Here is a 113,467-nt window from a genome sequence, read left to right on the forward strand (position 1 = left end):
GGATGACGTGCGGAAGCCGGGCGGCGGACCGCTTCAGGTAGGCCGTGCAGGCGACGGGGTCGCGCACCTGGACGGAGCTATCCCCGGAGATGAGGTCGAGGGCCTGCCGCATCCGCTCCGAGAGCTGGGCGAAATCCTCCGCGGCGCCGCGGACGGTGGCGAGCGCGTCGGCGCGCACCGCCGCATCGCGGCTCGCGCGCAGGGCGACCTCATTGTAGCCCTGGATCGCCAGCGCCGGGGTCAGCGCCAGCAGCACCAGCAGCAGGATGCGGGTGGTGAGCGACATCGGCGGTCAGTCGAGGCCCGCGATCATCGCGCGCACCCGGGCGGCCAGGGCCTCGACCGGGAACGGCTTGGTCATCATGCGCATGCCGGGCTCGAGATGGCCGTTGCCGAAGGTCGCGTTCTCGGCATAGCCGGTGATGAACAGCACCTTCAGGTCCGGCCGGTCCGGGCGGGCGGCATCGACCATCTGCCGGCCGTTGAGGCCGCCGGGCAAGCCGACATCGCTGATCAGCAGGTCGATCCGCCCCGGCGCGCGCAGCACGGCGAGGCCCGCCTCGGCATCCGCGGCCTGGAGCGCGGTGTATCCGAGGTCGCCCAGAACCTCGACGATCAGGTCGCGCACCACCGGATCGTCCTCCACCACGAGCACGGTCTCGCCACGCTCGGCCCGGTGCAGCTCGACGAGGCCGGATTCACCCGTCTCGGGCGGCGCGGCACCGTGGTAACGCGGCAGATAGAGCTTGACCGTCGTGCCGCAACCCGGCTCCGAGTAGATCCGGACATGCCCGTCGGATTGCTTGGCGAAGCCGTAGATCATCGACAGGCCGAGGCCGGTGCCCTGGCCGAGGGGCTTGGTGGTGAAGAACGGGTCGAAGGCCCTGGCGGCGATCTCGGGGCTCATGCCGGTCCCGGTATCGCTGACGCTGACGCAGACATAGGCGCCCTCGTTCACCCCCGCGTTCTGGCGCGTATAGGCCCGGTCGAGCTGCGCGTTGCCGGTCTCGATCACGAGGCGGCCGCCCTCGGGCATCGCGTCCCGGGCGTTGATGGCGAGGTTGAGCAGGGCGTTCTCGAGCTGGTGCGGGTCGCACAGGGTCAGCCACAGGCCGCCGGCCGTGACGATCTCGAGATGGATCCGCTCGCCCAGCGTGCGCCGCAGCAGGTCTTCCATGCCGGTGATCAGCGGGTTGGCGGCGGTCGGCTGCGGCTCCAGCGGCTGGCGCCGGGCGAAGGCGAGGAGGCGGTGGGTCAGCGCCGAGGCACGGTTGGCCGACGACAGGGCCGCCCGGGCGTAGCGCTCGATCGCGTCGGTGCGGCCCTGCTGGATGCGGGTCTGCATCAGGTCGAGGGAGCCGACGATGCCGGTCAGCAGGTTGTTGAAGTCGTGCGCGATACCGCCGGTGAGCTGGCCGATCGCCTCCATCTTCTGGGCCTGCAGCAATTGCTCCTCGACCCGGCGCTGCTCGGTGAGGTCCCGCCCGACGATGTAGAACAGCCCGGTGCCGGGATCGGGCACCGCCGTCCACATCACGACGCGGCGCTCGCCCGCCCGGGTCAGGACGCGGTCGACGAAGCCCATCACCGTCTCGCCGGCCGACAGGCGGCCCACCACCTCGGCCATCTCGACGTGGTCCGCCGGATCGACGATGTCCAGGAACGGCCGGCCGAGCAGCTCCGCCTCGCTCCAGCCGAGCATGTGCGTCCAGGCCGGATTGACGGTCTTGAGGAAGCCGTCGAGGCCCGCCGTCCCCATCAGGTCGTTGGTCGTCTCCCACAGCCGGTCGCGCTCGCGGGTCCGCTGGGTGACCTCGGAGAGGAGTGCGGCCTCGACCCGCTTGCGGTCGGTGATGTCCTGCACGAAGACGTGGAAGCCGTCGACCGCCCCGTCGGCCCCCCGCCGGGGCAGGTAGCGGATCTCGGCGTCGCGGTGGCGCCCATCCTGGTGAGGCCAGGGGATCTCGAACCGGACGGCCTCGCCGGCGCGGGCGCGCTCGACATAGGGGCGCCGCAGCTCGAAGGCGGCGGGCCCGAGCAGCTCGCGCACGTCCCGCCCCACGATCTCCGCGGCCGGACGGAAGAACCAGTCCTGATACGCCGCATTGGCGAAGCGGTAGATGTAGTCCCAGTCGATGAAGGCGATGAGCACCGGCAGCGCATCGGTGATGAGGCGCAGCTCGCGCTGGTTGGCCTCGGCCCGCTGCTCGGCGGATTTGTGGTCGGTGATGTCGCGCACCGCCCCGACGAAGCGGACCGGTTGCCCCCCGGCGTCGCGCTCGATCGCGCCGCGGCGGGCGATCCAGCGTTCCGCGCCGTCATCCGCCCGCCGGATCCGATAGGCGACGTCGGCATCGGTCAGGCCGGCGCCGCGGTCCGCCCACTGGGAGACGAAGCCGGCATCCTCCGGGATGACGAGGCGGGCGACCGCGTCGACCGGCAGCGTCTCCTGCTCGGCCAGCCCGTACAGGCGGAAGAAATGCGGCGTGGCGTGGATGATGTTCCGGTCCAGATCGATGGAGAACACGCCGACGCCGCCGGCCTCCTGCGCCCGGCGCAGGCGCATCTCGGAGGTGCGCAGCGCCGCCTCGGCCCGGACCTGGGCCCCGATCTCGGTGTTGACGCCGAACCAGCGCACCACCCGGCCGGAGGCGTCGCGCAGCGGCACGATCCGCGTCAGGAACGGCCGGAACACGCCGTCGGCCCCGCGCAGGGGGAAGACCATCTCGAACGGCTCGCCGGTGGCGATCGAGGCGGCCCAGACCGCCGTCACCCGCGGCAGCGCCTCCGGGTCGTGGACGCTCTGCCAGCCCCAGCCGGCCATGGCCGCCTGCGTGGTCCCGCAGTAATCGAGCCAGCGCCTGTTGTACCAGTAGAGATAGCCGTCGCTGCGGGCGAGCCAGCACAGGATCGGGAGGTGGTCGGCGAGCCGGCGGAACTCGGAATCGTCGATCCGCGCCGGATCGGGCTCGGGCAGGATCGCGTCGATCCGGGCGGGCGCTTGCCAGAACGCACGCGCGAAGGCGGTCTCGTCCCGCGGCGGCGCCTCGGTCGCGGCCTCCGCCCGGGCCGTCGCGAGCGCGGAGCGCAGGCGGGCGACTTCGTCCTCAAGGGCGCGGTTGCGGCGCCGGAGAGCCTCAGCCTCGTCCGCGCTCAGGGTGCCGCTCACGGCCTGCGAGCCGTGCGGAATCGCCCGGGCACGGCCCGCGACACCGTGAGAATGCAATCGAAGGCTGTACGCCGGCTCATCTCGGCCTTGTTGCAGAACCGGCCGACGCTCGCCAGCCCGAACGCGGGCTCGGACTCGCTTCGCGGGCGGCCTTAATGTTCGCGGCTGCGCGTGGCCCCGGCCACGGGGCGCAGATGCAGGAAGCTGCGCTCGCCGGTAGCGGCCTCGGCCACGTGCTGGATCGTGTCGAGCAACTCGGTGACGGCCTGGGGCGCGGCCGGGCGGAACTGCGCCTTCGGCTCGACCCAGCGCTTCTGCGTGCGCCTCGCGGCGATCTGCGCCTCGCTCAGCGCATCGAAATCCCGGCGTCGAGTCATGGCTCAGCCCTCCGCCCGGGACTGTGTCGGCCCATGGTTGACGAAAGGTTAACAGGGCCTCGCCGTCCGAGGGCGCAGGGGCGAGGGGAGGGCCGGGGCGCACGCGCCTTAGAGCGGGCCGGCCCGAGCCGCCAAGGTGCGCGCCAGCTTGAGCAGCACAGCACGGATATGCGCACGAAGCGGAGTGTCGTCGTCCATGCTTCGATCAACGGCGCAACCGCCGAAAACGTTTCACAATCATGCCGTTGGTGCGCGTCGCTGCGCCAAAGCTCGACCGTGAGGAGAGCCCGCACGGCCGCCGGCCGATCCGGCCGTGACGCCGCGATCAAAGAACCCGCCGCGGCAGGGCCGGGCGGGTCAAAGGTGATCTCGTCTCGGAGAAGGCCCGACGCTAGACGCCCCGCCCCGTGAGCGCATCCCCCATCCGAGGGACACAAGCCACACGATTTGGCGATCGGGATCCGCTGCGCGCGATCGCGCGCGCCGCGGCAGCCGGGAAGCCCGCCGCCCCTCAGCCCCCGAACGCCCGGGGCGGGAGGCCCGCCACGCCGACATCGAGTTCGAACAGGGCCCCCGCGGACGGCTCGTGCTCGGCACCCCGGGACGCCGACGTGACGAACAGCCGGTCGAGCCCGGGCCCCGCGAAGGCGCAGCTCGTGATGTTGGTGGCCGGCAACGAGATCGCCCGCACGAGACGCCCCTCCGGATCCACCCGGCTGATCCGGCCCGCCCCCCAATGGGCGATCCAGAGGCAGCCCTCGGCATCCGTGGTCATCCCGTCGGGCCAGCCCCAGGCCTCCGGAAAGCGCAGGAATTCGCGCTTGCCCGTCAGGGTGCCGTCGGCGGCGAGATCGAAGGCGAAGACGGTCCGGGCGGCGCTGTCGCTGTGATAGAGGATCCGGCCGTCGTGGCTGAAGGTCGGACCGTTGGCGACGCCGTAATCGCCGTCCATCCGCTGCCAGGTCAGGTCGGGATCGAGCCGGTGCAGGGCGCCCGAGATCGCGGTCTCGGCCTGGTGCATGCTCCCCGCCCAGATCCGGCCGGCATAGTCGACCTTGGCGTCGTTCAGGCGGTTGTCCGGATAGTCCGGCTCCGGATTTCCGATCGGCGTGACCTGGTCCGCCTCCAGATCGAACACCGCGAAGCCGCTCTTCAAGCCGATCACGAAGTCGCGCCGGCCGGCCCGGGGGATGATCCAGCCGATCGGCTCCGGGAACGGGCGCGTGCCGGTCTCGCCGCTCGCGAGGTCGAGCCAGCGCAGGGCGGGCGCCTCGATATCGACCCAGAACAGCCGCCCCCGTTCCGGCACCCAGACGGGTCCCTCGCCGAGCCGGTCGCGCTCGGCGCGGGCGACGACGCGAAACTGTGCCTCCATGGGATCGCCTTCTCTCGAGCGCCGGCCTCCGGAGCGGCTACCGGTCCGGCGAGCGCGTGACATCAACGACTTGAAGCGACTTCTTGGAGCGCCTTCCGATGGCGGCGCGATCGGGAGCCGCTCCGGCCCGCCGCCCCACGCCGCATCGCGGGTGGCGGCCGATCAGGCGCGGTCGGAGGCGCCCCGACCCGGCCGGCTGCCCCACAAAGCGAAGAACAGGACGTAGAGCTCGCAGGCGGCGGTGATCAGGAAGGAATGCTGCAGGCCGAACCGGTCGGCGGCCCAGCCCTGCACCACCACCAGGGAGCCCCCGGCGATCGCCATGATCAGCAAGCCCGCGCCTTCCTCGGTCAGCGGGCCGAGGCCGCGGATGCCCAGGGTGAAGATCGTCGGGAACATGACCGCGTGGAACAGCCCCACCGAGATCAGCGCCCACATCGCCAGCGGCCCCGTCGCGAAGGTCGCCACCAGCATCACCGTGAAGGCCGCGATGGCGGCGCCGGCCAGGACGGTCTCGGCGGACCGCCCCTGCATCAGGTAGCTGCCGACGAAGCGGCCGACCATCATCCCACCCCAGAGCAGGAACAGGTAGCGCGACGCCTCCGTATGCGTGAGGTTGCCGATCTCCGGCTGCGAGACGAAGTTGATGAACAGGTTCGACACGCCGATCTCGGCGATCAGATAGATGAAGATCGCCGGCACGCCGAAAACGAGGTTGCGGTGGCGCCAGAGCGACAGGCCCGCGCGCTCGGCCTTGGCGGCGCGCTTCGTGGCGCCTCCCGCACCGATGGCGGGCAGCGGGAAGCGGGCGATCACCACGGCGAGCACGACGAGAATCGCCGCCACGATCAGGTAGGGGAGCTGCACGGACTGCGCATCGGCGAGCCGCTCGGCCGGGCTGAGGGTGGCGCCGGCCGCGACGTTGCCCGAGGCGGAGCGGCCAAGGATCAGGTAGCCGCCGAACAAAGGCGCCAGGGTCGTGCCGAACGAGTTGAACGCCTGGACGAGGTTGAGGCGCGCCGGGGCGGTCTCCGGCGGCCCGACCACAGCCACGTAGGGGTTGGCGGCGACCTGAAGCAGGGTGATGCCGCTCGCGATCACGAACAGGGCGGTGAGCGTGATCGCGTACGAGACCTGATGGGAGGCCAGGACCATGCCGAGCGTGCCCAGCGCCATGATGCCAAGGCCCACCACCAGCGCGCGCTGGTAGCCGATGCGCTCGATCAGCTTCGCCGCAGGGATCGAGGCCACGAAATACGCGATGAACCACACCGACTCGATCAGCGTGGTCTGCGTATAATCGAGGTCGAACACGCTCCGGAGATGAGGGAGCAGCGTGTTGTTGATGACCGTGATAAAGCCCCACATGAAGAAGAGGCTTGCGAGCAGCGAGAGGGCGGGGCGGTAGCTGCCCTGATCGCGCGTCGCGGTCCCCGCCGCGGGCGCTCCCATGCTCGCGATCGGTCCTGCCATCAAACGTTTCCCCTCATCGAGGCCGCCTTGCCGGGCCCCTTGTTGTGGAATTCATTTGTATGAGTATATAGCGGAATTGCGGACGTCAACCGCGGCACCCGCGAGGGCCGGGGCACGGTCGGCCAGGCGGGAGCGAGCGTCTTGAGGGGGGAGCGGATGCGTGGAGTCGGAGCTGTCGCGCTGGGCGCCTGCGCGGCGATCCCTGCGGTCGCCCAGGCATCCGAGCCGGTCCGGACCGTGTTCGGCACCCTGCCGGACGGCCGCACGGTCGAAGAGGTGACGCTCACCAACGGCAAGGGCGTCACCGCCCGGGTGATCTCCTGGGGCGCCCTGCTGCGGACCCTCGAAGTCCCGGACCGCGCCGGAAAGCCCGCCGACATCGTCCTCGGCTACAAGGATCTCGCCAGCTACCTGGCCAAGCCCAACTATTTCGGGGCCAGCATCGGCCGGTACGCGAACCGGATCCGGGCCGGCCGCTTCACCCTCGACGGCCAGACCTACACGCTCGCGACCAATGACGGTCCGAACGCCCTGCACGGCGGCACCGCCGGCTTCGACAAGCGGCTCTGGACCATCACCGAGGTCAAGGGCGGCGCCACGCCGTCGGTCACCCTGCGTTACGTCAGCCCCGACGGCGAGGAGGGGTATCCCGGCACGCTCACGGTCACGGCGACCTACGCGCTGGACGCCGCCAACACGCTGACGGTCACCTATCAGGCGACCACCGACAAGCCGACCATCGTCAACCTGACCAATCACAGCTTCTTCAATCTCGCCGGCGAAGGCTCGGGGCGTTCGATCCTGGACAACATCCTGACCATCCCGGCCGAGCGCTACACCCCGGTCGACGCCACGCTGATCCCCACGGGCGAGCATGTCCCGGTGGCGGGCACGCCGTTCGACTTCCGCACACCGACGGTGATCGGCGCGCGCATCCGCGACGGGCGGGACATCCAGATCGTGCGCGGGCGCGGCTACGATCACAACTGGGTCGTGACCGATAAGCCCACCGCCGAGCCGCACCTCGTCGCCCGGGTCGAGGATCCCGCATCCGGCCGGGTCCTCGAGGTCGCCAGCAACCAGCCCGGCATCCAGTTCTACGCGGGCAACTTCCTCGACGCGACCGCGGTGGGCAAATCCGGCCTCGCTTACCGGCAATCGGATGCCCTGGCGCTCGAGCCGGAGCTGTTCCCCGACACGCCGAACCAGCCGGCCTTCGGCTCGGCCCGGCTCGACCCGGGCGCGACCTACCGGAACGTCATAACCTACCGCTTCTCCACCAGCTCCGCCCACCGGACCCACGAGAAATGACCGATCACCCGAAGACCCGGCCCCTGCGTTCGCGCGCCTGGTTCGACAACCCCGACAATATCGACATGACGGCGCTCTACCTGGAGCGCTACCTGAACTTCGGGCTGAGCCTGGAGGAGCTGCGTTCGGGCCGGCCGATCATCGGCATCGCCCAGACCGGGTCCGACCTGTCGCCGTGCAACCGGCACCACCTCGTCCTGGCGGAGCGCGTGCGCGAGGGCATCCGCGAGGCCGGCGGCATCGTGCTCGAATTCCCGGTCCATCCGATTCAGGAGACCGGCAAGCGGCCCACCGCCGGCCTCGACCGCAACCTCGCCTATCTCGGCCTGGTCGAGCTCCTGTACGGGTACCCCCTCGACGGCGTGGTCCTGACCACCGGTTGCGATAAGACCACCCCGGCCTGCCTGATGGGGGCCGCCACCGTGAACATCCCGGCCATCGCCCTGTCGGTCGGCCCGATGCTCAACGGCTGGTACAAGGGCCAGCGCACCGGTTCCGGGACCATCGTGTGGCGCGCGCGCCAGATGCTGGCTGCCGGGGAGATCGACCACGAGGGCTTCATCAAGCTGGTCACCTCGTCCGCCCCCTCCACCGGCTACTGCAACACGATGGGTACGGCGACGACCATGAACGCCCTCGCGGAGGCGCTCGGCATGATGCTGCCGGGCTCGGCGGCGATCCCGGCGCCCTACCGCGACCGGCAGGAAGTCGCCTACCGCACCGGCAAGCGCATCGTCGAGATGGTGGCGGAGGACCTCAAGCCGACCGACATCCTGACCCGCGAGGCGTTCCTCAACGCGATCGTGCTCAACTCGGCGATCGGCGGCTCCACCAACGCCCCGATCCACCTGGCCGCGCTCGCCCGCCACGCGGGGGTCGAGCTCGACATCGCCGACTGGCAGACCCACGGCCTCGACGTGCCGCTCCTGGTCAACCTGCAGCCGGCGGGCGAGTATCTCGGCGAGGATTATTACCGCGCGGGCGGCCTCCCGGCGGTGGCCGCGCAGCTGATGCGGCGCGGGCTGCTCCACGAGAACGCCCTGACGGTGAACGGCCGCAGCATCGGCGACAATTGCCGCGACGCGGTGATCGAGGACGAGGATGTGATCCGGCCGATCGACCGGCCGCTGAAGGAGGCCGCGGGCTTCCTGGTGCTGCGCGGCAACCTGTTCGACGCGGCGATCATGAAGACCAGCGTGATCGGCGAGAAGTTCCGCGAGCGCTACCTGTCGAATCCCGAGGATCCGGAGGCGTTCGAGGGCCGGGCCGTGGTGTTCGACGGTCCGGAGGATTACCACCACCGGATCGACGACCCGGCGCTGGCGGTCGACGAGAACAGCATCCTGATCATGCGCGGCGCCGGCCCGGTCGGCTATCCGGGTGCGGCGGAAGTGGTGAACATGCGCCCGCCCGCCTACCTGATCCGCTCCGGCGTGCACGCGCTGCCCTGCCTGGGCGACGGGCGGCAATCCGGCACCTCGGCCTCGCCCTCGATCCTCAACGCCTCGCCCGAGGCGGCGGTGGGCGGCGGCCTCGCGCTGCTGCGCACCGGCGACCGGGTGCGGATCGACCTGAAGCGCGGCACCGCCGACATGCTGCTCGACGCGGACGAGATCGAGCGCCGGCGCAAGGCCCTGGAGGAAGCCGGGGGATACGCCTATCCGGCGTCCCAGACCCCGTGGCAGGCGATCCAGCGCGCAACCGTCGGGCAGATGCACACCGGTGCGATCCTGGAGGGCGCCGAGCGCTTCCAGCGGATTGCTCAGACCAACGGCGTCCCGCGGGACAACCACTGACGGGAAGCCCCGCCGCCATCCCGGCGGCGGGGCTCACGCTTTCAGCGAGAGCTCGGTGTCGGCGAGTGCGAGGCGGACGAGTTCGGTCATCGCCGCCCGCGCCGCCGCGGGATCCCCGGCCACGATCGCCTCGTACAGGATCCGGTGATCCGGCATCGGGTCACGGGGCAGGGCGCTGCGACGCTGCTTGAAGATCGTCGTCCAAGTCACGGCAGCTGCGATGGAACTCGACAGGGCCATCAGCGGCCCGTTGCGGGCCGCTTCCAGGATCGTGTTGTGGAACGACTGGTCGGCGGCCCGCCCGATCTCGGTGGCGAGGCCGTAGCGGCCCATCTCCTCCAGGGCGTGACCCATCCGGGAGATGTCGAGCCCCGAGCGCCGCTCGGCCGCCAGGGCCGCCGCCGCCGGCTCGACGATCATCCGCAGCTCGAACAGGTCCCGGATGAACGTTTCGCTGGGCTCCGCCTCGAAGGCCCAGGCGAGGATGTCGGGATCGAGCAGGTTCCAGCGGCTGCGCTGGGTCACCCGAGTCCCGGTGCGGGGCCGGCTCTCGACCAGCCCCTTGGCGCTCAGGATGCGCACCGCCTCGCGATAGGCGGTGCGCGAGACCTTCAACTGCTCCGAGAATTCGATCTCGCCGGGCAGCACGTCTCCCGGCGCGTACCGGCCGGCCAGGATCGCGACGCCGAGATCGCGGGCGACCGAGCCGTGAATCCGGCGCGAGCCCGAGGCCAGCGGCAGCTTGATATCCTCGTACCCAGGATCCCCCCTCACCCGACACCTCCAGTCCGAGCCGCCAGGACGGGGCAGGATCGCCGCGATCGTACCTGGAAGTTGTAGGAGCGCAAGCGCCGACACCCGCAGGCATCATAGTGCCGCGACGCTTGCAGCCACTGCACAACTGCTCTAAGTTATTTGTATGAGTAAAGAGCTGAGTGCGAACGCGGAGATCCGCGGCACGATCCTGATCGGCGCCGAGGATGCGACCACGACCGATACGTTCCGGGCCGTCGATCCCGCAAGCGGGGCGGCGCTGGAGCCGGCCTTCTCGGCCGCCGGGCCGGCGCAGGTCGAGGCCGCCTGCGCGCTTGCGGATGCGGCGTTCCCGAGCTTCTCCGAATCGACGCCCGAGCTGCGCGCCGGCTTCCTGGAGACCGTCGCCCAGGCCGTGGGCGATCTCGGCGATTCGCTGATCGAGCGGGCCATGGCCGAGACCGGGCTGCCGCGAGCCCGGCTCGAGGGGGAGCGCGCCCGCACCATCGGCCAGCTGCGTCTGTTCGCGCATGTCGTCCGCGCGGGCGACTGGGTCCAGGCCACGATCGATCCGGCGCAGCCCAAGCGCACGCCTCTGCCGCGCCCCGATCTGCGCCGGCGCCACGTCGCCCTCGGCCCGGTTGCCGTGTTCGGCGCCAGCAACTTCCCGCTCGCCTTCTCGGTAGCCGGGGGTGACACCGCCTCGGCGCTGGCCGCCGGTTGCCCGGTCGTGGTCAAGGGCCACCCGGCCCATCCCGGAACCGGCGAGCTGGTAGCCCGGGCGATCCGGGCGGCCGTCGCGGCCAGCGACCTGCATCCGGGCGTGTTCTCCTATCTGCCGGGGCCGTCGAACGTCCTCGGGACGGCGCTTGTCGCCGATGCGCGGATCAAGGCGGTGGGCTTCACCGGCTCGCGCGGGGGCGGCCTCGCCCTGATGCGGGTGGCGGCGGGACGCCCCGAGCCGATCCCGGTCTATGCCGAGATGAGCGCGGTCAATCCCGTCCTGCTGCTGCCCGGCGCCTTGCGGGCGCGGAGCACCGCGCTGGCGACCGGCTTCGTCCAGTCCCTGACGATGGGGGCGGGGCAGTTCTGCACCAATCCGGGCCTGCTGATCGGTATCGCGGGTTCCGATCTCGACGCCTTCGCGGAGGCAGCCGCGGCGGCGATCCGCGAGAGCGCGCCGCACGCGATGCTGACCGCCGACATCCGCACTCGCTTCGAGCGCGGCGTCGCCGAGATGGCGGCCCGCCCGGGCGTGACCGTGGCGGCGCGCGGGGCGACGGCCGGCCCGGGCGGCGCGCCCGCGGCCCTGCTGCGCACCGACGGGGCGCGGTTCCTGGCGGATGCCGGCCTCACGGAGGAGATGTTCGGCCCCGCCGCGATCCTGGTGGCGGCCGCGGATCTCGACGAGGTCAAGCGCATCGTCGCGGCGCTCCCGGGCCAGCTCACCGCGACCCTGCATCTCGACCGCGCCGACGAGCACATCGCCGCCGGCCTGGTCCCGGCGCTCGCCCGCAAGGCCGGCCGGATCCTGGCCAATGGCTGGCCCACCGGCGTGGAGGTGGCGCCCGCGATGGTCCATGGCGGGCCGTTCCCGGCGACGTCCGACGGGCGCAGCACCTCGGTCGGCACCCTGGCGATCGAGCGGTTCCTGCGACCGGTCTGCTACCAGGACCTGCCCGACGCGCTGCTGCCGCAGCCCCTGCGCCCGGACAATCCCTGGCATCTCACCCGCAGGGTCGACGGCACCATCAGCCCGGCCTTCGACCGCTGACGCGCCGACGCGCGGCACACCTGATTTCGAGCCGGCCCGATGAAGGCCGGCCCTGGGAGAACCGAGATGGGGCAATCACTCCTACAATTCCGCGCCCCCGACGGGCGGCGGGGTGTCGCGATCCTGCTGGGGGGCGAGGCGCGGGTCGTGGTCGGCGCGGACAGCGTCCTCGACCTCGCCCGGCGAGCCCTGGCGGCGGGCGACAGCCTGGCCGAGACGGCAACCCGGCTCGGCCTCGGCGACACCGTGGATCTCGACGCCGTGCGGCTGCTGCCGCCGGTCGATCATCCGGATCCCGCGCATCTGCTGCTCAGCGGCACCGGCCTGACGCATCTCGGCTCCGCGGAGGGTCGCGACAAGATGCATCGCGCCGCGGCGGCGGACCCGGCCCCGACCGATTCCATGCGGATGTTCCAGATGGGCGTGGAGGGCGGCAAGCCCGCCCTTGGCGAGACCGGGGTCCAGCCCGAATGGTTCTACAAGGGCGACGGCGACGCGATCGTCGGCACCGGCGAGCCGCTCCTGTCGCCCGCCTTCGCCCTCGACGGCAGCGAGGAGCCGGAGATCGCCGGCCTCTACCTGATCGACGCGGACGGTACGCCGGTGCGCCTCGGCTTCGCCCTGGCGAACGAGTTCTCGGACCATGTGACCGAGCGCGGCAATTACCTGTGGCTCGCCCATTCGAAGCTCCGTCCGGCGGCGCTCGGCCCGGAACTGTGGCTGGGGGCTCTGCCCGCCGACGTGCGCGGCTCCAGCCGAATCCGGCGCGACGGCGCCGTGCTGTGGGAGAAGCCGTTCCTCTCGGGTGAGGCGAACATGTCCCACACGATCGAGAACCTCGAGCGGCACCACTTCAAATACCCCCAGTTCCGCCGCCCCGGCGACCTGCACGTCCACTTCTTCGGCACCGCGACCCTGTCGTTCAGCGACGGCGTCACGGCGCGGCCCGGGGACGTGTTCGAGATCGAGGCGGCCCCCTTCACCCTGCCGCTGCGCACCCCCCTGGCGGTGGCGCCCGCCCGCGACCTGTCCGTGAAGGTTCTCTGAGATGTCGGCTTCGAACGGGACGATCCGCATCGGTCTGGTCGGCGTCGGCAAGATCGCCCGCGACCAGCACCTGCCGGTCATCGGCGCTTCGCTGGACTACACCCTGACCGCCGTGGCGAGCCGCGAAGGCCGCTTCGAGGGCGTGCCGAACTACCACACGCTGACCGAGATGCTGGCGGGGCAGCCCGACCTGGACGCGGTCGCCCTGTGCCAGCCGCCCCAGGTGCGCTTCTCCGCCGCCCTCGAGGCGATCGAGGCCGGCCGGCACGTCTTCCTGGAGAAGCCCCCCGGGGCGACCCTGGCGGAGGTCGGAATCCTGGTCGAGGCCGCGCGGGCGCGGGGCGTCAGCCTGTTCGCCAGCTGGCACTCCCGCTACGCCCCCGGCGTCGAGCCGGCGCGCCAGTGGCTGTCGGGCCGCCGGATCCGGTCGGTGGCGATCGCCTGGATGGAGGATGTCCGGCACTGGCATCCGAACCAGGCCTGGATCTGGCAGGCCGGGGGCATGGGCGTGTTCGATCCGGGGATCAACGCCCTGTCGATCGCCACCCACATCCTGCCGCCCTTCTTCCTCACCGGCGCGACCCTCTCGGTCCCGGAGAACCGGCAGGCGCCGATCGCCGCCGACCTGAGCTTCGCCGACGCCGCCGGCACCTCGATCCAGGCGGTGTTCGACTGGCGCCAGACCGGCCCGCAGACCTGGGACATCCGCGTCGACACCGAGGACGGCCTGCTGGTGCTCTCGGAAGGCGGCGGCGTCCTCACCATCGACGGCAAGCCGCAGCCGCTGCCGCCGGAGGCCGAATATCGCGGCCTCTACGACCGTTTCGCCGCCCTCGTCCGATCCGGCACGAGCGACGTCGACCTGAACCCGCTGATCCACGTCGCCGACGCTTTCCTGCGCGGCGAGCGCCGCACCGTGGAGGCCTTCACGGACTGACCGGAGGGATCCCGGCGGAACACCAACGCGACAGAGCCAATCAGGGCCGCGCGTTACTAAGGGGGAGTCACTGTTATGGGAAAGTACACGCGATGGGCGGCGCTCGCATTGTGCGCCGCGACACTCTCGGGGGGCATCCGCTCGGCCGAGGCTCAGGATGCGGACGCGCCTGACGGCGGGCCGAGCTTGGTGAACCCGGGCCCGAAGGCGAGCCCGGCCGCGAAGGCCAAGTATCGGGCGAATCGCGCGCGGCGGCGGACCATCCGCGAGTCGCGGAGCGCGGCTGGCGCCAGCAGCGCGGCGGCCTCGATCGACGTGCAGGGCAGCAGCGCGACACCGCCCGGCCTGCCGCCGGGGACGTTCTATCTCGGCAACGGGATCAGCATGATCCTGAACTACACCGGCGAATTCGCCGCGAACCCGTCCGGCGGCATCCGGCAGGGATCGGCCTATGCCGGCCAGGTCGTGTTCGGTCTCGACGCCGACCTCGGCCGGCTCGCCGGGATCGACGGCGGCTCGTTCCACACCATCGTGACCCAGCGTCACGGTCGCAGCCTTGCGCAAGACCGCATCGGCTTCGACGGAAGCGTGCAGGAGATCTACGGCGGCGGCCAGACGGCACACCTCACCTCGGTCTCCTACGAGCAGAAGCTGTTCGACAACCGCCTCGACATCGAGGTCGGCCGCCTATTGGCCAATCCGAACTTCCTTGGCTCGCCGCTCTATTGCAATTTCCAGAACAACGCAACCTGCGGCGCACCGAAATCGATCTTCAAGCTGACAAACTTCACCTATTGGCCGATCTCAACCTGGGGCGCCCATGCCAAGGCCTGGCTCACCGACAAGGTGTTTGTCCATGCCGGCGTCTACGAGGTGAATCCCCGCGACCAGCAGGCCAACCAGAACGGCATCGACTGGTCGACCCGGGGCGCCACCGGCGTCCTGATCCCGGTGGAGGCGGGCTACTCGACCAATTTCGGCAACGACCCGCTCCCGCGCAACTACAGTGTCGGCGTGGTCTTCGATCAGTCCGATTATAAGGATCCGGTCTACGACGTGCGCGGCGGCCTGCGCGTGTTCAGCGATCTCGACCCGCTGACGCGGTTCGGTCGGTCGGCGGTCTATGCCCGGTTCGACCAGATGGTGTGGCGTCCGGATCCGACCAGCGCGCAAGGCCTGTCGGTGTTCGGCGTCGCGTTGGGCGGCACCGGTGGGCGGCAGATCCAGGATTACTTCCTGGAGGGCGGCGCCGTCCTGACCGGCACCTTCCCGGGCCGGCCCTACGACACCCTCGGGTTCGTGTTCGCCATGGAGAAGCTCTCGCCCCTCGGCTCGGCCGGGATCCGGGCGGCCCGGGCTTCCTACGGGCTGAGCAGCCGCAACGTCGACACGCTGCAGACCATCCTCGAGCTGAGCTACGGCATCCAGCTCACCCCGGCGGTGCGGCTGATGCCGAACCTGCAATACGTGATCGGCCCGGATCAGACCCGCTTCCCGCTCCGGCCGAAGCCGATCCCGGACGCCTTCGTCATCGGCGCGAAGCTCTCGGTCGACCTGTTCACGCTGGGCGGCCTGGCCAAGGGCCCGGGGAGCCTCTGACCCCAGGCGCATCACGACACCGCCCGCGACTCCGCCCTCGGCGGGTGCGCGGGCGGATGTGTCAGCCGATCGGCGCGCGCGGAAGCCTTCGTGCGCGCCGATCGCGTTTCAGCGGAGCGCGCTCTGCGCGGGCAAGGAGGGGAGGGCCGGAATATTCGACGCCCCGGTCCGCGCGTGGAACCACGCCCCCGGTCGCAGGTTGTCCTGCAGATTGTAGCTGTTCTAATTCGCAAGAGAGAACGGCACGCCGCCGAACCGACACGGAGCATCCGACATGGCCAGCGCGAACTGCGAGAGCTGCAAGTTCTTCGACGAGCACAAGGGCAACGGCGCGAGCGCCCAGGGCGATGCCGGCCTGTGCCGCTTCAACCCGCCGGTCAGCCAGCCGGCTCCGGAATCCAAGGGCCTGTGGCCGGTCGTCACGACCAACGATTGGTGCGGCCACTTCACGGCCGAGATGACCGCAGCCGAGTAAGCCCAGCGGCCCTCACCGTCGCGGCGCAGTGGCTGCGGCGATGGTGAGGCTGGAGGCGACCCTTTCGACGCCGTCGGACGATCAGGGCCAGCCGCCGAGGCTGGCCCTTTTTCGTGCGCCCGAGCGCGATCAGCGGAATCGGGCTCGGCAGCAGGGCCGGCCCGACAGAACGATCGATCTCCGAACAGACCCATCGGGGGCATACGGTTCTCTCTCGAAGCCGAGCGATGGAGCGAACCCGCGTCGAAAGCGGGCCGCGCGTCCTATCGGGCGGCCATTCGCCGGCGGAGCGCGCAAAACGCGAGATGAAATCACGCTTCCAATCGGCGTTTGCGAGGAGAACATTTTTCTATTCGCGCCGAATTCGAAAAGCGGTTTCATTGACGTTGTGCAGTGCAGCCAGCAATTCTAGCGGCCTATTCGGATAACCGGTCGCGTCACTGCCGCTCGTCATCGAGCAGGACGGCCCGGCATTGTCGCAAGGCTTCTGCAATGACACGACCGAGACTCGTCGGGCTGAGCGCGAATGTTCAGCGGCCGTCCAAGACCCGCACGCTGGTCGACGCGGTGCTGCACGAGGCCTGCGCCCAGGCGACGTTCGACGGGCGCATCTTCGACTTCGTCGATGCCGGCACTGGCCTCGGGGCCGCCTGGACCCGCGATCAGCTGCCGCTGCCGGCCCGCCGGGTGCTCGACGCGATCGAGGAGGCGGACGGGCTCGTGGTCGGCTCGCCGGTCTACAAGGGCGCCTATACCGGCCTGTTCAAGCACCTGTTCGATCTGGTCGATCCCAATGCGCTGGCCGGCAAGCCCGTGGCCATCGTGGCCACCGGCGGCGGCGCCCGCCATGCCCTGGTGGTCGAGCACGCCTTCCGTCCGCTCTTCGGCTTCTTCGGCGCGCTGCAGATCCCGACCGCGGTCTACGCGTCCGACGCGGATTTCAGCGACGGCGTGCTGGTCGAGGCCGGGGTGCGTGCCCGCGCCGCGGAGGCCGGCGCCCAGCTCGCCGCCCTGCTGCTGCACCGGGCGGCCGCCACGACCGGCCCGGCCGAACTCGCCGCCGCCGAGTGAGCCCGGCGATGCTCGACCGCCGCACCTTCCTGGCCGCGTCCCTTGCGGCCGTTCCGGCTCTCCGGGGCGCTCGCGCGGCCGAGCCCGGCCTGCTGCGCATCGGCTACCAGAAGAACGGCATCCTGGTGGTGGCCAAGCAGCAGGGGATCATCGAGCGGCGCCTGGACTCCCTGGGCCACCGGGTGCGCTGGGTCGAGTTCTCGTTCGGTCCGCCCCTGGCCGAGGCCCTGTCCGTCGATGGGCTGGACTTCGGCCTGCTCGGCGACGCGCCGCCGATCTTCGCCCAGGCCGGGCGCTCCAACCTCGTCTACGTGGCGGCCCAGGAAGGGGGCGGTTCCGGCGCCGGGATCCTCCTGCCCAAGGGCTCGACCCTGCGCAGCCTCGCCGACCTGAAGGGCAGGCGCGTCGCCTTCGCCAAGGCGACGAGCGCGCACAACCTCACGGTGGCGGCCCTGGAGAAGGCGGGGCTGAGCTACACCGATATCGAGCCGGTCCTGCTGGCGCCGGCCGATGCCGCGGCGGCCTTCGCCCGCGGCGGCATCGACGCCTGGACGACCTGGGACCCCTATCTCGCCATCGCCGAGGAGCAGGACGGCGTGCGCGTGCTGGCCCTGGCCAGCGAGATCACCCCGCAGAACAATTTCCTCGTCGCGAACCGGGCCTTCGCGGAGGCGCACGGCCCGGTGCTCACCGCGGCGATCGACGCGCTGGGCGAGGTGGCGGCTTGGTGCCGGCAGAACCGCGGCGACGTCGCCGCGATCCTGTCGCAGGGCACCGGCGTGCCGCTGCCGGCCACTCGGCGGGCGGTGGACCGCAACGATTTCGTGATCGGCCCGATGACCGCGCGCGTCACCGCCGAGCAGCAGGCCATCGCCGACCGGTTCTACGCCCTGAAGCTGATCCCGAAGCCGATCCACGTCGCCGAAGCGGTCTGGACGGCACCCGCCCGCAATGGCTGAGCGCATGCCCGATCGTCCGTCCTCCCCAAGCCCGTTCGGGCTCGCGCCGACCCGTCGCCGCCTCCTGTCCGCGGGGCTCGGCCTCGCGGCGGCCAGTACCCTGCGCCCGGCCCTGGCCGCGGGCGGCACCGTCCGGGTCGGCTACCAGAAATACGGCTCCCTCGTGCTGCTGAAGGGTCGCGGCACCCTCGAGACGGCGCTCCAGCCCCTCGGCTACACGGTGGCGTGGTCGGAATTCCCGTCCGGGCCGCCGCTGATGGAGGCCCTGAATGCTGGGGCGGTGGATTTCGGCTCGGCCGGCGAGGCGCCCCCGATCTTCGCGCAGGCCGCGAGCGCGGAGCTGCGCTACGTCGCCACCGAGCCGCCGGCTCCCCGGGGCGAGGCGATCCTGGTGCCCAAGGACAGCCCGGTCCGCAGCGTCGCCGACCTGCGCGGCCGGACGCTCGCCCTGAACAAGGGCTCGAACGTCCACTTCCTGGTGGTGCGGGCGCTGGAGCAGGCCGGCCTGCCCTACGACGCGGTGAAGTTCGCCTTCCTGGCCCCGGCCGACGCCAACGCCGCCTTCGTGCGCGGATCGGTCGACGCCTGGGCGATCTGGGATCCCTATCTCGCCGCCGCCGAGCGGGCCACCGGCGCCCGGGTGCTGGCGGATGCGCAGGGCCTCGCGCCCAACCGCCAATTCTACCTGTCCCGCCGCGGCTTCACAGATGCCAATTCGGAGATCGTCGCGATTGTCCTCAAGGCGATCGGGGAGGTCGATACCTGGGCGGCCGGCCATGCCGAGACCGTGGCGGCGGAACTTGCGCCCTCCGTGGGCATTCCAGCCCCCGTGCTCCGCGTCGCCCTCGACCGCTTGTCCTACGGGGTCACACCCCTGGATGCCGCGGCGGTGGCCGACCAGCAGCGGGTGGCCGACGCCTTCCATAGCCTCGGCCTGCTGCCGAAGCCGATCCGCGTGGCCGACGCGGTCTGGACACAGCCCGAGCGCCGGGCGGAGAACCGTTGATGCGACCGACTGCCCTCGACCGCCTGCGCGATACCGCCGTGCCCTGGCTCCTGCCGGTCGCGATCCTGCTGGGCTGGCAGGCCGCGGTCTCCGCCGGCCTCGTCTCCAACCGGTTCATGCCGGCGCCCCTGGACGTGGTCCGGGCGGGCTGGGAGGCCGGGCGCACCGGTGAGCTCTGGACCAACCTCTGGGTCAGCACCCTGCGGGCCCTGTCGGGCTTCGCGGTGGGCGGCGGCATCGGCTTCGCGCTGGGCCTCGCCAACGGTCTCTCCCGCCTGTCGGAACAGCTGACCGACACCTCGGTGCAGATGGTGCGCAACGTGCCCCATCTGTCGCTGATCCCGCTGGTGATCCTGTGGTTCGGGATCGGTGAGGAGGCCAAGCTGTTCCTGGTGGCGCTCGGCGTGTTCTTCCCGATCTACGCCAACACCCTGCACGGCATCCGCTCGGTGGACCCGGCGCTGGTGGAGATGGGCCGCGTCTACGGCATGTCGCGGACCGAGCTGTTCACCAAGGTGGTGCTGCCCGGCGCCCTGCCGTCGATCTTCGTCGGCCTGCGCTACGCGCTCGGCATCATGTGGCTGACGCTGATCGTCGCCGAGACGATCTCCGCCTCGTCGGGGCTCGGCTACATGGCCATGCAGGCCCGCGAGTTCATGCTGGTCGACGTCGTGGTGCTGGCGATCCTGATCTACGCCGCCCTGGGCAAGCTCGCGGACGCGCTGACGCGCCAGCTCGAGCGCGCCTGCCTCGCCTGGAACCCCGCCTACAGGAGCGCCTGATGCTGCTCGACGCCCTTCGCCGCGAGGCCCCGACCGATCTCGTCCCGGAGACCCGGGTCGCCGACGCGCCCCCTGCGCCGGCGCCTCGACCGACGGACGCTACCGGCCGCGGCATCGCCGTGACGGCCCGCGACCTGCGCAAGAGCTTCGACGGCCACGCCGTCATCGAGGGGCTCGACCTGTACCTGCCGGCCGGCGGCTTCACCGCCGTGGTCGGGCGCTCCGGCTGCGGCAAGAGCACCCTGCTGCGGCTGATCCTCGGGCTGGAGACGCCCACCGGCGGCCGGATCGTCCTGGAAGGGCCGCAGGCCGGCCCGCGCCGGAGCGAGCCGCCGAAGCGGATCATGTTCCAGGAGCCGCGCCTGCTGCCCTGGGCCCGGGTCGTCGACAACGTCGCGGTCGGCCTCTCCGGCCACGGCTCCCGGGCCGAGCGCCGGGAGCGGGCGCTGGCGGCCCTGGCCGAGGTCGGCCTGGCCGACAAGGCGGGACAATGGCCCGCGACCCTCTCGGGCGGCCAGCGTCAGCGCGTGGCACTCGCCCGGGCGCTGGTGAGCCGGCCAGGCCTGCTGGCGCTCGACGAGCCCCTCGGCGCCCTCGACGCGCTGACCCGCATCGGCATGCAGGACCTGATCGAGCGGATCTGGCTGTCGCAGGGCTTCACCGCGCTGCTCGTCACCCACGACGTCGCCGAGGCGGTGGCGCTCGCCGACCGCATCCTGGTGGTCGAGGCCGGCCGCATCGCCCTCGACCTGCGGGTCGACGTGCCGCGCCCGCGCCGGCGCGGCGATCCGGATCTGGCGCGCCTCGAAGGGCGTATCCTCGATCATCTGCTCGGCGCGCAGCCGACCCTCTGACCGCGGGCCGCCGTTTCCCGGAAGCGGCGGCCTGCCCTAGCTCTTGGTGATCGCCGGATGCGAGAAGTCGGATCCGGCTTTTCCGCATCCGGCTCACGGCCGCAATGGAGACCCCGATGACCGCGACGAATGACGGGCGCGCCGACGTCCTCTGGTTCCTGCCGACCCACGGCGATGGCCGCTATCTCGGCGCCCAGGAAGGGGCCCGCGAAGTCTCGATCGACTACCTCCGGCAGATCGCCCAGGGCGCCGACGAGCTCGGCTATTACGGCGTGCTGCTGCCGACCGGGCGCTCCTGTGAGGATTCCTGGATCGTCGCCTCGGCGCTGGCGCCGCTCACCAAGCGGCTGCGCTTCCTGGTGGCGGTGCGGCCCGGCCTGATGGAGCCGTCCGCGGCGGCCCGCATGACCGCGACGCTCGATCGGGTCTCGGACGGGCGCCTCCTGATCAACGTCGTCACCGGCGGCGATCCGGTGGAGCTGGCCGGCGACGGCGTGTTCCTGTCCCACGACGAGCGCTACGCCGTCACCGACGAGTTCCTGACGATCTGGCGCGGCCTGCTCTCGGGCGAGACCGTGACCTTCCAGGGCAAGCACCTGCGCACCGAGAACGGCCGGGTGATCTTCCCGCCGGTGCAGAAGCCCTATCCGCCGCTCTACTTCGGCGGCTCGTCGCCGGCCGGGATGGAGGTCGCGGCCGAGCATTGCGACGTCTACCTCACCTGGGGCGAGCCCCCGGCCCAGGTCGCGGAGAAGATCGCCGCCGCCCGTCAGGCCGCGGAGGCCAAGGGCAAGACCTTCTCGTACGGCATCCGCCTGCACGTGATCGCCCGGGAGACCGAGGCCGAGGCCTGGGACGCCGCAGAGAAGCTGATCTCGAAGCTCGACGACGCCACCATCGCCAAGGCTCAGGAGACCCTGAAGCGGCAGGATTCGGTCGGCCAGAGCCGCATGATGGCGCTGCACGGCGGCAACCGCGACAAGCTCGTGGTCTCCCCCAACCTCTGGGCCGGGGTCGGGCTGGTGCGCGGCGGCGCCGGCACGGCGCTCGTCGGCTCGGCCGATCAGGTCGCCGACCGGATGAAGGAATATATCGACCTCGGGATCGACCGGTTCATCCTCTCGGGCTACCCGCATCTGGAGGAGGCCTACCGCTTCGCCGAGCTGGTCTTCCCGAAGCTGCCTCTGCGCGCCACCACGGGCCGACCCACGGGCAACGCCCGCAACGACGGCCCGTTCGGCGAGATCATCGCCAACGATCTCGTACCCGCCCGTCGCGTCGGGGCGCACTGAGGCAGCGTCCCGACCTGCCGCGCCTGCGCGGGAATCGCCGCGTCACCGATCGGATGGCGGGCGGGAAACCGGGTTTCCGGAGGGCCGGACGCCCTTCGGCGGCGTTCGGGGCGTGCTACCCCGAACGCCGGGCGACGCCCTGACGCAGGGCTCCACCCAGCCATCGCAGGAGGGCCATGACCTTCTGAAACCAAGGCTTTCCCGGCCGAAGTCGCCCGTGGACAGCGGGAAGAGCGGGGATGGCGCAGGTTCGGCACATCCGCGCCAAAGTCACGCCATCCTTGGCGCCCAGGTGCCGCGCCTATCACCGCGCGGCCCGCTCGCGCGATCACCGGATAGCGACAAGGACATCCATGACCTCGACCAAGGCGGTCCTCCTGACCATCGGCCTGTGCCTCGGCCCGGTTGCCGCACACGCCGAGCAATCCCCGGCCCGCGAGGCGCTCAAGCAATACTGCACCGGCGACTACATGGATTATTGCAGCGCCTACGCGCCCGGCGGCCCCGAGGTCGAGGCCTGCTTCAAGGCGAACATGAAGAACCTGTCGCCCGGCTGCTCCGCGGCGATCACCGCCTACAAGCAGGAGAAGCGGGCGACCAAGCGCGTCAGCGAAGTGCGCTGAGGCCGCCGCTGCCGTACCTGTCGGGTCGGCATCCCGTTCTCGCGCGCATAGCGAAGCACCCCGGCGTGGCACAGCGCTCGGGCGTGTCGCGCTGCCCCGGGTCTCTGCGCTCCGCGCGTGATGACGGCGACCGTGAAATTCTTTGAGCCCGTCGCGATGGCCCCGTGAGCGGCGAAGAGTGAGATATTTTCCGCCGATCATGTGAATGCGATCGCAATAGTGCACGACATGCGTCGGTTATTAATTGAGTTCGACTTATGTCGAAGATATAGCTGTTCAACTTTACTTTGTAAGCACTGCAAAGAATTTCGAAACATCGGGACCGTGACATTCCTGCACTTTCCGAGATCGGGCGCGGCCTTAGCCTCCGCGGTGCCGAAAATCGGAGATTGCCTCGTATCCACTGCACGTTGTTTCGCGAAGAATCCTCTCACGCGCGCGCTCGTCCTGGCCGTTCTGGCGGCGAGCGTGGCCGCCTGCGCGACCACGCCGCCGGCTCAGCCGGTGCCGCTGATCAAGAAGGGCTGAGCACCGCGTCCCGACGGGCGCAGGTTTTCCCTCGGGACGACAACTACGCGCCGCCCCGGATCCGGGGCGGCGCCCTCGGCCGGCATCACCGCACGGCGATCCCCAGCGGGGCGCCGCGGCAATTGAGATGGGCCGGATTGGTGGAGACCACCCCGGCATTGCAGCCGCCCTGCAGGCCGACATAGAGCGGCGTCCCGCCCGCACCGGCGCTCGCCAGGTAGCCGATCGGCCGCGTGCCGGCGTCGAGATGGCGCGGGTTGTTGGTGACCAAGCCGGCATCGAGCCCGGCCGCGGTGCCGGCATAGACCGGCGTGTCGGCGGGCGAGGAGGGCTGCGCCAGGGTGGCGCCGATCGGGGCCGTGGCGCAGCCCTTGTAGCCTGGGTCGATCGTCACCTCGCCGGCATTGCAGCCCTGCTGCGTCCCGACATAGAGCGCCACGCCCGGAGCCCGCGCGGCCGGCGGGGCCGCCGCCTGAGGTGCCGGGGCGGGGTCGGCGGGGAGGGGAGGCGCCCGCCCGCCGGTGAGGGCCGCCTGTAGGGCGACGAGGCCAGCCCGGACATCCTGCAGGGTGCCGACCACCACGTAGCAGGTGTAGCTGTGCGCGCCTGCCGGGACGTTGTTCTCCCGGAAGACGCAGTTCCACTTCACGGTGGCGTTGCCCGGCCCCGGAAGGGTCGCGAAGTTGAACCGGCCGTACCCGGCATTCGGCACGGTCGCCTGGGGGAGGGCGGGGCTGTAGACACCCATCGCCCGGGAGCCGTCGGGGGTCGCCAGGATCACCGGCACGCCCTGCTCGCCCGGCCCGGCCGAGAGCGGCGCGGACTGGCCCGTCGCCGGGTCGAGGTTCCAGAACGCCGTGAAGTCCGGCGGCATGTAGGCGGTCGCCGCCTCGAAGGTCGCCGATTCGTGGGGTTGCGCCGTGATGTAGGTGGCGCGGTACGCGATGGCGTTGGCCACGCCCGCCGCGCCCAGGGTGACGGTCTTGGCCAGGACGTCGTCCGAACGAGGCCCGGCATGGGGCCCGGGGCCCTTCGGGCAGCTGCCGGTGACGCGGCCCGGCTCGATCCAGTAGGCCATCTGCGACCGCGTCTGGAGCGTGTCCGGACCCCGTTTCAGCTCCGTCAGCAGGGTCGTGCTGCGCGGGCCCGTGCCGTCGGAATCGCTGCCCGCCTCGGTCGGGTTCAGGCACTCGCCGTAGCCGTCGTAGGACGAGGCCGATTGCAGCTCGCGGCCGTGGTCGTGGGCGTTGATGAACTCGGTGCCGCCCCAGGTCAGGCTGTCGATCGCGCCGCCGGTCCGAGACGAGACGCCGACCGTGATCGGGGATCCGTTGAACACCCGGCTGATCGTCGCCCGGCCGCCGGGCTCGGGCCAGGCGATGGACGGCGCATCCTCGGCCTGCGCGGCCCCGGCGAGGCCGACGAGCAGGAGCGCGGCGCGCAGGGGACGGGGCAGGGGGGTCGAGGCGGACATCGGCGGCTCCTGTGAGGCGCCGGCTTAGAGCATGAGGCGGGGGAGGGGAATCCTACCTCATGATCGTGAGGCCCAGCAAAGAGATAGCCCAGTGGCCCGGCCAGGATCGCGTTCCCGCATGGTTCAGAGCGCACAAGACCTAATTGAAACCTGGGCAGTACCGCCTTATCCCCTGACCGTCAGCACGATAATTTAAGCTTCGGACTGCCATCAGATTAGAAGGCTGCGGGCAAGCCTGATTCCCGAAATTCCGCGACGCCTGTGCGTGCGACATCCGGGGATCTGCTGCACCGGCCTGGGATACATCTTCGGAATGCGGATGCCGTGCCGATGACAACCACCGATTTGGCTTCCGCCAGCGGCAGACGGACCGCCGAGGGGCGCGAGGCGCTGATGCGCACGGCGCGCACGATCGCGGCGGCGGCCGTCGCCGCCATGGTGCTGCTCCTCGATCTCATCAGCTTCTCGCAGCTGATCTTTTCCGGCCCGCTGGCGGAGAGCCGGGTCGCCGGGATGTCGGCGATGCTGGCGGCCTACGTGCTGGGCAGCCTCGTCTTCGTCGCGCTGCGGCGGACCGTGGTGGTGTCGCTGTCCTTCATCGGGGCGGCCGCGATCGTGCAGGCGGCCATCGCCGCCGCGGTGGCCGGCGCGCTGCGGGATTCGGGCATCACCGATCCCGCCACGGTGGGCCGGATCGTGCTCGTCGCCTGCGGCGTCTCGACCTTCGCGACCGGCCTCGTCTTCGCGCTGCTCGGCACGCTGCGCGCCTCGCTGCTGGCGCAGCTCCTGCCCTACCCGGTCCTGACGGGCTTCCTCGGCGGCGTCGGGCTGCTGTTCCTGCGCAGCGGCGTGCAGATCGGCGCGCATCTCGACGATCCCGCCGCCGCGATTCTCGGACTGCTCGACCCGGCAGCCCTCGACCCGAGCCGGATCGATCCCGGAGCGCTCGGGCGCATCGCCCTGACCTTCGTCATCGGGTTCTGCGCCTTCTACCTGCCCCGGCGGATCAAGCACTGGAGCACCTACCCGACGGTCATCCTGGCGAGTCTGGTGGTCGTCCATCTCGGCCTGGCCTGGCAGGGCATCGACACGGCGGCCGCCCAGGCGGCCGGATGGCTGATCGAGGCGCTGCCCTCGGGATCCCTGCTGCAGGCCCCGGCGGTTCTCGCGCTCCAGGCCCTCGACCCCGCGCTGCTCCTGCCGATCCTGCCCCGGATCGCCACCGAGATCGTCGTCGCGGTCATCATCCAGATCCTCTACGTCATCAGCGTCGAGCTGGAGATGCGGCGCGAGCTCAACATCGACCGGATGTTCGTGGCCTCGGGCGCGGCCAACCTGGTCGGGAGCCTGTTCGGCAGCCCCGCCATGGGCTTCGGCCGGACCTCGACCCTGCTGCTGCACAATATCGGCGGGAGCCATTGGCTCGGCTGGTGGCTGACGCTGGCCGTGATGGCGGCGCTGCTGGTGTTCGGCGCGAGCCCGCTGGCGCTGCTGCCGCGCCCGCTCGCCGGAGGCGCCCTGATCGCCATCGGTCTCGGGCTGCTGGTTAACCTCGCGCTGGCCTGCCGCACCTTTCCGGTCTGGGAGACCGGCATCGCCCTGGCGGTGTGCGGGGCGACCGCCCTGTTCGGTGCCACCGTGGGCTTCCTGGTCGGCGTCGTGCTGGCGATCCTGATCTTCGCGGTCCAGTACGGCCAGATCCCGGCGGTGCGCCGGGATCTGGCCGGCTCGGAGCGGCGCAGCAGCATCATCCGCGCGCCCGACACCGCCGAACTGCTGCGCGAATCCGGCCACCGGACGCGGATCTACGCCCTGCAGGGCTACCTCTTCTTCCTCAACGCGCAGACGATCTATCGCCGGATTGCCGCGGAACCCGGGACCCTGCGCACCCTGATCCTGGATTTCCGCGATTGCGTCGGGCTCGACAGCTCGGCCCTGATCGCGTTCCGCAAGATCAGCCAGCTCGCCGAGCAGCGCGGCTTCGACGTGCTGCTGGTCCATCTGAGCCCGGCGGCCCGCCAGCAGGTCGCGCGCGGCGGTCTCGCCGGAGCGCGGCTGCGGATGCGTGACACCCTGGACGAGGCCCTGCGCGAGGCGGAGGCGACGCTGCTGGCCGAGGCCGGCATCGGCGGGGAGGGCGCCGTCGCGCTGTTTGCCGAGCACATGGCCGACCGGCTCGGCTGCCCCCTCGCGCCGGCCGATTTCGCGCCCTATCTCGGCCTCCGCACCCTCGCGGCCGGGGAGGCCCTGCTCCGCCAGGGCGAGGCGGCCGACACCCTGTACTTCCTCGAACAGGGCGTCGTCTCCATCGAGATGGAGGTGCCCGGCCGCCCCAACCTGCGCCTGCGCACCACCACGGCCGGCACGGTGATCGGCGAGATCGGCCTCGTGCAGGGCGGACGGCGCACCGCCACCGCCATCGCCGAGAGCCCCTGCCGGGTTGTCGGCGTCGACCGGGCCGCGCTGGCCCGGATGGAACGGGAGCGCCCGGACCTCGCCCTGTCCCTGCAGCGCTTCCTGATCCTGGAGCTCGCCGGCAAGGTCGCCGACACCAATCTGCTGCTGGAGGCCGAGCTGACCTGAGGCGCCCGGGGGATCAGGCCGCCGCCAGCAATGCGGCGAGCCCGATATGGGTCACCTGGTGCAGGAACTGATCGATCCCGATCAGCCACCAGAACCGGGCATCGGTGGTCGCGAAGCGGGCCCGCTGGCAGATTACGGCCTTGCCGCGGTCGATCGCCGTGTGGATCACGAAATCCACGGGCGCCAGCCACCACAGGGCCGGCTTGACCGCCAGGGCGATCAGCAGGGTCCCGAACCCGTGCAGGCCGGTATGGGCGCAGAGCGGCCCGGCCCAGGCGGACGCCCGCTCCTTGCCCTGCGCCATCCAGTTGGTCTGAAGGAGGAAATCGGCCGCGAGGTGCTTCACCGCGAAGGCGACGAGCAGGAGCGCGAAGGCCCCCACCGGAACGGGCGTGTCGACGGACGGCATTCCGGCCCTGTCTCTCCTGGCGGAACCGCGCGGGGCGATCCGATCCCGCGCCGCGAATCGTAGCACCCTTCCATACACCCGCGCTGTGTCCCGCCCTTGTGATGGCTCGCACAGGCCATCACCGGACACGGGGCGAAACGGGGTTTTCAAAAGACCCCGGCCCTCCGCCCTAAACCGTGAGGACGACGCGCCCCGTCGTGCGTCCGCCTTCGAGGTCGGCATAGGCCCGGGCCGCGTCCCGGAGGTCGTATTCGGCTCCGATCGGGCTGGTCAGGCCGTCTTGCAGGGCCGCGATCAGGTCGGCGCTGCCGCGGCGGTACAGGTCGGGATCGTTGGCATAGGCGAGCACGCTCGGCCGTATCAGCGCGACCGGGCGGCCGGCTCCCAGGGTCTCGACCCGGAACGGCGGAATCGGTCCGGCCGGCTGGCCGAGGCTCGCCACGATCCCGAACGGCCGGACCGCCGCGAAGGTCCGGGCCAGCATGCCGCCGCCGATGCCGTCGATCGCCAGATGCACCCCCTGCCCATCCGCCAGGATCCGCGTCCGCTCGGGCCAGTCGCCCTCGCCGTGCAGGAAGACCGCATCGGCTCCGGCCTCCAGGGCCGGCACGCGCTTTCCCGCGGAACCGACCGTGCCGACCACATGCGCGCCGAGGCGCTTCGCCCAGCGGGTGACGATCTGGCCGAGCCCGCCCGCGGCGGCATGGACGAGGATCCAGTCGCCGGGTCCGACCGCCCGGACCGTGTGCAGCAGCATGTGGGCGGTCAGGCCGCGCAGCATCGTGCCGCCGACGACGCGATCGGGGAGGGCGTCGGGCAGCCGCACCAGACGTTCCGCCGGCAGGATCCGGGCCTCGGCATAGGCGCCCATCGGTGCGCCGTGATAGGCGACCCGGTCGCCAGGCTTCAGCGACGTGACCTCCGGCCCGACGGCCTCGACCGTCCCGGCCCCCTCGAATCCCAGCACCGCCGGATAGGTGTCGAGCGGGTAGAGGCCGGTTCGAAAGTAAATGTCGACGAAATTCACGCCGATCACGGATTGGCGGATGCGGACCTGCCCCGCCCCAGGCTCGCCCGGGTCGATCGCGCTCGCCGTCAGGACTTCCGGCGCGCCGGGTTCGCTCATCATCATCGCTGTCGTCATGGTTCATCTCCTGCCCGGGCAGCGAACCGCGTTTTGATCTGTGAGAGAATTCGGGATCTCTTCACCGGCCTCGTGCAGAACTGCACCGATGGTCGATTGGCAGGATCTCCACCACTTCGCAGTGCTCGCGCAGGCCGGCTCGCTCTCGGCCGCGGCGCGGGAACTCGGGGTCGATCACGCGACGATCGGCCGGCGGGTCGCGTCCCTCGAGGACGCCCTGGCGCTGCGGCTGATCGAGCGCCTGCCGCGCCGGGTCGCGCTGACCCCGGAGGGTATCGCCATCGCGGCCTTGGCGTCGGAGATCGCCGGAACCGTGCAGGCGATCGAGCGCCGTGCCCGGGGCTACGCCGAGGCGCCTGTCGCGACGGTCCGGATCAGCGCGCCGCCCGCCGTCGCGGCCCGCCTGATCGCGCCGCAGGTGGCGGGCTTCCATCGGGCGCATCCCGGCATCACCCTGGTCCTGTCCGGCGCCGCCAGGATCGCGGCGCTCGATCGCGGGGAGGCGGAGATCGCCGTGCGGCTGACGCGCCCCGACGATCCGGATCTCCTGATCCGCCGGATCGGCGCGATGCGGTTCGGGCTCTACGCGACCCCGGACGAGGCGGCGAAGCCTCCGTCGGACTGGACCTTCATCGGCTACGATTCCGCCCTGGAGCACGTCCCTCAGCAGGCCTGGCTGCGGAGCCTGCTGGCCGGCCGGCCGATCGTGTTTCAGGCGAGCGACCTGTTCGGTCAGCAGGAGGCGGCCCGAGCCGGCCTCGGCGCCGTGGTCCTGCCCCGCTTCCTCGGGGACGGGGATTCGGCCCTGGTCCGCCTCCCGGTCGAGGGGATGCCGCCATCCCGGGACATCTGGCTCGTCACCTATCCCGACCTCAAGCGCTCGCCCGTGATTCGCGCAGCGCTGGCGTTTCTGGCGCGGGTGATCGGCCAGGGATGTCCGGTGACTGCGCGAGCGGACGAGATCGGGGCGCCATAACCGGTTCGCCGAGGCGCGGCCGGTGCCGGCCTGGTCAAGCCGTCGGACCCGCCTTCCGGGTTTCATGATCCCGCGCTACGCCGGGGGCTTCGACGAACGGGGGGAGCCAGGATGATCAAGGATCGCGTCTACATCGTCACCGGCGCGGGCTCGGGGCTCGGCGCCGCGGTGGCGCGCAGCCTCGTGGCAGCGGGCGCCAGCGTGGTGGTGGCCGACATCGCCCGGGAGGCCGGGGCCGGCGTGGCGGCGGAGCTGGGCGCGCGGGCGCGGTTCGCGGCCACCGACGTCACCAGCGAGGCGGACGGGCAGGCGGCGGTCCAGGCGGCGCTCGACGCATTCGGGCACCTGCACGGGCTCGTCAACTGCGCCGGGATCGCGCCGGGCGAGAAGGTGGTCGGCCGCGATGGCCCGCACCGGCTCGACAGCTTCGCCCGGGCGGTGTCGGTCAACCTGATCGGCACGTTCAACATGATCCGGCTCGCCGCCGCGGCGATCGCCAAGGAGGCGCCCGATGCGGAGGGCGCCCGGGGCGTGATCGTCAACACCGCCTCGGTCGCGGCCTTCGACGGCCAGATCGGGCAGGCGGCCTACGCGGCCTCGAAGGGCGGCGTGGTCTCGATGACCCTGCCGATCGCCCGGGAGCTGGCCCGGCACGGCATCCGGGTCGTCACCATCGCGCCGGGGATCTTCGAGACCCCCATGATGGCCGGGATGCCCCAGGAGGTGCAGGACGCGCTCGGCCAGAGCGTGCCGTTCCCGCCGCGCCTGGGCCGCCCGTCGGAATATGCCGACCTCGTCCGGCACATCTGCGAGAACGCGATGCTGAACGGCGAGACGATCCGCCTCGACGGGGCGCTGCGGATGCCGCCCCGCTGAGCGCGTCAGTGCAGCGTCCCGGAAGCCGGCGGCCGCCGTCCGGGACGATGCTCTAGCCGATCGAGACGCTGGTCAGGAGCTCGGCGGCCCGGCGCACCTCGGTGACGATCAGCTCCTCGCTCGGGCCCTCGACCGGCATGTCGGACAGGATCGCGGCGACGTCGCGCTTCACGTCCTCGCGGATCTCCGGATTCTCCTCGGACAGGCGCCCGATCAGGACGCCCAGGACGATCTCCAGGGCGGAGAGCTTCGCGTGCACGCGGGTGAAGTCGTCCAGCTGTTCCGGCTCGTTGTCGGTCATGGGTTGCTCCGTTGGGGGCGCCTGCTCGGGTGTCGTACGACAGCAGGCTTCAATTCGGCCGCTCGCCGGCGGGCGGGGTCAGCATCGCTTCCATCTGGTTGATGGCGCTGCGCAGGGCTTCGAAGGCGGGCAGCGGCCCGCGCAGATGCGCGACGACCCGCCGGCGCGTCCGGGACGGGGCGCCGGGCTCGGTCGGCTCGTAGACCTCCATCTCCAGGGTCATCCGCCCGATCCCTGCCCCGACCCCGAAGGCCGAGACGGTCTCGAAATAGACGATGGGCGCCTCGATGACGCCCTCGACCTGGGGCGGCGCAGCGGCCTCTCGCGTATCGGGCATGCGGGATCTCCCGGACCAGGGCGCCGCACCGTCCGGGGGACGGGCGACGCATCGCGTCAGGCATACGCTCCCGCGGCCGGCTTGGTCGATCCCGGGGCGAGCCGCGATCAGGCGGCCGCGCTCTCGGTCCAGGCGGCCAGGGCCGCCGCGACGCCGGCGCCCGGCGGAACGGAAAACCCTTCCGCCCGCAGGACCGCCTCCAGGGCGCCCAGGGTGATCAGAACCTTGTGCTTGCGGGCATTGTAGCCCATCGCGCCGATCCGCCAGACCTTGCCGGCCAGCGGCCCGAAGGCGGTGCCGATCTCGATCTCGAAATCCTCCCGCATCCGGCGCCGCACCGCCTCGCCGTCGACCCCGTCCGGGATGTAGAGCGCGGTGACGTTGGTCATCCGGTAGCGGTCGTCGCCGAACACGGTGAGCCCCATGGCCCGGATGCCCGCCGCGACGGCGCGCCCGGCGGCGGCGTGCCGGCGGTAGCAGGCCGCCAGCCCCTCGCCCAGCACCACCCGGGCGCATTCCCGCGCCCCGTACAGCATCGTGGTCGCCTCGGTGTGGTGGTTCAGGCGCTTCTCCGACCAGTAATCCATGATCATGGCCAGGTCGAAATAGTTCGAGCCGATCCGCACGCCCAAGCCGTCGTCGATGTCGTCCCGGCGGATGCCGTGCTCGACATGGCGCCGGGAGAAGATCCGCTCGGCCGCCGCCGCCGAGACGGTGATCGGCGACGAGCCCGAGGGGCCGCCGAGGCATTTCTGCAGGCCGCCGGTCACCACGTCGACGCCCCAGCGGTCGGCGGCGATCTCCATGCCCCCGATCGTCGCGGTGGCGTCGACGTAGGAGAGCGCGCCGGCCCGGCGGCAGAGGTCGCCGAGCCCGTCGAGGGGCTGGGCCATGGTGGTGGAGGTGTCGCCGTGCACGGTCGCCACGACCTTCGGGCCGAAGCGCTCCACCGCGGCGGCGATCGCCTCCAGGGGCACCACCGCGCCCCAGGGCGCGTCCACGGTCTCGACCACGGCGCCGACCCGCTCCAGGATCTCGGTGAGCAGCAGGCCGAACCGGCCGAAATTGACCACCAGCACCCGCTCGCCGGGGGCGACCAGGCTCACCAGGGCCGCCTCGATCCCGGCCCGCGCCGTGCCGTCGACCAGGAAGGTCCAGCGGTTCTCGGTGCCGAAGATCGGGCGGTAGAGCGCCATCACCTCGTTCATGTAGGCGGTCATCTCGGGGTCGAACTGCCCGAGCAGGTCGGCCGACATGGCGCGCAGCACGCGCGGATGGGCATTGACGGGTCCCGGCCCCATCAGGAGCCGCTGGGGCGGGTCGATCTCGCCGATCTGCTCGAGCACGGGCTGACTTCCTTCGCTGTCGCGCATTCCGGGCGGGGCGACGCAATCCTCCGGCCAAATCCCTCCGGCCAAATCCCTCCGGCCATGTCGCGCTCGCGCATGCTGCTACGGATCCGCGGCGGTTCGATCAAGCAGAGCGTTTTTTCCCAAGGACGGAAACCCTGCACGCCCCTCGGCGTTTCAAGGTCCCAACACCGACCCAACCAAGACCGAACCCGCAAAGGGGGATACCCGCCATGATGAACCGCTTCGCCACCGCGGCCGGACTGCTCGCCCTCTCGACGAGCCTCGCCCTGGCCCAGACCGCCACCCAGACCGACAGCAACCAGAAGGAATGGCAGGTCGCCAAGGTCGCCAAGGTCGGCCTCGCCCAGGCGCTGACCACCGCCGAATCGCAGGGCGACGAGAAGGGCGGCCGCGCCATCGACGCCGATTTCGAGAAGGCCGACAGCAAGAACCCGGCGCATTACGCCGTGAAGGTCGTCTACCCGAGCGGCAAGCTGGTGGAATACGGCATCAACGCCGATACCGGCGCGCTGTACAAGACCGAGAACCAGCCGATCGAGCGCTACTTCACCCGGCTGAAGCCCGCCGACTTCCAGAACGCCAAGACCTCGCTCAAGGACGCGCTCGCCATCGCCGAGCAGAAGGCCGGCGGCGGCAAGGCCTACGAGGCCGAGGTCGAGAAGGACGGCTCCGCGGTCCAGTACGAGATCAAGGTGGCCGGCGCCGACAAGGACCAGAAGGTCAAGGTCGGCCCGGACGGCAAGGTGGTCGACTGATCCCGTAGGATCACCACCCGACGCGGCGGGGCCGTCCCAAAACCGCCCCGCCGCTGCATGGTGTCGCCCCCCGCCCGGTCGCGGAGCCGGGCGGCCGCCTCGGCGATTGCTCCCGGACGATATGGCGGACCGGGAGCGCGAACATGGAATCAGGCACGCGGGACGCCCAACCGATCCTCGGGACGGCCCGGACCCGGGTCGAGGGCCCCGACAAGGTGACCGGCCGGGCGCTCTACGCCTCCGACCGCCCCGGGCCGGAGACGATGGCCCGCGCCGCCCTGGTCACCAGCACCATCGCGTGCGGCCGGATCACCGGGTTCGACCTCGGTGCCGCCGAGCGGGTGCCGGGGGTGCTGGGGATCTTCACCCACCGGGACTTCGCCGGGGCGGTGGCACCGGTGAAGCACCTGATGGCCGGCGGCTACGCCAACAGCTCGCACCGGCCGCTCGATTCCGACGCGGTCGCCTATGCCGGCCAGATCGTGGCCCTGGTGGTGGCGACGAGCCAGGAGGCCGCCGAGGAGGCGGCCGGCGCGGTGCGGGTCGCCTACGCGGAGGAGCCCGCCGCCGGCGGCTTCGACGCGCCGGGGGCCGAGACCGTCCGGCTGGCGGACCTCAAGGCCCAGCACGAGGACATTGCCCGGGGCGACGCCGAGGCCGGGTTGCGAGCGGCCGCGATCCGGATCGAGGCGCGCTACGAGACCCCGGTCCAGCACCACAACCCGATCGAGCTGTTCACCACCCGGGCCGCCTGGGACGGCGACAGGCTCACCGTGCACGAGCCGACCCGCTATGTCGGCGCCGTGCAGCACGGGCTCGCGGCGCAGCTCGGCCTCGATCCCGCGCAGGTGCGGGTCGTGTCCGGGCTGATCGGCGGCCATTTCGGCTCGAAATTCGCGCTGTCGCAGCACACGGCCCTGGTCGCCCTGGCGGCCCGGCGTCTCGGCCGGCCGGTCTCGCTGGTCCCGACCCGGCGGCAATGCTTCACCATCGCCAATTACCGGCCGGAATCGCGCCACGCCATCCGGCTCGGGGCCGAAAGCGACGGTCGGTTCACCGCCCTGGTGCACGAGGCCGAGACGGTCACGTCGCGGTTCGACCCGTTCGTCATGGAGGGGGCCGAGGTCACGGCGAGCCTCTATGCCTGCCCGGCGATCCGGACCGAGGAGCGGGCGGTGCGGGTCGACCGCAACACCCCGGGGCCGATGCGGGCGCCCCCGGAGGTGCCCTACCTGTTCGCCCTGGAGAGCGCCGTCGACGAGATGGCCGTGGCCCTCAGGATGGACCCGATCGCCTTGCGGCGGCGCAACGACACCGCGATCGATCCGGTCTCCGGCAAGCCGTTCTCGACCCGGCCGCTCATGGCCTGCTTCGACGCGGGCGCGCGGGCCTTCGGCTGGGCGCGGCGGGCGCCGCGTCCGGGGACGATGCGGGACGGGCCCTGGCGCGTGGGCCTCGGCTGCGCGGCCTCGGTGCGGCCGGTGAAGATCGCGGCCGCGACCCTGCGGGTGCGGCTGAACCCGGACGGGACCGCGGAGGTCGCCTGCGCCCATCACGAGATCGGCAACGGCATCACCACGCTGCTGGCCATGGGGGCGGCCGAGGGCCTCGGCGTGCCGGTCGAGCGGGTGACGGTCCGGCTCGGCGACACGGCGCTGCCGGCGGCCGGCATCTCGGGTGGGTCGAGCACGACCACGAGCCTGATGAACGCCCTGGCCCTCGGCTGCGGGCAGATCCGCGAAAGCCTGGCCCAAGCGGTGACCACCTCCGGCGGCCGTCTCGCCGGGCGGGACCCGGGCGCCCTGTCGCTGGCGGGCGGGCGGCTTTCAGCCCCGGACGGCACCGGCCTCGGGCTAACCGAGGCCGTCGGTCCAGCTGGGATCGAGACGCTCGCCGCGTTCGTGCCCGCGGGCGGGGACCGGGAGAAGGCGCTGGCGGGCCTGCGGCAGGGCCATATCGGGCTCGCCTTCGGCGGCGGCGGGCGCGCGGTCTCCTGGGGGTTCGGGGCGCAGTTCGCGGAGGTCCACATCCATGGCGAGACGGGAGAGATCCGGGTGGCCCGGCTCACCGGCGCCTTCGCGGCGGGGCGGATCCTCAACCCGCTGACCGCCCGGAGCCAGCTCACCGGCGGGATGATCTGGGGCCTCGGCTCGGCGCTGCTGGAAGAGACCGTGCTGGACGGGGCGGCCTACCGCAATCCGGATCTCGCCGAGTATCTCGTCCCAACCTCAGCCGACGCCCCGGAGGTCGAGGCGCTGCTGGTGCCGGACCCGGACGATCGGGTCGACGCCCTCGGCCTCAAGGGCCTGGGCGAGCTCGGCATCATCGGCGTCAACGCCGCCATCGCCAACGCCGTCCATCACGCCACCGGCCGCCGGATCCGCAAGCTGCCGATCCGGCTGGAGGATGTGGCGTGAGGCGATCACTCAACGGAAGATCGTTCTGAGAAAGCCTGGAACGACGCAGGTCCTGCTGCGATCGATGATGCAGCCAGGGCAGGATAGACCGCCGTTTCATCCCGGGGCGCCGGAGGCGAACCCGGGATGACGTGGTGGATGATCGAGGCAACCGAAACATTTTCGGGCTCTGAAAAGCCCTCCCCGGGGAGGGCTCACTTCGCCTTAAAACCCTACTCCATCGTCGGCGCGAGCTTCTTCACGCTCTGCACGTCCTCGCCGAGCCAGGCCGCGTTCTTGGCGGTGCCGTCGAAGGTCGCGCTCGTCTTGAACAGCTCGTACTTGCCCTCCAGCGCGTAGGGCTTCGAGCGCGACAGCAATTCGGCCACCGTCGCCTTGTCCATCGGCTTGAAGGTCTTCACCGCCTCGAAGGCCTGGTCGAGGTCGCGCTGGTTCTGGATGCCGGTGATCACCACCGAGACCGGCAGGTTCAGCGAGAAGTGCAGGTATTCCAGCGGCTTGATCGGCGCGTCGGCTTTCAGGATCACCCCGTCGCCGAAGGTCTTCATGGCGAGCGGCGCGATGCCCTCGGCCACGAGGTGCGGCAGCACGAGATGGCCGAACGAGCGGAAATGCGCGTCCATCACGTTGAGCGGCATCTGGCAGGAATCGAAGTGGAAGCCCCGCTCCTGCGCCACCGCCAGCATCTGCAGGTGGATGCGCGGGTCCTTGTGGCCGGTGAAGCCGATATAGCGCAGCTTGCCCTGCTTCTTGGCCTCGAGGAATCCCTCCATGGCCCCACCCTCCGCGAAGACGCGGTCCGGGTCGTCGTAGCGCAAGATCTCGTGGTGCTGGACGAGGTCGATCCGGTCCGTGCGCAGGCGCAGGAGCGACTGGTCGATCTGCTTGAGCGCCTCCTCCTTGGTCCGCCCGTCCATCTTGGACATGAGGAAGACCTTGTCGCGATAGCCGCCCTGGGCCAGCGCCGCGCCCATGCGCAGCTCGGAGCGGCCGTCGTTGTAGTCCCAGCAATTGTCCATGAAGGTGATCCCGCGATCGACGCCTTCGTGGATCAGCCGGGTCGCCTCATCGTCGGTCACCGCGCTCTTGCCGAGGTGGAACCCGCCCATCCCGATCGCCGAGATCTTTTCCGCGGTCCGTCCGAAGCTGCGGTAGAGCATCTCGCCCCGGCGCTCGCCCGGATCGGTGATCAGCGGCAGGTCGGCCGGGTCCTGGGGCCGGGTGTTCGGAAGCGGCGGGACGCTCACGGCCGCACCTGCGCTGCCGGCGCCCGCGAGGCCCGCGCCGAGCACGGCGCCCTGGAGGAAGCTGCGGCGTTCCATCGGATATCTCCGTTCGGGAGGGGATTCGGTTCGGAGGGTAACGGGTGGCGGGACATCATCGTTCGACCTCCTGGGCGAGGCGGCTCGCCGCGTTGAGCAGGCGCAGGGCGGCGCAGGCCGCCCCGTAGCCGTTGTCGATATTGACCACCGTGATCCCGGGGGCGCAGCTCGCCAGCACCGCATCGAGGGCCGTGCGCCCGCCCGCGGCGACGCCGTAGCCCACGGAGGTCGGGACCGCGATCACCGCGCCGGCCACGAGGCCGCCGACCACGCTCGGCAGCGCCGCATCCATGCCGGCGGCGACGATCACCACCGGATGCGCCCGGATCTCCTCCAGCCGCGTGGTCAGCCGCCACAGGCCGGCGACGCCGACATCGGCGAAGAGCGTCGCGGCCTGGCCGGCATAGCCGAGCGTGCGCAGGGTCTCCCGGGCGACGGGCACGTCCGAGGTGCCGGCCGCCACCACGGCGACCCGGGCCGGGCCAGCGACAGCCGGGGGCTGCCCGAACACCGCCGTGCGCGAGACCGGGCAATAGTCGAGCCGCGCCGCAGCCCCGAGCCGGGAGCACTTCTCCGGATCGAGCCGGGTCAGGAGCAGCGAGGCGCCCCGGTCCCCGGCCGCCGCCAGGATCGCGTCGATCTGCTCAGGGCTCTTGCCGGCACAGAAGATCGCCTCCTCCAGGCCGATCCGCTCGGGCCGGGCGAAGTCGAGGGTGAATTCGTCCGCGACGCTCATAAGGGCGAGGCTCCGGTCAGGAAGGCGCTGCCGACCCGGTAGGGGGCGAACCGGACCGGGCCGGCGAGACGCGGCGGCGCGATCTCCCGGATGCCGGCCCCGAGTTCTTCGCGACGCCCCGGGTCGAGGGCGGCGAGGCTGCCGGGGTCGAGCTCCACCACCACGCCCTCGGCCCGCACCCGGCAGCGGACAGCCCGCCGGGCGCCCGTGCCGGCATCGAGGGCGCCCCCGACCAGCCGCTCGACCGCGTGGATGAAGCCCAGGGTCTCGGGCTCGATCGGGATGCCGGTCTCGACCCGGCTCGACAGGCAGGGCGCGGACGGCAATTCGGCCACGGTCCCGAGGCCGAGGTCGCGGGCGAGCGCCCGGACGGCTGCCTTGTCGAGGCCCGCCTCCACGTAGGGGTGGCGCACGCCGTGCTCCCGGGCGGCGTCGAGGCCGGGGCGGTACTCGCCGAGATCGTCGCGATTGGCGCCCGACAGGATCTGCCGCTCGGTGACGCTGCGGATCGCCCCGTACAGGTTGGTCTTGCAGAAGAAGCAGCGGTTGACCGGGTTGGCCCGGTAGGCCGGGTCGGCGAACTCGCCGGCCTCGATCACCCGCAGGTCCCAGCCCTCCCGGGCGGCCTCGGCCCGGACCCGCGCGGTCGCCTCGCCGGGCACGGCGGGGGAGACCGCGTGGACCGCGAGGACCGCGTGCGGCGCCAGGCGGTGGGCGAGGGTGGCCAGCGTCAGGCTGTCGACCCCGCCGCTCACCGCCACCGCGACGGGCCCGAGTTCCGCCAGCACGGCTTCGAGCTGCGCGCGCATCACCGGTCCACCTTCGTGATCTCGTGCTTCGTCATCTCCTGCAACGCGAGGCCCTCGGCCTCGGCCCGCAGGCGCGCCCGCTCCGCCTGGCCCGCCTGGTCCAGGGCGTCGTCGGCCTCGGCCTTGGCGGTGCGCCCGCCCGGCCGGTCGACCACCTTGACCCGGACCCGCCGCCCCTCCGGCGCGACCGTCACGGCCTCCCGGTCGAGCACCGCCCGCGCGACCCGGTGGTGGCGCAGCCCGATCGTGGTGGTCTCGCGGAAGCAGGCCGCGATCGCCGTCTCCAGGCTCTCGGGCTGCACCAGGGCCTGGATATGGGCCATCATCCGGCCCTTCTTGCCCAGGACCGGCATCTGCACGACGTCGCGCACGCCGGGCTCCGCGCGCAGGCGGTCGAGGCCCATGGCCAGGTCCTCGCCGGACTGGTCGTCGATCTCGAAGGCGATGACGGCCAGCTCGGCCCGGTCCGGCGGGGATGCGGCCGCCGCGTCGAGCACGAGGGCGCGCAGGCAATTGCTGAGGCCCGGCAGGCTCTTCGTGCCGAAACCGATGCCGCTCCGCCCGATCGTGCCGGGGGGCCGGCCGCGCCCGGGCTCATGGCCGCAGAGATGGCGCAGGATCGCGGCGCCGGTAGGCGTCACGCGCTCGCCCGGTATCCCGTCATCGAGGGTCGAGAAACCTTCGAGCAGGAGCGTGGTGGCGGGGGCCGGCACCGGCAGGGGGCCGTGCTGGGTCCGCACCCGGCCGGAGCCGAGCGGCAGGGCGGAGACGCTCCAGCTCTGCACCTCGAGGGCGGCGATCAGGTGGGCGGCGGCGACGATGTCGGCGATCGAATCGAAGGCGCCGACCTCGTGGAACGCCACGGCGTCGACCGCGATGCCGTGGACCCGCGCCTCGGCGTCGGCGAGGTGCCCGAAGATCGCCAGCGCATGCGCCCGGACGGCCGGCGCGAGCTCCGCTCGCTCCAGCTCCGCGCGGATCTCGGACCAGGGCCGGTGGCCGTGCGGCGCCGGATCGTGCGCATGGCTGTGCGGGTGATCGTGCGGGTGATCGTGATCGTGATGATCGTGATGGTGGTGGTCCGCATGGGCGCCGTGGCGATGCGGCGTGGGGACCGTCTCCGCCCCCGGGGCCGAGACCGCGAAGCGCAGCCCCCGCAGGATGCCGTCATTGTGCTCGGACGCGGCGCAGGCGATGCGCGGATCGACGGCCCGCACGCTCGCGCGCACGCCCTCCAGATGCTCGGGAAAGGCGTCGAGCAGCGCGGCGGCGAACATGTCGCCGGCCACGCCGCCGAGCGCGTCGAGGTGGATATGCATGTGTGTCGGTCGGCCCGAACCGGTTCCTGATGCCGCTCAGATCGTCCGCGGCGGGCACAAGGCAAGGGAGGCGGTGCCGGTCCGGCGACGCGGCGTATCGCCGTCACGCCAGACCGGCTCCCCGGCGCACAGAGGTGCGGGGGCCGGTATCGGAGGTGCGATCCGCCAGGGTTTGAACCCAATTCGCTTGTGCGTCGGGCGTCTGCTTTCGACCCCACCTAGTCGTTCCGGGTTCCTGAGGCGATGCCCGGAAGCGGACATTGAGCGGGCCACCTCCGTACGACCGGAGTTGGCCGCCGACGGTCAAGCTTGCTGTAGAATGAACAAGCGCTTGGCGCCTTGTTCAGCTTGGCATTATTAATGATGAAGTCACTTGGTGAACGGGATTTTCAAATCGGCTCGTTTCGAGCGCCCCTTTGAGCACCGAGGCAGTACCCAGTCTGATCAACTGGGATCAGGAGGCCGTAATGGCCGCAGCTCAGAGTACCGAACTTCGTTCCGAAAACACTCGTGGATGGCCAAACTGGGCCAAAGCAGCACGTAAGGCCCTGCTGATCTCCACTGCGCTATCTGTAGGCGCCATCGGCCTCACTGCCTCCTTGGAGAAGCTGGGCTACAATCTTCAGGCGGCATGTAATGCGTTTACGTTCTGCGCTGCGAAAGCGCCCCCTCCGCAGATCCCAAACTTTAACAGCGGTTTCATGCCCGGCGGTCGCACGGGCACGGATTTCTGCATCCCGCTCGCTCAGACTTGGCAGAACAAATACTCCGACTACAACATCCACTGGACAGTCCTCCCCGAAGATATCCGCCGGAAGGGCTGGGGAAAGGTTGAGTATCAGTACCATTGCGCGTTTGGAGCAACGGAGAAGACCTCGACATCTCAGGTTTACATGAACCGATTCCTCGAGTTCGCTGCCACAAACTACACTGCCACCATGACGGCGCTGCTAAGCGTTCTCGCCCTTGCGATCCTCGCGCTGCGCTTTGGACCGCGGCGAGTGTCGGCTACCACGGCCTGATCTCAATCCAATATAATATCGGCAGGAAATAACGGCCTCGCTCACGCGGGGCCGTTTTGCTGTCGCGGGACCCAATCTCTGTATCAGCTTAAAGCTTGCCGTGTAGAGTTTAGGGCCGCTCCACCACTTATGAATTCAAGAGCAATGACCCTAACCCAGCAAACTGGCCTGCGGGCCACAAGTCGGGCGGACCACTCCAGTGGGGACGAATCAGTAAGGATCGATCGCGGCTTCTTAAATGGCCGAGATTAGTGCGAGGCAGTCAACTTCTCTAGCCCGCACGAAGGTCTGGTTCCCTGATTCCGCGTCCTGAAAGCAGACCGGCAAAAAGCCACCCACCCCGGTCATTAAGGGACAACCCCGCGGGACTGGATCTGGCCGAAAGCCGTCTGTCCGCTTCGGAGAAAGTCCGCGGGAAAAGCGGACAACCTGCTACCGACCCAACTCAGCCGCCGGAAGCGCTGCCGGCGTTCCTCCGAAGCGGCCGTTCGTCAGCCGTCCGGCAACTTCAGCTCGGGGTGGCTTCCAGACCTTCAGCCAAAACCGCCGGAATGATCACTTGTCCCCGACCGCTGCCGTTGGTGCAGAACGGTCGGGCATCGAACTCCTCCTCTGCGAGATGATGTCAGACGAGCCGGGCGCCCCCATCGATGTGTAGGGTCTCGCCGTTCATGAAGCCATTGCTCATCAGGAAGACGACCGCCGCGCCCGCCTCCTCGGCCGTGCCGAGGCGTCGCTGCGGCAGCTTCTCGGCCAACGCGATCACGTAGGCGTCGCGGTGGGCGCCGAGCGTACGGGCCAGGAGCGGGGTGTCGGTGGTGCCCGGCGATAAGGTATTCACCCGTATCGGTGCCAGTTCGAGCGCGAGGCCGCGCGCGAACGCCTCCATCGCGGCTGAAGCAGCCGCCAGCACGGCGGTGCCCTGAGCGCTGGGGCGGTCTGCCAGGGCGCCGGAGATGAAGGTCACGGAGCCGTCCGGCGCAAGTCGGCCGTCCAGGGTGCGCAGCGTGTGGAGCGCCGCCCAGATCCGCTCGTCGAAGGCCCGCTTGAGGTAGTCAATCTCAGCCTCCAGGATCTTTCCGGCCACGAACGTGCCGGCCAGTAGTACGAGGTGGTCCACCTGCGGGATGTCGGCGAGCGCCGCAGCGATGGTCTCTGGCCGGGTCACGTCCGCGGCGCGCCAGCCGTTGAAGCCGTTCTCCGCCGCCACGCGCTCGGCACCCTCGGCGTTGAAGCCGACCACTATGACCTTGGCGCCCGCGGTATTGGCCTGCTGAGCGGCCGCGAGGCCGATACCCGAGGTACCGCCGAAGATGACGACGGTGCGGTCCTGGAGAGTGCTGGTCATGACGATGATCCTTCTCGGCGCCGCGGCTGCAGCGCCTATAGGAAAAAGAATGGATCATCGCTTCGAGCTTGATAATCAGGCTCGTCTTCGTTTCAATCTTGCCGTCATGGAACAGATTGGTCTCGACCGCCTCACCGGCATCATCGCCTTCGCGCGCTCGGCCTCGCTCGGCAGCTACACTGCCGCCGCACGCTCCCTCGGCATCTCGCCCTCGGCGGTGAGCAAGAGCGTGCAGCGGCTGGAGGAACGGCTAGGCCTGAGCCTATTCACCCGTACCACGCGCTCGCTGACCCTGACGCCGGAAGGCCGCGACCTGCACGAGCGGGCGCTTCGTCTCCTGCGCGAGGCCGAGGAAATCGAGCAGGCCGCCGTGGCAGCGCGCTCCGAGCCGGCCGGCACCCTGAAGGTGACGGCGCCATTCCCCATCGGGGTACATCTAGTTGCCCCGGCGCTGCCGCGCTTCCGCGAGCGCCACCCAGGGCTATCCATAGACCTGCGCCTGGGCGACCGCTTCGTGGACCTGATCGAGGAGGGCATCGATGTCGCGATCCGGGTAGGCGAGCTCGCGGACACGCGCCTAATCTCCCGGCGCCTTGCGCCGCATCGGCTCGGCGCCTTCGCCTCCCCGAGCTACCTGCAGCGGCGCGGCACGCCGGTGCATCCGGATGAGTTGGTCCGCCACGACTGCGTGAACTTTCGCTTCCAGAGCACGGGCCAAGCTCTGCGCTGGCCGTTTCAAATCGGCGGCCGCACGGTCGAGATTATGCCGAACGCCAGCATCGTCACTGACTTCAGCGACGCCGTGGCGGCCGTCTTGGTAGCCGGTGGCGGCATCGGCGTCTCACCAACTTACATCGCTGCTCCGTACGTCGAGCAGGGCGTGCTGGTGCCGGTCCTGCAGGAATACGTTGTCGAGCGTTCCGTAATCACGGCGCTATGGCCGGAGAGCCGGCGCGGCAACCCGAACGTGAAAGCCTTCCTGGTTTTCCTCGGGGAGGTGTTTCCGTCCCCGACACCTTGGGACAGGTTGCTCTCCGCACGGGTCGGAGACAAGTAGGATGCCAGCCCGATGGGCGCGAGGCCCGCATGAACGTGCTGGCGTCATGGCCGCTTGAGCGGCGTCCGTCTCTCCTCGACGCGCTCGGTCATGGGAACTGAGTTGCAGAGGCGGAACTAAATCCCGATGCGGCCGACCGCATCGGCGGGCCTCTGGTCACTCTCGCCACAGTCCAGCAGCTGCCGGTGCCACCCAGTTTGACAATCGCCGCGGCGGCGCTCGAACTGCCCGTGGGCATCGTTTCGCCGGAGAGGTTCGCAGAGCATACCGCCACGGTCACGGTCTGACCGATAGCAGCCCAGCGACATGGCGATGCGGCCTGCGCGGGCGAACCTTCCTGTCGCCGCATCAGCGGAGCGCCATCCGATGCGGAAGTCGCATGACGCCGACGGATGATAGCCCCGGATGTCAGACTCCGCGATCTAGCTCGGGGTAGATTTTCGTCGCAAGCTTTTGATTGCAAGTGCAAGCCCGTCCAATGACGACGATATATCGACTCTCGGCGATCCGTCTGTTTTCCAGTAATGAATCTTTACGGTGCCCTTATCACGGATCTGGCGCATCATCATCGGGTCGACTGGCAGAAAGCCGACGCACAGGCTGGCGTCGCAGGCAGTGAGACGAATCACCGTTGCAGCACCCCCGAAATTCAGCGTGACGGAGCGGGCGGGGATGCCCGTCACCGGCGCGCGCACGACGAAGACCGGTTCGCCTGATGCTGTGGCAGCGATTGACCAACTGAAAACCAAGTTCCCGTCCGGGGCAGCGATCGATTGGACGATGTTGCAGACCTTACGGCCTTTCGACTCGTCGCAGATCAATGTCCAAGTCAGGAACCGTTCGAGGACGCGGCGAATGCCCGGGCTGACCGGGGCCCCGTCGACGGGCTTCACCTGATAGGGCAGCGCGGCGGACGGTAGCTCCTCGGTCAGGCTGCCGCGCAGAGGCGACTGCGCCTGTGCCGCCGACAACAGGCCGACCCCGAGGAGGAGCGCGCATGCGCATCCCGGTCGCCATGACATCCGCGGTGGCCCCACGCTGGATACCTCAGTTCAGGGTGAAGCTTGCGCCGGCGCCGATGCCGAAATCGCGGCCTGCGGCGACACCGGTGGCATTCACCCGGGCCGTGCCGTCCGGCAGGGTGTATCCGACGCCGAAGGACGCAGCAGCCTCGCCACGCCAGGCGCCGCCACCGGCGGCGACGCTGAGCTTGCCCGGCCGGTCGTCGAAACGGAGGGCCGCGGCGGCCAGCCCGATCGCCGCTCCGCGCCGCGCGTCCGCGCGAACCTCGCCGACTTGTCGATTGAGATCGAGCAACTGGCTGCCGAAGCTGCTCATCTGCTTCTGCAGGGGGGCCACGGCCGCATCAGTGTAGGCGGCGCTGGCGGCCGAAGCCACCGCGACGCTCCGATCGGTATAGGCGTTGGCCTCGGCTTTGGCCTGTGCCACCTGTCCGGTGTTGGCGACATCGGTGGCCAGCACGCCCGCCGCGACGTTGCGGATCATTACCGGCTGGTTCGGATCGCCGCCAGCCAGCGTCATCGACTGACCGCGGCCGCCGGTGGAGGGGTCCACGTCGTATCTCACCCCGAAGGTGTCGACGGCGCCGAGGGCTGCGCCGACGCTGGCGTAGGTCTGGCCGCCGATCGTGTAGCTGGGCGCCGTGAAGCCGCCATCTGCCGTGAAGCGAGCCCCACCACCCAGCGCACCCGCCAGGTTGCCACCCAGAGCGCGCACTTGGCGCAGATTCACCGCGTCGGTATCCTGCGTTCCGCCGGCGACATTGGTGATCTGGCGTTCGCCGCCCTCAAAGCCAACCGAGATCGCCCCCTGCGTCGAGTTCACCGCGGCTCCCGAGAAGGCTTCGGCCGCCCCCGCCATCCCGGCTCGGCTGGCGACCGAACCGGCCCCGAGGGCGACGCCCCGATCTGCGCTGGCCGACGCCGCAGGACCGATCGCGACGGAATCGGCGCCGAGGGCCTGCGCCGCAGCGCCCGTGCTCCGCACGGCCACATAGCGGCTACCGTTGGTGCTGAGCGTCGTCACCGCCGCGTTGAGGCCGCCGAGGGCGCCACCGACGGTGTTGTAGGTCGCCCCCTGGATCGCATAGCTGGGCGCGCGCAGCGTCCCGTCGCCGGCGATCCCAGCGCCGCCGCCCAGAGCCGAGGCCACGGAGGCGCCGACCGCATAGATCTGGCCGCCGTTGATCGCCTGCGTGCTGCCGGCCGCGATTTGGCCTGTGCCGACCCCGGTCAGCGTGCGCGCCGTGCCGTTCAGGTCGGCGATGGAAACCACCGTTCCGTCCGTGGCGCCGCCGATCGAAATGGCGCGCGAGGTCGGGTCTTGTCGCACCAAACCGGAGGTCCCGTTCTGCAGATCGGTGACGCTGTTGCTGATCGCGTAGAGCTGACCACCGTTGACCGCCTCGGTCGAGCCTACTGCCACCAAGCCCGACGCGACACCGCGCAGGGAGACGGCCGTGGTGCCACCCTTGGCGAGATCGACAACGTTGGTCGGATTGCCATTCCTGTCTGGCACGTATTGAACCGCGAGGTTGTTGCTCGCCGCGAGGGCCGAACCGACATCGCGGTAGATCTGACCACCGACGCTGTAGCTCGGCTTCGCGAAGACGCCCGTAGCGTCGTAGCCCGCGCCGCCGCCCAGCGCGTCGCTGGTCGCCCGGAGCTGACCCAGCGTCGCGGCGTCACTGTCGCTGGTTCCGACGGCCACGCCGATCAGGCGGCGGGCGCCGTCGGTCCCGGTGAAATCGACGGCGCTTCCATCGGTGCCCTTGCCGACGCTGATGGTGCGGGTGGTCTGATCCTGCTGGACGAGACCGAGGCTGCCATTCTGGAGCGCAGCGACCTTTTGGTTGGTCGTATAGAGTTGGCTTCCATTAACGGCATCCGTCGAGTCGCTGGTGGTGATATCGCCGGGGCCGACATTGTGGAGAAGGACCGTCTGGCGGGCGTTCGAACCGACCAGCGTCACGTCGTTCGACGGAACGGCCGGGTTCGCGATGGTCGGGCTGCTCGCGGTCGAATAGCGCAGCGGCATCTGTGACAGGGCCACGGCGCCGCTATCGGTCGTCGCCGGAGCCAGGCCGGTGATCGAAACGGCTGATCCGAGGTCACCGCTGCGGGTCAGATCGATGCTCGCCAGACGCTTTCCGCCACCATCCGTATCGTAGCGCAAGGCAAGGCTGTCGATCGACCCGACGAGATCCGGGATCGTGCTGTAATTTCGTTTCGCGTAGGAATATTTCGGCGGCGTGTAAGTGTTGGTTGTCTGGTCGAACGAGCTTCCGAGCGTGGTGCCCAGGGTGTTGCCGAGGCCCCTAAGCTGACGCACGTTGACCGCGTCGGTGTCTTTCTGGCCGCCCGCGACGTTGGTGATCTGGCGCTCGGTCCCGGAATCGCCGACCGAGAATTCCGTGTTGGCCGAACTCAGTGCCGTGCCGCTATACGCCTCCATGCCGCTGATCGTTCCGCGCAACGCCATGGCGTTCGAGCCGATCGCGACCGCCCGTTTCGACGACGCTTTGGCGCCGCTGCCGATCGCCAGCGCCGAGCCACCCTGGGCGGACGTGTTGTCACCGATGGCGATGTTGCTAGCCGTCGAACTAGCGCCTTTCTCGCCCGCGACCGAGAGACGGCCGATGGCGAGCGCATCCTGGCCGTAGGCACTGGCGATGAAGCCCTGCGCGAACGAAAAGTCACCGACGGCATAGGATTGCCGCCCGAGGGCGATGGCGATATCGCCCGACGCCTGGTTGCCGGTGCCCAGCGACAGCGTCGAACGGCCATCCGCCGTGTTGCCGTAGCCGATCGCAACGCCGTACGCTCCGTTGGCGGAGTTGCTCGTCCCGATCGCGGTCGAGTTGTAGTCCGGATTGCCCGCGCTGTTGTTGTAGCCGACCGCCACACCGCCGGCAGCGCCGACCGACGATCGCAATCCGATCGCGGTACCGGACGGGATCGAACCTGCATCCGACGTTTCGTTAGGCGGCGTCGAGCTGCCGTTGGAGCCGCTGGAGAGATCGCCGCCCGCGGCGGCACCGCTGATGCCGGCGCCACTGCCGTCGCGGTAATTGATGATCCCTTGCGCTTTCGTCGCCGACTGCGCCTTCGCGCCGGAGCCGATTGCGACGGCGCCGGCGCCTGTTCCGCTCGCGCTCGAGCCGATGGCCGTCGAATCCGCACCGCTGCTCGTGGCATTGTACCCGCCGGCAAACGAGCGATCGCCGCTGGCTGTGGCTCCGGGCCCGATCGCTGTCGCGTTGTTATTCGCGTTGGGTGTAGATCCGCCACCCGCCGCATAGCTGCTTTGCGCACGGGCTGACCCGTTGAGCATCAAGCCAAGACCGATCGCTACGGCGGTCGTAGTCAATAAGTCTCGGCGGATACATCTTGAAAGACGCGGGCCAGTCGTATTCATGCTTCATTCGTCGAAATCGGAGACTTTATTCGCAATATCCGCGAGCCAACGTTGCCGGATATCTGCGCATGCCCAATGATAGTATTCTGATCAAGAACTCATCGAATTCGACCTATAACCACATGCTTTCTGCTGAGCATACAGCTAACAAAGACTGATAAATAAAAGGTTATTAACGATAATCTCGCGGCGCGGGCAAGAAATGATTAATCTGATGCTGACGCGTTTTGTGGCCATAACGCAGCATTGAAGGATGCGAAAATTGTCGTCTCGGACGCCGTCGTCGTTGTCGCCGAGATCTCGCCCATCAGGGGTGTCGGACACCGGCCGATGTGATGATGTCATTCGTTAAAATTCGACGCGATTCAGCGCAGCGCACGTTTCCGGGTTTCATAAGCCCGGCCGCTCGAGATTTGCCGTTGCAAATATATGCCGCGCGGTGCGGAAATCCGCTCGTCCGTGCTATCGATCTGGTCAATCAGCATGGGCTTGGCGAAGTAATAGCCTTGCGCGCAGCGGATCTGCGTCGCGCCGAGCAGGTAGGCGACCTCTTCGTGGGTTTCGACACCCTCGGCGACGACCGACATCCCGAGTGCGAGACCCAGGGATTCGATCGCCCTGAGCAAGATCTGGCTGCGCGGCCGTTTGTGAATGTCCGTGATGAACGATCGATCGATCTTCAATTCGTCCGCGGTAATCTCAGCGAGGGCCGCGAGGGAAGAATAGCCAACGCCGAAATCATCGATCGAGACCCGCGCCCCGACAGCCCGGATGCAGGGAAGGACTTCGCGCTGGAACAGTCCCTTCGTGAAGAACGCCTCCTCGGTGAGCTCGAGCACGAAGCGGCTGGCCATGCCGGTTTTACCGAGGGTGTCGCAAAACCGGGTCATGAATGGAACGTCACACGCCTGCTTGGCGGCGATGTTCAGGCTGATCGAGATGCCGGTCCCGAATATGTCATCGATCTCCGGTATGGTGAGGATGGTCTCCGACAGTATCTGAAGCGTTATCTCGTTGATCAATCCGAGTTCGATCGCAAGACCGATGAAATCACCCGGGGTGTGGATCGTTCCACGTTCGTCTCGCCACCGCAGCAGCACCTCGACGCCCAGCACCGCGTGCGTGCGCATATCGACCTTTGGCTGGAAGGCGCAACAGAAGCGGCGGTCACGAATGGCGAGGCGCAACCGCTGCTCGACGGCCATGCGCGCCGTAGCGGCGTGGCTCATGGTCTCGTCGAACAGGCTAACGCCCCCTTTCACGCCGCCTTTGACTTGATACATTGCGTTATCGGCTCGGCAGCGAAGGATCTCGTAGGTCGCGCCGTGATCCGGAAACAGGCTGACGCCGATCGACGCGGACGGGAAGATCTCATGGCCGTCAATTAAGCACGGCTGTTTCAGGCGTTCGGAAATCTCCGTTATCGCCGCGAACGTCGCAGCACGATCGGTAACCGGATTTAAGAGCAGCACGAATTCGTCGCCGCCGACGCGGGCCAGCATGTCACTGGGGCGTAGGGCACCGCGGATCCGGTCGGAGACGCGGCGCAGCACGGCGTCGCCCGCCGAATGACTGTAGTAATCGTTAATGTGCTTGAAGTTGTCGAGATCAATGAACGCTAGGGCGAACCGGTCGGCCCGACCCGCCCGTGCGACCAGCTCCTCCACTCTCTGCTCGAACATGGTCCGGTTGGGCAGGCCGGTGAGCGCATCGATAAAGGCGCGATTGATGAGATCGCGCTGGAGCCTGTGGTGGTGCGTGACGTCGATCAGGGAAGTCAGCGTGTAGACCTCCTCGTCAACCTTCACGCTCCGCGCCTGAACCTCCATCATGCGCTCGCCGACCGGCTCGACGACAACCCCGTCCGGATGCGCCAGGGCCGCGCGCGGCAAGTCCCGCGTGGCCTTGGTTCCGAGCTGTTGCGTCGCGGCGTTGGCCAGAATGCACCGACCCAAGTCGTCATGGACCACGATCCCGACCGGCAGCGCCTGAATGGCGACTTCCAGCAAGCTTTGCAGATGAGTGACGGATCGCTCGGTCACGGTCAGCCCTGCTGCCAGAGGGACTTGGTGGCGTGCGCACCAACCTCGGCCGCGTGTTCGGCGCCGTCGAGAGGACGCCTGAGCAGCCGGCGATGGACTTGGTCGATGGCGCTGCCGTTACCGTTGCCGCCGTCGGTGATCGGGTCGCGACCGATGCGGGTCGCGGCCGACGGATCAGTGTCGAGCCCGCTTGCCTTGTTCATGGTGGCACCGCGCCAGCGTTCCACCACCGCGCCGACGAATCCCGCGCCCGCGATCGTCGCGCCGTCATCCATGAGACGCGCGCCCATATCGTTGCGCGGCTGCCGCTCCGGCGGTAACGGGCGAAACGTGAACCGCGCCGGCATCGGCACGCCTTCGCCGAACGCGATGACCTCCCCTGTACCCAGGGACGGAACGAACGTGAGCAAGTTCACCGCGTCGGAAACGGCGGCTGCCAGGATCGCCTGATCGCGGTCGTTGGTCATGCGCATGGCAAACAGCGTGCTGCATTGCGACATGATCGTCGGGTCGAGTTCGGCGGGGCGCTGCGTGACGAGGCCAAGATAGACCCCGTGCTTGCGGCCCTCACGGGCGATGCGCGAGAGCGCGCGCCGGGTCGGAATGAAACCGATCGCACGGTCGGCTGAAGCGTAGCGGTGGGCTTCCTCGCACACGAACAGCAGCGGGATCGCGCCCTCGCTCCAGATGCCGAACTCGAAGGCGAGGCGGCAGAGCACGCACACGACGGCGTCGACGACCTCCATCGGCAACCCGCCGAGCTGCATGATCGTCATCGGCCGCCCGTCCGGCTCCAACCGGAAGAGATGAGCGAGGATCTCGCCCATCATATCGCCGCCGACATTGGCGTTCTCGAACATGAAGCCGTAGCGCGGGTCGTTGCGAATGGCCTCGATCCGGGTGATGAGGCGGTGGAAGTGCATCCGCGTGACACGGTTCTCCAGCCGCCCCATCCGCTCATCGATCAACGCGATTAGGTCTTGCAACATGTATGGCACAGGCGTGTCGACGGTGTAGCCGGCGTTTTTACCGTTCGAACGCTTTATGGTCTGTCGCTCACTCGCCTCCTTGTACTGGGAGTACTTCAGCTTCGCGAGCGGAATCACGTCCGCCAGGATCTCAATCTCCTCGTCGATCGGAGGGCGGCCGCCGTAGATCACATCGGCAATCTCTTCGAGGTTGAAGAACCAGAACGGCAGCTTGAGATTGCGGGCGGTGATCACATTCGCCTGTTCGCCAAAGCAATTGGCGTACTCGTTGTGTACATCGAGCAGGAAGATACGAATCTTCTGTTGCGCGCGCATGACCTGATCGAGGATCACGGCAACGCCGCTCGACTTCCCGACTCCGGTCGTTCCCAAGACGGCGAAGTGCTTCGTGAGCAGATCGTCGATCTTGATGCAGGCCGGCGTATCCGGATCCTGCACGAGCGTACCGACGGCCACGACGTTCGAGGCGGAGACTTCGTACACCACCCGAAGGTCCGCCGGAGCGAGCAGGCTAACACTATCGCCGATGGCCGGATAGCAGGAGACGCCGCGGCGGAACCGCTTTGCCCCGGCCTCGACGACGAACTCTCCCAGTAGATCGAGGCTGGCATAGGCGCCCGATGGCCCACCGCGATCGCCGCCTGACGACAAGGTGGTGATGACGCCGACCAGCATGGCGGCGCCGGCCTGGATCTGAACTAAATGCCCGACCGTCGCGCGGATCCTGGGACGTCCATCGCCGCCCAGCAGCCCAAGATGGACCTTCGAACCATCGATCGACGTCACGAAGCCCATCTGCGCCATTGTAGTTTCGAGGCGTGTCGCTACGTCGCAGTTCAGCATCAGGCGTGTCCTCGAGCTCAGAATTTGCCCGGATCTTAGAGATGCCCTGCTTAAATATACCGCTACGCGGAGACATCTCCATCTTACTGGTTAATAGTCTATTATTGACCCTGTTCTTCGTCGTTTATAGGCGCGCGATCAAGGATCGCTCTGACGGTCAAACCGCGATATACGTCGCATATTCTCGTCGTGCTCGCAAAATTGCCGATCAAATTTTCAATATATATACGCTCCAACAATGCTTTTACGGCTAATTTAATTTTTTATCGAATCGCCCGCGCGAAGGATTCGAGTCTCATTATAAAATTTATTGATGGATCTCGTTTACGCGCGCTGTATTAGAGGCGCCTTGGAGGTGAAATGGCTGGTATCAATCTTGTCCGTCGGGTCGGCGCGACAGCGGGACGTCGACGAGGCGGCGGAACAGATCGACCGGTTCAGCGACCTTGGGGGTTTAGGTGCTGACGGCTGGGACGTATCAATGGCGCGCGACTACCACGATGCTTGGACATTCTACTTCAAAGCCAAGGGTGGCTATTCATCATGGTTGCAACCCAGATCCAGCTCTGTTGCGCCGAACCCGCTGCCGTTTGACAAGGTATCATAGCTCGAACTTAGCCACATGACGCATGAGGTCCGCTTTTGCTTTTCGCGCGGCGGAAGCAGACCATGTCCAGAGCCCCCTAAACGTCCATTCCGAATCCGACCCGACGTCGCCGTTCAGGCTACTACACGGCCTGCCTGTTAGCGGAGGCTGGATCAGTGACTGCGTCATCACTCGCCACCGTGCAGGGCCCGGCCGAAGAGCGCGAGCATTGCGCTCCAGCCACGCTCTGCGGCGGCGTGGTCGTAAACTGGAAAGTCCGGCATCATTTAACCGTGCGCAGCCGAATACGTTTGCGATGTATAGCGTACGTCGGCCTCCGTGAGAGATCTCTGCAGCCGCTCGGCCATTGCAGACGGATAACTGCCATCGTTCTCCGCCGCGCCAATATAGACCTCCGCCTTCAGCCTCGGCGCGAACAGGTGGGGGCTCGTCGGCGCATCGGTCGCGAGATTGCCCCCGTGAAAGCTCGCGGCTGCCGCGAACCGGTCGGGGTAGGTTCCCGCTGTAACCAGGGCCATGCCGCCGCCCATGCAGAAGCCCACCACCCCGACCTCCCGACCTCTAACGTCGTCGCGCGTGTCGAGGTAAGCGAGCATGGCCTCTGCATCTTCCGCGGCCGTGAGGGAACCGGTTGTAGCCATCAGCGGACCGAGGACGGCACGAAAGTCACCCACGAACACCTCCTCCGGTACGAATGGCCCGTAGGGTCCGTAACGGTAGAAGAGATCCGGCAGCAGGACGATGTAGCCAGCGTCAGCGAGCTGCTGTGCCATGTTGAGCATCGCCGGCCTGATACCACCAGCGTCCATGTAGAAAATCACCGCGGGCCATGGTCCGCCGCTGGCCGGAAGCACCACGTGCGAAGGGCAATCACCATCGCGCGTCCGGATCGTGACTTGCTGGTTCGGCATGGGATGCTCCTCGGCCGGACATCCGCAGCGTCCGCTTCGAACCACTTACGACCGCCAGCGGATCGACTGCAAACTACCCAACCCAGCCATAGACTGCTGACCCTCGTTAGGCTGGAAGCGGACTTTCCGAGGGCTCGCCTTGGGTCGCGAGCCATCGGTGAGTGCCACGGCAAGCCGCGTTTCGTAGCGTGCCCTTATGCGAATGGGCCACTGCCGCAGCCGTCACGGTGAATGTCCGCTATGGATGAGCGTCCGTGGCTCCATGGATGACCGAGATGGGCGCAAAGCCGAATGTCCGGTTTTGAGTGAGGAGTTGCGGCTCGGTGAAGGCACAAAGGCCGTGAGATGACTGGCTGCTAGCCCGGCCTTTAAAATTATCTCGCGAACTCAATGACATAGGTGTTCGCAGTTTCATTCTGTCTGGCGCGCCAATCTTTTGAATGACTTAGCTCTCACGGCTCGTCCCTCCCTAAGTACGGAGGAGTTCTGGGGGACTTTCAGGGAAGAGGCGTCACTCCCGAGGGTAACTGCCCCGGTCATCTCGTAGGGCACCGGGGCGTGCGCGCTCCCTGATAAGATTCGGCGGATCGGCTCTGGGCACGTCAGGTGACGAAAACCGTTTTTGCGAACAGCCCTGCACACGCCAGTTGTTCCGCGGAACAACGAAGGCGCTACTCCAGGTCTAAGAGCGTTTAACAGAACCGTTTGAGTTGGTTGAGTGTGCCGAGGGCGCAGGCGAGGGTCGTGAAGGCGAGATGGATATCCGCGCGGCGTTCGTAGCGGACGGTCAGCCGCCGGAAACGCGCCAACCACGCCAGCGTACGCTCGACGACCCAACGGTGGCGGCCCAGGCGTTGACTGCTTTCGACGCCCCGGCGCGCAATGCGGGGCACGATCCCGCGGGCCCGGCATTCCCGGCGGCAACGGCGGTGGTCGTAGGCTTTGTCGGCGTGCAGCTTGCCGGGCCTGTGGCGCGGGCGTCCACGGCGGCCCGAGCGCGCACCAGCGGGATCGCGTCGAGCGTCGCAACGAGTTGGGTGCTGTCGTGAGTGTTGGCCCCGGTCAGGACGACACCGAGCGGCGTGCCGCGGGCATCGACCGCGAGGTGGCGCTTCGTGCCCGGCTTGCCCCGGTCGGTCGGGTTTGGACCGGTCGCCGCCCCTCTTTTTTCGCCGGAAGGCTGGCGCTGTCGAGTGCCGCTCGGCTCCAGTCCAGTTGTCCGGCACCGTCCAGCTGCCCCAACAAGGCGCGATGCAGGCCCGCCCACACGCCTGCCCTCTGCCAATCACGCAGTCGTCGCCAGCACGACATCCCCGAACCGCACCCCATCTCCTGCGGCAGGTACTCCCACGGCAAACCAGTGCGCAGCACGAACAGAATGCCGGTCAGCGCCGCTCGGTCCGGGATCGGCGGCCGCCCGCCCTTCGGACGCGCCCGCGCCGGTGGCAGCAGCGGCGCGATCACTGCCCAGAGATCGTCGGGAACGAGGAACTTCGCCATGCCCGACCAACGCGCCAACCGCCGGTTTCGTTAGGCGCTCTAAAACAATAGCTTACCTCGACATTGGGTATCATAGGTAGCGGGAGTAGAAGGGGTTGCCTAATCATTTGCCGCGAGGGAGACGCCGCTCTCAGCGGGGATGTTGAGGGACTCGAACCAAGCTGATCAATTGCTGATCGGCCGGATATCACCGAAAGGGGCTGGCCCGCGTCGGAGAGAAGCCGCCGAAAAAGCGGACAGTCTCCTATCAACCCAACGCAGTCGTTCATGCGCGACTGTGCGGCTCCCGAAAGCGGACAGACGTTCCGCGGTTGCTATGGTCGTATTGCGCCCAGGCTCATTCGGCCGGTTGAACCCCACCGGAGTTTCCTGAGGTTGCATCGGCGGCGAGCCTGTCAGCGCCAAACAGCCGCTCGAAGGCGACGTAGAAGGTCGGGGTGATGAAAAGGGTGATGAAGGTCGCGACGATCAGACCGCCGATCACCACCGTGCCCATGGAGACGCGGGCATTGGCTCCCGCGCCGCTGGCGATGGCGAGCGGGATCGAGCCCATGATGAAGGCGAAGGAAGTCATGAGGATCGGGCGCATCCGCAGGCGCGCCGCGTCCTGCGCCGCCTTGAGGGCGTCCTCGCCCTGCCGGCGCAGATCCTCGGCGAAAGAGACGAGCAGGATCGAGTTCTTAGCCGCCAGCCCTACGAGGAGCAGGAGGCCGATCTGCCCGAAGATGTCGAGGGCGAGCCCTCGCAGCGCCAGCGACCCCACGGCGCCGAAGATCGCGATCGGCGTGGCGAGCAGGATCACGAAGGGCAGGCGCAGGGACTCGTACTGTCCGGCGAGCAGGAGGAAGATCATCAGCACGCCGAGGCCGAAGATCAGCGGCGCGAAGCCGCCCGCGACCTTCTCCTGGTAGGCAACGTCGGTCCATTCCACGGCGAAATCGCTGGGAAGGCTGCCCTTAGCCAGAGCCTCGACCTCCTTGAGCACGGTCCCCGAACTCGCGTTCCCGGCCACCTCGATCGCCACCTCGATGGCGGGATAGGTGTTGTAGGACAGGACCGCGGTCGGGCCGGTGGTGAACTCCGCCCGTACCAGCGAGCCAAGGCGCACGGGCTCTCCTTTTCCGTTCAGCACCGGTAGAGCTTCGAGGTCCTGGATCGTGCGGCGGCCCACGGCCTCGCTCTGCACGTAGACCTGGTAGACGAAGCCGAACCTATTGAAGAGGTTCACGAAGCTCGACCCGACATAGGTCCCCAACGCGTCGAACAGGTTTTGGAGCGGTACGCCGAGCTGCTCGGCCTTAGCCCGGTCGATCTCCAGCTTGATCTGCGGCACGCCGTAGCTCGTGGTCGGGAGCGCCTGGGCGATGTTCGGACTCTTCGTCATCGCGTCGATGAAGCGCTGCGCTGCCTGGGCCAGCTTGAGGCCGCCAGTACCGCTGCGGTCCTGGATCTCCAGCGTCAGGCCGCTGCGGGTGCCGAGCCCCGGCAGGGGCGAGGGGTTCACCACCCGCACCTTCCCGTCCGGATCGTGCCGGAACGCCTTCTGCACCCGGGCGATGATGTCGTCCGCCGAGGCCGCGCGCTCGCCCCAGGGCTTCAGCACCGGGATCTGAAAGCCGTAGAACGGCGCCACCGCGTCGGCGAGGATGCTGCGCCCCACAACGCCGATCGTATGGTCCGCCTCGGGCATGTCCCGCAGGGTCTTGCCCAGGCGCTCGACCATCGCGTCCGTCCGGGCGACCGAGGCGCCTTTCGGCAGGGCGACGTCGGCGAAGAAGTAGCCCTGGTCCTCGTTCGGGACAAAGCCGGTCGGGCGCTGCATCACGAGAAGGACGGTGAGCGCCGCGAAGGCGAGGAAGGCCACGCCGACGATCACGAGGTGACGGCTCAGCGCGCCGATCACCCGGGTCAGGACGTTCGCGCTCGCCTCCAGCGTGCGGTTGAACCAGCGGAGCGGGGCCTTCCACCTGCTCTCGCGCTGGTCCGACCCTTCGGGCCGGTGCTTCAGGATCAGGCCGCAGAGCGCCGGGGTGAGGGTCAGGGAGACCACCGCCGAGATCGTCACGGAGATCGCGATGGTGAGGGCGAACTGGTTGTAGAGCTGGCCGGTGAGTCCGGGGATGAAAGCCACCGGCACGAACAGGGCCGCCAGCACCAGGGTGGTGGCGATGACCGGAGCCGCCACCTCATTCACCGCCTCGCGGGACGCCGCGCGGGGCTCCATTCCCTCGTCCATCAGCCGCTCGGTGTTCTCCACCACGATGATGGCATCGTCGACCACAAGGCCGACCGCCAGCACCATGCCGAGCAGGCTCAACGTGTTGAAGGAGAATCCAAGTAGGGCCATCGGCCCGAAGGTGCCCACCAGCGCCACGGGGACGGCGATAGAGGGGATGAGCGTCGCCCGCCAGTTCTGCAGGAACAGGTAGGTGACGACGATGACGAGGACGAGCGCCTCGAACAGGGTGTGCACCACCTCGGTGATCGCCTCGCGGACGAATTCGGTCCGGTCCAGGGCGATCTTGTACTTGAGGCCCGGCGGGAAGCGGCGGGCGAGTTCCTCCATCGTGGACTTCACGCCGTCCATGACCTGAACCGCGTTGGCGCCGGGCGTCTGATAGAGACCGAGCGTCGCGGAGGGTTTCCCGTCGAAGCTGGAGCGGACGCCGTACTGCTCCGAGCCGAGCTCCACCCGCGCCACGTCCCGCACCCGTACCACCGACCCGTCTGGGTTGGCCCGCAGCAGGATGTTGGCGAATTCCTGCGGCTGGCTCAGCCGTCCTTGCGTGACCACCTGCAACTCGAAGGGGGTCGGCTTGCCGTCGGTCGGCGGCTTGCCGAGCGATCCCGTCGTGATCTGCTCGTTCTGCTGGCTCACCGCCTTGATCACGGCATCGGGGCTGATCGCCAGGGCCTCCATCTTCACCGGATCGAGCCAGAGCCGCATGGCGTATCGCTTCTGGGAAAAGTTCTGGATCCGCCCCATGCCGGAAACCCGCCGCAAGGGCTTGATCACCTGCGTCTCGGCCCAATTAGCCAGGAACAGCTCGTCGTAGGGCGAGCCTTCTTCGGCGTAGAGGACGATGTTGCCGAGCTGCTGGCGCGTGCTCTTCTGGATCTCCAACCCCTGCGACCGCACCGAGGCCGGGAGCTTCGCCTCCGCGCGGTTGGCGCGGGTGAGCACCTCGGCGGCGGCGGCATCGAGGTCGGAGCCGATCTCGAAGGTCGCGTCGAGGTTGACGCTGCCGTCGGTGTTGCTGGTCGAGGCGATGTAGAGGAGGTGCTGCGCGCCGTTGATTTCCTGCTCCAGCGGCGTTGTCACCGCGTCGTAGGCCTGCTGGGCGCTGGCGCCGGGATAGGTCGCCTGGACGTTGATGATCGGCGGCGCGATCTCGGGGAACTGAGCGATGGGCAGGGTGAGGCCGGCCACCGCGCCGATCAGGGTGATCAGCACGGAGATCACGCCCGCCAGGATGGGCCGGTCGACGAAGCGGGCGAACATCGGTCCTCGACAATCCATCGGTGGTCGCGGGGACCGGGCATGCAACGCCAATGGGTTTTGCGTGTTCCCTGTCCGGTTCGGCGCCGGGGGCGCCTCGGAGGGGGCGGTTCAGGTGCGATCGGGGGCGAAATACGGGTTGATCGGAACCGGGGTCCTCGCGGTGCTGGCCGGTGGCGGCTGGCTGGCGGCCGGGCGGCCCGCGCCGTCCGCGATCATGGCCTCGCTGACGGGGGCGCAGGCGCCCAAGAAAGCCGAAGAGCCGCCCATGACCGTGACGGTGGCAACGGCGCGCAGAGAAGCGGTGCCGATCACCTTCACCTACACCGGCACGATCATCGCCCCGCAGGATGCGGCCCTCCAGGCGCGGGTGACGGGCAACATCATCGAGCGCCCTTTCGAGCCGGGGGGCCACGTGAAGAAGGGGCAGGTGCTGTTCCGCATCGATCCGCGCCCCTTCGAGGTTTCGCTGGCCCAGGCCAAGGCTCAGGAGGCGCAGGCGAAGTCGCAGCTTCAGTTCGCTCAAGCCGAGGTCAGTCGCACGGATACGCTGGCCGACAAGGGGTACGCCACGGAGCAGCGGCTCCAGCAGTTGCAGGCCAACGCGGCCGGAGCCAGCGCCCAGGTGCAGCAGGCGGAGGCCGCCATCGCCCGGCAGAACCTCAATCTCGACTACGCGACGGTTAACGCCCCCTTCGACGGCCGGGCGAGCCTGTCGATCATCAATCCTGGCGACCTCGTGATCGAGAACCAAACGCAGCTCGTCTCGGTGGTGCAACTCGATCCGATCGACGTGCAGATGGCCCTCTCCTCGGAGGATTCAGAGACCGTGCGGGAGGCGATGCAGGGAGGCTCCGTGACGGTGGAGGTGCTGGACGAGGCCGGCAAGCCCGTGCGCGAGGCGCGGATCTACCAGCTCGACAATCGCTTCGATCCCCGCACCGCCCGCCGCCTTGTCCGTGCCCTCCTGCCGAATCCCGACGAGCGCTTCCTCCCCGGTCAGTTCGTGCGGGCCCGTGTGAAGACCGGGACGGAGGACAAGCTCCTCATCCCGACCATCGCCCTTTCCGCCCAACTCGCCCAGCAGATCGTCTACGTCGTCGACGAACAGGGCGTGGTGCGCCAGAAGCCGGTGACGACCGGCGACAGTTTCGGAGAGGACACGGCCATCGTCGCGGGCCTCAAGCCCGGCGAGAAGGTGGTGACGGACCACATCCAGGACATGCGCCAGGATCTCAAGGTCGAGACCAAGACCATGAAAGCCAATTCGACGGGCGCCCAGCCGGTGAACGGCGCCGCCTCCAAGCAGCCCGGGTGAGGCGGCGATGATGCGGCTCCTCTTCCCCCTCTCGCTCGCCCTGCTGCTCGCCGCCTCCGCCGCCAGTGCTGCTCAACCCAACGGCGCGAGCCGGTGCCGCGTGGATCGCAGCCAGTACGCTGCCCTGAAGCACGGGATGAGCTACGGCCATGTCCGCCACCTTCTCGGTTGCAGCGGCCGGCGCATCTCACACCTCAGCATCGGCCGTGCCGAGCGCACGACCTATTCCTGGCGCGGGCGCGGCACCTACGGGGCCAATCTCACGCTGACGTTCCGCGATGACAGGCTGACCGACAAGTCGCAACTTGGGCTGAGCGAAACTGAGTAATCTGTCGTTTCCGGGGGATGAACGTCGGCTAAGCGGGCGTCCGCTTTTCCGGCTTCGTACCCGAAAGCAGCCCGTCGCAAATCCACCCTTCTCAGACATCACCAGGCCATGCTGCGTGACTTCAAACCCTAAGCGATCAGCCGTCTGATCATCTTCGCCGGAACGCCGCCGACCAATATTCCCGGCTCCACATCCCGGGTCACGACTGATCCGGCCGCAACTATAGATTGCTCCCCGATCGTGACGCCGCACAAGATGAGGGCACCGGCCCCGATCCAGACGCCGTCGCGCACGCAAATATCCTTATGAAACGTCAGCCTCGTTTCCTCTGTTCGCTCGTGAAACCCCTCGACGACGAGCGTGTGGGTCGATGTTTCGAAGCTTACCCGGGGACCGATCATGCACCGATTGCCGATCTCGATCCGTGAGTCCCGGCATGCAAATCGGACCTCGGAATTGACGAACGTCTGATATCCTATCGTAAGCCCTCGGACGGTCTCGGTGCTGAAACTCTGCTCGAACACGAGGGGACTTGAAATATGCGATCGTGTCCCGACCCGAACGCCGATATGGCGCAACAACGCCCGCCGTACGCCGTTGAAGGCGTAGAAGTTCGGACATCTATTGTATATGATCAGAACAAAATAGCTATATAATCGCCATAAATGGAGCGCGTTCAACGTATCCACCTATCGCCAGCCCCTAATTAGGCCGGGCCCAATTCAGTATTATCCCGATTCTCGCATCCCGGGCAAGCGCGTCGCGGGCGGGGATCAGGCCAGGTGCAGGTAGGCCGGGTCGAACAGGCCGCGCTTCATCAGCCCGTCGAGGTCGTGGATCGTAAGGCGCCGGCCGCGCAGGGCGATCAGGCCGGCCCCGCGCAGCGCCTTCAGGGTGCGGTTGATGTGAACGCTGGTCTGGCCCAGGGCGTCGGCGAGGTCGGGCTGGGTCACCGGCATCGGGATCGTGTTCCCGTCCGCGAGGCCGACGCGCGCCAGCCGCAGGTACAGCTCGCAGAACAGGTGCGCGAGCCGCTCGATCGCCGTGCGGCGACCGACGCTGGCGATCCATTCCCGCTGGAGCGCGGTGGTGTCGCGCATCTCCAACCACAGGCATTCATCGAGCGCCGGCCGGGCCCGGACCGCCGCGCCGATCTGGTCCGGCGCGATGCGGGCGACCGTCACCGCTGTGAGCGCCCCGATGGCGTGGTCCATGCGCGCCCGGCGGGTGACGCCGGGGTCGCACAGGTCGCCGGGCAGGAGCAGCGAGACGATCGCGCGCCGCCCGTCGGGAAACTGCCGGTACCGGCAGGCCCAGCCGTCGAGGATGAGGTGGGTGTGGTACGGGTCGTCGTGCTGGCCGACGATGTCCTGGCGCGGCGCGACCGGACGCACGTGCTGGCGGGCGAGCCCGTCGAGGGCCGCGCGGTCCTCGGGCGCGAGCCGGACATGCCGCTCCATCTTCCGCACGAAGGGGTTGGTCAGGTCCGCCTCCGGTCAGAGAAGGCTGCGGCGATGCGGTTCCCGGGCCGGCACGGGCCGGCCACCCGGCCCAGGGCCCGCGCCGGCCGCATCACGCACGATCAGGCCGCCGGCCAAGGCGTGCGGCACGAAGACTAATCTCGGCACGGGATATATCGGCTTCCGAACGTCGAAGTCTGGAGAATTTCGACGGCTTATGCCGCGACCGCGCAGCCGCGCGCTAACCTGCGTTAAGCGACCGCCCTGCCGGCCGGCGCGCGCCAGCCCATCACCTCACTCGGCGGCGGCGCCCACCGAATCGGCCATCCGGGCCTGCCGGGTGCCGAGGGGCTGAGGCTCGCCCACCGTCGTGTCCTCGGCGGTCTGATGCTCCATCTCAGCATTCAGCTGGGCACCCGCGAGCACGATCATGGTCGAGATCCAGATCCAGGTCATGAAGCCGATGGCGGCGCCGAGGGAGCCGTAAGTCTTGTTGTAGCTGCCGAAATGGGCGACGTACCAGGAGAACAGCAGCGAGGCGACGAGCCACAGCAGCGCCGCGGAGGCGCCACCGGGGGTGACCCAGCGCCAGCGCGGCGCGTCCCGGCTCGGGCCGTAGCGGTAGAGCAGGGCGAGCCCGAGCAGGACCGCCACGAGCAGCGCCGGCCAGCGCAGCAGGGTCAGCCACCAGGCATCGGCGCCGAGCCCGACATACGACAGCACCACCGGCAGCACCACGACGGCGCCCAGCGCCAGGATCAGGAAGGCCAGCGCGCCCGCCGTGAAGGCCAGGGAGACGAGGTTGAGCACGAAGAAGTTGCGCTTCTCGCGCTCGTTGTAGACGATGTTGAGCGCGTCGAAGACGTGCTTCACGCCGCCATTGGCGCTCCAGACCGACAGGACGATGCTGATCAGCAGGCTGAAGCCCAGCGCGGTGTTACCCTGCTCGTTCAGCCGCTTGACCTGGTCGCCGACGATGTCGAGCGCCCCCTGGGGCAGGATGCCCTGGAGGCTGGTGAGCTGGTCGTTGATGGTCGAGGCGTCGGCCACGAGGCCGTAGCAGGAGACCAGCGCCGCCACCGCCGGGAAGATCGCCAGCAGGGTGAAGAAGGTCACCCCCGCCGCGATCAGCGAGAGGCGGTTCTCGCCGATGTCGCGATAGGTGCGCAGCGCGATGTCCTTCCAGCCCTTGGCGGGGATCTCGGCCGGATGGCTGGCGCCCCGGCCGCGATCCGCCTCGGTCCGGGCCACCGCCTCGGCCTCGCGGCCCTCGTGCGTGGGCGACGGCTTGCGCGCCGACGAGCCCGCGAAGCCGGATTGCGCCCCCGGATCCGCCCGCCGTCCGGTCGGCGCGGCTGCCCGGCGCGGGAACGCGACCAGGCCGACGAGCGCGGTGGCGAGGGCCAGGGTCCAGACCGTCGAAGCCTGCCCCCCGGAGTCGCGGGCCGCGTTGCGGTCTGGATCGGGAGAAGCCATCGGTACGCCTCGACACGGGTTCGCGAAAAACGCCTTCGAACCGGCCCCCCACGGGTTGCCGATCCGACAGGGAACGCCGCGACGCGCAGACCGGTTCGCGGCCCGGTTGCAATCCGCCGCGGTTCCGGCGCCCGGTGCCGGGGATTGCTTGTATTGGGCCGGTTTCATCTTCGGCGCGGCCTGTTCTAACCCATGTTGGGGCGTAGGCCGCTTGGGCGCGCCACAAGCGTTCTCGACGGGCGCGACCAGCCCGTTCGGCGACGCCCGGACCTTATGCCCGACATCGAAGGCCGCACCCTGCTCGATCCGACCCACGACATCCGGCACGGCCTGCCGGAAGCGATCCGCACGCACCTCGGAACGCTGCTCGGCCTTACCTACGATCAGGTCGGCCCGGCCCCGGGGGCCACGTCGGATCGCTTCGCCGACCTGCTGGCGCGCCTCGACGCCGCGCTCACCCGAGGCGACGACGCGCGCGACGCGGCGTTCCGCGCCGGCCTGCTGAAGGTGGTGCCGGCCCTGCACCGCTTCGCGGTGTCGCTGACCCGCGACCCGGCCGCGGCCGACGACCTCGTTCAGGACACGCTGCTGCGCGGCTGGCGCGGGCGCGCCGGCTTCACCCCCGGGTCGAACCTGGAAGCGTGGCTGTTCACGATCCTGCGCAACGTGTTCTACAGCCAGCACCGCAAGCACGGCCGCGAGATCCCCGACACCGACGGCAGCTATGCCGAACGGCTGACCAGCGTGCCGGAGCAGGGCGGCCATCTCGACCTGCAGGACGTGCGCGCCGCCCTCGACCGGCTCGCGCCGGTGATGCGCGAGGCGCTGGTCCTCGTGGCGATCGAGAACCTCAGCTACGAGGAGGCCGCCGCCGTCATGAAGTGCCAGATCGGCACCGTGAAGAGCCGGGTCTGGCGCGCCCGGGAGCAGCTCGCCCGGATGCTCGGCTATACCGGGGCCGAGATCGGCAGCGACGGGGTGATGCTGTCGGTGACCGGGACCTCCGCCTGACGGAGGCCGGAGGATTTCCACCGCCGAATACCCCTATCCGCGGCGCTTCCCTCTGTATTCGCCAACAAATTTGACTTAAGTGAAGGCGCCCGGGCTGATTCCTGGGCGACATAGGGCGAGTTGGGTCGATCCGTCGTCCTGGCTCAGCTCCCGTCGGTGTGACATCCCCCCGATCCACCGACGGGAGCCCCTTTCGGGGCGCGCCCGTCAGCGCGCGGCGTCGTCGCCCCGGTCCGCGTCGAGCTGCTGCAGCAGCTCCGCCAATCTGGGATCCAGCGCCTCGTCGATCACCGGATCATAGAGCGCCTGCAGCTGGCGGCCGAGCCGCATCCGCGTCTGCGCGTCGAGGACCGGGGCGCCGGCCGCGATCGGGAAGACCCGCAGGGTGGTGGAGGCGGTCCCGGGCGCGGATCTCGGGGCGGCGCGCTGATGATCGGGCTGTGGCATGCTGCCTACATCGGCCTGGAGGGGCGCGACGGCAACCACCCGGCGCCAGGAAGTCTCGGTCTCAGTCTCAGTCTCAGTCTCAGTCTCAGTCTCGGTTTCAGGCCTCGCCCGATTCTACGCATCGTCCTCGGGCGCGAACACCTCGCCCTTCTCGGCCAGCACCGTGTCGGCCTCGTCGCGGGCCAGCACCTCCAAATCGGCCCGGCCGAGCGCCCGGGCCAGCGCCCGCTCCCAATCCGGCGGCAGCGGACGGCCCTCGGCGGCCAGGAGCGCGGCGGTCCGTTCGCGCAGCCGCGCCCAGGCCTCCGTATCCAGGCCGGCGACGGCGCCGCCGAGGCCGAGCTCGGCCGCGGCGCGCGCGGCGGCGTTCGTGGCGGCGTCGGTCCAGGCGGACGGGGCAGGGGTGTCTGTCGCAGCGGGTTCGGTCGTGCCGGGTTCGGTCGTGACGGATTCGGTCATGGCGGCCTCGCGCGGGGTCTCGGGTCCGCCATCCGACATAGGGCTCGCGCGCCGGAGGTCAGCGCAGCCCGTGGCGGGCGATCTCCTCCGGCACCAGCTCGGCCGCGTCCTGGCGCGCCAGGATGGCGTCGAGGCCGACCGGGCGGTCGTCCCAGGCGTCGACGCCGACATCGCAGGAGCGGCTGGTATCGGGCAGCCAGCCATGGCTGTGCCCGTAGAGATGGCGGGTCTCCCGCCACAGGCCGGGCCAGGCCCGGTGCGCGTAGTGCGACAGGAACAGGCGGTGCTCCCGGCCCTGCGCGTCCGGCACCGAGATCCGGGCGCTGTCGACGGGCGGCTCCGCCCAGGGCAGGTCGAGGACGCGGTTCGAATCGTGGTTGCCGCGAACCAGGCGCTTGATGCCGTTGAGTTCGGCAAACAGCTCCGCGCAGCGGGCGCGGCTCGCCCCCGCGGCGAAGTCGCCGAGATGCCAGACCGCGTCGTCGGGCCCGACCACGGCGTTCCAGCCGGCGACCAGGGCGGCGTCATGCGCCTCGAGGCTGCCGTAGCGCGCCTGACGGTGGCGGAGGATGTGCGGGTCGCCGAAATGCGTGTCCGCGGTGAAGAAGATCGCCATGCCGTGAGATGTCGCCGTTCAAGCCCGTCACCGCGTCCGGCGCCGAGGCGAGGTGGATCGGGGCCGGCGCCGAGCAAGCCCGGCGCGGCATCGTGCCCGCAACCGGCGGGGATCGCGACCGGCGCACCCGCGGGGCCCCGAGGCCGCACCCGCTTGCCCCGCGCGCGACCGGGCCTCTATCGTCGTCGCGATGCTCGATCCCACAGCCTACGCGCACCTTCTGGACGCCGCGCGCGCGCATCCGCCCCTGGAGGCCGCGATCCGGCAGGTCGGCCCGCTCCGGATCGACCCGCCGCCGCAGGCCTGCCTAGCCGACCGGCTGTTCGTCGAGGTCGTGAACCAGCAGCTCTCCACCCGGGCCGCGGCGGCGATCTGGGCCCGGATCGAGGCCGCCGCGGCGGCGGCCGGTTCGAGCCCGCGCGGGCTGTTCGAGACCGGCGACCCGGCGCTGCTGCGGGCCTGCGGCATCTCGGGCAACAAGGTCCGCGCCCTCCAGGCGATCGTCGCCGCCGAGGCGGCGGGCCTGCTCGGCCCCGACCTCGCCCACCGGCCGCATGCGGAGCGCGCCGCGATCCTGTGCGGCATCCGGGGCGTCGGCCCCTGGACCGCCGACATGGTCGGCATCTTCCATTTCCACGACCCGGATATCTGGCCCGAGGGCGACGTGGCGGCGGTGGGCTGCCTGCGCCGGCTCACCGGCGGCACCGACACGCGCAGCCTCGCGGCCCCCTTCGCGCCCTATCGCTCGATCCTCGCCCGCTACCTGTGGCGCATCAAGGACGCTGCCCCGGCCGAGCCCCCGACCCGCCCCGCACCCCGCCCCCGGCGCCCCCGCGCCGCGACGGAATCCGGGTGACGGACGCCCCCCGATCGGCTATCCGTTCCGCGGGCGCAGGGCCTGTAGCTCAATGGTTAGAGCCGACCGCTCATAACGGTCTGGTTGCAGGTTCGAGTCCTGCCGGGCCCACCATCCGTTTTGCGGCGTGCTGGTTTCGCTTGGGCATTTCGGATTTAGCCCGCACCCGACGCGCGTCGCCTCGCACGGCGTCAGCCCAGCCTCCTGAATCGGCGGGCCGGATCATCTGCGACGCTGAGACCGCCTCCGCCCGGGGGCGATCACGGGGCTGGGGCGTTTCCCCGAAACCCGCACCGCGTTCCGGTCGCGGCCTGCCTCGTCCATCGTGCCAGAGGCACGGGGACCGGCCCTGCAAACCCTGAGCGCTGATCCGATGAGTTCCGACCTGACCGTCTACTACGATGGCGGCTGCCCGCTCTGCCGGGCCGAGATCGGCCACTATCGCCAATGCCGCGGAGCCGAGCGGATCGCCTTCGTCGATGTCGGGCGCACCGCGCCGGAGGTCGGCCTGGGTCCGGATCTCGACCGGGCCGACGCGCTGCGACGCTTCCACGTGCGGAGCGCCGACGGCCAGCTCGTGTCGGGTGCGGCAGCGTTCGCCCGTCTGTGGCGGGTCCTGCCCCATTGGCATTGGCTTGGCCGCCTCCTCGACCTGCGCGTCTTCGGGCTGCGGCCCCTCCTGCCGCTGGCCGAGGCGGCCTACCGGCTGTCGCTACCCTTACGGCCACGCCTGGCACGGCTGATCGCGCGCCGGCACCGCTGAGTCGGCAACGTCTGAGAAGAATCGCACCGGGGACCCGTATCGGATCACCGGGCGCCCGCGCCTGATATCCCGTGACCTGCCGCTGTGGTTCGTCGTGTATGAACAGGCTCAGCGCTGGCGGAAGCCGGCCGCTTCCGGCACCCGGCCGGGGATCTGCGCGTGGTGCTGCGCCTGGCCCCGGACAGCCCGCCCTACCCGGCAGCAATCGTGCTCGACAGCCGGGCCGTGCGTTCCCCGCCCGAGAGTGGCGAGCGGGCCGGTTATGACCGACCCGCACATCGCCGTCTTCGTCTGCATCCTGCTCAACCAGGCCGCTCGACGGATCACAAGTTCCAAACAGCCTTTTGTCACCACCCGCCGAATCCAGGCTCCATCAATCCGCCTCTACCGAGATTGAAGCAAACCAAAACGCGACGCCGATCGAGGGGCAGTGGTGAACGTCGTTTCGCAGGACCCGATCGAGCAACTCTATTGGGCGCTCTGAATGCGCCGCGTCTTCACCGCTTGGCGTATTCCTCCGCCACGAGCCTGCGCAGGCCCGATTCGAGATCGATCCGCGGCCGCCAGCCGGTCCGGTCGAGGAAGCGCGTCGAGTCGAGCATCTTGTAGGCTGCCCCCTGGAACGAGCCGGGCGGGCTCACCAAGGGGACGGACCAGTCGAGGGCGGTCAGGGCCGCCCGCGCCACCGCCTCGACGGTGACAGGCGTGTTGGCAGCGCAGTTGAGGATCTCGTTGTCGAACACCCGGTCGGCCGCGAGGATCGCGTCGATCTGGTCATCGACATGCAGCACCTCGCGAACGGTCTGGGGGTTGCCCCAGACCTCGAACTGCTGCGCGCCCGCCGCCTTCTCCCGCACGGCCCGGTCGAGCAGGGCGCCGACGAAGTGGCTGCGATCGGCGGCCTTGTTGTCGTGGGGGCCGTACAGGGTCGCCAGCACGCAGTGCAGGAAGCTCAGACCGTACTGGTGCGCGTAGGCCGCCGAGCCCGTCGCCAGGACCTGCTTGGCGAGCCCGTAGCCGATCACGGACGGGTGCGTGGGTCCCTGGCCGAAGCGCGCCTCGGGGAGCGGCTCCGCCGATTCCGGATAGGTGCAGGACGAGCCCGTGGAGACGAGCTTGGCCTGCGGTTGGTACAGGCGCCACGCTTCGAGGACGTTGAGGTGAATCCGGGCGTTGATCGCCAGGAGCTCGCCCTGGATGTCGTACTGCACGGCGCCGGTGCGCTGGCGGGTCACCACGTGGAAGATGCGGCCGGCCGGGGGCGCCGCGCGCAGCGCACGCTCGACATTCGCCCAGTCGGAGAGGTCACCCGCCGCGCGTCCGATGCCCACGACCTCGCGGCCCTCGGCCCGGAGCCGCGGGACGAGGTTGCGCCCGAGGAAGCCGTCGGCCCCGATGACGATGTCGTGCTCAGGCCCCGGCATGGTGAGCCCCGTCGCGATAGGCCTCGCGATACCACGCGATCGTCGGCCGCAGCCCGTCCGCGAGCCCCGTGAAGGTCGAGATCCCGAAGCGCTCGCGCAGCCGCCGGTTGGTCGAGCGGCGGGCGAGCACGCCGTGGGTCGCCGTGTCGGGGGCGTGGAGCGGCCGGTCCTCCCCCGCCACCTCCAGGATGGTGCGGGCGAGGTCGAGCAGGGTCGTGGTCTGCCCGCGGCAGAGATTGAGCACGTCGCTCGCCTCCCGTATCTCCAGGGAGCGGGCGAACACGTCGACGACGTCGCCGACATAGATGAAGTCGCGTTCGACCAGCGGGTTGCCCTTGATCTCGAAGCGATCCCCGGGCGCCAGCGCGCGCATCACGAAGGCCGGCAGGACGTGCGCCTTGCGCGGATCCGTCGAGTCGTGGGGGCCGTAGGGGTTGCTCAGGCGGAAGCTGAGCGTGTGGATCCCATAGCGCTCGGCGTGGAGGTCGGCGACCACCTCGCCCCAGCGCTTCGACCAGGCGTAGAAGGCCTCGTTCCGATTGGGCGGCGCGTTGAGATCGACCGGCCGCGCGTCGTCCAAGGGATCGCAGGCCGCCGGGTAGACGGCGACGCTCGAGGCCGCGCGCACCTCGCGGATGCCCTTCGTCAGGCAGAACCGGTAGAGGCGGTTGGTGATCTCGGCGTTGCCGGTGAGCAGATCGCTCTGCGCCGTCTCGAACTGGTCGGCATCGTAGCGCTGCGCGGCGACGTTGACGACGATCGTATCGGCGGGGACCGACAGCGCGTCCATCGCGTCGAAGCGGGCGGCCTCGGTCGCTCCCGGCACCGCGCGGCCGGAGGGGCTGATCGCGATCAGCCGCTGCACGCGACCGGCGAGATGCGCGACGAGGTTACGGCCGACGAACCCGGTCGCACCGACGATGACGACGGTCTCGGGCAGAGCGCCCATGCTCAGGCCGCCTTCGGCAGGTCTGCGGCGGTGATCACCTTCAGCTCCGGAACCGGAACGATGAAGGCGCCACCGTTCTCGAGGTAGCGGCGCTCGCGCGCCAGGAACTCGTCGATGAAGTTCCAGGCGAGCACCAGGTAGGCGTCGGGCGCGGGCACGCTGCCCTCCTCGACGATCGGGATGCGCGCGCCGGGGATCAGGCGGCCGAACTTCAGCGGGTTCTTCTCGGCCGCATACTGAACCAGCCGCGGGCCGATGCCGAAGGCGTTGAGCAGGGTCGCGCCCTTGGCCGGGGCGCCGTAGGCGTGGACCGTCTTGCCCTCGGCGTGCATGCGCTCCAGCAGATCGAGCAGCGCGCTCTGCAGGCGCCGGACGTTCTCGGCGAAGCCGAGATAGGTCTCGAAGGTGCCGTAGCCGCGGGCCTCCTCGTCGGCGCGCATGCGCCTGACCGCGTCGCTGACGGGATGGGCGCCGGGGAAGCCGACATGCGCCTCGAGGGACCCGCCATGGACCGGGACGACGCTGACATCGAAGACTTCGAGACCGTGGCGCGCGAAGAGCTGCTCCAGGGAGCGCAGCGTGTAGTAGCACAGGTGCTCGTGATAGATCTGATCGAAGGCGGTATTCTCGATCATGCCACCCAGATAGATCGCCTGCACGACGAAGACGCCGTCCGGCTTGAGCAGCGTGACGATGCCTTTCACGACGCTGTGCAGCTCCTCCAGGTGGAAGAAGACGCCGGCGGCGGTGATCAGGCTCGCCGGACCGTCCTGGGCGCGGACGAGTTCCGCGGTTTCCGCATTGAAGAAACGGTTCACGGTCGGCACGCCCGCGGCGCGGGCCAGTTCCACGACGTTGGAGGCGGGCTCGACGCCGCAGCGGCGCAGGCCGAAGGGCTCGTACTGCCGCAGCCACGTGCCGTCGTTGCTGCCGATGTCGACGACGAGGTCCTGAGGCCCGAGGCCGTACCGCTCCACGAGCCGGGCCGCGGTCTGGCGGAAATGCTCGACCAGCGTCTTCGTTGTCCCCGAGACGTAGGGATAGTCGCTGAACATGCTCTCCTTCGGGATCGTGTGATCGATCTGGACGAGCGTGCAATCGTGGCAGAAGCCGGCGCGCAGGGGGAAATGCGGCTCGCGCCGGTCGGCGAGTTCCGGCGGGATCAGGCGGTTGCAGTGCGGCTGATCGGTCAGGTCGAGGAACAGCTCGACATCGCGTCCGTCGCAGACGCGGCATGCCATGGCGAGTTTCGTTCCTGTCATTGTAAAACCTGTAACCATCCGCGATGCAGCGATTTACGAGCAAGAGGCGCTTAACGGTGGACGTTGAACAGCGCAACTAACGCCGCACGCGGGATAAAACAATGTCAAAATACATCATATCTTACATAATAGAGAGTTTTTACGCGACAAATACAATCTAAATCTCTCGTAATAAGCAAAATATCATGGCATTCGTCGATAAAAAGCTTGCCGCAGAATCAAATTTACGGGTAGAAATCCCGTTTTTGGCAAAGAAAATATGAAAAAAAATATACTTCTTCCTTGATTTATATCCGAAGCAACGTGTTACAGCAGGTTCGATTGACGCATGAAGGCGAGCAGGTCATCGGCGACGAAATGATGCACGGCGAGCCCCGCCGCTCGACCCGCGGCAAGATCTGATTCCTGGTCACCGACCAGGAAACTCCGCGCTCGATCGATCTCCCAATGGGTCATCAAGTCGAGGATCATGCCAGGTTTCGGTTTACGCCACGCGTGGACCGCCTTGTAGGTCTCGACGGTCCCGTCGGGGTGATAGGGGCAGAACCGCAGGTCGTCGAAATGCGCGCCCACCGCGTTCAATTCATCCTGCATCCACCCCGTCAGGACGGCGAGATCCGCTTCCGTGTAAAAGCCGCGGGCGATCCCGGCCTGATTCGTAATAATGAACACGAAAAAGCCGGCGTCGTTCAAGCCGCGGATGGTTTCACGGGCGCCGTCTATCCAGTCGAACCTGTCGATTGAACCGACATAGCGATGATCGTGATTGAGAACGCCGTCACGATCCAGGAATGCCGCGGCCCTCCGTCGGCGGGCTGGAATCTCCGTCTGAGCCCGAGCATAACTCTCAGGCACGCCGATATCGAGGAAATAGCCGTCGTAGGCCCGGCCGAAGACGCGTCCCTCGGCGACCAGCCCGGGCAACACGTCCTGCTCAAGGGAGCAGGAGGCAGGCAGGCCCGTCAGGGCATCGCGGCGCACGAGATAAACCCCGGCATTGACGAGACCAGGGCCGGGGGCGGGCGGCCGTTGCAGGAACGCCGTGATCCGCGCCCCCTCAAGCACGGCCACGCCGTAGCGCGACGCGTCCGGGACCCGCCGGAGCGAGAGGATCATCGCCGCATCCGGATGGCAGGATGCGGCGAGCGTGAGGGAGAGGAGATTGAAATCGAACCAGGAATCGCCGTTCAGGAGAAGGAACGTTTCCTGCGCCTCGGCGAGAGCATGAACAACCGCCCCGCCAGTCCCGGCCTGCTCCGGCTCGATCGAGACCCGCAGCGTCATGCCGAAGCGGCGGGCGATCGGGTTGTCGGCGGCGTAGCTGCGGATCTTCTCGCTGTAGAAGGACGCCAGCAACACGACGTCGGTGAATCCGTGACGACCCAGTTCAAACAGAAGCACGTCCAGGAACGGCTCGCCAGCCACGGGCAGGAGCGGCTTGGGGGTCGCCGCCGTTAAAGCGCCGAGGCGGGTGCCGAAGCCCCCACACAGGATCATCGCCTGCCTGACTGCGCCCGGCTTCGCATCCACCGCCCTGGTCAAAGTCGGCCCCTCACTTCTCCGCATTGCGCGGGAACAGGTTTTGCTCGACGAGACCGCAGACGATATGCGCGGCGGTGATGTGAACCTGTTGGATCAGGGGGGTCGCATCCGACGGCGCGTGCAGGCACAAGTCGGCCCGCTCCGGCATCGATCCTCCCGTCGCGCCCGTGAAAGCGACGATTCGAACGCCAATCGCACGAGCGGCATCCATCGCCCTCAGCACGCTCGGCGAGCGCCCGGACGTGGAAAGCGCGAGTAAGACGTCGCCCGGACGGCCGAGAGCCAGAACCTGCCGCTCGAACACGTGTTCGTAGCCGTAATCGTTGCCGATCGCGGTAATCACGGAGGTGTCCGTCGTCAGCGCTATCGCCGCGGCGGGTGGGCGATCGTAGTTGAGCCGCGAGACGAACTCGCCCGCGATGTGCTGTGCGTCGCCGGCACTCCCGCCGTTGCCGATCGTCAGGAGTTTCCCGCCGCCGCGCAAGGAGGCGGTGACGAGATCGGCAATCTCGAGCACAGTCGCGTGGAAGCGCCGATCATCGAGGGCATCCTGGAAAGTGTCCCGGGTTTTCGTAAGGAAATTGACGATCGGGCTCATGATTACCTCGAGACGCTACCCGTTCAAGCCAGCGAGAGACAGGCTTCATGGCGCAGCGTTCAGTGATCCTCGTTTCTTCACAGACTAAACGTTGGCGAACCGAGAATTTCGAATCATCCGGAAGCCCTTGATCAGTTCCTTGATACCCCGATCGAGATCGAAATCGGGGAACCAGCCGGTCGCCTCCAGCTTCTCGTTGGACACGATGTAGTCGCGCTTGTCCGGATCCTCGCCGATCGGGGCCTCGACGTAGACGAAGTTCGGAACGTGCGCCTTGATGCGCTCGCAGAGCTCCAGCTTCGACAGGTTCGCGCTCGACAGGCCGAGATTGTACGCCTCGCCACGCATCCGGCCGTGATTGTCCATCGCGTGAATGAAGCCTTTGGCGACGTCGCGGATGTGGATGTAGTTGCGCTTGAAATGCCCCTCGAAGACGAGGAGCGCTCGATCGGTCACGGCGCGATGCGTGAAATCGTTGACGAGGAGATCAAGCCGCATGCGCGGTGCCATGCCGAACACCGTCGCGAGCCGCAGGCTGACGCCGCGCCCGCTGTCGAGCACGGCCTTCTCGGCTTCCACCTTGGTGGTGCCGTAGAGCGAGATCGGTCGTAGCGGCGACTCCTCGGTGCAGAACTTGCCGGTCTCACCGACGCCGTAGCCCGAGTTGGTCGTCGGATAGACGATCATCTGCTCGCCACTCGCCCGCTGAACCAGCGCGACGACGGCATCCCGATTCAGTGTGGTAGCGCCGATCGCGTCTTCCTTGCACAACGGCGCTCCGACCAGGGCCGCAAGCGGGACGAGGACATCGTGCTTCGGCACCAGGTCGTCCAGAATCCGCGTATCGCGCGCGTCACCCTTGATGGGCTCGAACCCATCGTAGAGACAGGCGGCGGACAGGTCCGGAGTTCCTGCCTTGAATGTGTCCAAGACCGTGACGTGGTGCCCGCGTTCCAGCAACATCGGCACCAGGATCGTGCCGATATAGCCTGCGCCGCCAGTGATCAGAATGCGCATCGTGACGTCTCGTCTCATTCAGTCAGTGATGATTTGAAGCTGAGCCGCTTCATGAACAGGCGGCTACCGGCTTTGGCAGTAAATCAGGGTCGAACCATCGACGTCGACGCTGATCGGGATGACCGAGAGAGGGGCAACCCGTTCGGCTAGGCCGGGAATCCGCTCTGGATCGATCAGGGCGAGGAAAAAGCCGCCGCCCCCAGCACCGCACAGCTTCGCCCCATAAGCACCCGAGGCGACGATCGTTTCGAACAGATCGTCGAGAACAGCGTTGGAGACATCTGGCGAAAGCGTCCGCTTGATCTTCCACGACGCTGAGAGCATCTCGCCGAGCTGCGTGAGCCAGCCCGGAGTTCCGCATTCCAACAGGGAGACGCATTCCGCCACAAGGCGGTAGAGCTCGGACAATTCCCTGTCGATGGCCCGGGTCCGCGTCACGGCAATCTGCGCGGCGACAGTTGTCGTCGCGCGGCGCGCGATGCCGGTATGCACGAGCACCATTGAAGCGTTGAGCTGCCGCAGCGTTGCAGAGGTCATCTGAAGGGGGGATATTCGGATCGCGGAGCCGCTGAAGTCGAACCGATTTATACCCCCGAAGGCTGCGTGAAGCTGGTCTTGTACGCCGACATTCTCGCATAAGATGTCGCGTTCGACCTCAATCGCTTTTTTCGACAACTCGATCTTCGTCGGCTTTTGTCCGAGCAGCGCATACACCGTCCGCAGGAACCCTACGGTGAATGCAGACGATGACCCTAACCCGCTGCCCGCCGCCGGAAGATCTGAGATGACGCTGACATCGAGGCGGTGGCTGACGTCAAAATGCCTCAGGACCTCCCGAACGACTGGGTGCTCTATTTCAAGAACATTTTGACAATGCTCCAGCTTGGAGTAGCTGAGCCTGTAATTATAGTCCTGGCATCCGACCAGACCCAAAGCAGCTATGATAATATACTTGTCGATCGCCATGCCGACGACTGCGCCCGGCTCACGCTCGAAATACTCCGGGTAGTCCGTCCCACCACCGAATAAACTAACCCGCAGCGGCGTGCGCGTGACCGTGAGCATTACAGCAAATCCATTTGCACAATTCGTTTTGATGTCTCGAAGTTTTATATTTATGAATCAGTCCAGATCTTCGATATGCTGGCGATCGGCCATAACATTCATAGGATCGATGCGCTAGGTCCATAGAAAGATATTTTATAATCAATAAATCGGTCGGTCTTATGCCGAAAAACTACAATACACTATGAAATATATCATCCCAATGTAAAATTATAATTTTCAATATGCCGAAATGACGGCATGTATTTGGAATAAATATTTGTAGCGCTCTATTGGAATCGGCACGATGGTTAAGATTATGCATCGACCGGCTATGGATCGACCACTGCACACCGAAAAACTCACGGACGAGATTGCCCCGCCGCTGCAACTGCCGCGTTGCCGTTCGGGGGACGGGCACCGTCCGACCAAAAACCGGGCGGTGCTGGCCAGCGTTCTGCTCGTGCTCCGCCCTGGTCTGCCCAAGGGCGATGCTGTCGACCCGCGCACCGGCGGCAATGCTCTTCGACGGACTGATGGCCAGAGCGCATAACCTGTGCCCCGTTCGCCCCTTGCTCCACCACGCTAGGCCCCGCTGAGCGCGAGGTTTTCTGGCATCCTGAGCCCTGACGGAGGGTGGATGCCGGGCATCCGTCAGGTCAAACCTGCCATCCTCGGCCCGTCATTCAGAGGGTCAACGGCGCCTGATCCAAACCGGGCCAGCTGTCATGCGGTCGCGATCCAGATCGCGAATCCCGACACCCCGCTGCCGCAGCTCAGATCGAGGCACACCAGCCCTCACGGCCAACGGAGCAAACCTCGCGTCGATGACGGGCGGGTCATCAGCGGCATCCTACCTGTGCTGAAACCCGGGGACCGAATACGCCTTCCACCTCCGGTCGGCACATGCGCATCGCGCTGCATTCGCCGCCGGGTCAAGACACATCACGGACCGTTGCACCGGCGCATTTGTCGAAGCCGTTGCCGCCCGACGACACAAGACGCATCGGATATGGCCTAATCTGCTCCCTTCCAGAAGGCGGATGCGCACAGCATGGCCAGCAAGCATTTCGTTCACCCCACCCCGCACCCGAAAGCGACCATCAGGCTCGGCGGGTTCGACGTCCCCTGCGCGATCCTGGCGTCCGACGAGGGCAGCGCCCATGTGCGCGTGATCACGGCCGGCGGGATTCCGGAGCATCTGACGCTCGTTCGCGGGGGTGAAATGCTGCGGGCGCGGGTCGCGATCCGCAAACAGGGCCCGCTGGGTCTGGATCTCTGGCTTGACCTGCAGGGCGCGCGAGACGCACAGGCCGCGTAGAGGTGCGTCGCCGACGGCGCTGCGTCGAGGATCGATCCTCAGAGGAATCGAAGCCTTCACATGAGCTCGGTCCTGTCGCCGGCCTGGCCCCGGCCCGATCCCCTTCGGGTCTCGGAGACTTCCGTATGACGACGAATCCCGTCTAGGACATCGACACCCGATACATCCGCCAGATCCAACAGCAGCAGCAGATCGAGCTGGCGCTGATCAAGGCGGAGCGCGACACGGCCGTGCGGGACCGCGATCGGGCGCAGGCGCATTCCGATGCGATGGCCAAACTGGTCGAGGCCCTGTTGGCGAGCCTGCGGCCCTACGGGTTCAGCCGCAAGCGGTTCGTGCTCGCCATTCGCAAGGCGGCGCGCACCGTCCCGGACCGCGAGCCGGATTCGCTTCAGCACGCCGTCCTGTTCGAGGGCTCGAACAGGATCCTCGGGGGCCAGTCCCTCGGTGGCGCGCGTCTTTAGAGCGCCCCCGAACTCCCGCATCGGTCTCATGCAGAAGGTGGAACACAGGGCCATGGATGTCGAGCTCCTGACGGTGTTCAACGCCTTGATCGATCTCAGGAACAACCTGGACGACAAGCCCCATCTCCTGGGATCCGAGATCGAGTTCCTGGCCTTCGCCACGAAGATGGCCCCGTATTCCAACGCGCAGCTGCTGCAGGACCTGTGGGTCCTGTACGAGCTGAAGGAGAAGCGGCACGGCTATTTCGTCGAGTTCGGCGCCTGCGACGGCATCAGCCTCAGCAACACGCTCCTGCTCGAGAAGACCTTCGGCTGGCAGGGCGCCCTCGCGGAGCCGGCCCGGGCCTGGCACGCCGCGCTATACGCGAACCGAACCTGCTACATCTCCGACAAATGCGTCTACAAGACCGACGGGGTCGAGGTCCTGTTCAACGAGGTCGATATCGGCGAGCTGTCGGGCATGAACGACCTGGTGGAAGGCGATTTCCACGCGCAGTTCCGCCAGGAGGGCCGGCAATATCCGGTGCGGACGATCTCGCTGGAGCGCTTCCTCGCGGAGGCCCGCGCGCCCAAGCGGATCGACTACATGAGCATCGACGTGGAAGGCGGCGAGTTCGACGTGCTGAACAGCTTCGATTTCACCCGCCACGACATCGCGCTGATCAGCGTCGAGCACAACTTTTCGGACAGTCGCGAGAAGATCCACGCGCTGCTGACCGGCCTGGGCTACCGCCGCCGGTTCCGGCAATTGTCCCTGTTCGACGATTGGTACGCGCGGCCCGATCTCGTGACCGCCGGCGCTTGAGGGGCCGGCATCGTGTCCGCGCAGAACGCCATCGCGATCCTCGACTCGATGTTCGACCTGTTCAAGCAGATGGGCGGCGGCATCGCGCTCGACCTGCAATGGCTCGAGATCACGCGGCGCCTCCAGCTGGTCCGCCGGGAGGTCGCCTGGTCGGCCGACATGGCCTTCGTGGCGGCGAAGCTGAAGGCGCATGCCGCCCATTATGCCGCCACCTACCGGCCGCATGAGGGGTCGGAACGGATCCGGACGGCGAATACCGAGAAGCTCGACAAGGTCGTCGAGCAGTATTCGATTCTTCGCGCCCATCTCGAGCAGCAAGTGCCGGCCGCGTAGGCCCGGAGCAGGCCGTCCGGGGCCGGATGCCCCCGGTGGGGCGACGCGGTGCCGGCTCGAACGGCCTGACAAGTCCCCAGCTCCGACAGCAGAGCCGCTGCGGCCCCGTTGACTGGTTTCGGCCAGTCGCTATCGAAGCGTCGAGATACAGAGAGTCCGCGCACGAACGCGGACCCTGAGGAAACGCCGGGCCCGCGTGCCCAAATCAGGAGGGCCGCCCATGTCGTCTCCATTTCGCTCGTCCCTGTCCCGTCGCCGGTTCCTCGCGACGGGCTCGACGGCGATCCTCGCCGGGGGCGTGGCCATGCCGCACGTGGCCCGGGCGCAGCGCGCGGACTTCACCTACAAATACGCGAACAACCTGCCCGACACGCATCCGATGAATGTCCGCGCCCGCGAGATGGCGGAGGCGTTGCGCGTCGAGAGCGGCGGCCGGTTCGATCTGAAGATCTTCCCCACGAGCCAGCTCGGCTCGGACACCGACACGCTGAGCCAGCTGCGCTCGGGCAGCGTCGAGTTCTTCACGATGTCGCCGCTGATCCTCTCGACCCTGGTGCCCAACGCCTCGATCAACGGCATCGGCTACGCCTTCCCGGATTACGACGCCGTCTGGCCGGCGATGGACGGCGAGCTCGGCGCCTGGGTCCGCCAGCAGATCGCCAAGGCCAACCTCGTCGCCATGGAGAAGATCTGGGACAACGGCTACCGCCAGACCACCTCCTCGACCCGGCCGATCGCCAGCCCGGACGACTTCAAGGGTTTTCGGATCCGCGTGCCGGTCTCGCCGCTCTGGACCTCGATGTTCCGGGCGTTCGAGGCCGCCCCCGCCTCGATCAATTTGAACGAGACCTACTCGGCCCTCCAGACCAAGATCGTCGAGGGCCAGGAGAACCCGCTGGCGGTGATCGCCACGACCAAGTTCTACGAGGTGCAGAAATACTGCTCGCTCACCAACCACATGTGGGACGGCTACTGGTTCCTGGCGAACCGCCGGGCCTGGGAGCGGATCCCCGAGGATCTGCGCACCATGGTCGCCCGCCACATCAACGCGGCCGGGATGAAGGAGCGGGCCGACGTCGCCAAGCTCAATGCCAGCCTGCAGGAAGACCTGACCAAGAACGGCCTCGTGTTCAACAAGCCCGATCCGGAACCCTTCCGCGAGAAGCTGCGCAAGGCCGGCTTCTACGCCGAATGGAAGGGCCGCTACGGCGAGGAGGGCTGGTCCCTCCTGGAGAAGGCCTGCGGGAAGCTGGCGTGAACGGCCCGACGGGGCCGGCGCCGCGCGGCGGCGTCGCGCCCTGTTCGCGGCGGGTGATGAACCTCGCCCATTTCCTGCGCCGGGCGGCCCGCCGCTGGCCGGACGCGATCGGCCTCGCCTGGGGCGACCGGAGCTGGAGCTGGGGCGCCCTCGATGCCCGGGTCGACGCCATGGCGGCGGCGCTGGCGGCCCGGGGGATCGCCAAGGGCGACCGGGTGCTGGTCCAGGCCCGCAACGGCAACCCGCTCTTCGAATCGATGTTCGTCTGCTTCCGGCTCGGCGCCGTCTGGGTGCCGACGAATTTCCGGCAGACACCCGCGGAGGTCGCCTATCTCGCCAGCGCCAGCGGCGCCTCGGCGTTGATCTGCGGCACGGAGTTCCCCGACCACGCCGCCGCGATCCGCGCCGCCGCACCCGAGCTGGGCCTCGTGGTCGAGATCGGCGGCTCGGCTTTCGGGCTGGATTACGACGCCCTGGTCGCCGCGCATGCCGGGGAGGCGGCCCCGGCCGCCGATGTCGAGCACGACGACCCGTGCTGGTTCTTCTTCACCTCGGGCACCACCGGCCGGCCGAAGGCGGCGGTGCTCACCCACGGCCAGATGGCCTTCGTCATCACCAACCACCTCTGCGACCTGATGCCGGGGACCACCGAGGCCGACGCCTCCCTGGTCGTGGCGCCGCTCTCGCACGGCGCCGGCATCCACCAGCTCGCCCAGGTCGCGGCCGGCGCGAAGACCATACTCACGGGCGGCACGCGCCTGGACCCCGCGGAGGTCTGGTCCCTGGTGGAGCGGTGGCGCATCACCAACCTGTTCACGGTGCCGACCATCGTGAAGCTCATCACCGAGCACCCGGCGGTGGCGGCCCACGACCATACGAGCCTGCGCCACGTGATCTATGCCGGCGCGCCGATGTACCGGGAGGACCAGAAGCGGGCGCTGCGGGCGCTCGGGCCGGTGCTGGTCCAGTATTTCGGGCTCGGCGAGGTGACCGGCAACATCACCGTGCTGCCGCCCCGCCTCCATGCCGCCGAGGACGGGCCGGGTGTGAAGGTCGGCACCTGCGGCTTCGAGCGCACCGGCATGCAGGTGCAGATCCAGGACGGGGACGGGCGGGAGCTGCCGGCGGGCGAGACCGGCGAGATCTGCGTCTGCGGCCCGGCGGTGTTCGCGGGCTACTACAACAACCCGGAGGCGAACACGGCCGCCTTCCGGAACGGCTGGTTCCGGACCGGCGATCTCGGCCATCTCGACCCGGAAGGGTTCTTGTTCATCACCGGCCGCGCCTCCGACATGTACATCTCGGGCGGATCGAACGTGTATCCGCGCGAGACCGAGGAGTGGCTGCTGCGGCACCCTGCCATCGCCGAGGCGGCGATCCTGGGGGTGCCCGACCCGGCCTGGGGCGAGGTCGGCGTGGCGGTCTGCGTCGCCCGTCCCGGCACTGAAGTCGGCGAGGCGGAGCTGATCGCGTGGCTCTCCGGCGAGGTCGCCCGGTACAAGCTGCCCAAGCGGGTGTTCTTCTGGGACGCATTGCCGAAATCCGGCTACGGCAAGATCACCAAGCGGGCGATCCGCGAGGGGCTCGAGGCCCGCGGCTGCCTGCCCCTCGATGCCGGTTCCCCTGCCGGACGATAACGGACCCGGAATCTGCATTCGCTGCACCGCACCCGGCCGAGACCGTAGGCGGACCGGGTGGGTGAAGATTTCGTGCGCGCTTCATGCTTTCCTTGCATGGCAGGCCGCAAAGGAGACCTCTCACGCGCGATCCCGGGCGGGCGCATATTGCACCGCAGCAACCGGGCGTCCTTGCCCGGCCCTTGTTCGGGATCGGGCACGATGGCCACCCTCGCGTATCTCGTCGGCTTCCGCTCGGAGCGCTCGCTCCTCGGCCAGGTCGCCGGCCGCCTCGAAGGCGCGCTGAAGCGCGTCGCCGCCGGTCGCTACGCCGAGCAGCGCGAGCGCGTCGCGCGCACCGGCGGCGCCGGGATGATCTGACCGGCCGACAGCGTCAGGCGAGGCGCGCCCGCGCAGCCTCGGCCACGGCTTCGGCGGTGATGCCGAAATGGTGGAACAGCGCCTCCGGCGCCCCGGAGGCGCCGAAGCCGGTCATGCCGACGAAGCCGCCCTCCTCGCCGATCCAGCGGTCCCAGCCGAAGCGCAGGGCGGCCTCCACGGCAACCCGGACCGTGTCCCGCGGGATGACCTGCCGGCGATAGGCCTCGTCCTGCGCCGCGAATGCCTCCCAGGACGGCATCGAGACCACCGCGGTCGGCACGCCCTCCGCCTGGAGCTGGTCGCGGGCCGCGAGCGCCAGCGCCACCTCCGAGCCGGTGCCGATCAGCGTGACCCGCCGCGTCCCCTCGGCTTCCGCCAGCACATAGGCGCCCCGGGCGCTGCGATTCTCGGGGCCGCCCGGCCGGCGTAAGGCGGGGAGCGGCTGCCGGGAGCAGATCAGCGACGACGGCCCGTGCCGGTTGGCCAAGGCCATCTCCCAGCACTCCGCCGTCTCGACCGCGTCCGCCGGGCGCAGCACCAGCATGTTCGGGATCGCCCGCAGCGTGGCGAGATACTCCACCGGCTGGTGGGTCGGGCCGTTGCGGCCGATGGCGATCGAGTCGTGGCTGTAGACCGTGATGACCGGCAGGTTCATCAGCGCCGCCATCCGCAGCGACGGGCGCATGTAATCCGAGAAGACCAGGTAGGTGGCGCCCACCGGCACCAGGCCGCGATGGGCCGCGATGCCGTTCATCATCGAGCCCATCGCGTGCTCGCGGATGCCGTAATGCAGGTAGCGCCCGGAGCGGTCCTGCGCCGTGAAGGCGTGGAGTTCACCCTTGTGCCGGGTCGGCCCTTCGAGATCCGGGGCGCCGGAGAACAGCTCAGGGATCGCCTCCGACAGGGCGGCGACGATCTCGGCGGAGACCTCGATGCTCGGGCGCGCCGCGCCGGCGGCGGCGAGGCGGTCGCGCTGGGTCTGGAGCGCGTCGCGCCAGGTCTCCGGCAGGCGGCCGGCGCTCACCCGGTCGAATTCTGCCCGGACCGGGGCGGGCAGGGCCTCGCGCCGGGCCTGCCAGGCCGCATAGGCGGTGCGGTTGCGCTCGGCGACGCCCCGGCGCCACGCCGCGGCGACGTCGTCCGGCACCGTGAAGGCCGGATGGTCCCAGCTCTTCGCGGCCCGGGCCTCGGCGAGGTCGGTCTCGAACACCCGCCCGCCATGGGCGCCGCGCTGACCCTCCAGCCGCGGCAGGCCGCGGCCGATCACGGTGCGGCAGGCGATCAGGGTCGGGCGCGGGTCGGACTGGGCGAGGCGGATCGCGGCGGAGACGGACTCGACGTCGTGGCCGTCCGCGTCGATCACCTGCCAGTCGGCGGCGCGGAAGCGGGCGCGCACGTCCTCCGAGATCGACAGGTCGGTGGCGCCGTCGTCGGTGATCCGGTTGTCGTCCCACAGGAAGGTCAGCTTCGCCAGGCGCAGATGGCCGGCGAGCGAGATCACCTCGTGGGCGATGCCCTCCTGCAGGCAGCCGTCGCCGACCAGCGCATAGGTGCGGTGATCCACGAGGCCGGGCCCGAATTCCGCGGCGAGCTTGGCCTCGGCCACGGCCATGCCGACGGCGTTGGCGATGCCCTGCCCGAGGGGCCCGGTGGTCGCCTCGATGCCGAGCTCGGGGGCGATCTCCGGATGGCCGTGGGTGTGCGAGCCGAGCTCGCGGAAGCGGCGGATCTGCTCCATCGGCAGGCCGGCATAGCCGGCGAGGTGGAGCGCCGCATAGAGCAGCATCGAGCCGTGCCCGTTCGAGAGCACGAACCGGTCGCGGTCCGGCCATTCCGGATCGGCCGGGTTGCACTTCAGGTGGCGGGTGAACAGAGCCACCGCGATCTCGGCGCAGCCGAGCGGCGCGCCGGGATGCCCGTCGCCAGCTCGCTCGATGGCGTCGAGGGACAGGAAGCGGATCGCGTCGGCCATCCGGGCGGTGAGGGCTTCTCGGGTCTCTGGCATGGCGGTGGCTCGGCGTTCAGGCATGCGTCGGGGTTTCCAAAGGGCTCAGCCCTTTGGCGGGGTATCGGGGCGGAGCCCTGATGAAGCGGTCTTGGCTGTGCAGCAGGGCTTTGCCCTGCACCCACGAAAGGTCTCGGACCTTTCGGATCCGGGATTTTCAGAGGAACCCGATCGAGAACCAGGGGACCAGGATGATGACGACGAGGCCGACGAGCAGGGCCAGGATGTAGCCGACGATCGGGCGCATGCCCGCGTCCGGGTGGATCCGGCTGATCGCGCAGGCGGCGTAGTAGCCGACCCCGAAGGGCGGGGCGAACAGGCCGATGCCCATCGCGAGGATCACCACCATCGCGTAGTGGACCTCGTGCACGCCGACCTGCCGGGCGATCGGGAACAGCAGGGGGCCGAACAGCACGATCGCCGGGATGCCCTCCAGCACCGAGCCCAGGATGATGAAGGCGCCCGCCGACACGAACAGGAAGCCCACGGGTCCGCCGGGCAGGCTCTTCATCGCCACCGCGAGCGTCTGCGAGAAGCCCGACTGGGTCAGCGCCCAGGCCATGCCGGTGGCCGCGCCGATGATCAGCAGGATCGCCCCCGACAGGGTCGCGGTCATGACCAGCATCGGGTAGAGCCGCCGCCAATCGAACTGGCGGTAGATCAGGAGCCCCGCCAGCACCGCGTAGACGATGCCGATGGTCGAGACCTCGGTGGCGGTGGCGATGCCCTCGACCACCGCGAAGCGGATCACGAAGGGCAGGGCCAGGGCCGGCACCGCCACCACGAGGGCGCGGCCGATCACGCCCCGCGACGGCCGGGCGACGTGGCTCAGGTCCTCCCGGCGGTAGCGCCACCAGACCAGGGCGCAGAGGGTCACGGCCAGAACCAGGCCCGGCATCAGGCCGCCGGTGAACAGGGCCGTGATCGACACGCCGGTGACCGAGCCGATGGTGATCAGCACGATGGAGGGCGGGATCGTCTCGGTCTGCGCGCCGGTGGTGGCGAGCAGGGCCACGAGGTCGCCCTCCTTGGCGCCCCGCGCCTTCATCTCGGGAAACAGCACGGGCGCGACCGCGGCCATGTCGGCGGCCTTCGAGCCGGAGATGCCCGAGACGAGGTACATGGCGCCGACCAGCACGTAGTGCAGGCCGCCGCGGACATGGCCGAGCAGCGAGGCCAGGAACCCGACCATGGCCCGGGCCATGCCGGTCATCTCGATCAGCAGGCCGAGGAACACGAACAGCGGCACCGCGAGCAGGATGAGGTGGCTCATGCCCTCGTCCATGCGCCCGACCACCACCATCGACGGGGCGTTGGTGGTGAGCGTGATGTAGGCGTAGGTGGACAGCCCGAACGCGAAGGCGATCGGCACGCCGGAGAAGACCAGGGCGCCGACGCCGAGCACGAAGAACAGCAGCAGGTTGATGTTGCCGAGCCCCGCGAAGACGGGCTGGAGCGCGACGAGCCCGGCGGCGATGCCGCCGCCCAGCGCCAGGGCCCCGACGGTGAGGCGCCAGTCGGCGGTCTCCAGCAGGCGGATCAGCGCGACCAGCAGCATCAGGCCAAAGCCGATCGGCAGGGCGGCGGCCCGCCAGGCGTTGTTGAGCTCCAGCGCGGGGGTCTGGACGAAGGTCTCCTCGCTGGCAAATTCGAAGGCCGGCTCCAGCACCAGAGCCACGAAGATCAGGCCGGCCACCAGGGCGACCGTCTCCAGGAAGGCGCGCAGGCGCGGGCCGCACATCGCCACGATGGCGGTCATGCGCATGTGCTCGGCGCGGCGGAAGGCGACCACGGCGCCCAGCATGGCGAGCCACAGGAACAGGATCGCGGCCAGCTCGTCCGACCAGACCAGCGGCTCGCGGAACACGTAGCGGCTGACCACGCCGCCGAACAGGACGGCGATCTCGGCCAGAACCAGCAGCGCCGCCGGGATCTCCACCAGGTAGCCCAGGGCCACGTCCAGCTTGCGCAGCCAGGACCGGGCGCGCAGGGGCGGCCCCGCCAGCTCAAGCCCGGCCGCGCTCTCGACGGCCGCGATGTCGATCTGCATGGCGGTCGTTCCTCAGGTGAGTTTGCCGGATACGTCTTCGAGATGCGACCACGCCGCATCGCCGTACTTGGCCTTCCAGTCCCGGTAGAAGCTCGTCCGGCCCAGGGCCTCGCGGAAGCGCGCGCGGTCGACGTCGACGAAGCTGATGCCCTTGGCGGTCAGGCCCTCGCGCAGGGACAGGCTGAGCTTGGCCACATCCGCGCGCTGGTCGGTGCCGGACCGGTCGAGCTCGCTGGAAACCGTCCGGCGCAGGTCCTCCGGCAGGCGCTGCCAGGCCTTCTTGTTGCCCAGGATCCAGTAGCCGTCCCAGACATGCCCGGTCAGGCTGCAGGATTTCTGCACCTCGTAGAGCCGGGCGGTGGCCGTGATGGCGAGCGGGTTCTCCTGGCCCTCGACGACCTTGGTCTGGAGGGCGGAGTACAGCTCGTTGAAATTGATCGGCGCCGCGCCGGCATCGAGCGCCTTGAACAGCGAGGTCAGCATCGGCGCCGGGGGCACGCGGATCTTGAAGCCCTTCAGGTCCTCGGGGGTCCTGATCTCGCGGGTCGAGGAGGTGATCTGCCGGAAGCCGTTGTCCCAGACCTTCGAGACGGTGAGGATCGGCGTCTTGGCGATCTCGGCCCGGACGTAGTCGCCGAGCCCGCCATCCATTGCCGCCCAGACCGCGTCGTAATCCTTGAAGGCGAAGCCGGTGTTGGGCAGGCTCGCGGCCGGCACGAAGGTGGCGAGGATCGAGGTGGCGAGGTTGAAGAACTCGACGCTGCCGTTGCGCACCTGCGCCAGCAGGTCGGTGTCGGAGCCGAGCTGGTTGGCCGGGAACAGCTTGATCTCCAGCCGCCCGCCGGTCGCCTCGCGGATCCGGTCGAGGGCCTCCTGCGCCCGGACGTTGACCGGGTGGGTCGGGTCCTGGCCGGTGGCGAGCTTGTAGGAGAACTCGGCCGCCTGCCCGCGCCGGGTCAGGATGCCGAAGACCGGAACGGCGGCCGCGCCCGCGAGCAGGCTGCGGCGGCTGAAACGCGTGTGGCGCATGGTTTCACTCCCTGGGTCGTCCCGAGCCGCGCGATCCCCGCCGTTAACCGGTCGTGTGGATCGTGCGGCCCTTCAGTCTTCGCGGCCCGGTACTGGTACCGGCGGACCGCTTCTGTGCGTCTCACGCGCCGTTTCTGCTCCGGCGCCAATCATCCAGGCTCAGCGGCGCGGGGACAAGCCGTGGCGGCGCACAAACGCCGACACTTCACCGCCCATCGGCCCGCCCCCTTATTCCCCGTTGAGGGCGCGATAGGCGCGCACCACCTGGCTGTCGTCGGCGGCGCCGTCGCCCCGGCCCGAGGTCGAGACGAAGAGCTGATGGGCCAGCGCCGCCAGCGGCAGGGCCGCGCCGGCGCTGCGTCCGGCCTCCAGCACGATGCCGAGATCCTTGACGAAGATGTCGACCGCGCTGGTCACCTCCGGCTCCGCCTCCAGCATCCGGGGCCCGCGGTCGCGCAGCATCCAGCTCGCGGCCGAGGAGCCCGAGAGGATCTCCAGCACCACCGCGCAATCGACCCCGACCCGCCCGGCCAGGGCCATCGCCTCGGCGGCGGCCGCGATATGGACGCCGCACAGGAGCTGGTTCACCGCCTTGACGGTGGCGCCCTGGCCCGGCCGCTCGCCGACATGGAAGATCCGGTCGCCGAGCGCGTCGAGGACCGGGCGGATCGCCGCCAGGGTCGCAGCCGGGGCCGCGGCCATGATCGTGAGCTTGGCGGCCTTCGCGCCGACGACGCCCCCCGAGACCGGGGCATCCACGAACCGGCGGCCGGTGGCGCGGACGCGTTCCGCGATAGCCTCCACGGCCCCCGGCGGACAGGTCGCCATCAGGACCACAATCCCGTCCGGGGCGAGGGCGTCGAGGGCGCCGTGCGCGAACAGCACGTCGTCGGCCTGGGCGGCGTTCACCACCATCAGCAGGAGCGCGTCGGCACCGTCAGCCGCCTGCGCCAGGGTCTCGGCCGGAGCCCCGCCCAGGGCCGCGACAGCCGCGCGGCTCTCCGCCCGGACGTCGTAGCCGCGCACGGAAAACCCCGCGGCGACGAGATGGCCCGCCATCGGCAGGCCCATGGCGCCGAGGCCGACGAAGGCGAGGCGGCTCACAGCCATCCGCGGATGCTCCGCGCCATGGCGGCCGCCGAGATCCCGTAGCGGTCGTGGAGCGTCGGCAGGGCGCCGGCGTCGAGGAATTCGTCCGGCAGGCCGATCTGGCGGAAGCCGCGCTCCGGCATCGTGCCGTTGCGCATCAGCAGGCCCGCCACCGCCTCGCCGAGGCCGCCGATCACCGTGTGGTTCTCGGCCACCACCACGAGCCGGCCGCCGCGCCCGGCCTCGCGCAGGATCGTCGCCTCGTCCAGCGGCTTGATCGTCGGCACGTGCAGGACCGCCACGTCGATCCGGTCGTCGCGCAGGGCGTCGGCCACCTCCAGCGCCCGCATGGTCATCAGCCCGGAGGCGATCACGAGCACGTCGCGGCCGTCGCGGATCGTCTTGGCCTTGCCGAGCTCGAACGTGTAGCCGTACTCGTCGAGCACCAGGGGGACGTTGCCGCGCAGGAGCCGCAGGTAGACCGGCCCCTTATGGGCGGCCATGGCCGGCACGACCTGCTCGATCTCGTGGGCGTCGCAGGGGTCGATGATCGTGAGGTTGGGCATGCCGCGGAAGATCGCGAGGTCTTCCGTCGCCTGGTGGCTCGGGCCGTAGCCGGTGGTCAGGCCGGGCAGGGCGCAGGCGATCTTGACGTCGAGATTCTCCTCCGCGATCGCCAGGCAGATGAAGTCGTAGGCCCGCCGCGCCGCGAACACCGCGTAGGTGGTGGCGAACGGCGTGAAGCCTTCCCGGGCGAGCCCGGCCGCCGCGCTCATCAGGAGCTGCTCGGCCATCCCCATCTGGTAGAAGCGCTCGGGATGGGCCTGCGCGAAAATGTGCAGGTCGGTGTATTTCGACAGGTCCGCCGACAGGCCGACGATGTCGGGCCGCGTCTTGGCGAGCTCGACCAGGGCATGGCCGAAGGGCGCGGCCTTGGTGCGCTGCCCGGGGGCGGCGAGCGAGGCGATCATCGCCGAGGTCTTGAGGCTGCCGCCCTCGCGGGGCGCGGGCTTCTCGTATTTCGAGCGTCTCACCGCACCCTCCCTTCGTCCAGGATCGCTAAAGCCCGCTGCCACTCGTCCGGCTCGACGCGCAGGAAGTGGTTGCGCTCGCGCGCCTCCAGGAACGGCACGCCCTTGGCCATGCGCGTGTCGCAGATGATGATCCGGGGCTGCGGCCCCGGGTGGTTCCGGGCGGCGTCGAAGGCCGCCACCAGCACGTCGAGGTCGTTGCCGTCGACCCGCTGCACGAACCAGTTGAACGCCTCGAATTTCGGGGCCAGCGGCTCGAAGTTGAGCACCCCCGTAGAGGCGCCGTCGGCCTGCATGCCGTTCACGTCGACGAGGCCGATCAGGTTGTCGAGCTTGAACGAGCCCGCCGACATGGCGGCCTCCCAGGTCGAGCCCTCGTCGAGCTCGCCGTCGGAGAACAGGTTGTAGACAAAGCTCGTCGAGCTTTTCCGCTTGAGGCCCAGCGCCATGCCGACCGCGATCCCGAGCCCGTGGCCGAGCGAGCCGCCGGTGATCTCCATGCCGGGGGTGTAGGCGGCCATGCCGGACATCGGCAGGCGGCTGTCGTCGCCGCCATAGCTCGTCAGCTCGTCCTCCGGGATGATCTCCGCCTCGATCAGCGCCGCGTAGAGGGCGATGGCGTAGTGGCCGATCGAGAGCAGGAACCGGTCGCGGCCCTCCCATTCGGGATCCTCGGGCCGGTAGGTCATGGCGTGGAAGTAGCTCACCGCCAGCACGTCGCTGATGCCGAGCGCCTGGGCGATGTAGCCCTGGCCCTGGACCTCGCCCATGCGCAGGGCGTGGCGGCGGATGCGGTAGGCGCGCTCGCTGAGCGGGACGTTGGACCCCGCGCGGGGCCGTTCGGTCGGCAGCCTCTCGGTCGGCATGGGACTTCCCCTCAGTGGATCAGCATGCCGCCGTTCACGTCGATCACCGCGCCGGTGATGTACGCGGACAGGTCGGAGGCCAGGAACAGGCAGGCCTTGGCGACGTCGTCGGCCACCCCGAGGCGCCCCAGCGGGATGCCCTTGGCGATCTCGACCTTGAGCTCGGGGGTGAGCTTGCCGCCGGTGATGTCGGTCTGGATCAGGCCGGGCGTCACGGAATTCGCCCGGATCCCGTCGGGGCCGAGTTCCCGGGCCATGGCCTTGGCGAGGCCGAGCACGCCGCCCTTGGCGGCGCTGTAATGCGGGCCGCCGAAGATGCCGCCGCCGCGCTGGGCCGAGACCGAGGACATGCACACGATCGCCCCCGAGCCCTGGCCGCGCATCCCCGGGATCACGGCCTGGCTCATGTAGAGGGTGCCGCGCAGGTTCACGTCGGTGACCGCGTCGTAGTTCTCCGGCGCGATCTCCATGATCTTGAGCGGCTGGGTGATGCCGGCATTGTTGACCAGCACGTCGATGCGCCCGAGCCGGGCGACGATCTCCTCGGCGGCCCGGTCACAGGCGGCCCGGTCGGTCACGTTGCAGGCGAGTCCGATATGGCCGGGGCCGATGTCGCGGGCGGCGTCCTCGGCCTGGCCGGCATCGAGGTCGAGCACGGCGATGCGGGCGCCGTAGGTCGCAAACAGGCGCGCCGTGGCCTTCCCGATGCCGCGGGCAGAGGCCGCCCCGGTGATCACGCAGACCCGATCGTTCAGCAGCATGGGACCCTCCCGGCGATCCGCGCGCATGCGGGATCGAAGCCTGTCGTCGCGACGGAGGCTGAGGCCGGCGACCGCGATCCGGGGATCGGCGGCCTCGCGGTGACGTTTCCTCGCGTCTTGTTCGTTGCAGCCGACATTGGCCCGGGGCGGCCCGCGCGACAAACGCGAATCCTGCACCCGCAGGTGAATGGGATTCACCTGCCCTCGGGTCTCAGGCCAGCTCGGCGTCCAGCTCGATCGCGAGTTCCCGGGCGAGCCAGCGGGCGAAGACCCGCAGCGGCGCCCGGCGGCGGGCATCGGCCGGGCAGACGAAATGGTGGCCGGTGTAGCTGATATCCTCCGCCCGCCCGGCCAAAGGCGCGACCAAGCGGCCAGCGGCGATCTCCCGCTCGGCGAGCCGGGTGGATTCGAGGGCGACGCCCAGCCCATCGGCCGCCGCCGCCAGGGCCAGGAAGCTCCGGTCGAAGCGGATCGCGGCGGTGGGCGGCGCGGTCAGCCGGTTGCGCTCGAACCAATGGGTCCAGCGCACCTGCTTGTTGTCGCTCTGGATCAGGGTCTGCGCGAACAGGTCGGCGGGGCCGGTGATCCGGGCGGCGCGTTCGGGATCGCAGAGCGGCGTCACGGTCTCGAGCCCGAGCGGCATGCGCACCAGCCCCTCGCCCCGGGGCGGGCCGTAGACGATGTCGGCATCGAACTCGTCGGTGATGAACCGGGCGTAGTCCATGCCGGCGGCGAGCCGCACCTCGAAGCCCGGATGCTCGCTGAGGAAGCGCGCCAGACGCGGCGCGAGCCATTGCGCGGCGAAGCTCGGGGCGCAGTGCAGCCGCAGCAATTGCGGCCCGCGATTCGCCACGAGGTCGAAGCCGCGGTTCAATTCGGCGAAGGCCCGGCCGACATGGTCGCACAGGGCCTCGCCGGCCGGGGTCGGGGTGATGCCCTGGCCAGTCCGCTCGAACAGGGCGACGCCGAGGGTCTCCTCCAGCTTGCGCACGGCGTGGCTGACCGCGCTCGGCGACAGGTTCAGCTCGCCGGCCGCCGCCTTGAACGAGCGTCGCCGCGCGGCGGCCTCGAAGATCCGCACGGCGGACAGGGGAACGGGCGAACGCATCCGCGGCAGGATGAGCCCGCGCTCAGGGTGCTGGCAATGGCCGCGGGGCGGATCCCGGCCGGCGGAACGGCCTCACGCCGCCAGGGCCGCGCTTCCGTCCCGGCCGTGGGCCTGATCCATGATCTCGCCCATCCGCTCGCCGACGGCGATCGCGATACGCTCGGAGGCGGCGCCCTCGGAGCCCTGCTGGCAGATCCGGGTGAGGACGTCGGTGACGCGCTGTTCCATGACGGCCAGGATGGCCGCGGCGGCCGCGGGCTGGGCGCCGCGGAGCACGGCCGCGAGGTCGCAATAGGCGTCCTGCAGGAGCCGCAGCGTCAGGCGCTCGACAGCCTGCTCGTCTTCCGCCTTCAAGGCACCCATGCCACGCCTCCCTCAGGTCGCTCGCGGCAACTTGGGCAGGACCCGTTAACGGCGCGTAAACCGAACGCGACTGGAGAGGCGATCCGCTAACCATGCCGGGCCGCGGCGGCCCGGGATCAGCAGCCGGAGCAGATGCCGCTCGCCGCATTGCGCCCGCCCTTGAGCAGGCGGTCCATCATCGCCTCGCGGTCGTAGGTCCGGGGCGCGGCCCCCGCCGGCGCCGGCTGCCCCGCCGCCGCGAGAGCCGGCGGCTTCAGGAGATCCCCGGGGTGCAACGCCTCCCAGGTCATGCGGCTGCGCCGGGACGAGTCGAGGACCGCGTTCGGGTTCAGTCCGCGCGGCTCGAAAACCGCGACCGGGACCGTCAGGGTGCCGGGGATGACGATGCGGGGCAGGGCGGCCGGCGCCTCGACCGGAGCCTCCGGAACCGTCGCCGCCGGCACCGCGGCACCGGATGAAACCGTGCGCGGCAAGGCACTGTAGGCCGTCGGGACATTCGGCAGACGCGCGCACGCCCCCGTCACGAGCACTAAGCCGAGAGCCGCCATCCGCCTTACACCGTTCATGAGCACCCTGATGCCAGACTCGGCCCTAATCGTCGGCCGCGATCCGTGAAATTAACCATATATCCGGCCGTTTGTCGAGGCTGAGCGCCGGAAACGACCGGGAAACAACCCAACAATACTTCAGGAGATTGCAAAATAGCGCGATCATCTCGAGGAGATCAGCCCCGGCCGCCCAAAGCATCGCGGGCACCGCCGTTCCGATGGCGCGCCCCCGACGTGCGTATTGAATACCGACGGCCCAAGAAAACGGTTTGCTCGGCCGCACCGACACGGCAACAGGAAGCTTGGCGGCTTTTGGCGACCGCCGAGATGGGTCATGACGCGCGTTGCACACTCTTGGATGGCGGCGCTTTCTGCATTCGCCATCGCGTTGCCGAGCATCAGCGCGGCCTTGCCCGCGAGCCGGAGCGCGGACCATGCCGGTGCGGGCATCGATCGCGCCGGGCTCATCGCGGAGAGACAGCAGCAGCGCTGGCAGCAGCTTTCGCTCTCCATCTGCACGGGCTGCATCACGGCGGCCAACCGCGTCGCCCCGGTCAGCTACGACAAGCCGAGCCTGGCCGAGCTGGCGCGGCCGAATCCGCGCGTGACGATGGCCGCGCGCCGCCCGCGGGCGAAGGTCCGGCTCGCCCAGCTGCGCAAGCGCTACGCCCGGCTCCAGCGGCACGACCGCCGCAGGGTCGCCGCGCGGGCGCGTCCGGTCCGGCTGGCGAAACGCCTGCCCCCGCGGAAGCTCGCGCATCTCCAGACGGCGCCGGTGGCATGGCCGGTCGGGTCGATCCCCGTCGCGTACCGGCTGCCCGAGCGTCCGGTCGAGCGCCCGTGGGTGCCGCAGGACGACAACCGCTGGCACGCGACGATCCTGCCGGCCTCGTCGCTGCGCCCGCGGCGATCCTGACGCGTTCCGAGACGGCACCGCATCGGACGCCGGGACCGGGCCCAATACGCCGCACCGCAGGCGCGGCGGGCGGTTGAACCGCGCCGCCCGCGTCACGTTGTGCCGGCGGAGTCCCCCATGATCGTCATCCGCCTCCTCGTTGCCGGCTTGGCCGTCGCGCTCAGCCTCGGCGCCGCGCGGGCGGTCGATCGCGATCCGACCGGCGGCATCGCCCCTCCCGCCGCGGTCGAGCCGGTCCAGGATGCCGCCATCGTCGGAGACACCGCGCGGAACCTCGCGGTCACGCTGCCGGAGCAGAGCGTGACCACCACGGCGGCGCCGAAACCGCTGCCGCCGCTGAAGCCCCTGCCGAAATGGGATCCGCGCGTCTGCATCGGCTGCTGAGCCGCCGTCATCGCGGCAGGAACCGGCGCACGGCCCGTCCCGACAGGGCTGCCCCGATGCATCAGGTCGCTGGTTGTCGGCGGAACTTGGCAGCGCCCGGGCGCGTCGGCTCCGTGAACCCCCACACGCTTCAGAGCCTGACCATGCGCATCCTTCTCCTCGCCGGCCTCTGCCTGTCGCCGCTCGTCTCGACCCCGGTCCTGGCCCAGGTCCAGCAGAACAACCCGAACGCCGCGAACCAATCCATGGAGTACAACAGCCAGATGCGCTCGCTGCGGCAGGAGCAGACGACGCAGGGCAACACGCTCCAGATGAACATCGAGCGGAACCAGGCCGCGACGCCCAGCCCCAATACCGGACCGAACGCGATCGCCCCGATCGGCGGCGGCACCGGCGTGGGCGTCGGCCGCTGACCCGACCGGTCGAAGAACCGCAGGTTCACCGCCCGGGCCAGCCGGGGCGGTGAACCCGTGATCGCATGGCGTCCGCGGATGTCGCGCCGCCGATAACCGTCACGCCGCCGCGGAGAGGGCGGGGCGGGTCTCGATCGCCTTGCGCACGATCGCCTCGACCGCTTCCCGCCGCGCCCCGGACAGGGGCTTGCGCGGCGCCCGCACGTGCTCGGTCGAGTTGATGGCGAGGGCTTCGGCGAGCTTGATGTTCTGGACCAGGTAGGTCGAGACATCGAGGTCGAGGAGCGGCCGGAACCAGCGGTAGATCGCCAGCGCCTCCTTGAGGCGGCCGGCCTGCATCAGGCGGTAGATCGCGACCGTCTCGGCCGGGAAGGCGCAGACGAGGCCGGCGACCCAGCCGCAGGCGCCGACCGCGAGGGCTTCGAGAGCGAGGTTGTCGACGCCGGTGAGCACGGCATAGCGGTCGCCCAGCCGGTTGATGATCTCGGTGGTCCGGCGGATGTCGTCGGAGGATTCCTTGATGGCGACAAAGCGCGGATCCGCGGCCAGTTCCTCCATGATCTCCGGGGTGACATCGACCCGGTAGGCGACGCGGTTGGAATAGATCATCACCGGCAGGTCGCCCGCGGCCGCGACGGCCCGCAGGGTCTCGACCGTCTCGGCCGGGTCGGTGTGATAGATCGGGCTCGGCACCACCATGAGGCCGCTGGCCCCGGCCTTGGCCGCCTTGGCGGCGAGCTCACAGGCCTCACGGGTCCCCGCCTCGGAGACGGTCAGCAGGGTCGGCTTGCCCTTGGTGACCGACTGGGCCCGCTGGAGCACCGCGATGCGCTCGTCGTGGGACAGCATCGGCCCCTCACCCAGCGAGCCGCACACGATGATGCCGTCGCAGCCCGCCTCCATCTGGACGCTGAAGCAGCGCTCCATCTCGGCGTGGTCGAGGCTGCCGTCGGGCTTGAACTTGGTCGTGACGGCCGGGATGACACCTGTCCACATGGTCGAAGATCCTTCTGCATCAAGGGGTTGAACAGCACCGCGCCTGGGCCGCGCGGCCATGGCTTCGCCCACGCCTCGCGCGGCGCGGCGGCGAACTCGGACTGCCCGTCGGGGCAGGGGTGCGGCTCAGGCCGCCTCGGCAGCCGGCGCGCGCTCGCGGGTGGCGGTCAGGACCGGGCGCCTCTTGCCCCGCTCGGCCCGGCGCCGGCGCAGGTGCAGGAACTCGCCGACGACGCCGCGCCGGAAGAACGAGACGCAGACGATGAAGATCAGGCCGATCACCACGGTGACGAGGTCGCCGATGGTCGCGAGGTAATTCTGCAGCCCGACCACCAGCCCGGCCCCGAGCAGCGGCCCGAAGATCGTGCCGACGCCCCCGAGCAGGGTCATCAGCACCACCTCGGTCGAGGTGTGGAGCGAGACGTCGTTGAGGGAGACGAGCTGGAACACCAAAGCCTTCATCGCCCCGGCATAGCCGGCCACCGCCGCCGAGATCACGAAGGCCAGGAGCTTGAACCGGTCGGTGTCGTAGCCGAGCGAGGTCGCCCGGGCCTCGTTGTCCCGCACGGCCTGCAGGATCTGGCCGAAGGGCGAGTGGACGACGCGGTCGACGAACAGGAACCCCGCCGCGAACAGCGCCAGCGTCACGTAGTACATCGCCGTGTCGGAGGAGAGGTCGAGCCCGAACAGGCTGCCGCGCGGGATGCCCTGGAGCCCGTCCTCGCCGCCGGTCCAGTGGAACTGCACCGCCAGGAAGTAGACGATCTGCGAGAGCGCCAGGGTGATCATCGCGAAGTAGATGCCCCGCCGCCGGATCGCGAGGCCGCCGATGGCGAAGCCGACGAGCGCCGCCGCGGCGACGCCCGCCACGAAGGCCGCCGGCATCCCCAGCGGGTGGTTGCCGAACCGGATCATCAGGGCGCCGGTGACGTAGCCGGCGCTGCCCAGGAAGGCGGCGTGCGCGAAGGAGACGAGCCCGGTAAAGCCCAGGAGCAGGTTGAAGGCGCAGGCGAACAGCCCGTAGCACATCACCTTCATCACGAAGACCGGGTAGATCAGCCCCGGCACGAACGGCACGACCAGGGCGAGCCCGACCAGGACGAGAAAGATCTTGACGGTGTTCGACATCGGCTCCCCTCAGGCTTCGCGGCCGAACAGGCCGGCCGGGCGCACCAGCAGGGCCAGCGCCATGATGACGAACACCACCACGGTGGAGGCCTCGGGGTAGACCACCTTGGTCAGCCCCTCGATCAGCCCGAGGGCGAGGCCGGTCATCATCGCGCCGAGGATCGAGCCGAGCCCGCCGATCACCACCACGGCGAAGACGATGTTGAGCAGGTTGCCGCCCATCAGCGGCGTCACCTGCATGATCGGGGCGGCCAGCACCCCGGCGATGCCGGCGAGCGCCACGCCGAACCCGTAGGTGAGGGTGATCATCACCGGCACGTTGATGCCGAAGGCCTGGAGCAGGCGCGGGTTCTCGGTGCCGGCGCGCAGATAGGCGCCGAGCTTGGTCCGCTCGAACAGGTACCAGGTGCCGAAGCAGATCAGCAGCGAGGCCACGACCACGAAGACGCGGTATTTCGGCAGCAGCATGAAGCCGACATCGACCGGCCCCTGCAGGATCTCCGGCGGCTCGTAGCCCTGGCCGGAGACGCCGAACGCGTAGCGGAACGCCCCCTCCATCACCAGAGCCACCCCGAAGGTCAGGAGCAGGCCGTAGAGGTGGTCGAGATGGTAGAGCCGGCGCAGCAGCGTGCGCTCGATGACCATGCCGAACAGGGCGACGCAGAGCGGCGCCAGCACCAGCGCGACCCAGAAATTGATCTGGAAGTCGGGATAGCCGAGCCAGGGCCCGATCTGGGTCAGCCCGATCCAGGCCAGGAAGGCGGCCATCATGAACTGCGCCCCGTGGGTGAAGTTGATGATGTTGAGCAGCCCGAAGATGATCGCGAGCCCCATGCTCAGCAGGGCGTAGAAGCAGCCGCCGATCAGGCCGATGGTGAGCTGGGCCAGGAAGGCCTGGAGGGTGATGTCCATCGCGGGGTCACCGGCGGGTTGGAGGGGTCGGACGGTCTTTTCGGGGCTGCGCCACAAGGGCTACGGCTCCACAGGGTCGAGGCACCGTCGCTCTTGCAGGGCTCGACGTGCCCCCTCTCCTGAGCGGGAGAGGGTTGGGGTGAGGGGCCAAGCCTGTCCGGAGAGGTCGCATCCCTCACCCGGCTCTCTGCGAGAGCAGACCTCTCCCGCACGGGAGAGGGGACGCCCCATCCCGAAGGCCGGTGCGCGCCCTTGCGCGGCAGCGTTTCACCCCTTGGCGTTGAGCGGGCAGGCATCGGACGGCTTCGGGAACACCTCGTCGCCGCTCAGGACCGCCCGGACATTGTAGAAGTCCCAGTCGCGCTTGGATTCCGACGGCTTCTTCACCTGCAGGAGCAGCATGTCGTGGACGAGGGCGCCGTCGGCGCGCAGCCTGCCGTTGCGGATCACCGCGTCGTCGATGGTCATGGTGCGGAGCTTGGCCATCACGGCGCCGGCCTCGTCGGTGCCCGCCGCCTGGATCGCCTTGAGGTAGCTCAGCACCGCCGAGTAGACCGCCGCCTGGGACGCGCTCGGCATGCGCTTCATCTTGGCGAAGTATTTCTCCGCGAAGGCGCGCGAGCGGTCGTCGTAATCCCAGTAGAAGGCTTCCGTGAGGTACATGTCCTGGGCCTTGGCCAGCCCGAGGCTCTTCACGTCGGTGATGTAGGTCAGCAGCGGGGCGATCACCTGCTTGTCGCTGCGCCCGATGCCGTACTCGGCGGCCTGCTTGACGGCGTTGACCGTGTCGCTGCCGGCATTGGCGAGCGCGATCACCTGCGCGCCGCTCCCCTGGGCCTTCAGCATGAAGGAGGAGAAGTCGCCGCCCGGGAAGGGGTGGCGCGAGACGCCCAGAACCTTGCCGCCCTCGGCCTCCACCACCGCGGAGGCGTCCTTCTCCAGGGAATGGCCGAATGTGTAATCGGCGGTCACGAAGTACCAGGTCTTGCGGCCGGTCTTCAGCAGCGCCTTGGCGGTGCCGGCCGCGAGCGCGTAGGTGTTGACCATCCACTGCGCGTTGAGCGGCGAGCACTTCTCGTTGATCGCCGCCATGGCGACCCCGGCCGAGAGCATCGTCACCCGGTTCTTCTGCTTGGCGATCTCCATCACGGCGAGCGCCGTCGAGGAGGTCGGGAAGTCGGCGATCATGTCGACCTTGCCCTGGTCGAACCATTCCCGGGCGAGGTTGGCGGCGATGTCGGGCTTGTTCTGGTGGTCGGCCGCGATGAGCTCGACCGGGGCGTTCAGCACCTTGCCGCCCATCTCGTCGATGGCGATCTGCGCCGCCACGGCCGAGCCGCGCCCGGTGAAATCGGAATAGATCCCCGACAGGTCGTTGAGGATGCCGATCTTGACGACGCCGTCGCTGACCGCCTCGGCGGCAAGCGCCGGCAGGGCGGCCGACGCGAGCGACGCGCCGAGCACGCAACCGATGAACCGTGACCGCATGTTCCCGCCTCCTGTTCGTCCCGCCAATTCTTCCCCGCCGGGGGTTTGACTGTGCATCGTCTTGGTCCGAAAGCCCGCAGCCACCTTTCGGGACGATGCTCTAGACGCCGAGCAGGCGCCCGACCTCGGCCTCCCTGGCCGCCACCTCGCCCGCCGGGATCTCGGCCGCGACGCGGCCGTTCTCGATCACGTAATGGCGGTCGGCGAGGTGGCGGGCGAAGTGGAAGTTCTGCTCCACCAGCACGATGGTGAAGCCGCGGCTCTTGAGCAGGGCCACCGCCCGCCCGAGCGCCTCGACGATGACCGGGGCCAGCCCCTCGGTGATCTCGTCGAGCAGCAGGATGCGGGCGCCCGTGGTCAGGATGCGGCCGAGCGCCAGCATCTGCTGCTCGCCCCCCGAGAGCCGGCCGCCGCCGCTCTCGGCCCGCTCGGCGAGGTTCGGGAACATCGCCAGCACCTCGGCCACCGACATCCCGTCGGGCCCGAGGCGGGGCAGGAGGGTGAGGTTCTCCTGCGTCGTGAGCGAGCGGTAGATGCCGCGCTCCTCCGGGCAGTAGCCGAGGCCGAGCCGGGCGATCCGGTGCGTGCTGAGCCGGATCGTCTCCTGCCCGCGCACCCGCACCGAGCCGGCGCGGCGGTCGGTCAGGCCGAGGATCGCCTTGAGGGTGGTGCTGCGCCCGGCGCCGTTGCGCCCGAGCAGGGTCACGCACTCGCCCTCGCGCACGGTGAGGTCGATCCCGTGCAGGACGTGGCTCTCGTCGTACCAGGCTTCGAGCCCGCTTATCTCCAGGGCGGCGGCGGATCCGGGCACGTCCATCTCAGGCATGCCCGCCCCCGAGATAGGCCGCCTTCACCCCGGGATCGGCGGAGACCTCGTCGTAGCGGCCCTGGGCCAGGATCTCGCCGCGCTGGAGCACGGTGATCGCGTCGCAGAGGTCGGCTACCACCGACATGTTGTGCTCGACCATCAGGATGGTGCGGCCCACGGCGATCCGCCGGATCAGGCGCTTGATCCGGTCGACATCGTCGATGGCCATGCCCTGGGTCGGCTCGTCGAGGAGCAGCAGGGGCGGATCCAGCGCCAGCGTCGTGGCGATCTCCAGGGTGCGCTTGCGCCCGTAGGACAGGTCGGCGGCATTCGCCTCGGCGTAGTCGGCGAGCCCCACATCGGACAGGAGCGCCATGGCCTCGTCGTCCAGCACCGACAGCGACCGGATCGAGCGCCAGAACGCGTATTGCGTCCCGAGGCGCCGCTGCAGCGCGACCCGGACATTGTCGCGCACGCTCATGTGCGGGAAGGTCGCCGAGATCTGGAACGAGCGCACGATCCCCCGCCGGGCGATCGCCGCCGCGCTGTCGTGGGTGATGTCGGCGCCCTCGTAGAGGATGCGCCCGCCGGTCGGCGTGTGGACCTTCGTCAGCAGGTTGAAGAACGTGGTCTTGCCGGCGCCGTTCGGGCCGATGAGCGCGTGAATTGCATGGCGCCGGACTGCGAAGTCGACGTTGCGCACGGCCGTGAAGCCTCCGAACGCCTTGGTCAGCCCCTCTGTCACCAATGCATGCTCGGCCACGGCGCCCTCACCGGTTCATGTTTGTAGATTGTATAAAATCTGCAGGCACGTCAAGGCCCTCGTTTCGAGGCGTCTGAAGGGTGTCGCTCACCCGGCATGAGCCTGCCGATAGATCGCCACGAGCGAGACGGCGGCGTGCGCGATATGGGCCTGCAAGAGTGCGGCCGCCTCGTTGATTCGGCCGACCTCGCAGAGTGCCACGATCTGCGTGTGCTCGTGGTCGGCGCGCGCGGTATCCCCCGAGGCCGAGAGCTGCAGCCGGGTCGGGCGATCGCAATCCTGGAGCAGGCTAGAGACGATGCTCAAGGAGCGGGGGCGGTCGGCGTAGCGCAGGAGATCCAGGTGGAAGCTCCGGTTCAGCTCGCCCCATCGCTCGACCTGGCCGGCCTCGAGCGCCGCGCCGTACTCATCGGTCAGGCTGCGCAGCCGCCGGTAATCCGCCGCCGCGAATCGGCGGGCGGAGAGCGCCAGCAGCGGCGGCTCGAGCTGCTCGCGCAGGCGGAAGATGTCTTCGACCTCCTCCACGGACAGGCCGGTGACCACGGCCCCGCGATGCGGGACGATCTTGACGAGGCCCTGGGCCTCCAGCTGCAGCAGCGCCTCCCGGACCGGGATGCGGCTGATGCCGAACTCCTCCGCAAGCGCATCCTGGCGCAGCTGGATCCCGGGCGCGAACTCGCCGTTCAGGATGCGCTGACGGAGCGATTCGGTGACGGCCGCCGAGACCGTCTTGTGACGCAGGCGATCGGGGGCGGGCGGCGGAGCAGCCGAAGCGGACATGGGCACCTCAGAAGGATGGTAGATTTTATCCAGAAACCCGGCGCCGGGACAAACCCTGGTGTCCGCGAGGCCTACGACCGGGCGCCTCCGGACCAGGCGGATCGCCTCGTCGGGGGGACCGGCCGCCATCGCTGGGGTGGTCGGGCGCGCATGCCCGGTTCAACCGCCACCGCCGCCGGCCCGGCCATCACGCGCGCTGACCAGGCTCGCTCGAAGCCGTGCCGCCTTCGATCCCGTCGAGGAGGCTCTTCAGCAGATTTATCTCCCGCTCTCGACACGCCAAAGTCGCAGGCCTCATGGGACGGACGCACCCTTCAGGGGAGGGCGTGCTCGCGTTGCGCGATGCAGCCGTGCAGCACCATCCTGGTGTGAAGATCGACGATCTCGGCTTTGGATAGTCTTCCCTCGGGCTTGTACCACGTACACACCCCGGTCAGCATCGCGAGGATGCTGTAGGCGGTGATCCGCGTGTCGTGGATGTCGAACTCGCCCGTGGCGACGCCGGCATCGAGCACCGCCATCAGCTTCCCCTCATAGGCGCGCCGCATGGCCACGATCGTCGCGTAATGCGGCGCATCCAGGGAGCGCAGCTCGAAATTGGCGATGAAGACGTCCTGCTTCTTTTCGAGGTGGTAGACGATGTGATGGCGGACGAAGGTGCGAAGGCGGTCGGTGGCCGTGTCCGGCGCCGCCGCGAGGGCCGCATCGGTCTGCGCCAGCAGAGCCTCCATGTGCTCGCGGATGAGATCGAACAGGAGATCCTGTTTGGTGCGGATGTGGTTGTAGAGCGACGACGCCTGTATCCCCACCTCGGATGCCAGGTCGCGCAGGCTCATCGCGCCGAAGCCGTGGCGATAGATGAGCTTCAACCCGGCACGCCGGATCGCCGCGGCGGTGCGCAGCCCCTTGGGTCCAGCGATGCGACTCATCAAACCCTTTCCGGCAAACCGCCCGCCACCCGGCTCGGGCCGTATAGAGGCCGGGAAGACCAGTCAAACAAAACGAACGGCCGATCGTTTGTAAACCCTTGCCGAAGGGCAAAAACTAACGTACGTACGTTTGCAACGAGGGCACGCAGCCGGCCCCGCGGGAGGACGCTCATGCTGAACGGCCTGAAGGGCTTCGATTTCGGCCTCGGCGAGACGGCCGACGCCCTGCGCGCCGAGGTCGCCCGGTTCGCATCCGTCGAGATCGCACCGCGGGCCGCCGAGATCGACCGGTGCAACGACTTCCCCGCCGATCTCTGGCGCAAGTTCGGGGATCTCGGCGTGCTCGGGGTCACCGTTGGCGAGGAATATGGCGGCGCCGGCATGGGCTACCTCGATCACGTGGTGATCATGGAGGAGATCAGCCGAGCCTCGGCCTCCGTGGGCCTCTCCTACGGCGCGCACTCGAACCTGTGCGTCAACCAGATCCACCGCAACGGCACCGAAGACCAGAAGCGCCGATACCTGCCGAAGCTCGTCTCGGGCGCGCATGTCGGCGCCCTGGCTATGTCGGAGCCGGGCTCGGGCTCGGACGTGGTGTCCATGCGCCTGCGCGCGGACAAGCGCGGTGACCGCTACGTCCTCAACGGCACCAAGATGTGGATCACCAATGGTCCCGACGCGGATGTCCTCGTCGTCTACGCCAAGACGGATGCCGAAGCAGGGCCGCGCGGGATCACCGCCTTCCTGATCGAGAAGACGTTTCCGGGCTTCTCCACCGCCCAGAAGCTCGACAAGCTCGGCATGCGCGGCTCCAATACCTGCGAGCTGGTATTTCAGAACTGCGAAGTCCCGGAGGAGAACGTGCTCGGGCAGGTCGGGCGCGGCGTCAACGTGCTGATGAGCGGGCTCGACTACGAGCGGGCCGTGCTCGCGGCCGGCCCCCTCGGCATCATGCAGGCCTGCCTGGATGTCGTGCTGCCGTACATCCACGAGCGCAAGCAGTTCGGCCAGCCCATCGGCACGTTCCAGCTGATGCAGGGCAAGATCGCCGACATGTACACGACCGCCAATGCGGCGCGGGCCTATGTCTACGCCGTCGCGAAAGCCTGCGACCGGGGCCAGACGACCCGCAAGGACGCGGCCGGAGCGATCCTCTTCGCCGCCGAGAAGGCGACCTGGATGGCGCTCGAGGCGATCCAGGCGCTCGGCGGCAACGGCTACATCAACGATTACCCGACGGGACGGCTGCTGCGCGACGCCAAGCTCTACGAGATCGGCGCCGGCACCAGCGAGATCCGCCGCATGCTGATCGGTCGCGAGCTGTTCAACGAGACCGCCTGACCGAACCCCGGGCTTCGACGTCCCGCGCCGTTCCGGCTCGACCGTCGAAGGTCAGGGTTTCAAACGGTGATCGACCGTTCGCGGGTGCGGGGCGGTGCCCCGCGGGAGCGCGCACCTCTGAGGTGTAAGGGACATGCCGACGCTGGACACCACGCTGGATCTCCGCTCCGCCGAGGCCCGGACCAACGACGCCCACATGCGCGGGCTGGTGGCGGATCTCCGCGCGACCGCGGCGCGGGTCCGCCTCGGCGGCGGGCAGACGGCGCGCGAGCGGCACCTGTCGCGCGGCAAGCTGCTGCCGCGGGATCGCATCGCGGCCCTGATCGACCCCTTCTCGCCGTTCCTCGAAGTCGGCCAGCTCGCCGCGCACGACCTGTACGGGGGCGAGATTCCCGCGGCCGGGATCATCACCGGGATCGGCCGGGTCAGCGGGTGCGAGTGCATGATCGTCGCCAACGACGCCACCGTGAAGGGCGGGACCTATTTTCCGCTGACGGTGCAGAAGCACCTGCGCGCGCAGGAGATCGCGCAGCAGAACCGGCTGCCCTGCCTCTACCTGGTCGATAGCGGCGGCGCCAACCTGCCCAACCAGGACGAGGTCTTCCCCGGCCGCGACCATTTCGGACGGATCTTCTTCAACCAGGCCACCATGTCGGCCGAGGGGATCGCGCAGATCGCCGTGGTGATGGGCTCCTGCACCGCCGGCGGCGCCTACGTGCCGGCGATGTGCGACGAGTCGATCATCGTGCGCAATCAGGGCACGATCTTCCTCGCCGGACCGCCCCTGGTGAAGGCCGCCACCGGCGAGGTGGTCAGCGCCGAGGATCTCGGCGGCGCGGACGTCCACAGCCGAACCTCGGGGGTCACCGACCATTACGCCGAGACCGACGCGCATGCGCTCGGCATCGCCCGGAGCATCGTCGCGAGCCTGAATACCGTGAAGCGGCCCTCGATGGCGCTGCGCAAGCCCGTGCCGCCGCGCTACGCCGCGGAGGAGCTCTACGCGGTCGTGCCGTCGAACCTGCGCACGCCCTACGACGTGCGCGAGGTCATCGCCCGGCTGGTGGACGACAGCGCGTTCGACGAGTTCAAGCGGCTCTACGGCCAGACCCTGGTCTGCGGCTTCGCGCATGTCTGGGGCTACCCGGTGGGCATCGTGGCCAATAACGGCATCCTGTTCTCGGAGAGCGCGCAGAAGGGCGCGCACTTCATCCAGCTCTGCGCGCAGCGCGGCATCCCCCTGGTGTTCCTCCAGAACATCACCGGCTTCATGGTGGGCAAGCGGTACGAGGCCGGCGGCATCGCCAAGGACGGCGCCAAGATGGTCACCGCCGTCGCCACGGCCGCGGTGCCGAAGTTCACGATCATCATCGGCGGCAGCTTCGGGGCCGGCAATTACGGCATGTGCGGCCGCGCCTACGCGCCGCGCTTCCTGTGGATGTGGCCGAACGCCCGCATCGGCGTGATGGGCGGCGAGCAGGCGGCCGCGGTCCTGGCCACGGTGCGGCGGGACGGCATCGAGGGCCGCGGCGAGAGCTGGTCGCAAGAGGACGAGGAGGCCTTCAAGGCGCCGATCCGCGACCAGTACGAGCGGCAGGGCCACCCGTATTATTCGAGCGCCCGGCTCTGGGACGACGGCGTGATCGATCCAGCCGACACGCGGCGCGTGCTGGCGCTGGGCCTCTCCGCCAGCCTGAACGCGCCGATCGCCCAGACCCGCTTCGGCCTGTTCCGGATGTGAGCGCGACGATGACCGAGACCATCCTGGAGACGGTGGATGCACGCGGCGTCGCCACCCTGACCCTCAATCGCCCGGATCGGCACAACGCCTTCGACGACGCCCTGATCGCGGATCTCACCGCGGCCCTGCGCCGCCTGGGCGACGAGCCCGGGATCCGGGCCGTGGTCCTGGCGAGCCGCGGCCGCAGCTTCTCCGCCGGGGCCGACCTCGACTGGATGCGCCGGATCGCCCGCCAGTCTCCCGACGCCAACCGCGCCGACGCGGCCGGGCTCGCGCGCCTGATGCACACGCTGGACCGGCTGCCCAAGCCGACCCTGGCCCTGGTGCAGGGCGCGGCCTACGGGGGCGGCGTCGGCCTGGTCGCGTGCTGCGACGTGGCGATCGCCTCAGAGCGGGCGAGCTTCTGCCTCAGCGAGGTGAAGCTCGGCCTGACCCCGGCGACCATCAGCCCCTACGTGGTGAACGCCATCGGCCCGCGCTGGGCCCGCCGCCTGTTCCAGACCGCCGAACTCGTCCCGGCCGCGCGGGCGCGGGAGATCGGTCTCGTGCACGAGGTGGTCGCCGAGGAGGAGCTGACGGCGGCGGGCGCGGCCGTGCTCCAGGCCGCCCTGCAGGGTGCGCCCGGGGCTCAGGCGGACGCCAAGGATCTCGTCTTCCTCTGCGAGGGCCGGCCGATCGACGCCGATCTCATGGGCGAGACCGGGCGGCGCATCGCGCTGCGCCGCGCCTCGGCCGAAGGGCAGGAGGGTATCGCGGCCTTTCTCGAGAAGCGCCCGCCGGCCTGGCGGCAGGCTTGAGGAGCCGCACGATGTTCCGCAAGATCCTCGTCGCCAACCGGGGGGAGATCGCCTGCCGGGTGATCGACACCGCCCGGCGGCTCGGCATCGCCACGGTGGCCGTCTATTCCGAGGCGGATGCCGGGGCCCGGCACACGCGGCTCGCCGACGAGGCCTGGCCGATCGGTCCGGCCCCGGCACGCCAGAGCTATCTGGTGGCCGACACCATCCTCGACGCTGCCCGGCGCTCCGGTGCGGAGGCGATCCATCCCGGCTACGGCTTCCTGTCCGAGAGCGCCGCGTTCGCGCAAGCCTGCGCCGAGGCCGGCCTCGTCTTCATCGGGCCGCCCCCGGCCGCGATCCGGGCCATGGGTTCCAAGGCCGAATCCAAGGCCCTGATGGAGCGGGCCGGCGTGCCGCTGGTGCCCGGTTACCACGGCGAAGCGCAGGACATCCCGGTGCTGCGGGAGGCTGCGGCGCGGATCGGCTACCCGGTGCTGATCAAGGCCTCGGCCGGCGGCGGCGGCAAGGGCATGCGCATCGTCGCGTCGGCGGACGACATCGCGGCCGCGATCGAGGGGGCCAAGCGCGAGGCGGCGGCCTCCTTCGGCGACGACCGGGTGCTGATCGAGAAGTACCTCACCCGCCCCCGGCATATCGAGATCCAGGTCTTCGCCGACACCCAGGGCCGGACCGTCTCGCTGTTCGAGCGCGACTGCTCGATCCAGCGGCGGCACCAGAAGGTCCTGGAAGAGGCGCCAGCCCCGGGCATGGACCCGCTGCGCCGCAAGCAGATGGGCGAGGCCGCCGTCGCCGCGGCCCGGGCTGTCGGGTACGTCGGCGCCGGAACGGTGGAGTTCATCGCGGAAGGCGACGCCTTCTACTTCATGGAGATGAACACCCGCCTGCAGGTCGAGCATCCCGTCACCGAGATGGTCACGGGGCTGGATCTGGTCGAGTGGCAGCTGCGCGTGGCGGCGGGCGAGCCGCTGCCCCTCGGAGAGGATCGCCTCGCCCTGCGCGGCCACGCCATCGAGGCGCGCATCTACGCCGAGGACCCGGACCGGGATTTCCTGCCCGCCGTCGGCACGCTCGTCCATCTGCGCCAGCCGCAGGACGTGCCCGGCCGGGTGCGAGTGGATACCGGGATCGTGCAGGGCGACCAGATCACCGCGCATTACGATCCGATGATCGCCAAGCTGATCGTCTGGGGCGAGGATCGCCCGGCCGCTCTCCGGCGCTTGGGCGCGGCCCTGGCCGAATACGCGGTGGTCGGCGTCACGACCAATCTCGGCCTGCTGCGAGCGATCGCCGGCCACGACGCCTTCGCGGCCGGGGAGCTGGATACCGGCTTCATCGCGCGCCACGCGCCCGACCTCCTCGGGGGAGCTTCGGCCGCCCCGGATTCCGACGGTTCGGAGACCGCCGCTCTGGCGGCCGCGGCCCTGTCGGTGGTGCGCGACCGGGCGGCGGAGAATGCCGGGCAGGCACAGGCCACCGGTGATCCGTGGTCCCCCTGGGCGGTGGTTGATGCCTGGCGGATGAACGGGGAGGCCGCTCAGGACCTGCGCTTCCGCCAGGATGACGCGCCCGCGATCACCCTGCGCGTCCATCCGCTGGCCGACGGGTCTTACCGTCTCGCCTGGCCGGGCCGCTCCGTGCAGGCGGCGTTGACGGCCGACGCGGCGGGGCCGCTTCTGGCGATCGACGGCGTGTCGCGGCGGTTGCGGGTGGTCTGGCACGGCGCGGAATGCACGGTGATCCTGGCGGGGCAGAACCACACTCTCGTCCTTGAGGATCCGCTGGCGCCACCCCGGACCGAAGCGGCCGGCAGCGATCGCGTGACGGCTCCGGTTCCGGGCCGCGTGACCCACGTGCTGGTGCGGCCGGGCGATGTCGTGGAGAAGAACGCGCCGCTGGTGATCGTCGAGGCGATGAAGATGGAGATCACCCTGCGGGCACCGCAGCGGGGCACCGTCGCGCAGGTTCGTCACGCCGTGGACGACATGGTCGAGGAGGGAACGGAGCTCGTCACCTTCGCGGCCGGGGAGCCGGGGCCGTGACCTATCCGGAGCGCGTGCGCATCGTCGAAGTCGGCCCGCGGGACGGGCTGCAGAACGAGCCGACCACCATACCCACGGCTGCCAAGGTCGCGCTGATCGAGGCGCTGGCCGATGCCGGCCTGACCAGCATCGAGGCCGGAAGCTTCGTGTCGCCCCGATGGGTGCCGCAGATGGCCGACACCGCGGCGGTGCTGGCGCAGCTTCGGCCCCGGCCGGGACTCCGCTACCCCGTGCTGGTGCCCAATCTCCAGGGCCTGGAGCGCGCGCGCGCCTGCGGGGTCCGTGAGGTCGCCGTCTTCGCCGCCGCCTCGGAGAGCTTTTCCCGCCGCAACATCAATTGCTCGATCGCGGAGAGCCTCGAGCGCTTCGCCCCGGTCGTCGAGACGGCGCGGGCCGCCGGCCTCCGGGTCCGCGGCTACGTCTCCTGCGTGCTGGGCTGCCCGTACGAGGGGGCGGTCGCGGCGGCGGCCGTCACGCAGGTCGCCGAGGCTCTTCTGGGCCTGGGCTGCTACGAGATCTCGCTCGGCGACACGATCGGCACCGGGACCCCGCTGGCCGCGCGGCGGCTGGTGGAGGGCGTCGCGGCGGCCGTGCCGCTGGAACGGATCGCCCTGCATTTCCACGACACCTACGGCCAGGCGCTGGCGAACCTCCTCGCCTGCCTCGATCTGGGCGTGTCCGTGATCGACAGCGCGGTGGCGGGCCTCGGCGGCTGTCCCTATGCGCGGGGCGCCACCGGCAACGTCGCCACGGAAGACGTCGCCTACATGCTCCGCGGCATGGGGATCGAGACCGGCATTGACTTGGAAGCCCTGGTCGATGCGGGGCTCTCGATCACCCGTCACCTGAACCGGGAGCCGGCGTCGAAGGCCGCGCGCGCCATCCTGTCCCGGCGGCAGGCCGCGGCCTGATCGAGCGGCCGAACCGTGATGGCGCCCCGGCGCGCCCCGGATCATGATGCGGACCCGCCGAATCGGATCCCGTCGAGGCAAGCAGACCAAGAAACGACGCAGCGCATACGGTCGTGACCGCGCAAGACGGCACGACCCGCGAAATGGGGAGGATGGAATGACCGACCAGGTGTTGAGTTATGTCCATGGCGCGGCCGATGCGCCGCTGCTCGGCCAGACGATCGGCCAGGCCCTCGCGCGTGCGGCCGCGGACTGGGCGGACCAGCCGGCCCTGATCGCGCCCGCCCAGGGCATCCGATGGACCTGGCGGGAGCTGAGCGATCGCGCCGATGCCTTCGCGGCAGGCCTGCTCGCCCTCGGCCTGCAACCCGGCGATCGGATCGGCATCTGGTCGCTCAACCGCGCCGAGTGGACACTCACCCAATTCGCCGCCGCGCGGGCGGGCCTGATCCTGGTCACGATCAATCCGGCCTATCGCCTGTCCGAGCTGGAATTCGCGCTCAACAAGGTCGGCTGCGCAGCCCTGGTGACGGCGACCGCGTTCAAGACCAGCGACTATCTGGGCATGATCGGCAGCCTCGCCCCCGAGCTCGCCGCCTCGGTTCCGGGCCGGCTCGCCGCCGCCCGCCTGCCGCAGCTGCGCAGCGTCATCCAGATCGGCGGGCCGCCGGCTCCGGGGACGATCGCCTTCGAGGAGGTGGCGGCCCTGGGCGGCGCGGGCGAACGCGCGCGGCTGCGCGGGCTCGCCGACCAGCTCCAGTTCGACGACGCGGTGAACATCCAGTTCACCAGCGGCACCACCGGCTCGCCCAAGGGCGTGACGCTGACGCACCACAACATCCTCAACAACGGCTTCTTCATCGGCCGCGCCCTGCGGCTCGGCGCGGCGGACCGGATCTGCATCCCGGTGCCGCTGTATCACTGCTTCGGGATGGTCATCGGAAACCTGGCGGCGCTCACCCATGGCAGCGCCATGGTCTATCCGGGGGAGGGGTTCGACCCGCACGCGACCCTCGAAACCGTGCAGGCCGAAGGCTGCACCGCGCTCTACGGCGTGCCGACCATGTTCATCGCCGAGCTCGACCACCCGGATTTCGCACGCTTCGATCTCGGCACGTTGCGCACCGGCGTGATGGCGGGCGCACCGTGCCCGATCCAGGTCATGCGGCGGGTGGTGGAGCGCATGCACATGCGCGAGATCACCATCGCGTACGGCATGACCGAGACGAGCCCGGTCAGCTTCCAGAGCGCCGTCGACGACCCGCTGGAGCGGCGCGTCGCGACGGTGGGCCGGGTCCACCCCCATCTGGAGGTGAAGATCGTGAACGCGGAGGGGCGCGTCGTGCCCCGCGGCGAACCCGGCGAGCTGTGCACCCGCGGCTATTCGGTCATGCTCGGCTACTGGGACGACCCGGCGAAGTCCGACGAGGTCATCGACGCCGCGGGCTGGATGCACACCGGCGATCTCGCCACCCTGGACGCCGACGGCTATTGCAACATCGTCGGCCGCCTCAAGGATATGGTCATTCGGGGCGGCGAGAACCTCTATCCCCGCGAGATCGAGGAATATCTCTACCGCCATCCGAAGATCCAGGATGTCCAGGTCTTCGGGGTTTCCGATCCGAAATACGGCGAGGAGCTCTGCGCCTGGATCAGGGTGCGCGACGGAGAGACGGTGTCGGAGGACGAGGTGCGCGCCTTCTGCCGGGGACAGATCGCGCACCAGAAAATCCCGCGCTACATCTACTTCGTGGAATCTTTCCCCATGACCGTCACGGGCAAGGTCCAGAAGTTCCGGATGCGCCACATCGTCGAGGACCAGCTCGGCCTCGCGCGCGACAGCACGGCCGGATGATGCGCTGCCGCGGCGTCGATGGCACGCCCCGACCGGCCATCGCGCGACGGGCGACGTGGTCGCACCTGTAAGCCCGGATGGGCACAGACATTCATCCGCCGGGCGCGGCGGCGCTCCCGTGCCGTGCCGATCGAGCCGCACAGAGCCGCACCCGAGCCGTTGCGCTTGCGGCGCGGTTGGGTTAGGAAATCGGCGCGGCTAGCACCCGTAGCTCAGCTGGATAGAGCGTTGCCCTCCGAAGGCAAAGGTCACACGTTCGAATCGTGTCGGGTGCGCCAATCTTTCTTGGGCGCCACATAAGTTTCGACTGGCGCCATTCAGGTGCAACTACGCGCCAGGAAAGATTCTACAAGTAAAACCCTGTGGCGCAAGACTTTTTCTCCTCCGCTGGCGATCAGGCGAGCCGTGAGTTGACCAAGCCGCCTGATACGCTCGCATTGGGGTAACGGGTGTGACGTCACCAGGGATGGTGCCGGATATTCGCGGTCACGTCTCGGGCCCAGACCTAAGAGGCGCATTTCGCAAGCCTAAGACGCGCTCTCCTGCCGACCGCCGGTCTTGGTTTGCGCGTGTCATCTGCACCGATGACGGAAATCGACCTCTGGCAAGCTCGTATTTTCGGAGATTGACCGGGCAGGAACCACATCCACGCTCTCTCAAGGATAGAGACGGATAGGTCCGCGCCCCCGACGCGTGCCGGGGCGGATCTCCCGTCCCTGGCGGGATCGGATCTGGCCGATCAAAGAAACGCAGCGCCGGTGGACCGACCTGTCGCGTACCTTCACAACCGATTGTGATGCCCGTATGCCTCTAGTGACTAGAGCATCAGAGGGATCGTATGCGGTCATTCGCCATCGGCGTGCTGTCGGATCGGACGGGGGTCAAGGTCCCGACCATCCGGTTCTATGAATCCATCGGATTGCTGCCTGCGCCGGAACGCACGCAAACTAACCGTCGGACTTACGACGACGAGACGGTCAGGCGCCTGCGCTTCATCCGGCACGCGCGAGAGCTCGGGTTTGAAGTGGAGGCCATTCGGACGCTGCTCGATCTCGCCGCCCACCCCGAGCGGCCCTGCGCGGAGGCCGATGTCGTCGCGAGGCGTCACCTCGCCGACATCGACGACCGGATCGCCCGGCTGACGGGTCTCAGGGCAGAGGTCCAGGCGATGCTCGACCAGTGCACCGGTGGCCAAGTCCGCGAATGCAGGGTCATCGAGGTGCTGGCCGATCACGGACAGTGCCTGAGCGAACAGCACTGATCACGCCGGAGCCAGGCCCTTGCTTCTCTAGCCGCTAGAGAAGTTATGCCTCGCCGATCTTCTCGCGTGGTCCTCCCGGCCGCCGCGAGCCGAACCGGGATCGCCGATGACGGAACACCACGACCACGCGGAGCATGGTCACGCCCATGATCATACCGGCCATTCCCATGGCCACGCCGGACACGTCCACGCGCCGGCAAGCTTCGGCAAGGCCTTCGCCATCGGGATCGCCCTGAACGTTGGGTTCGTGCTCTTGGAGGCGGCTTTCGGCGTCCTGGGGAACTCCGTGGCGCTCCTGGCGGATGCGGGCCACAACCTCTCCGACGTGCTGGGTCTCGTCGTGGCCTGGGTCGCCACCGTTCTGGCCAAGCGGGCCCCGACTTCACGCTACACATACGGGATGAAAGGATCCTCGATCCTCGCCTCCCTGTTCAACGCCGTGTTCCTCCTCGTCGCCGTGGGCGCCATCGGTTGGGAGGCCATCCAGCGCTTCGGCGAACCGGCCCCGGTGGCCGGCAAGACCGTGATGGTCGTGGCCGCCGTCGGCATCCTTGTGAACGGCATCACCGCCTGGCTGTTCGCTGCCGGGGCCAAGGGCGACATCAACATCCGCGGGGCGTTCCTGCACATGGCCGCGGACGCCGCCGTCTCCGCGGGCGTGGTGCTCGCCGGTTTGGTGATCCTCTACACCGGCTTGACCTGGCTCGATCCGGTCGTGAGCCTTGGCATCGTAGGGGTCATCGTCTGGAGCACGTGGGGCCTCCTGCGCGACAGCCTCGCGATGTCGCTGGCCGCCGTTCCCCCGGGCATCGACCCGGCGGCAGTGCGCCACCACCTCGAAGGCCTTCCGGGCGTCACGGCCCTGCACGACCTCCACATCTGGCCGATGAGCACCACCGAGGTCTGTCTCACCGCCCATTTGGTCGTGCCCGGAGGATATCCCGACGACGCGATCCTGATGGAGGCCGCCCGCTCGATGCGGGAGCGCTTCGGGATCGGCCACACCACCCTGCAGGTCGAGATCGAAGGGGCAAACGCCTGCGCGCTGGCCCCCGACACCGTGGTCTGAGCATGCAAGCCTGGATCTACACGCTGATCCCCGCAGCGGCGGCCATCGCAGGCGCCGCCGTGGCGGTGAACCTGCGCCCCGGGCCCATCCTCGTCAGCGCCATCCAGCATTTCGCCGCCGGCGTCGTCTTCGCCGCGGCCGCAGGCGAGATCCTGCCCGACCTCAAGCATGCCGGGTCGATCTGGGCGACCCTGTTCGGCGGCAGCTTCGGGGTCGCCGCGATGCTCGGCCTGCGCAGCCTCGAAAGGCGGGTGTCGGGCCCGGTCGGGCTCTTGTCCGTCACCGGCATCGACATCCTCGTGGACGGCCTCGTCCTCGGCATCGCCTTCGCGGCGGGCGCCAAGGCGGGCATCCTGCTCACCGTCGCACTGACCATCGAGGTGCTGTTCCTCGGCCTCACCGTCGCGAGCGAACTCGGCGCGGGCGGCGCCTCGAAGCGGTGGGTGGTGGGCCTCACGGCCGTCCTCGTCCTGCTACTGCCGCTGGGGGCGCTCCTCGGCGGTCCCGTCGGCTCGCTGCCGCCCGCCTTCCAGGGTGGCTTCCTCGCGTTCGGCCTGATCGCGCTACTCTACCTCGTGACGGAGGAACTGCTCGTCGAGGCACACGAGACCGAGGACCGGCCCTGGGTCACGGCGATGTTCTTCGCCGGGTTCCTGCTTCTGCTGCTCCTCGACGAGGCAGTCTCTTGAACAGGCGCTCCCCGAAACGCCGGCGTCGTCCGCCCCGGCGAAACCCCGCTCAGTCGTCGTGGTGATGATGGTGGTGACGGCCCCGCTCCTCGAAGAACGGCCGGTCCTCGTAGCGGCGGGGGTGGTGGTGCCGGACGACGACGTCCTCGTGGTCGCCATGCCGGTAGACATCGACGTGGTCGTGCGGCCGCCGCTGGCCGTAACCGCCCTCATAGTATTGCGCCGACGCCGCCATGGGCGCGAAGGCCAGGGCCACTGCCAATCCGGCGAAGATCGTTCTAATGGGTCGCTCCGAAGCTCGATCAGATGCAGGCATCCTGGTACGAACGGATTGAACGCACCCTGAGACAGACGTTCAG

General features: G+C 69.1%; 100 protein-coding genes, 2 tRNA genes and 1 pseudogene (1 of these 103 running past the window's edge). 47 read left to right on the forward strand and 56 right to left on the reverse strand.

Annotated features, from left to right (window positions below; genetic code table 11):
* The 5 genes from LGR69_RS05035 to LGR69_RS05055 all read right to left on the reverse strand — a co-directional run.
* Nucleotides 1-286, reverse strand: partial view of a sensor histidine kinase gene (locus LGR69_RS05035; protein WP_230365354.1) — the start only. The gene continues 1,418 nt to the left of window position 1, outside the view; only the first 286 of its 1,704 coding nucleotides appear in the window; the start codon lies at nucleotides 284-286; the stop codon falls past the left edge of the window.
* A 6-nt stretch (nucleotides 287-292) separates the two neighbouring features.
* Nucleotides 293-3,169, reverse strand: a complete 2,877-nt coding sequence (locus LGR69_RS05040) for a PAS domain S-box protein (RefSeq protein WP_230365355.1) — start codon at nucleotides 3,167-3,169, stop codon at nucleotides 293-295.
* 152 nt (nucleotides 3,170-3,321) lie between these two features.
* Nucleotides 3,322-3,546, reverse strand: coding sequence for a hypothetical protein (locus tag LGR69_RS05045; RefSeq protein ID WP_007558018.1), 225 nt, complete (start codon nucleotides 3,544-3,546; stop codon nucleotides 3,322-3,324).
* A 511-nt stretch (nucleotides 3,547-4,057) separates the two neighbouring features.
* Complete coding sequence (locus LGR69_RS05050; RefSeq protein WP_230365356.1) at nucleotides 4,058-4,921, reverse strand: SMP-30/gluconolactonase/LRE family protein; 864 nt, start codon at nucleotides 4,919-4,921, stop codon at nucleotides 4,058-4,060.
* 162 nt (nucleotides 4,922-5,083) lie between these two features.
* The gene (locus LGR69_RS05055) at nucleotides 5,084-6,394 is read right to left on the reverse strand and encodes a sugar MFS transporter (RefSeq protein WP_007558015.1); all 1,311 of its coding nucleotides are present in this window, start codon (nucleotides 6,392-6,394) and stop codon (nucleotides 5,084-5,086) included.
* A 156-nt stretch (nucleotides 6,395-6,550) separates the two neighbouring features.
* Here LGR69_RS05055 and LGR69_RS05060 point away from each other — a divergent pair, with 156 nt between their 5' ends.
* Both LGR69_RS05060 and LGR69_RS05065 read left to right on the forward strand, forming a co-directional pair.
* Complete coding sequence (locus LGR69_RS05060) at nucleotides 6,551-7,705, forward strand: aldose epimerase family protein (RefSeq protein WP_230365357.1); 1,155 nt, start codon at nucleotides 6,551-6,553, stop codon at nucleotides 7,703-7,705.
* Nucleotides 7,702-9,501: an IlvD/Edd family dehydratase gene (locus LGR69_RS05065; RefSeq protein ID WP_230365358.1), complete on the forward strand. Its 1,800-nt coding sequence runs from the start codon at nucleotides 7,702-7,704 to the stop codon at nucleotides 9,499-9,501. The genes LGR69_RS05060 and LGR69_RS05065 overlap by 4 nt, the downstream gene beginning before the upstream one ends.
* A 33-nt stretch (nucleotides 9,502-9,534) precedes the next feature.
* Here the strand turns inward: LGR69_RS05065 and LGR69_RS05070 are convergent, their stop codons facing one another.
* Entirely contained in the window at nucleotides 9,535-10,275 is a 741-nt protein-coding gene (locus LGR69_RS05070) for a FadR/GntR family transcriptional regulator (RefSeq protein ID WP_050736000.1), read from the reverse strand.
* 145 nt (nucleotides 10,276-10,420) lie between these two features.
* On the opposite strand from LGR69_RS05070, the gene LGR69_RS05075 reads away from it, so the two are divergent.
* From LGR69_RS05075 to LGR69_RS05130, 12 genes are all read left to right on the forward strand, one after another.
* On the forward strand, nucleotides 10,421-12,028 hold the full coding sequence (locus LGR69_RS05075) for an aldehyde dehydrogenase (NADP(+)) (RefSeq protein ID WP_230365359.1): 1,608 nt from the start codon (nucleotides 10,421-10,423) through the stop codon (nucleotides 12,026-12,028).
* 66 nt (nucleotides 12,029-12,094) lie between these two features.
* Nucleotides 12,095-13,075, forward strand: coding sequence for an AraD1 family protein (araD1, locus tag LGR69_RS05080; RefSeq protein ID WP_230365360.1), 981 nt, complete (start codon nucleotides 12,095-12,097; stop codon nucleotides 13,073-13,075).
* A gap of 1 nt (nucleotide 13,076) precedes the next feature.
* A complete protein-coding gene (locus LGR69_RS05085; RefSeq protein WP_230365361.1) occupies nucleotides 13,077-14,012 on the forward strand; it encodes a Gfo/Idh/MocA family protein in 936 nt (311 codons plus the stop codon).
* A gap of 75 nt (nucleotides 14,013-14,087) precedes the next feature.
* Nucleotides 14,088-15,611, forward strand: a complete 1,524-nt coding sequence (locus LGR69_RS05090; protein ID WP_007558001.1) for a carbohydrate porin — start codon at nucleotides 14,088-14,090, stop codon at nucleotides 15,609-15,611.
* 274 nt (nucleotides 15,612-15,885) lie between these two features.
* Nucleotides 15,886-16,086, forward strand: a complete 201-nt coding sequence (locus LGR69_RS05095; RefSeq protein WP_050735995.1) for a hypothetical protein — start codon at nucleotides 15,886-15,888, stop codon at nucleotides 16,084-16,086.
* 492 nt (nucleotides 16,087-16,578) lie between these two features.
* Nucleotides 16,579-17,157 carry an FMN reductase gene (gene msuE, locus LGR69_RS05100; protein ID WP_091865129.1) on the forward strand — a complete coding sequence of 193 codons (579 nt, stop codon included), beginning with the start codon at nucleotides 16,579-16,581 and terminating at the stop codon, nucleotides 17,155-17,157.
* 8 nt (nucleotides 17,158-17,165) lie between these two features.
* Nucleotides 17,166-18,116, forward strand: a complete 951-nt coding sequence (locus tag LGR69_RS05105) for an aliphatic sulfonate ABC transporter substrate-binding protein (RefSeq protein WP_230365362.1) — start codon at nucleotides 17,166-17,168, stop codon at nucleotides 18,114-18,116.
* The gene (locus tag LGR69_RS05110) at nucleotides 18,109-19,122 is read left to right on the forward strand and encodes a sulfonate ABC transporter substrate-binding protein (RefSeq protein ID WP_007557994.1); all 1,014 of its coding nucleotides are present in this window, start codon (nucleotides 18,109-18,111) and stop codon (nucleotides 19,120-19,122) included. Before LGR69_RS05105 ends, LGR69_RS05110 begins: the two co-directional genes overlap by 8 nt.
* Nucleotides 19,122-19,904 (forward strand): aliphatic sulfonate ABC transporter permease SsuC, encoded by a 783-nt coding sequence (ssuC, locus tag LGR69_RS05115; protein ID WP_007557992.1) that lies wholly within the window; start codon nucleotides 19,122-19,124, stop codon nucleotides 19,902-19,904. The genes LGR69_RS05110 and ssuC overlap by 1 nt, the downstream gene beginning before the upstream one ends.
* The gene (locus tag LGR69_RS05120; RefSeq protein WP_230365364.1) at nucleotides 19,904-20,758 is read left to right on the forward strand and encodes an ABC transporter ATP-binding protein; all 855 of its coding nucleotides are present in this window, start codon (nucleotides 19,904-19,906) and stop codon (nucleotides 20,756-20,758) included. The genes ssuC and LGR69_RS05120 overlap by 1 nt, the downstream gene beginning before the upstream one ends.
* Before the next feature lie 116 nt (nucleotides 20,759-20,874).
* Nucleotides 20,875-22,050 carry an FMNH2-dependent alkanesulfonate monooxygenase gene (gene ssuD, locus LGR69_RS05125; protein ID WP_007557989.1) on the forward strand — a complete coding sequence of 392 codons (1,176 nt, stop codon included), beginning with the start codon at nucleotides 20,875-20,877 and terminating at the stop codon, nucleotides 22,048-22,050.
* A gap of 353 nt (nucleotides 22,051-22,403) precedes the next feature.
* Entirely contained in the window at nucleotides 22,404-22,673 is a 270-nt protein-coding gene (locus LGR69_RS05130) for a hypothetical protein (protein WP_007557987.1), read from the forward strand.
* A 613-nt stretch (nucleotides 22,674-23,286) separates the two neighbouring features.
* Here LGR69_RS05130 and LGR69_RS05135 read toward each other — a convergent pair.
* Entirely contained in the window at nucleotides 23,287-24,675 is a 1,389-nt protein-coding gene (locus LGR69_RS05135) for a hypothetical protein (protein ID WP_230365365.1), read from the reverse strand.
* A gap of 330 nt (nucleotides 24,676-25,005) precedes the next feature.
* Here LGR69_RS05135 and LGR69_RS05140 point away from each other — a divergent pair, with 330 nt between their 5' ends.
* The gene (locus tag LGR69_RS05140) at nucleotides 25,006-27,258 is read left to right on the forward strand and encodes an SLC26A/SulP transporter family protein (RefSeq protein ID WP_230365366.1); all 2,253 of its coding nucleotides are present in this window, start codon (nucleotides 25,006-25,008) and stop codon (nucleotides 27,256-27,258) included.
* A 13-nt stretch (nucleotides 27,259-27,271) separates the two neighbouring features.
* On the opposite strand, the gene LGR69_RS05145 is transcribed toward LGR69_RS05140, so the two are convergent.
* Both LGR69_RS05145 and LGR69_RS05150 read right to left on the reverse strand, forming a co-directional pair.
* Nucleotides 27,272-27,667 carry a DUF3307 domain-containing protein gene (locus LGR69_RS05145; protein ID WP_230365367.1) on the reverse strand — a complete coding sequence of 132 codons (396 nt, stop codon included), beginning with the start codon at nucleotides 27,665-27,667 and terminating at the stop codon, nucleotides 27,272-27,274.
* Nucleotides 27,668-27,836: 169 nt separating this feature from the next.
* Nucleotides 27,837-28,811 carry a quinone oxidoreductase family protein gene (locus LGR69_RS05150; RefSeq protein ID WP_230365368.1) on the reverse strand — a complete coding sequence of 325 codons (975 nt, stop codon included), beginning with the start codon at nucleotides 28,809-28,811 and terminating at the stop codon, nucleotides 27,837-27,839.
* A gap of 88 nt (nucleotides 28,812-28,899) precedes the next feature.
* On the opposite strand from LGR69_RS05150, the gene LGR69_RS05155 reads away from it, so the two are divergent.
* Both LGR69_RS05155 and LGR69_RS05160 read left to right on the forward strand, forming a co-directional pair.
* A complete protein-coding gene (locus tag LGR69_RS05155; protein WP_230365369.1) occupies nucleotides 28,900-29,787 on the forward strand; it encodes a LysR family transcriptional regulator in 888 nt (295 codons plus the stop codon).
* A gap of 111 nt (nucleotides 29,788-29,898) precedes the next feature.
* Entirely contained in the window at nucleotides 29,899-30,663 is a 765-nt protein-coding gene (locus tag LGR69_RS05160; protein ID WP_230365370.1) for a 3-hydroxyacyl-CoA dehydrogenase, read from the forward strand.
* Between the two features lie 52 nt (nucleotides 30,664-30,715).
* Here LGR69_RS05160 and LGR69_RS05165 read toward each other — a convergent pair whose 3' ends face one another.
* The 3 genes from LGR69_RS05165 to LGR69_RS05175 all read right to left on the reverse strand — a co-directional run bounded on the left by LGR69_RS05165 (nucleotide 30,716) and on the right by LGR69_RS05175 (nucleotide 32,647).
* Nucleotides 30,716-30,964: a hypothetical protein gene (locus LGR69_RS05165; RefSeq protein ID WP_230365371.1), complete on the reverse strand. Its 249-nt coding sequence runs from the start codon at nucleotides 30,962-30,964 to the stop codon at nucleotides 30,716-30,718.
* A 49-nt stretch (nucleotides 30,965-31,013) separates the two neighbouring features.
* Nucleotides 31,014-31,301 (reverse strand): hypothetical protein, encoded by a 288-nt coding sequence (locus LGR69_RS05170; protein ID WP_007557968.1) that lies wholly within the window; start codon nucleotides 31,299-31,301, stop codon nucleotides 31,014-31,016.
* A gap of 107 nt (nucleotides 31,302-31,408) precedes the next feature.
* A complete protein-coding gene (locus tag LGR69_RS05175; protein WP_230365372.1) occupies nucleotides 31,409-32,647 on the reverse strand; it encodes a pyridoxal-phosphate-dependent aminotransferase family protein in 1,239 nt (412 codons plus the stop codon).
* Between the two features lie 236 nt (nucleotides 32,648-32,883).
* Here LGR69_RS05175 and LGR69_RS05180 point away from each other — a divergent pair, with 236 nt between their 5' ends.
* Nucleotides 32,884-33,429 carry a PepSY domain-containing protein gene (locus tag LGR69_RS05180; RefSeq protein WP_230365373.1) on the forward strand — a complete coding sequence of 182 codons (546 nt, stop codon included), beginning with the start codon at nucleotides 32,884-32,886 and terminating at the stop codon, nucleotides 33,427-33,429.
* A gap of 143 nt (nucleotides 33,430-33,572) precedes the next feature.
* Nucleotides 33,573-35,846 (forward strand): xanthine dehydrogenase family protein molybdopterin-binding subunit, encoded by a 2,274-nt coding sequence (locus LGR69_RS05185; protein WP_230365374.1) that lies wholly within the window; start codon nucleotides 33,573-33,575, stop codon nucleotides 35,844-35,846.
* A 212-nt stretch (nucleotides 35,847-36,058) separates the two neighbouring features.
* Here the strand turns inward: LGR69_RS05185 and LGR69_RS05190 are convergent, their stop codons facing one another.
* The 4 genes from LGR69_RS05190 to larC are packed head-to-tail and all read right to left on the reverse strand — an operon-like array spanning nucleotide 36,059 to nucleotide 40,032.
* Nucleotides 36,059-37,168, reverse strand: a complete 1,110-nt coding sequence (locus tag LGR69_RS05190; RefSeq protein WP_230365375.1) for an aldo/keto reductase — start codon at nucleotides 37,166-37,168, stop codon at nucleotides 36,059-36,061.
* Nucleotides 37,169-37,223: 55 nt separating this feature from the next.
* Nucleotides 37,224-37,904 carry a nickel pincer cofactor biosynthesis protein LarB gene (larB, locus tag LGR69_RS05195; protein ID WP_230365376.1) on the reverse strand — a complete coding sequence of 227 codons (681 nt, stop codon included), beginning with the start codon at nucleotides 37,902-37,904 and terminating at the stop codon, nucleotides 37,224-37,226.
* Nucleotides 37,901-38,713 carry an ATP-dependent sacrificial sulfur transferase LarE gene (larE, locus tag LGR69_RS05200; RefSeq protein WP_230365377.1) on the reverse strand — a complete coding sequence of 271 codons (813 nt, stop codon included), beginning with the start codon at nucleotides 38,711-38,713 and terminating at the stop codon, nucleotides 37,901-37,903. Before larE ends, larB begins: the two co-directional genes overlap by 4 nt.
* Nucleotides 38,713-40,032 carry a nickel pincer cofactor biosynthesis protein LarC gene (gene larC / locus LGR69_RS05205; RefSeq protein WP_230365378.1) on the reverse strand — a complete coding sequence of 440 codons (1,320 nt, stop codon included), beginning with the start codon at nucleotides 40,030-40,032 and terminating at the stop codon, nucleotides 38,713-38,715. Before larC ends, larE begins: the two co-directional genes overlap by 1 nt.
* A 467-nt stretch (nucleotides 40,033-40,499) precedes the next feature.
* Here larC and LGR69_RS05210 point away from each other — a divergent pair, with 467 nt between their 5' ends.
* On the forward strand, nucleotides 40,500-41,054 hold the full coding sequence (locus tag LGR69_RS05210; RefSeq protein ID WP_230365379.1) for a hypothetical protein: 555 nt from the start codon (nucleotides 40,500-40,502) through the stop codon (nucleotides 41,052-41,054).
* A 625-nt stretch (nucleotides 41,055-41,679) separates the two neighbouring features.
* Here the strand turns inward: LGR69_RS05210 and LGR69_RS05215 are convergent.
* Entirely contained in the window at nucleotides 41,680-42,402 is a 723-nt protein-coding gene (locus LGR69_RS05215; protein ID WP_230365380.1) for an SDR family oxidoreductase, read from the reverse strand.
* 106 nt (nucleotides 42,403-42,508) lie between these two features.
* Between LGR69_RS05215 and LGR69_RS05220 the strand changes: the two genes are divergently transcribed.
* Entirely contained in the window at nucleotides 42,509-43,459 is a 951-nt protein-coding gene (locus tag LGR69_RS05220; RefSeq protein WP_230365575.1) for a LysR family transcriptional regulator, read from the forward strand.
* 422 nt (nucleotides 43,460-43,881) lie between these two features.
* On the opposite strand, the gene LGR69_RS05225 is transcribed toward LGR69_RS05220, so the two are convergent.
* The 7 genes and pseudogenes from LGR69_RS05225 to LGR69_RS05255 form a co-directional block, all read right to left on the reverse strand.
* A complete protein-coding gene (locus tag LGR69_RS05225) occupies nucleotides 43,882-44,430 on the reverse strand; it encodes an invasion associated locus B family protein (protein WP_230365381.1) in 549 nt (182 codons plus the stop codon).
* A 76-nt stretch (nucleotides 44,431-44,506) separates the two neighbouring features.
* On the reverse strand, nucleotides 44,507-47,896 hold the full coding sequence (locus LGR69_RS05230) for a YadA-like family protein (protein ID WP_230365382.1): 3,390 nt from the start codon (nucleotides 47,894-47,896) through the stop codon (nucleotides 44,507-44,509).
* A gap of 365 nt (nucleotides 47,897-48,261) precedes the next feature.
* On the reverse strand, nucleotides 48,262-49,938 hold the full coding sequence (locus LGR69_RS05235) for a putative bifunctional diguanylate cyclase/phosphodiesterase (protein WP_230365383.1): 1,677 nt from the start codon (nucleotides 49,936-49,938) through the stop codon (nucleotides 48,262-48,264).
* A 2-nt stretch (nucleotides 49,939-49,940) separates the two neighbouring features.
* On the reverse strand, nucleotides 49,941-51,770 hold the full coding sequence (locus LGR69_RS05240; RefSeq protein ID WP_230365384.1) for an ATP-binding protein: 1,830 nt from the start codon (nucleotides 51,768-51,770) through the stop codon (nucleotides 49,941-49,943).
* 873 nt (nucleotides 51,771-52,643) lie between these two features.
* Nucleotides 52,644-53,288 carry a dienelactone hydrolase family protein gene (locus LGR69_RS05245; RefSeq protein WP_230365385.1) on the reverse strand — a complete coding sequence of 215 codons (645 nt, stop codon included), beginning with the start codon at nucleotides 53,286-53,288 and terminating at the stop codon, nucleotides 52,644-52,646.
* Between the two features lie 692 nt (nucleotides 53,289-53,980).
* Nucleotides 53,981-54,788 (reverse strand): annotated as a pseudogene (locus tag LGR69_RS05250) (IS5 family transposase).
* Between the two features lie 337 nt (nucleotides 54,789-55,125).
* A complete protein-coding gene (locus LGR69_RS05255; protein ID WP_230365386.1) occupies nucleotides 55,126-58,290 on the reverse strand; it encodes an efflux RND transporter permease subunit in 3,165 nt (1,054 codons plus the stop codon).
* 112 nt (nucleotides 58,291-58,402) lie between these two features.
* On the opposite strand from LGR69_RS05255, the gene LGR69_RS05260 reads away from it, so the two are divergent.
* Both LGR69_RS05260 and LGR69_RS05265 read left to right on the forward strand, forming a co-directional pair.
* Entirely contained in the window at nucleotides 58,403-59,605 is a 1,203-nt protein-coding gene (locus LGR69_RS05260) for an efflux RND transporter periplasmic adaptor subunit (RefSeq protein WP_230365387.1), read from the forward strand.
* A 7-nt stretch (nucleotides 59,606-59,612) separates the two neighbouring features.
* Nucleotides 59,613-59,933 carry a DUF3862 domain-containing protein gene (locus LGR69_RS05265; protein ID WP_007563049.1) on the forward strand — a complete coding sequence of 107 codons (321 nt, stop codon included), beginning with the start codon at nucleotides 59,613-59,615 and terminating at the stop codon, nucleotides 59,931-59,933.
* A 128-nt stretch (nucleotides 59,934-60,061) separates the two neighbouring features.
* On the opposite strand, the gene LGR69_RS32165 is transcribed toward LGR69_RS05265, so the two are convergent.
* The 3 genes from LGR69_RS32165 to LGR69_RS05275 form a co-directional block, all read right to left on the reverse strand.
* Entirely contained in the window at nucleotides 60,062-60,334 is a 273-nt protein-coding gene (locus tag LGR69_RS32165; RefSeq protein ID WP_370881374.1) for an acyltransferase, read from the reverse strand.
* Between the two features lie 372 nt (nucleotides 60,335-60,706).
* Nucleotides 60,707-61,417: a Crp/Fnr family transcriptional regulator gene (locus tag LGR69_RS05270; protein WP_230365576.1), complete on the reverse strand. Its 711-nt coding sequence runs from the start codon at nucleotides 61,415-61,417 to the stop codon at nucleotides 60,707-60,709.
* Between the two features lie 270 nt (nucleotides 61,418-61,687).
* Nucleotides 61,688-62,869, reverse strand: coding sequence for a YihY/virulence factor BrkB family protein (locus LGR69_RS05275; RefSeq protein WP_007559255.1), 1,182 nt, complete (start codon nucleotides 62,867-62,869; stop codon nucleotides 61,688-61,690).
* A gap of 273 nt (nucleotides 62,870-63,142) precedes the next feature.
* On the opposite strand from LGR69_RS05275, the gene LGR69_RS05280 reads away from it, so the two are divergent.
* Nucleotides 63,143-63,880, forward strand: a complete 738-nt coding sequence (locus LGR69_RS05280) for a sigma-70 family RNA polymerase sigma factor (RefSeq protein WP_230365388.1) — start codon at nucleotides 63,143-63,145, stop codon at nucleotides 63,878-63,880.
* 207 nt (nucleotides 63,881-64,087) lie between these two features.
* Here the strand turns inward: LGR69_RS05280 and LGR69_RS05285 are convergent, their stop codons facing one another.
* From LGR69_RS05285 to LGR69_RS05295, 3 genes are all read right to left on the reverse strand, one after another.
* Nucleotides 64,088-64,327 (reverse strand): hypothetical protein, encoded by a 240-nt coding sequence (locus LGR69_RS05285; protein WP_091865155.1) that lies wholly within the window; start codon nucleotides 64,325-64,327, stop codon nucleotides 64,088-64,090.
* Nucleotides 64,328-64,441: 114 nt separating this feature from the next.
* The gene (locus LGR69_RS05290) at nucleotides 64,442-64,786 is read right to left on the reverse strand and encodes a hypothetical protein (RefSeq protein ID WP_230365389.1); all 345 of its coding nucleotides are present in this window, start codon (nucleotides 64,784-64,786) and stop codon (nucleotides 64,442-64,444) included.
* A 58-nt stretch (nucleotides 64,787-64,844) separates the two neighbouring features.
* Entirely contained in the window at nucleotides 64,845-65,402 is a 558-nt protein-coding gene (locus LGR69_RS05295) for a metallophosphoesterase (protein WP_091865157.1), read from the reverse strand.
* Nucleotides 65,403-65,592: 190 nt separating this feature from the next.
* On the opposite strand from LGR69_RS05295, the gene LGR69_RS05300 reads away from it, so the two are divergent.
* The 3 genes from LGR69_RS05300 to LGR69_RS05310 all read left to right on the forward strand — a co-directional run bounded on the left by LGR69_RS05300 (nucleotide 65,593) and on the right by LGR69_RS05310 (nucleotide 67,021).
* Nucleotides 65,593-66,258 (forward strand): DNA-3-methyladenine glycosylase family protein, encoded by a 666-nt coding sequence (locus LGR69_RS05300; protein ID WP_230365390.1) that lies wholly within the window; start codon nucleotides 65,593-65,595, stop codon nucleotides 66,256-66,258.
* A 38-nt stretch (nucleotides 66,259-66,296) separates the two neighbouring features.
* Nucleotides 66,297-66,372: transfer RNA gene (locus tag LGR69_RS05305), tRNA-Ile, on the forward strand.
* A 259-nt stretch (nucleotides 66,373-66,631) separates the two neighbouring features.
* On the forward strand, nucleotides 66,632-67,021 hold the full coding sequence (locus LGR69_RS05310) for a thiol-disulfide oxidoreductase DCC family protein (protein ID WP_230365391.1): 390 nt from the start codon (nucleotides 66,632-66,634) through the stop codon (nucleotides 67,019-67,021).
* A gap of 497 nt (nucleotides 67,022-67,518) precedes the next feature.
* Here the strand turns inward: LGR69_RS05310 and LGR69_RS05320 are convergent, their stop codons facing one another.
* The 7 genes from LGR69_RS05320 to LGR69_RS05350 form a co-directional block, all read right to left on the reverse strand.
* Complete coding sequence (locus LGR69_RS05320; RefSeq protein ID WP_230365392.1) at nucleotides 67,519-68,445, reverse strand: NAD-dependent epimerase/dehydratase family protein; 927 nt, start codon at nucleotides 68,443-68,445, stop codon at nucleotides 67,519-67,521.
* The gene (locus LGR69_RS05325) at nucleotides 68,432-69,394 is read right to left on the reverse strand and encodes an NAD-dependent epimerase/dehydratase family protein (protein ID WP_230365393.1); all 963 of its coding nucleotides are present in this window, start codon (nucleotides 69,392-69,394) and stop codon (nucleotides 68,432-68,434) included. The genes LGR69_RS05320 and LGR69_RS05325 overlap by 14 nt, the downstream gene beginning before the upstream one ends.
* Before the next feature lie 2 nt (nucleotides 69,395-69,396).
* Nucleotides 69,397-70,635, reverse strand: a complete 1,239-nt coding sequence (locus tag LGR69_RS05330; RefSeq protein WP_230365394.1) for a class I SAM-dependent methyltransferase — start codon at nucleotides 70,633-70,635, stop codon at nucleotides 69,397-69,399.
* 327 nt (nucleotides 70,636-70,962) lie between these two features.
* Entirely contained in the window at nucleotides 70,963-72,186 is a 1,224-nt protein-coding gene (locus LGR69_RS05335; protein WP_230365395.1) for an HAD-IIIA family hydrolase, read from the reverse strand.
* Between the two features lie 22 nt (nucleotides 72,187-72,208).
* On the reverse strand, nucleotides 72,209-72,796 hold the full coding sequence (locus LGR69_RS05340) for a D-sedoheptulose 7-phosphate isomerase (protein WP_230365396.1): 588 nt from the start codon (nucleotides 72,794-72,796) through the stop codon (nucleotides 72,209-72,211).
* Between the two features lie 84 nt (nucleotides 72,797-72,880).
* Nucleotides 72,881-73,813 carry an NAD-dependent epimerase/dehydratase family protein gene (locus LGR69_RS05345; RefSeq protein ID WP_230365397.1) on the reverse strand — a complete coding sequence of 311 codons (933 nt, stop codon included), beginning with the start codon at nucleotides 73,811-73,813 and terminating at the stop codon, nucleotides 72,881-72,883.
* Nucleotides 73,814-73,876: 63 nt separating this feature from the next.
* Nucleotides 73,877-74,878 (reverse strand): GHMP family kinase ATP-binding protein, encoded by a 1,002-nt coding sequence (locus LGR69_RS05350; protein ID WP_230365398.1) that lies wholly within the window; start codon nucleotides 74,876-74,878, stop codon nucleotides 73,877-73,879.
* A gap of 1,033 nt (nucleotides 74,879-75,911) precedes the next feature.
* On the opposite strand from LGR69_RS05350, the gene LGR69_RS05355 reads away from it, so the two are divergent.
* The 7 genes from LGR69_RS05355 (at nucleotide 75,912) to LGR69_RS05385 (ending at nucleotide 81,035) form a co-directional block, all read left to right on the forward strand.
* On the forward strand, nucleotides 75,912-76,178 hold the full coding sequence (locus tag LGR69_RS05355) for a hypothetical protein (RefSeq protein WP_230365399.1): 267 nt from the start codon (nucleotides 75,912-75,914) through the stop codon (nucleotides 76,176-76,178).
* 230 nt (nucleotides 76,179-76,408) lie between these two features.
* Complete coding sequence (locus LGR69_RS05360; RefSeq protein ID WP_007558634.1) at nucleotides 76,409-76,642, forward strand: hypothetical protein; 234 nt, start codon at nucleotides 76,409-76,411, stop codon at nucleotides 76,640-76,642.
* Nucleotides 76,643-76,694: 52 nt separating this feature from the next.
* The gene (locus tag LGR69_RS05365; RefSeq protein WP_122160168.1) at nucleotides 76,695-77,447 is read left to right on the forward strand and encodes an FkbM family methyltransferase; all 753 of its coding nucleotides are present in this window, start codon (nucleotides 76,695-76,697) and stop codon (nucleotides 77,445-77,447) included.
* A 12-nt stretch (nucleotides 77,448-77,459) separates the two neighbouring features.
* Entirely contained in the window at nucleotides 77,460-77,780 is a 321-nt protein-coding gene (locus LGR69_RS05370; RefSeq protein WP_091863341.1) for a hypothetical protein, read from the forward strand.
* 220 nt (nucleotides 77,781-78,000) lie between these two features.
* Nucleotides 78,001-79,038, forward strand: coding sequence for a TRAP transporter substrate-binding protein (locus LGR69_RS05375; RefSeq protein WP_007558628.1), 1,038 nt, complete (start codon nucleotides 78,001-78,003; stop codon nucleotides 79,036-79,038).
* Nucleotides 79,035-80,675, forward strand: coding sequence for an acyl-CoA synthetase (locus LGR69_RS05380; protein ID WP_307355096.1), 1,641 nt, complete (start codon nucleotides 79,035-79,037; stop codon nucleotides 80,673-80,675). The genes LGR69_RS05375 and LGR69_RS05380 overlap by 4 nt, the downstream gene beginning before the upstream one ends.
* A gap of 201 nt (nucleotides 80,676-80,876) precedes the next feature.
* Nucleotides 80,877-81,035, forward strand: coding sequence for a hypothetical protein (locus LGR69_RS05385; protein ID WP_007558623.1), 159 nt, complete (start codon nucleotides 80,877-80,879; stop codon nucleotides 81,033-81,035).
* 13 nt (nucleotides 81,036-81,048) lie between these two features.
* Here the strand turns inward: LGR69_RS05385 and tkt are convergent, their stop codons facing one another.
* From tkt to LGR69_RS05435, 10 genes are all read right to left on the reverse strand, one after another.
* Nucleotides 81,049-83,040 carry a transketolase gene (tkt, locus tag LGR69_RS05390; RefSeq protein ID WP_230365400.1) on the reverse strand — a complete coding sequence of 664 codons (1,992 nt, stop codon included), beginning with the start codon at nucleotides 83,038-83,040 and terminating at the stop codon, nucleotides 81,049-81,051.
* A gap of 157 nt (nucleotides 83,041-83,197) precedes the next feature.
* Complete coding sequence (locus tag LGR69_RS05395) at nucleotides 83,198-85,090, reverse strand: TRAP transporter large permease (RefSeq protein WP_122160164.1); 1,893 nt, start codon at nucleotides 85,088-85,090, stop codon at nucleotides 83,198-83,200.
* Between the two features lie 12 nt (nucleotides 85,091-85,102).
* Entirely contained in the window at nucleotides 85,103-86,119 is a 1,017-nt protein-coding gene (locus LGR69_RS05400; RefSeq protein ID WP_230365401.1) for a TRAP transporter substrate-binding protein, read from the reverse strand.
* 228 nt (nucleotides 86,120-86,347) lie between these two features.
* Nucleotides 86,348-87,229, reverse strand: a complete 882-nt coding sequence (locus LGR69_RS05405; RefSeq protein WP_230365402.1) for an NAD(P)-dependent oxidoreductase — start codon at nucleotides 87,227-87,229, stop codon at nucleotides 86,348-86,350.
* Nucleotides 87,220-88,242, reverse strand: coding sequence for a transketolase family protein (locus LGR69_RS05410; RefSeq protein WP_007558612.1), 1,023 nt, complete (start codon nucleotides 88,240-88,242; stop codon nucleotides 87,220-87,222). Before LGR69_RS05410 ends, LGR69_RS05405 begins: the two co-directional genes overlap by 10 nt.
* Nucleotides 88,239-89,105, reverse strand: coding sequence for a transketolase (locus tag LGR69_RS05415; RefSeq protein ID WP_230365403.1), 867 nt, complete (start codon nucleotides 89,103-89,105; stop codon nucleotides 88,239-88,241). Before LGR69_RS05415 ends, LGR69_RS05410 begins: the two co-directional genes overlap by 4 nt.
* Nucleotides 89,106-89,116: 11 nt before the next feature.
* Complete coding sequence (locus tag LGR69_RS05420; protein ID WP_230365404.1) at nucleotides 89,117-89,866, reverse strand: SDR family NAD(P)-dependent oxidoreductase; 750 nt, start codon at nucleotides 89,864-89,866, stop codon at nucleotides 89,117-89,119.
* 211 nt (nucleotides 89,867-90,077) lie between these two features.
* Nucleotides 90,078-90,974, reverse strand: a complete 897-nt coding sequence (locus LGR69_RS05425) for a LysR substrate-binding domain-containing protein (RefSeq protein ID WP_230365405.1) — start codon at nucleotides 90,972-90,974, stop codon at nucleotides 90,078-90,080.
* 72 nt (nucleotides 90,975-91,046) lie between these two features.
* Entirely contained in the window at nucleotides 91,047-91,337 is a 291-nt protein-coding gene (locus tag LGR69_RS05430) for a hypothetical protein (RefSeq protein ID WP_007558605.1), read from the reverse strand.
* Nucleotides 91,338-91,453: 116 nt separating this feature from the next.
* Complete coding sequence (locus LGR69_RS05435; protein ID WP_230365406.1) at nucleotides 91,454-91,780, reverse strand: hypothetical protein; 327 nt, start codon at nucleotides 91,778-91,780, stop codon at nucleotides 91,454-91,456.
* 439 nt (nucleotides 91,781-92,219) lie between these two features.
* On the opposite strand from LGR69_RS05435, the gene LGR69_RS05440 reads away from it, so the two are divergent.
* The 3 genes from LGR69_RS05440 (at nucleotide 92,220) to LGR69_RS05450 (ending at nucleotide 93,598) form a co-directional block, all read left to right on the forward strand.
* On the forward strand, nucleotides 92,220-92,801 hold the full coding sequence (locus tag LGR69_RS05440) for a hypothetical protein (RefSeq protein ID WP_230365407.1): 582 nt from the start codon (nucleotides 92,220-92,222) through the stop codon (nucleotides 92,799-92,801).
* 117 nt (nucleotides 92,802-92,918) lie between these two features.
* Nucleotides 92,919-93,185, forward strand: a complete 267-nt coding sequence (locus LGR69_RS05445) for a hypothetical protein (protein ID WP_230365408.1) — start codon at nucleotides 92,919-92,921, stop codon at nucleotides 93,183-93,185.
* 143 nt (nucleotides 93,186-93,328) lie between these two features.
* Entirely contained in the window at nucleotides 93,329-93,598 is a 270-nt protein-coding gene (locus LGR69_RS05450; protein ID WP_039902018.1) for a hypothetical protein, read from the forward strand.
* A gap of 99 nt (nucleotides 93,599-93,697) precedes the next feature.
* On the opposite strand, the gene LGR69_RS05455 is transcribed toward LGR69_RS05450, so the two are convergent.
* From LGR69_RS05455 to LGR69_RS05490, 8 genes are all read right to left on the reverse strand, one after another.
* Complete coding sequence (locus LGR69_RS05455; RefSeq protein ID WP_230365409.1) at nucleotides 93,698-94,594, reverse strand: dihydrodipicolinate synthase family protein; 897 nt, start codon at nucleotides 94,592-94,594, stop codon at nucleotides 93,698-93,700.
* A 126-nt stretch (nucleotides 94,595-94,720) separates the two neighbouring features.
* Nucleotides 94,721-95,722 (reverse strand): branched-chain amino acid ABC transporter permease, encoded by a 1,002-nt coding sequence (locus LGR69_RS05460; protein ID WP_230365410.1) that lies wholly within the window; start codon nucleotides 95,720-95,722, stop codon nucleotides 94,721-94,723.
* A gap of 9 nt (nucleotides 95,723-95,731) precedes the next feature.
* Nucleotides 95,732-96,634 (reverse strand): branched-chain amino acid ABC transporter permease, encoded by a 903-nt coding sequence (locus tag LGR69_RS05465; RefSeq protein ID WP_007558590.1) that lies wholly within the window; start codon nucleotides 96,632-96,634, stop codon nucleotides 95,732-95,734.
* A gap of 267 nt (nucleotides 96,635-96,901) precedes the next feature.
* Nucleotides 96,902-98,122 (reverse strand): ABC transporter substrate-binding protein, encoded by a 1,221-nt coding sequence (locus LGR69_RS05470; RefSeq protein WP_122160157.1) that lies wholly within the window; start codon nucleotides 98,120-98,122, stop codon nucleotides 96,902-96,904.
* 100 nt (nucleotides 98,123-98,222) lie between these two features.
* A complete protein-coding gene (locus LGR69_RS05475) occupies nucleotides 98,223-98,948 on the reverse strand; it encodes an ABC transporter ATP-binding protein (RefSeq protein WP_230365411.1) in 726 nt (241 codons plus the stop codon).
* On the reverse strand, nucleotides 98,941-99,693 hold the full coding sequence (locus tag LGR69_RS05480) for an ABC transporter ATP-binding protein (RefSeq protein WP_007565917.1): 753 nt from the start codon (nucleotides 99,691-99,693) through the stop codon (nucleotides 98,941-98,943). Before LGR69_RS05480 ends, LGR69_RS05475 begins: the two co-directional genes overlap by 8 nt.
* A gap of 87 nt (nucleotides 99,694-99,780) precedes the next feature.
* On the reverse strand, nucleotides 99,781-100,473 hold the full coding sequence (locus LGR69_RS05485; RefSeq protein ID WP_007565915.1) for a GntR family transcriptional regulator: 693 nt from the start codon (nucleotides 100,471-100,473) through the stop codon (nucleotides 99,781-99,783).
* 314 nt (nucleotides 100,474-100,787) lie between these two features.
* Complete coding sequence (locus tag LGR69_RS05490; protein ID WP_230365412.1) at nucleotides 100,788-101,402, reverse strand: TetR/AcrR family transcriptional regulator; 615 nt, start codon at nucleotides 101,400-101,402, stop codon at nucleotides 100,788-100,790.
* 171 nt (nucleotides 101,403-101,573) lie between these two features.
* Between LGR69_RS05490 and LGR69_RS05495 the strand changes: the two genes are divergently transcribed.
* From LGR69_RS05495 to LGR69_RS05540, 10 genes are all read left to right on the forward strand, one after another.
* Nucleotides 101,574-102,743, forward strand: a complete 1,170-nt coding sequence (locus tag LGR69_RS05495; RefSeq protein WP_230365413.1) for an isovaleryl-CoA dehydrogenase — start codon at nucleotides 101,574-101,576, stop codon at nucleotides 102,741-102,743.
* A 133-nt stretch (nucleotides 102,744-102,876) separates the two neighbouring features.
* Nucleotides 102,877-104,484, forward strand: coding sequence for a carboxyl transferase domain-containing protein (locus tag LGR69_RS05500; RefSeq protein ID WP_230365414.1), 1,608 nt, complete (start codon nucleotides 102,877-102,879; stop codon nucleotides 104,482-104,484).
* An 8-nt stretch (nucleotides 104,485-104,492) separates the two neighbouring features.
* A complete protein-coding gene (locus LGR69_RS05505; RefSeq protein WP_230365415.1) occupies nucleotides 104,493-105,281 on the forward strand; it encodes an enoyl-CoA hydratase/isomerase family protein in 789 nt (262 codons plus the stop codon).
* Between the two features lie 11 nt (nucleotides 105,282-105,292).
* Nucleotides 105,293-107,323, forward strand: coding sequence for an acetyl/propionyl/methylcrotonyl-CoA carboxylase subunit alpha (locus LGR69_RS05510; RefSeq protein ID WP_230365416.1), 2,031 nt, complete (start codon nucleotides 105,293-105,295; stop codon nucleotides 107,321-107,323).
* Nucleotides 107,320-108,234 carry a hydroxymethylglutaryl-CoA lyase gene (locus LGR69_RS05515; protein ID WP_230365417.1) on the forward strand — a complete coding sequence of 305 codons (915 nt, stop codon included), beginning with the start codon at nucleotides 107,320-107,322 and terminating at the stop codon, nucleotides 108,232-108,234. Before LGR69_RS05510 ends, LGR69_RS05515 begins: the two co-directional genes overlap by 4 nt.
* A 157-nt stretch (nucleotides 108,235-108,391) precedes the next feature.
* A complete protein-coding gene (locus LGR69_RS05520) occupies nucleotides 108,392-110,089 on the forward strand; it encodes an AMP-binding protein (RefSeq protein WP_230365418.1) in 1,698 nt (565 codons plus the stop codon).
* Between the two features lie 201 nt (nucleotides 110,090-110,290).
* Nucleotides 110,291-110,367: transfer RNA gene (locus LGR69_RS05525), tRNA-Arg, on the forward strand.
* Between the two features lie 560 nt (nucleotides 110,368-110,927).
* Nucleotides 110,928-111,350: a MerR family transcriptional regulator gene (locus LGR69_RS05530; RefSeq protein WP_007557625.1), complete on the forward strand. Its 423-nt coding sequence runs from the start codon at nucleotides 110,928-110,930 to the stop codon at nucleotides 111,348-111,350.
* A 106-nt stretch (nucleotides 111,351-111,456) separates the two neighbouring features.
* The gene (locus tag LGR69_RS05535; RefSeq protein ID WP_007557626.1) at nucleotides 111,457-112,419 is read left to right on the forward strand and encodes a cation diffusion facilitator family transporter; all 963 of its coding nucleotides are present in this window, start codon (nucleotides 111,457-111,459) and stop codon (nucleotides 112,417-112,419) included.
* Nucleotides 112,420-112,421: 2 nt separating this feature from the next.
* Entirely contained in the window at nucleotides 112,422-113,108 is a 687-nt protein-coding gene (locus LGR69_RS05540) for a ZIP family metal transporter (protein WP_007557627.1), read from the forward strand.
* A gap of 49 nt (nucleotides 113,109-113,157) precedes the next feature.
* Here the strand turns inward: LGR69_RS05540 and LGR69_RS05545 are convergent, their stop codons facing one another.
* Nucleotides 113,158-113,364 (reverse strand): hypothetical protein, encoded by a 207-nt coding sequence (locus LGR69_RS05545; RefSeq protein WP_370881373.1) that lies wholly within the window; start codon nucleotides 113,362-113,364, stop codon nucleotides 113,158-113,160.
* Between the last annotated feature and the right edge of the window lie 103 nt (nucleotides 113,365-113,467).

The organism is Methylobacterium brachiatum (assembly GCF_020523825.1).
GTDB lineage: Bacteria > Pseudomonadota > Alphaproteobacteria > Rhizobiales > Beijerinckiaceae > Methylobacterium > Methylobacterium brachiatum.

Bases quoted from the DNA above. Each gene is read 5' to 3' on its own strand.
- larB (WP_230365376.1), bottom strand. From the start codon at position 37,904: ATGAGCGTCGCGGACGAATTCACCCTCGACTTCGCCCGGCCCGAGCGG.
- LGR69_RS05240 (WP_230365384.1), bottom strand. From the start codon at position 51,770: ATGCTGAACTGCGACGTAGCGACACGCCTCGAAACTACAATGGCGCAG.
- LGR69_RS05440 (WP_230365407.1), top strand. From the start codon at position 92,220: ATGACGCGCGTTGCACACTCTTGGATGGCGGCGCTTTCTGCATTCGCC.
- larE (WP_230365377.1), bottom strand. From the start codon at position 38,713: ATGCGCGCGCAGCTCGAAGCCGTGCTGGCGGAACTCGGGCCCGTCGCG.
- LGR69_RS05320 (WP_230365392.1), bottom strand. From the start codon at position 68,445: ATGCCGGGGCCTGAGCACGACATCGTCATCGGGGCCGACGGCTTCCTC.
- LGR69_RS05050 (WP_230365356.1), bottom strand. From the start codon at position 4,921: ATGGAGGCACAGTTTCGCGTCGTCGCCCGCGCCGAGCGCGACCGGCTC.
- LGR69_RS05275 (WP_007559255.1), bottom strand. From the start codon at position 62,869: ATGGCTTCTCCCGATCCAGACCGCAACGCGGCCCGCGACTCCGGGGGG.
- LGR69_RS05295 (WP_091865157.1), bottom strand. From the start codon at position 65,402: ATGGCGATCTTCTTCACCGCGGACACGCATTTCGGCGACCCGCACATC.
- LGR69_RS05165 (WP_230365371.1), bottom strand. From the start codon at position 30,964: ATGACCGACAACGAGCCGGAACAGCTGGACGACTTCACCCGCGTGCAC.
- LGR69_RS05325 (WP_230365393.1), bottom strand. From the start codon at position 69,394: ATGGGCGCTCTGCCCGAGACCGTCGTCATCGTCGGTGCGACCGGGTTC.
- LGR69_RS05455 (WP_230365409.1), bottom strand. From the start codon at position 94,594: ATGTGGACAGGTGTCATCCCGGCCGTCACGACCAAGTTCAAGCCCGAC.
- LGR69_RS05340 (WP_230365396.1), bottom strand. From the start codon at position 72,796: ATGAGCCCGATCGTCAATTTCCTTACGAAAACCCGGGACACTTTCCAG.
- LGR69_RS05330 (WP_230365394.1), bottom strand. From the start codon at position 70,635: ATGGCATGCCGCGTCTGCGACGGACGCGATGTCGAGCTGTTCCTCGAC.
- LGR69_RS05490 (WP_230365412.1), bottom strand. From the start codon at position 101,402: ATGAGTCGCATCGCTGGACCCAAGGGGCTGCGCACCGCCGCGGCGATC.
- ssuD (WP_007557989.1), top strand. From the start codon at position 20,875: ATGACCGCGACGAATGACGGGCGCGCCGACGTCCTCTGGTTCCTGCCG.
- LGR69_RS05485 (WP_007565915.1), bottom strand. From the start codon at position 100,473: ATGTCCGCTTCGGCTGCTCCGCCGCCCGCCCCCGATCGCCTGCGTCAC.
- tkt (WP_230365400.1), bottom strand. From the start codon at position 83,040: ATGCCAGAGACCCGAGAAGCCCTCACCGCCCGGATGGCCGACGCGATC.
- LGR69_RS05095 (WP_050735995.1), top strand. From the start codon at position 15,886: ATGGCCAGCGCGAACTGCGAGAGCTGCAAGTTCTTCGACGAGCACAAG.
- LGR69_RS05300 (WP_230365390.1), top strand. From the start codon at position 65,593: ATGCTCGATCCCACAGCCTACGCGCACCTTCTGGACGCCGCGCGCGCG.
- LGR69_RS05535 (WP_007557626.1), top strand. From the start codon at position 111,457: ATGACGGAACACCACGACCACGCGGAGCATGGTCACGCCCATGATCAT.
- LGR69_RS05090 (WP_007558001.1), top strand. From the start codon at position 14,088: ATGGGAAAGTACACGCGATGGGCGGCGCTCGCATTGTGCGCCGCGACA.
- LGR69_RS05395 (WP_122160164.1), bottom strand. From the start codon at position 85,090: ATGCAGATCGACATCGCGGCCGTCGAGAGCGCGGCCGGGCTTGAGCTG.
- LGR69_RS05130 (WP_007557987.1), top strand. From the start codon at position 22,404: ATGACCTCGACCAAGGCGGTCCTCCTGACCATCGGCCTGTGCCTCGGC.
- LGR69_RS05190 (WP_230365375.1), bottom strand. From the start codon at position 37,168: ATGGAACGCCGCAGCTTCCTCCAGGGCGCCGTGCTCGGCGCGGGCCTC.
- LGR69_RS05505 (WP_230365415.1), top strand. From the start codon at position 104,493: ATGACCGAGACCATCCTGGAGACGGTGGATGCACGCGGCGTCGCCACC.
- LGR69_RS05430 (WP_007558605.1), bottom strand. From the start codon at position 91,337: ATGGGTGCCTTGAAGGCGGAAGACGAGCAGGCTGTCGAGCGCCTGACG.
- LGR69_RS05215 (WP_230365380.1), bottom strand. From the start codon at position 42,402: ATGACCAGCACTCTCCAGGACCGCACCGTCGTCATCTTCGGCGGTACC.
- LGR69_RS05060 (WP_230365357.1), top strand. From the start codon at position 6,551: ATGCGTGGAGTCGGAGCTGTCGCGCTGGGCGCCTGCGCGGCGATCCCT.
- LGR69_RS05145 (WP_230365367.1), bottom strand. From the start codon at position 27,667: ATGCCGTCCGTCGACACGCCCGTTCCGGTGGGGGCCTTCGCGCTCCTG.
- ssuC (WP_007557992.1), top strand. From the start codon at position 19,122: ATGCGACCGACTGCCCTCGACCGCCTGCGCGATACCGCCGTGCCCTGG.
- LGR69_RS05420 (WP_230365404.1), bottom strand. From the start codon at position 89,866: ATGCTGCTGAACGATCGGGTCTGCGTGATCACCGGGGCGGCCTCTGCC.
- LGR69_RS05150 (WP_230365368.1), bottom strand. From the start codon at position 28,811: ATGACGACAGCGATGATGATGAGCGAACCCGGCGCGCCGGAAGTCCTG.
- LGR69_RS05065 (WP_230365358.1), top strand. From the start codon at position 7,702: ATGACCGATCACCCGAAGACCCGGCCCCTGCGTTCGCGCGCCTGGTTC.
- LGR69_RS05310 (WP_230365391.1), top strand. From the start codon at position 66,632: ATGAGTTCCGACCTGACCGTCTACTACGATGGCGGCTGCCCGCTCTGC.
- LGR69_RS05405 (WP_230365402.1), bottom strand. From the start codon at position 87,229: ATGGCTGTGAGCCGCCTCGCCTTCGTCGGCCTCGGCGCCATGGGCCTG.
- LGR69_RS05495 (WP_230365413.1), top strand. From the start codon at position 101,574: ATGCTGAACGGCCTGAAGGGCTTCGATTTCGGCCTCGGCGAGACGGCC.
- LGR69_RS05355 (WP_230365399.1), top strand. From the start codon at position 75,912: ATGGCCAGCAAGCATTTCGTTCACCCCACCCCGCACCCGAAAGCGACC.
- LGR69_RS05045 (WP_007558018.1), bottom strand. From the start codon at position 3,546: ATGACTCGACGCCGGGATTTCGATGCGCTGAGCGAGGCGCAGATCGCC.
- LGR69_RS05105 (WP_230365362.1), top strand. From the start codon at position 17,166: ATGCTCGACCGCCGCACCTTCCTGGCCGCGTCCCTTGCGGCCGTTCCG.
- LGR69_RS05110 (WP_007557994.1), top strand. From the start codon at position 18,109: ATGGCTGAGCGCATGCCCGATCGTCCGTCCTCCCCAAGCCCGTTCGGG.
- larC (WP_230365378.1), bottom strand. From the start codon at position 40,032: ATGCATATCCACCTCGACGCGCTCGGCGGCGTGGCCGGCGACATGTTC.
- LGR69_RS05220 (WP_230365575.1), top strand. From the start codon at position 42,509: ATGGAACAGATTGGTCTCGACCGCCTCACCGGCATCATCGCCTTCGCG.
- LGR69_RS05470 (WP_122160157.1), bottom strand. From the start codon at position 98,122: ATGCGGTCACGGTTCATCGGTTGCGTGCTCGGCGCGTCGCTCGCGTCG.
- LGR69_RS05140 (WP_230365366.1), top strand. From the start codon at position 25,006: ATGACAACCACCGATTTGGCTTCCGCCAGCGGCAGACGGACCGCCGAG.
- LGR69_RS05290 (WP_230365389.1), bottom strand. From the start codon at position 64,786: ATGACCGAATCCGTCACGACCGAACCCGGCACGACCGAACCCGCTGCG.
- LGR69_RS05075 (WP_230365359.1), top strand. From the start codon at position 10,421: ATGAGTAAAGAGCTGAGTGCGAACGCGGAGATCCGCGGCACGATCCTG.
- LGR69_RS05450 (WP_039902018.1), top strand. From the start codon at position 93,329: ATGCGCATCCTTCTCCTCGCCGGCCTCTGCCTGTCGCCGCTCGTCTCG.
- LGR69_RS05210 (WP_230365379.1), top strand. From the start codon at position 40,500: ATGGCCGCAGCTCAGAGTACCGAACTTCGTTCCGAAAACACTCGTGGA.
- LGR69_RS05085 (WP_230365361.1), top strand. From the start codon at position 13,077: ATGTCGGCTTCGAACGGGACGATCCGCATCGGTCTGGTCGGCGTCGGC.
- LGR69_RS05120 (WP_230365364.1), top strand. From the start codon at position 19,904: ATGCTGCTCGACGCCCTTCGCCGCGAGGCCCCGACCGATCTCGTCCCG.
- LGR69_RS05245 (WP_230365385.1), bottom strand. From the start codon at position 53,288: ATGCCGAACCAGCAAGTCACGATCCGGACGCGCGATGGTGATTGCCCT.
- LGR69_RS05415 (WP_230365403.1), bottom strand. From the start codon at position 89,105: ATGCCGACCGAGAGGCTGCCGACCGAACGGCCCCGCGCGGGGTCCAAC.
- LGR69_RS05385 (WP_007558623.1), top strand. From the start codon at position 80,877: ATGGCCACCCTCGCGTATCTCGTCGGCTTCCGCTCGGAGCGCTCGCTC.
- LGR69_RS05280 (WP_230365388.1), top strand. From the start codon at position 63,143: ATGCCCGACATCGAAGGCCGCACCCTGCTCGATCCGACCCACGACATC.
- LGR69_RS05285 (WP_091865155.1), bottom strand. From the start codon at position 64,327: ATGCCACAGCCCGATCATCAGCGCGCCGCCCCGAGATCCGCGCCCGGG.
- LGR69_RS05375 (WP_007558628.1), top strand. From the start codon at position 78,001: ATGTCGTCTCCATTTCGCTCGTCCCTGTCCCGTCGCCGGTTCCTCGCG.
- LGR69_RS05180 (WP_230365373.1), top strand. From the start codon at position 32,884: ATGATGAACCGCTTCGCCACCGCGGCCGGACTGCTCGCCCTCTCGACG.
- LGR69_RS05170 (WP_007557968.1), bottom strand. From the start codon at position 31,301: ATGCCCGATACGCGAGAGGCCGCTGCGCCGCCCCAGGTCGAGGGCGTC.
- LGR69_RS05510 (WP_230365416.1), top strand. From the start codon at position 105,293: ATGTTCCGCAAGATCCTCGTCGCCAACCGGGGGGAGATCGCCTGCCGG.
- LGR69_RS05540 (WP_007557627.1), top strand. From the start codon at position 112,422: ATGCAAGCCTGGATCTACACGCTGATCCCCGCAGCGGCGGCCATCGCA.
- LGR69_RS32165 (WP_370881374.1), bottom strand. From the start codon at position 60,334: ATGATCGGTCCCCGGGTAAGCTTCGAAACATCGACCCACACGCTCGTC.
- LGR69_RS05530 (WP_007557625.1), top strand. From the start codon at position 110,928: ATGCGGTCATTCGCCATCGGCGTGCTGTCGGATCGGACGGGGGTCAAG.
- LGR69_RS05465 (WP_007558590.1), bottom strand. From the start codon at position 96,634: ATGGACATCACCCTCCAGGCCTTCCTGGCCCAGCTCACCATCGGCCTG.
- LGR69_RS05265 (WP_007563049.1), top strand. From the start codon at position 59,613: ATGATGCGGCTCCTCTTCCCCCTCTCGCTCGCCCTGCTGCTCGCCGCC.
- LGR69_RS05475 (WP_230365411.1), bottom strand. From the start codon at position 98,948: ATGCCTGAGATGGACGTGCCCGGATCCGCCGCCGCCCTGGAGATAAGC.
- LGR69_RS05425 (WP_230365405.1), bottom strand. From the start codon at position 90,974: ATGCGTTCGCCCGTTCCCCTGTCCGCCGTGCGGATCTTCGAGGCCGCC.
- LGR69_RS05135 (WP_230365365.1), bottom strand. From the start codon at position 24,675: ATGTCCGCCTCGACCCCCCTGCCCCGTCCCCTGCGCGCCGCGCTCCTG.
- LGR69_RS05160 (WP_230365370.1), top strand. From the start codon at position 29,899: ATGATCAAGGATCGCGTCTACATCGTCACCGGCGCGGGCTCGGGGCTC.
- LGR69_RS05230 (WP_230365382.1), bottom strand. From the start codon at position 47,896: ATGAATACGACTGGCCCGCGTCTTTCAAGATGTATCCGCCGAGACTTA.
- LGR69_RS05185 (WP_230365374.1), top strand. From the start codon at position 33,573: ATGGAATCAGGCACGCGGGACGCCCAACCGATCCTCGGGACGGCCCGG.
- LGR69_RS05055 (WP_007558015.1), bottom strand. From the start codon at position 6,394: ATGGCAGGACCGATCGCGAGCATGGGAGCGCCCGCGGCGGGGACCGCG.
- LGR69_RS05345 (WP_230365397.1), bottom strand. From the start codon at position 73,813: ATGCGCATTCTGATCACTGGCGGCGCAGGCTATATCGGCACGATCCTG.
- LGR69_RS05500 (WP_230365414.1), top strand. From the start codon at position 102,877: ATGCCGACGCTGGACACCACGCTGGATCTCCGCTCCGCCGAGGCCCGG.
- LGR69_RS05155 (WP_230365369.1), top strand. From the start codon at position 28,900: ATGGTCGATTGGCAGGATCTCCACCACTTCGCAGTGCTCGCGCAGGCC.
- LGR69_RS05365 (WP_122160168.1), top strand. From the start codon at position 76,695: ATGGATGTCGAGCTCCTGACGGTGTTCAACGCCTTGATCGATCTCAGG.
- LGR69_RS05255 (WP_230365386.1), bottom strand. From the start codon at position 58,290: ATGTTCGCCCGCTTCGTCGACCGGCCCATCCTGGCGGGCGTGATCTCC.
- msuE (WP_091865129.1), top strand. From the start codon at position 16,579: ATGACACGACCGAGACTCGTCGGGCTGAGCGCGAATGTTCAGCGGCCG.
- LGR69_RS05520 (WP_230365418.1), top strand. From the start codon at position 108,392: ATGACCGACCAGGTGTTGAGTTATGTCCATGGCGCGGCCGATGCGCCG.
- LGR69_RS05460 (WP_230365410.1), bottom strand. From the start codon at position 95,722: ATGTCGAACACCGTCAAGATCTTTCTCGTCCTGGTCGGGCTCGCCCTG.
- LGR69_RS05350 (WP_230365398.1), bottom strand. From the start codon at position 74,878: ATGCTCACGGTCACGCGCACGCCGCTGCGGGTTAGTTTATTCGGTGGT.
- LGR69_RS05445 (WP_230365408.1), top strand. From the start codon at position 92,919: ATGATCGTCATCCGCCTCCTCGTTGCCGGCTTGGCCGTCGCGCTCAGC.
- LGR69_RS05400 (WP_230365401.1), bottom strand. From the start codon at position 86,119: ATGCGCCACACGCGTTTCAGCCGCCGCAGCCTGCTCGCGGGCGCGGCC.
- araD1 (WP_230365360.1), top strand. From the start codon at position 12,095: ATGGGGCAATCACTCCTACAATTCCGCGCCCCCGACGGGCGGCGGGGT.